Raw genomic sequence first — 83,219 nt, 5'->3', positions numbered from 1 at the left:
ATAATTGGAATATAGCAACTTGTTGCCAAATGCATGAGGAAAAAGCAGCATAGCCAAAAGAAAATATAGCAGAACTGTAAAATATAAAAGAGGTTGTGCCAACGTTTTGACACAACCTCTTCAGTACCCAGACCCGCATTTGAAATATTAAATATTAGCAAATGGGAACAACTCTAACTTAATGGCAATATAACCGCTATATCGTTATATTTCAATGTTCTATAAATAGCAATAAACGAAATTAAATTTAATGAGATTGAAATTATTCCGGGATAATTGGGAACATTTTGGGAACAATTCGTTATCTTTGCAGTGTTCAATCCAGAAATAAAATCGAAGTCCATGAAAGTAACTGCATTCATACGGAAGACTGCCAAGAAGAACGACATAGATACGAAGGCTACCATCTATTTTCGTTTGCGTGATGGAAAGAAAGACATCAAGGCAGCAAGTGAACTTGTCATCAACCCCAATCATTGGAGTGTTGAACGACAAGGTTATAAAGACCGTGTAGCTTTGGTGTCGGAAAACGAAAAGATGGACTTGAACCATAAAGTGCAGGCATTGACCCGAATGATTGAGAAGGAATACAAGGAGGATGCCGGAAGTGAATGGCTCGGGGAAGTCATAGATAAATTTCATCATCCCGAAAAGTATAAAACAGAAGAAGAACTGGCAATAGAGAATCCGCCTACTTTTGCCGAACTTTTTGATGAGTTTTTGGAGAAGCATAGTCTTTCGGAAGTACGGAAGAAGAACTTTCGTGTAGTAAAAAGGGCACTCATGCGCTATGAATTATTTGTCAGAAAAACAAGACGTGGAATGAAGCACTTTTCCCTTGACATCCATACCATAACCAAAGAAACACTTGCCGATATGTGGGACTTTATGGAGAACGAATACACTTATGCGGAAGAATACCCTGATATATACGAGACCATTCCCGAGAAGCGGACTCCTCAGCCGAGAGGCAAAAACACTCTTATAGATAGTTTCTCACGCATACGAACCTTTTTTATATGGTGCTATAATCAAGGAAAGACCACCAATCGTCCGTTTGACAAATTCCCCTTAGAAGAATGTCTTTATGGAACACCTATTTATATTACACTTCAAGAACGTAACAAATTGTTTGAGGCTGATTTGTCTGCTCGTCCACAACTTGCCATTCAACGTGACATCTTTGTGTTTCAGTCCGTTGTAGGCTGTCGTGTAGGCGACCTTTATAAGCTCACAAAGAAAAACATTGTGAATGGAGCATTAGAATACATACAAGAAAAGACGCGCAGTCATAATCCCAGAACAATAAAAGTGCCGCTGAATAGTGTTGCGAAAACCATACTTGAACGCTACAAAGATTATACAGGAACAACTCTACTTCCCTTTATATCAGAGCAGAAATATAATCAAGCCATTAAAGAAGCGTTCCGGTTGGCAGGACTTGACAGGGTGGTCACAGTGCTTAACCCACTCACTCGCAATCCTGAGCAAAAGTACTTGTATGAAGTCGTAACCACGCATACTGCCCGAAAAACATTCATTGGTAATATGTATAAGAAAGTGAAAGACCCAGACCTCGTTTCTTCGGTATCGGGACACAAGGAAGGTAGCAAGGCATTCCGCCGATATAGGGAGATAGACGAGGAAATGAAACAAGAACTTGTTCACTTGTTGGACTAATAAGGCGAAAGATTATGGCAAAGCAAGATTTCGAACAATTCAAACAGGATATTAAAGAATGGCTCAACAACCATCCAAAAGAATATGACAGATTCGTTGCCGAAGTGAACAACAAATCGGCAACAGGTTTACAAAAGATTTTCAAATTAGGATGGAAACTCGCCCCTCAAATGATGCATAAGTATCACGGTGAGTGTCATGGAGACCTTGCCAACGAATATCGTCTGCAAAGTTATTCGGCAGATGCCGATGCTGCAAGATTATTGGTTGAGGAGTTTCACAATCTGCAAAACGATTCAATAGTTCCTGCAATGTTGGCATGGCTTTATTACGGTAAGTGCTATGAAACTTTGGTTACCCAATTGGAAGCTGAAACACATAACCCTGCGAACAACTATTTTGAGAAGAGGATAGCCGCTTTAATGATTAAAGTAGTCATCAACAGTAGTATTCGTAATAAAATGCGGACAAGAGAAGATTGGCAGGATTTTCATCGGGAGAAACAGGCTATTGAGGATGATTGTGTGGTAGAAACAACTATTAAGGGGTTGTCCGTTAATGATAAACCAATAGAAGAAAAATCGCCAACAGGTGAGCAGGCATCACGCACATTGAAAGACTATCTTCATGGAAATCAAGAAATGATTTTGGAGAAGATAAAATTGAGAGTTTCAACGCAGCATACAGGCACTGATTTGGCACGATTATATTTTGCCCTCCAAGAGGAAGGTCTTCTGACAGGCTGTGATGTGACGACATTTCATAAACTGCTTGCCAATGAACTTCCTAATTGCGACTTGAAAACCGTGCGTAACCTTCAAATTTCTATCAAGAAGTTGAATGACAGTACGAGCAGAGGGAAAATAAAAGACAATGGTATTGAACGGTCGCTTATCAATGAGTGGAAGGCTTACCTCGCAGAAGTAAATAACTAAAAGCATGAACTCATTTAATTTAATGATATGGATAAAGACATCATCACCCAAGAAATCAATGCCGAATATCTGAAAGGCTATATATACAACATCAGAGGTGTTCGTGTAATGCTGGATATGGATTTAGCCAACATCTATGGCTATAGCACCAAAGATTTTAATCGCCAAGTGAAGAACAACATTGAAAAGTTTGAGCAAGACTTCATGTTTCAGTTGTCCGATGAAGAGTGTGAAATCTTGAGGTGCAAAAATTCCACCTCAAGTTGGGGCGGTCGTAGATACAACCCTTATGCTTTCACCGAACAAGGAATATATATGCTTATGACAGTGCTGAGAGGAGATTTAGCAACCAAACAAAGCAAAGCTTTGATTCGTATCTTCAAGCAGATGAAAGACTATATCGTAGATAATCAGCCATTATTAGGACAAAGGGAATATTTGCAACTGTCTTTGCAGACAACCCAAAACACACAAGACCTGCTTGACTTGCGTAAATCTCTATCTGCTGTTGATGACAAGGTTGCCAATATTATAGATACACTTGGTAATGTAGTGACAAAGTCGGAACTGGCAAATGTCATGCTTGATTTTGGCAATCCTTCAGTAAGGAGAGGTTGGATGATACTCAACGGTCAGCCAGTTGAATCGGATTTGGCTTACCAACATATTTATGCCACCGCCAAGAAAACGATTTTTGTGGTTGATAATTACATCGGATTGAAGACACTGGTACTTCTCAAAGATATTCCAGCTAATGTGAATGTTGTGGTATTCTCTGACAATATCGGTAATCGGTTGCACCAAACCGAGTTTAACGATTTCTGTCGGGAATATCCCAATGTCACCATTTCGTTGCAAACGTCTGGGGGTATATTCCACGACAGATATATAGTCATTGATTATCAAACTCCAGAAGAACAGATTTACCATTGCGGTGCTTCATCGAAGGATGGAGGTAATAAAGTCACGACAATCACAGCGGTTACAGATGGAGCTATTTACCATCCTGTTATAGACCAACTTATTCAAAATCCAGTGTTGACATTGAGATAAAACCATTTTCAGATGAACCCAATTAATTGCTTTACATTTCGTTTCTTTCGTTCTGTATTTCGGCGAAAATAGCGAAATGCAAATTACTAAATTATAGCGAATTACATTTATACTTTTGTGCCATCGTTCCAATGTCGGAGCGGTGGCACAATCATTTATAATGCTGCCAAAGTGATTGTGTCGGACTATGGGCAGTACATATATGCTATGACAGATTTAATGCAAATCATCTCCAACAGCACGGCTAATATCAAATTGGAGATTACGAGTGAAGACTTACGTCACTTCTCTAATGAGCTTATTAACCGTGCGGTGAATGAGGTGGCAATTGCACTCAAAGCCACCAATGAAGATAAGCTACTGACACGTGAGGAAGTCAAGGAAATGTGTGGTGTATGCGACACCACCTTATGGCTTTGGAACAAGCGCAATTACCTTAAAGCAATCAAGGTAGGCAACAAAGTAAGATACCGCCTCTCAGACGTGAAGCGCATCTTGGGGGAAACTAATAGAATATCTGATTATGGAAAAGATTGACAATGTTCCTGTGGCTCCTACAAATGGAGAAGTTGAGAATATCGGAGAAGAGTATGTCCGTATAGGCACAACCTTGTTTCGTATTATCAATCAGCCAATGATGAATGGTTCTTTCCGCAAAATGCGGGTTGAATGGAAAATGAGCGTATTCCGATTAGACCACGGCAAGGATGAAGCGGCACTCATTCCGAAATATGACGGATTCTGCACGATGCCCAGTCATACAGATTACCGTTTGAACGTGAATAACTTTTATAATCTCTATGAGCCAATAACCCACATCCCCAAAGAAGGTGAGTTTGGACATATACATTCATTGATTGAACACATCTTTAGTGAGCAATATGAATTGGGAATGGATTATCTTCAACTGTTGTACCTAAAACCAACACAGAAGTTACCAATACTTCTATTAGTGTCGGAAGAACGAAACACGGGTAAAAGTACATTCCTGAATTTTCTGAAAGCGTTGTTTCAAGAGAATGTGACCTTCAACACCAATGAGGACTTCCGTAGTCAGTTTAATGCTGACTGGGCAGGCAAACTGATGATTGTTGTGGATGAGGTGTTACTCAACCGCAGGGAAGATAGCGAGCGATTGAAGAACCTTAGTACGGCACACTCGTACAAGATGGAGGCTAAGGGCAAAGACCGTTATGAAGTACAGTTCTTCGCTAAATTCGTATTGTGTTCCAATAATGAAAATTTCCCTGTTTACATTGAGCCAGAAGAAACACGCTATTGGGTAAGAAAGATTAGTAGATTGGTAACGGACGACACCTCCTTTCTTCAGAAATTGAAAGATGAGATACCCGCATTTCTGTACTATCTACAACATCGGAATCTGACTACCAAAGAAGAAAGCCGTATGTGGTTTGCTCCGTCACTTATCCGCACGGAAGCATTGGAGAAAATCATCCGCTGCAACCGTAGCCGCATTGAGCTTGATATGGCAGAACTGTTACTTGACATCATGGACACAATGCAGGTGAATGTGGTGGATTTCTGTATCAACGACCTATTGGCATTGTTCAATTATTCCATGGTAAAGGTGGAACGCCATCAGGTGAGGAATGTTCTGCAGCAGTGCTGGAAATTGGAGCCTGCACCCAATGCGCTGTCTTACTCCACCTATCAAATATCCGTGTTACCGGGGCAGAAGTATTCCGCATCATCCAAGAAAGTGGGACGCTTTTATACCGTTACCCGTGAAAAATTAAAAAACTACCGTTGAGATTGTTGAATATGATGAAATATAAGGGAAGGCATATAAATAAAGGGGGTACCATTCAACAACACCATCAACAAAAATCAACAAAGAATTTTGCCTGCCAAAAAAGAAAAAGATTGTGTACAGCATCTCTATTTTTCTTTTTCCCTCTTTTTGAAATCATCTTCAACAAAGTCAACAAAATCAACAAAATCAACTATAGAATGAATAATCGTAAAACCTGACTTAAATGATATTCGTATGAAAGAAATAGAGTTGATACAATCTATCACACAGCGAGACCCGATATTGGCTAATGCGGTCAGTCGGATGATTAACTACATCCAAGACAAATGGGCAGCACCATATCCAACCAAAGAACAGATGGAAGCGGTCAATGCCTATCTCCGTTCCGTCCATGCGGACGGTGACGGAGCGATGAACGAGACGAACATCGAACACCGCAGGATAGCGACACAGCAGATAACCATCAACGCCATCCGGGTGCTTGACAGCGGACAGCTTGACCGTCTGCAGGACGTGCTGAACCGCATAGCGGCAGACCGGGAGTATTATATGGCTGAACGCGGATATGGTTTAGGCAGATAGATGACCATTGTAACACCATAACATCATAGACCATGTGCAAAGAGATACAAACCATACACTACTGCGCCATCCTTTCAGCCGGGCAGTGGGATTTTCTTTTGGAAGGCAAATCTTCCGCTTTCAGGCAGAAGTGCCTGTACCGGCTGATGACCGATGCGGCACGAGTGAGAACCGCTTATAAAATCAAGGGCGTTGAGATTGTTTTGGAGGTGGGACAGGTGGCAGCTTCCGATGTGGAACTGGCGGAGTTTTTAGGCTGCAACCGCAAGACCATCGGCAAGCTAATCGACAACTTTAACAGGTTGGGTATGCTGACCACCCGAACCAACAACCGCACTTCCGTCCATTCCCTGCATTTCCTCACAGGCTGGTATGTCGGGGGTGTCCTCACAACCAACCCCCATTATGTCAGACCTTCGGCAACCGCCAAAGGACAGACGGGCGATGTGCGGACACCTGTTTCCGATGGCTCACTGTCAGAAAACGGGCAGGATGCCGCACCGGATGAAAGCCAGTCCAGAGGGCAGGAAGCGGACAGCATAGCGGCAGGCGCGGCAGTCCTTTCTTCTTCCCTCTGTTCGTCTGAAACTTCCGCCCCGTCAGCCGACAGACCGGATGGCGACAGCCATAATCCACCGCCTGATATTCGTGTGGCGGACGAAGACGGGAATCTTCCTCTCATAGACAGTGGGGACGGAGTGCCTCAAAGAAATGGCGCGAAATACCCCAAAGAGGCGCAGGATGGAACGATTGTCGGAGAGTATGCGGAATAAGGCGCAGGGAGAATGAAAGGCGCAGGACGCAAATTCGGACGTTACTCTGCTTGCAGGGTGTGAGCTACCGGACTTGTCCCGGTATAGCCCACTATAACTTCTCCGCTGCGCTCCCGAAGTTGTGGGCTCTCCCGAGGGGCTGGGCTTTGCCCCGTCCCACTTATGGCTCTGCCCTAAGAACCCGGTCGGAGGCTGTCAGCCCCCAACGCCCCTGACCAAAGAGTGACCCTCTCTTTGGAAACTCCGCTCAGAGGTCTCGACCCCTGAGAACCCCGAGCAGGAAGTGACCCTCTCCCTGCACCCACCGATTAAGGCTTTGCCCTAATAACCCATTAAGAAACCCAAACACGCAAATTCAATGGCACAAAAGACATCAATCAACATAAAGCCCTGCCTCGTCAGAAGCAGTGGACCGCATAACAGACGATTAGCGGAATATCTCGCCAATATCCGCAAGGAAAACCTCTACATCCGTACTGAACTTACGGTGAGAAACGAGGCATGGGTAGCACCTGAAATTGGCGATACCTCATTGGCTGACTACTACAATCAGATAGCCGCAATGGTCAAGGAGAAGACGGGACGGGCGATGCAGACCAAAGACCGGAAACGTGTAAACAAGAAGACGGGCAAGGTGACCATTGTGCGTGGCAGCACCCCAATCAAAGAGGGAGTTGTCGTAATCAAGGAAGATACCACGATGAAACAGCTGCAGCATTTCTGTGAGGTGTGCAAGCAATGTTGGGGTATCACGGCATTGCAGATATTCATCCACCGTGACGAGGGACATTACGGTGTACCCGGAGACACCGCCACATGGAAGCCCAACCTGCACGCCCATATCGTCTGGGACTGGATGAACCACGACACCGGAAAATCCTGCAAGCTGGACGAGAAAGACATGAGCGATATGCAGACGCTGTTAGCGGAGTGTCTGGAAATGGAAAGGGGCATCTCAAAGGAGATTACAGACAAGAAGCATTTGGAGCGCACGGACTACATCATCGCCAAGCAGAAGCAGGAAACCGAGCAAGCCAAAGCAGAAAAGGAAGCCGCCCTTGCAGCCAAAAAGAAAGCCGAAGCGGAAAGGCAGACCATTGAGGGAGAGAACAAGGCAAAAGAGCAGTACGGACTTTCACTTGACAACGAGATTGCCGACAAGGAAAAGCAACTCAAAGACGAGCGCAAGGCGAAAATGGACAGCATTTTGGATAGTGTCGGCAGAATTGTAGGAGTTGGCAAATCCGCAGCCGTTGAAAAGGAAAACGCCAAGCTGAAAGCCGAGAACGAGCGCATCAGAAAAGCCTTTCCCAATGCCGTAAAAAACAAGGTGGAGGAACTGACAAAGGCGTTGGTTACGGAAAAACAGGAAGCCGAAACCGAGCGTGACAGGACGTTGGTACTGAACCGCTCGCTTACTATGGAACGGGACAAGGTGGTACGACAGCTTCAGGAGCAAAAGGACGGTGAGCATCAGCGCATCAGCCAAGCGATACTTGAAGCCACAGAGGGAAAAGACAAGACTATCCGCCTGTTGGAAAGCGCATTGGCAATCAGCCGCAAACTTCTAAATGCCTTTGCCGATTTTCTCTTTCATACAAGCGAGGTTTTCAAACGGGCAATCCAAGCGATTATCCATTTCGGCACGGAACAGCACCAGTCGTTCTTTGCCCCGTCCGAAGCCGCCGACATCAAGAGCGTGATGCAAGAATATGGCGAAACTGCCGAACAACAGAAAGCCATTGGCGTATGGCTTTGTAGCTATGCGGAATGCCGACAGCCATTTGACGAAATAAAACATCGCCACACACTCAATGAGGTGGGCGATGTCGCAGAGGGGAAATATGATTGGAAAATAAATTATAGACAAAATAATGTTAGATTGTAAAATTCAACGCCAGCGAAATAAGAAACGTTGGCTTTATTTGCTATTACATTTCATGATTCTGTGAATCTAAATATCGAATATATAATATTACTCACTAACAATTAGTCTTAGCATATTTTGACTCAGAATCATACGATTTTCTGGATTTTTTGCGATTGCTACATCTACTATTTTTTTCAGAGGAAGCGTTGTCGAAACTCCCTTGTCAAACAATTGCCAAGCTTCCACAGATACTCCATAAGCTTTACGCAATTTATGGATTAGAATACTAACATCAATATCGTGCTCCGTGAGGTGCATCGGATTGACATCCTGCCTTGTAAGGCAAGACTCTACAATGTCACTAGCTTGGGCAAGACAAATAGCCTTTCGACAATCTCTAATCAGCCATTCGTATTCTACTTCTGACTTCCCAAATTGGTAAATTATAGTAGAATATTCTTCTTGGGTTAAATCTAAATGATAGTTAAAGTTTAGGCTATTAGTCAATTCAGACCATCGAACTTTACACATATCCGTATAATACGGATCGTCTAGATCGCCCCAACTGTGTTGATAGAATTGATAACAGCATTTTCTTACAACATTTATTATATCTGGAATGCTGCTATTGTCAATGCTTTGAGAAGTATTGTTGGCATTTGAAACGGTCTTTGAAGTTATACCTTTTTCCGAAATAGATACTGAATCCATTTCTTTTAACAATTTCTGTGATTGTAATGTCAAGTTTCCATCTTTTGAAAGAATAGGAGTGTCTAAAACAGATTTTATAGCCTTAGCCAAACTTGCGCTGGCCGCGACACTTTCTTTCTGTTGCTGACTAAAAGAACGAAAATCATTCCCATGTTCGTCTATGGCCTCTTGCATTTGCTTTATAGACATATCAAAGTATCTCTCCAGCTTGGAAAGTAGCTCACGAAACATATCTGCTCGTTTTGCTATTGCTCGGCAAAGATCAACAGCAGCATCCATTTCCTCTGAATATTTCCTAGCTTGAGCTAAGTTGGAATATGCTTCGTCTTTAGCTTTACTTGCTTTAGCTCCTACAATAAGCCCCATAATAGCTAATGCGGGTCCTGCAACTAATCCTCCAAGAACCATAGTGCCACCAGCTATTCCTAATCCTCCAGCAGCCAAAGAACCTCCGCCAAAAAATGCTAATGTAGCATTTGTGGCAGCCGCACCACTTAAACTAGCAATAGCAGTACCCGTAGATGCAGCAGCGAAAGTACCTGCTGCACTGTATGCACCAAATGCTGTTAATGCACCTCCAAGAGCACCACCTCCGATACCACCAATTATTGAGGTTGCAAAACCACCAAGCTCCTTAAGTTCAGATAAGGATTGACTGTCAATTTGGAATTTTGATAACTCGTTCAGACCTACAGACTGTCTGAAATCTACATTCTTCAACTTTTCGAATGTTTTGATAAAGTTATTTATGCTGTAGTTCAAAACATTCAATTTTTTTCGACCAAGTGCTTCAAGACTACTTCCACTTTGTTTCCGAGCGACATTGATACGATTTTTTGCTTGATCAACTATTTCATTGGCTTTTTTATTGGTCTTATTGGCAGAGTTAGTATCAACTGCAGCTTTGACCGATTTGCCAATTCCTAATGCGCCTGTAACGGCGGCTATACCGATAAAGAGTAATGGTAATGGCATATTTAAAACATTTTAAAGTGTTAAAGAAATTTTATTATCATCCATGAAAGATTCAAATTCATTCATGTTTTCGTATTGAATAGTTCCGCCTAGTTTTTTTGTAATCTTATTTGCTCCAGATATAAAGAGATCAATATCTCCGGATAGAAGTGCAGAATCCATATCCGAAAACGCAGAGTTGAAAACATTTTGATAGTCAGATAAATATTGAGAAGCTATTCTATTCATTTCTTCACGGCATTGCCTAATGTAATTAATAGCTTCATTACATTCTTTTTCAATTCGTATGCGATTTTCTCTTGCAAGTTTTGCATCTTTCAACGATGTTGTCAATTCCTTGTAAAATGCAGAGCTCAAAGCGTATCCTACTATTGAGCCAACCATAGTCCCAACAATCGGGATTGGTATAGCTGCTTGCCCAACAATAGCAAACATCGCACCGCTTATATGTCCGGCACTTTTTTCTCCTACTTCTTCTAAAAGTTCAATACCTGAAATTTTACCTTTGGCAAAGCGTGTCATAGATTTACCTAAGTCGATAGTCGAAGTTACAATCATGGCAGGAGCATTCGTCTTAGATATGGCTCTGATTGTAGAACTTGCAGCATTTTGCATTCCGGCCTTAATTGTAGAACCAGCAAAAGCTGTTGCATAACCTACAATAGCTCCTTTACCTGTATCTAAAGCAATAGACTTTGCTGCATCGAAAGGTTTGATTTCTCCTTTAATAACACTTATTGTATTTTTAATCAAAGAGATTCCACCTCCGACAAATGCCCCAGTCTTTGCTTGCTCGATTCCCGAACGATGTGAAATTCTTATAATATCTTTTGCTGTAGATATTTTAGGGTGTAATCGTGCCTCAATTGCCTCTTTGTTCGTGATACCACTATCCTTGACTAAGGATTTTATTTTTCTGTATTTTGCAATATCCTTTTTTAGTTTTTCAGCTAATTCTTTATTCCCAGAGGAGTTTGCATAATCTAGCTGTTGTTGCAAAGATTGAATTTTCGCTTCTGTTTCTTGCAAAACGCCAGGGTAAAAGTCACTTGGAACTGTAATCTTTGCATCAGCATCAATATATTTTTGGAATTTATCGGATGCAAGTTTGTTCAGGCAAGCTTTGGGTGAATTTCCTACAAATTTCATTTGCTCGCCTGATCCTAAAACGACTACCCCATCTTCATCAAGTAGCACATGGTCAAATAACGGATCGTTGACACGCCCTAAATCATCAGTCCTAGAATATCTTTCTTTTGAACCTGATATGATTTTCTCGGCATTTTGGCGGGCAGTATATTTGTCTTCTGCAGCAAATCCTGCTTGTTGTTTTATATTTTGGGAGGCATAGCCTTCATTGATCTTACTCCCTGCTGTTTTCTTCAGTCCACGTACAAGTTTTCTTCCATTTTCATTGTCTACACCAGAATAAGACACCAAATGTTCTTTTGCAGCAGATCCATATCTAGACACTACTTCGTTAGCCGCTCCAGATTGAGCTGCCAAATCAATTGATTCTGTATGTTTTTTCTTTTTTTTCATAACACTTCCTCCTAAACACTGAAGCGTGGAACTGCAATGCCACGTTCTAAGTCGGAGGTCGTAGGAATAACCTTTATTCAGAGTATGGTAATAGCAGCCCACGCTATGGCGTGAGAAACCATTACGCTTTTCCCTCTGAATAGTCTTGAATTTCCTACGTTCCCGACTTCGAGATAAGCATAACGCTTCTTCTTATTTCATATGTCTTGGAAAGAGTCGCCCCAATCCAAGTACAAAAATACGAAATTTCTATGATAAACTATTATCGTTGAACAATTTTCTATGAGATTAAATCTCATTTCGATTCTTCTCTTACTTTTAAAATTTCCGATTCTATTGGCAAGATAGAACGAAAATAGCCCCTCTAATGGATAATTTCATAGCCCATTTGTACCTTGGCTGTCTCTTTAGCTATCCAATATACTGTTTTTCAACAGTAATAAATAATTCTTTGACAAGTACTTTCCGCTTTTCACTCTATTCAATCAACAATAAAGTATAAAAAGACTTGCCCTTATTAACGCCCTGTCTGCTTTTTGGCTCTAACAGTCCCCTTTCTCTATCCGACCTCCTACCTAAACTATAGTTTACAGAATCATTTATAGTGGTTTTGAGCTTGACATAAGGAAAAGGAAGTGCTCAAAACATGAATCGCAAAACCTTTTCTGCGCCAATATTTTTTTAAATAACGAATGAGCAGAAGTCATTTTGTTTGCAGCTTATCGCTACCATCATAATCAACGTTTAAAGACATTCAAACCCATTTAACGAAATGAGGAATAAATCTGGGTGGGAACAAAACGGGAACAATGAAGACAAAATAAAATCGAATAAGTATTGTTTTTCAATTACTTATCCGATTTACTTGTACCCAGAGCCGGTACAAGCCATAGAAATCATAGGAAAATAAAAGAATTTATCTTCCTTATTATCAACTATTTGAATATTTCCTATTTTCTCTATTTTTGCCATATTTTGCCCATTTTCCGTTATTCAGTACACTTTTAGTACACTTTGAAATATCATTTTCTTTTGTACCTTTGCAATATTGGAAAACAAAAGAAAATCAACTATTTAGCGTAATCACCCGGTTATGGTACCTAAATCGGGATAAAACCTCTAAACAATGGCAAAGTTAGAAAATAAAACGAAAGAAAACCCCAAGTTAGAGCAAAATAAGCTCTCGGATGGTAGAATCAGCCTTTACTTAGAGTATTATTTAGGTAGAGAGGAAAAGCCCGTATTAGATGAAAACGGCAATCAAGTGTACTATGATAGTGGAAAGATGCAAGGTAAGCCCAAGTTTGCAGTAAAGCATAACAGGCGAAAAGAAAACCTTAGTCTGTATCTGATAGATAAGCCCCGTACCCCTGCGGAACGCCAGCAGAACAAAGAAACATTGGAGCTTGCCACAAAGATACGTGCGGAGCGTGAGCAGGAATTTAAAGAAAGTATGTTGGGCTATCGGTTGAAAAAAGATAGAACGGTCAATTTCTTAGACTATTTCCAAGCCTATATCAACAGTTATACCAAGAAAGATATTCGCATGGTACAAATTGCGCTTAGCCGTTTTAAGGACTTCTTAAAAGAGCAATACCCCATGAATGAGTTTAGTATCAAACCGGAACTTATCACCAAAGAAATGATGGAGCAGTTTGTAGCCTATTTGCAATCCCGAAGTGTGGGTGAAGGTGCTAAAAGCATTTACCAGCGTTTCAAGAAAGTTATTCGATATGCGATTGACCACGATGTAATGTTGAAAGACCCATGTAAAAGTGTTACCTGTAAAGTGGATAGCCAAATGCTTCGAAAAGATGTTCTTTCTCCCGAAGAAATACAAAAGTTGGCGGCTTGCCATTATGACAACGAGAACCCGAATGTCAGACGGGCTTTTATCTTCTGTTTATACAGTGGTTTGCGTTTCTGTGATGTAAAAGACCTTACCTATAAGAATGTGGATTACGCTAATCGGTTATTGAAATTTGAACAAAGCAAGACAAAGGGACATTCTGCCAGTAGTGGTGTGGTTATTCCCCTGAATGATGGTCTATTGTCTATCATTGGTGAAGCCCCGGCAGATAAAAACTGTTTGATATTCGATTTACCTACTTACGAAAGTTGCTGTAAATCAGTAAAGCGTTGGGTAAAGAGAGCCGGGATAGACAAACATATAAGCTGGCATTGTGCCCGGCATTCGTTTGCCGTGAACATTCTGAACAATGGGGCAAATATCAAAACCGTAGCCAGCCTTTTAGGGCATAGCGGATTGAAGCATACGGAGAAGTACACCCGTGCGGTGGATAAATTGAAAGAGGAAGCAATAAACAGCTTGCCCGAACTAAAGTTTTAACCATAAAAGACTTATCTTTGTAACTATGAACTTTGAAGCATTAGTAAAACATATCAGCACGATACAGAACACGTTGCAGGCACAAGCCGCACATGCTGTAAACCTTGCCCTTACTTCCCGTAACTGGCTTATGGGTTGCTATATTGTAGAATTTGAGCAGAACGGAGAAGACCGTGCCGCCTACGGTGAACAACTGTTGAAGAAGCTGGAACAACGACTGAAAACAAAAGGTCTGAATGAACGTAGATTCAGGGAATTTAGACGGTTGTACCTTGTTTATCCACAACTAAAAGAACCTGTTACACAATACATTGCATCACAAATTCAAATTCGGCAGTCATTGACCGCCGAATTCACTGAACCAATTCGGCGGTTGGTGACCGCCGAATCTGAAAATGGAGTTTGGAAACTATCAACAGAATACCCACAAACCGAAACATGGATGATTCCGGCTGATAGATTATTCAATAGATTATCTTCCACCCATTTAAACACTATATCGGGAATTGAGAACCCGGTAAAACGTGCTTTCTATGAAATGGAAACCATTCGTGGCTGCTGGTCTGTAAAGGAGTTGGAGCGACAAATCGCATCTTTATATTACGAACGTAGCGGACTATCCAAAAACAAAGAAGCCCTCTCCGCTTTAGTCCAGCAACAAGCAACCTTATTACAACCTAAAGATGTTATCAACACCCCTGTTACTTTGGAGTTCTTAGAGTTGAATGAACGTGCATTGGTGACAGAAACTGATTTGGAACAAGCCATTCTTGACAACCTGCAACACTTCCTGTTAGAAATGGGACATGGCTTCTGTTTTGAAGCCCGGCAAAAACGTATCTTGATAGACGAGGATTATTTCTTTGCCGACCTTGTGTTCTATCACCGCATTTTGAAATGCCATGTTATTGTAGAATTGAAGATAGATAAGTTCCGCCATGAGTACGCTTCGCAACTAAATATGTATCTGAACTATTTTAAAGCGGAAGTGATGCAGCCGGATGATAACCCACCTATCGGCATTTTGCTCTGCACCGAAAAGGGAGATACCTTGGTTAAGTATGCCACTGCCGGGTTAGACCCAAATATTTTTGTGCAAAAGTATAGGATAGAACTTCCAACAGAAGAAGAAATAAAAGTATTCATTTCTTCCTCAAACTATGAGAGTTACAAACTTTAAAATTGGCGAAAAGAAAAAAGATTGTTTCTTCTTTCGCCAGCACATATATTTTGCAGGCTACAAAAGTTAGTTTGGTACGTTTTGGATATATATACAAAAGCACAAACTAAACTCACAATAAAGTAGATTAAAAAAAAGAGAAGATGTTTTGATAAAGTCAGGAATCTATTTTCCCTTTTTAAGAGAACAACTCACGAGGTTATTCTATATTTTAATTGCAATTAGTTTATAGTATGGAAGATTTTAACTCACAATATGCCAACCATTCGAAATTAGAACAGCTAAAGCAGTTCATTTTGGAACATGGTACTTATATCGAACTCAAAAAGGGTGAACAATTCACTATTCAAGGCAAAGTGAATCATCGGGGAGCTTATATCGAACACGGCTTATTGAGATATACTCGTGTGGATGAAAAAGGGAATATACATATAGTAGGATATACTTTCTCCGGAGAGTTTACAGGAAGTTTATGCACACTTATAGAGCCTAATCAACCGTCATTAGTAACAATTGAAGCCGTTTGCGATACAAAGATTTGTTATATACCCTATTTAAAAGTAGAGGAATTCTTTGCCACAAATGTAGAAACCATGCAAGTAAAATGTACTCTTATTGAACAATCATACTTATTAATGTATCATAGATTAATAGATATGTACTGCAAGACTACGGCAGAACTGTATCTTGACTTATTGAATAGATGCCCCGATATTCAAGAGTACATTACGTTAAAGGAGATTGCCTCTTTCTTGCAAGTCACACCGGAAACAATCAGTCGCATACGCCGTGGACTGAATAAATAGCTTACGACAATGAAAGATTTTAATTCATACCTCGACAATTTAGACTATTCCCTCGTAAAAGATTTATTTCATGAAAAAGGGAAGCAACGTATATACCACAAAAAAGATTTCTTTATTCGTCAGAATGAAATATCACGTTTTGCCGAATGGGTAGAAAACGGTACATTCCAATATACATATATTGATGGAGAGGGTGAAGAACACATTGTTGGATACGCTTTCACCAACGAGTTTGTATGTGACTATTCTTCTTTAATGAGAAGTGGCTTATCGTTAGTAAATATTCAAGCCATAACAGAGTGTTCTGTATATGAAATATCCCGTCATGACATTATTGAATATTGGGAAACGGATATGAAAACTCAACGATTCGGAAGGCATGTGGCAGAGAGTCTATTTGAAATGGTATATGAACGATTACTTGATTCATATTGTACGCCTGAAATACGATACAGGAACTTGATGGAACGTTGTCCTAACTTGAAAGAAGTAGTTCCTTTGAAAAGCATCGCTTCATTCTTAGGGGTTACACCGGAAACCATTAGCCGCATACGCCGCAAGTTAGAGATATAACTCACCTTTTAACAATTGTTATATTGGGGTCTTGATAATTGTCAAGACCTTTTTCCTCCACCTTTCATTACTTTGCACACATTGATTAAAAACTATTAGTATGATACGGAAATTAATGAAAGAAGAATATAAAAATGCTATAAACTTATCCTATCAAGTATGTATAGAGTGTGGCATTAACGATTTTACGGAAGAAGGGATTGAAACCTTTAAAAGTTTCGTGTATGACACATCGTTGATGAATACGCTTGACATATATGGGGCTTTTGACAATCATTTATTGATAGGAATAATCGGTGTACATCGGGAAAGGCAACATATATCCCTCTTCTTTGTCTTGCCACACTATCATCGGCAAGGAATAGGAAAATCGTTATTTGACTATATGATGAGCAATTGTAATTTTACTTATATAACAGTTAATTCTTCAACCTATGCAGAAACTTTTTATACATCTTTAGGCTTCAAAAAAGTGGGTAAAAAAGAGATTAATAAAGGTATTGTTAGTATCCCTATGAAGAGAAATATATAATTATTGTCAATCACTTAAAATAGAGATAAGATGAAAAAGAAAATTACTTTATGTATGGTGCTTTCCACATTCATTATTTGCGCCATGTTATGTCTGACAAATTGTAGTAACGATGATGCCCCTACTTCTGTCTTCACCCCCGAAGCCCTGAAGCAAACTACTTGGCAAGCGCAAATGACCGTGTACAATATCGAAGATGAGATAGACTACACAAAACAATCCATTCTTCAGTTTACTAACGAATCAGAAGGCATTTATACAAGGACGAACGAAGAAGACGGATATATGTGGAACACAGATTTTACTTATCAAGTAAATGGAAAAATCATCACGTTCGACAACATAGCAGGTCCGTGGACAGTGATGGAATACACAGGAACACATCTCGTAATGGAAGCCTATAATCCCAATAAGATGGTGTGGACGTTGGAGAAGATGTATTAACCTAAAAATAGCGGATATGAAGATTTCAACAATTCTCTTTTTCTGCCTACTAATGACAGCTTGTATGCAGACAAAATCCTTTCACCGGACAAACGGCTGGTACTACGTAACATCACAGACTACAGACAGCCTTTCACAAACACCTTTCCTTACTGTTATGGATTTCGATTCTTTACGTTTGGAAACTGATGCTTTTGGACACTCGGTCATTACCGGTGTCTTCCTCCAAGATAAATTGCCTATATGGAGAGAAGCCACAACAAAGAGTGTAGGAAAGTACATCGCTTTCGTTTTCAATGACACGGTGATAACTGCTCCTCAGGTTAATAGCCCCATAGAAAGCGGATGTTTCCAAATTTCCAATCCGCATGGATATGATTTGGAACGTATCTTTAGGGAACTACAAAAAGAAATTGATATATCAAGGTTTGGAAATTAAATGTTAACTGGAAAATGGGAACATTAGGTTGCATAAATGATATGCTACAACGGGACAAAGAGAACCGTGAGCTTCGCAAGTTGAATAGAGACAGGATGAAAGAACATCACAAATATCTTGTAGGCAAAGGTAAAAATGCTGATTTATCCAATGTTTCCATTGAAAAGATAGAAGAAATCCGTAAAAAAACCATAGAAAAGGAGCAATCAGACCAAATATATATGTTTAGGATATATATATTTCTTACAATATGCCTTTTAGTGCTATTTTTATTGGGATTACTTTGCTATAAACTATTTTTCTAAATTCCCCCAAAACAACAACTTGCGGATTACAATATTATGAATTGAAATAAGCCTTTTCCTAAGTCTCGCTAAGGCTTATTTTTTATATGAATACATACATGAATCTAATTTTAGAACAGCGATTTTTCCGCTTATTGTCGGAATATTCACAACGTAAAGTTTCTGCATCGGAGTTTACAGAAGCTATTGAGGAATTGGCTACGCATGTAGCCGATTTTGGTATCAACGAACAGGATTACAGTATTTTACTTCGCTATTTTTCCTTTGGTTTACACCGTCTTAAATCGTATCGTGTACGGTTTGAGCAAGAAAAAAATGCCCTATTTGCATTTAATTGATGAAGCGATAGGACTTTTGAACACTGAAATACGCCTTATTGAATGGCGCATCAAATACCCGGAACAACTACAGCAACGCATCAATAAACAGCCCCTTTCCCCTCTCTACCTCGCCGACAAAACAACCCTTATCAATATCATGGAAGTGGTAAGCGGCTTATTCCTCTCCAAAGACATCGTTTATCAGAACGGTAAACCTGCCTATTTAGTGGACTTATCCAAAGGTTTTGAATGGTTGTTTAACATTAAGATAAGCGACTGCCACCAAAAACATGAGGACGTGATAAAACGGAAGCCGGGCAAACTCACCGAATTTCTTAATGGACTGGCAAACCTAATCAAAAATGAACATGATAAGAAAGGATATAGATAATCAGCAACTTATGATTTATTTATAGGGGACTCCATTAGTTCTCCTGTAATTTCTTTGTATCCGTTTTTAGAACTTTGCTTCATCAATCGATTGACAAACAAAATGTATAATCTGAAAAATGAAGCAATTATGTATATAGACAATGACGAATTTGGTGGATGGATGCAGAAGCTGTATGCCAAACTGGAAGAACTCTGCAAAGATGTACGGGTACTACGCAATGCAGACAGGGTACTGCCCGAAGATGATAACCTATTGGATAATCAAGACTTGTGCCTGCTGTTCAAAGTAAGCATCAAAACCCTGCAACGCTACCGGGCTATCGGTGCGTTGCCATACTTCACTATCAGCGGAAAAGTGTATTACAAGGCTTCCGATGTCCGGGAGTTCATCAAGGAAAGGTTCAGCGTCACCACGCTACGCCAGTTCGAGAAAGAACACTGTACGAAGAAAAAGAAGTGAATCTGAAAAGCCGGAACGGTGAATGTGCTTCATCCATCCCGGCTTTCCCCGTTTATGGCTTACCCAGCTTATCAGCTTCTTTCTTTAGCTGTTCGGCTTGCTCGTTCAACAGCCTTGCACGTTCCAGTGCTTCCGCCTGCTTTTGGATGCGGTATTCAAAATCCATCACTGAATCGGTCAGACTTCGGATAAAGCCGTTATCCCGTTGCCATTTGAACTTGTTTTCCAGTATATCAAAAGTTTCCCCGTCTGCCTGTCCTTGCATCAGCAAATAGCGGTATTTCATATCGTTGTCCTGTAACTGCTGCATACGTTCAGCCAAACGGATATTCAAGAATATGGAAACGGAACAGATAACCAGCACTGCCGAAAAAAGGAACAATCCCGGACGAATCCAAGAAGCGACCTTGTTGCAAATCCGTTGATAGAGCGGTAAGGGTATAGCTTCCTCTTTATCCGTCTTGCAAGAGCCCAAAGCATCAAGCATTACCTTGAAACAACGGTAGGTTTCCAATACTATTTTCTTGGTGTCCTCGATATGTTTCTGCTGACCTTGCATCCTATTCCTTATCTCGTCAAGCTGGCTTCGGATAGCCTGCAAATCCTTTTCGGGAACAGCCGGGTTACTGTGCAATTCCGACAATGCCTGTTCGATTGCGTTCAGTCTTTCAAGAGTTTCCTCCCGACTGGCTGGCGTTACCTGTGCTTCCTGCTTCTCTTTCAATTCAGTAACCATTGAGAGAAGCCCCTCTAAAATCAAATTTTTCTCCATGTGTTTACAAATTAAGTTGTTTTTTCTTTTTCTTCTTCTTTCTTAAATTCAAGTTTGGTTCTTCATCCGCAGGGGGTGATGAAGCGGTGAACAGACCGAGTGAGCCAGTTATCAACGGACTGTCAGTCTTTCCCTGTGTCGGCAATGGCTCCCGAACGGGTGTAAAAGCTGTCTGCCGTTGATTTCCGACCGTATTCAGTCCTGCATCCCCGAAACATTTATCCAGTTTGGAGAAACTAAAATTGCGGTCTATCTCCGAACCCTTGAACGTGTATTCGCCTTTGGAAAAGGAAACGCCCTGTATCTCGCCCGTCTGCCCCTTGTACTTGAACCGGACAGTAATACCCTTTTCCGCTAACCGCTCCTGTAACTGCCGCCAGTTCTTGAACTTCCCGATTTCGTTCTTTACAGCCGTGTAAATCTCGTATTTCGACTTGTCCGGCTCTTTCAAGCGGTGCTGCTTTACCTGTTCTTTTCCACCAGCAAAATAAAGCCCGTGTTTGGTTTTCAGCTTCTTGCATACCTGCTCGTTACGGTACATATCGTTCCTGTCCGAAATGGTCTTGCCGTTGTTGTCTATGCGGTTGAACACGATATGCACATGTGGGTGTTCCCGGTCTTGATGGCGCACGATGATATACTGCGTATCGGTGATTTTCATTTCACGCATATACTCCTGCGCAAGCTGTACCATCTTCTCGTCTGTCAATTTGGGTGCATCCACTGCCGAATAACTTAACGCAATATGTCCGACAGGCTTCTTCAAATCGGGATTCATCCCGGTCTGCATACAGAAGCTGCGGATTATATCGCCCCGGCTTTCAGTCAGAACCCCGTCCGCATGAAGCAAAACCGCCTGCTCCTTACCAAGCACATAGTTCACACAGCCCTTAAACCCGCTTCCCTTTTTTATTTTTCCAATCATCCGACAACTGATTTATAATTTCGACAATCCTGTTTTTGAGTTTCACCAGTTCCACCGCCACCAGTGCGAAACCTCCGGCATTCGCTCGGTGCGCCAGTTGGTTGATGTTGTTGGCTTCCCCTGCCAGCTTGCGGATGGTGTCCGCATCCTGCCTATTCAGCCGGGGTATGACCTCTGCCGAAACAACCGCCTGCCGGACATACTCACTGACACGCAACCCGGCTTCCCCGGCTCGCTTCCTGATGGCATAATACTGCAACTCGGTCAGCTTCGTGCTGACTACCCGTTGCTGCTTCTCTATCCGTTTCTTTGCCGGACGTCCCCCCGGCTTATCCTTTATATTCGTCATAGGTTTTTACATTTAAATGGTATCTTAAAAATTGCGACCAACGGGAGAAATTTTCTTTGCTGTCAAGCAAAGCAAGGTAGTTTCGGTTTACCGAAACATAACCTTGCTCTCCAAATTAAACCGCCTGTCGCTGGTAATCCTGCCGGACTAAATGCCCCTGCCCCTTTTCTGTCTTGGGGCGGCACGTTGTCCGGTTTCCTGCTTTATCTCCTGCGCTTGGCTGGTGCTGTTCTTCTGTTCCTGCTTCCTGCCGCACAGGTAATCGTTCAAGTCCGAATACCCCCTGTAATTGCCCGAGAAGTCACGCACACGGTAGGAGTATTCCAATTCGATAGCCCGTGTCGCTTCATATCCTGCCTTGTCATTGTCAAGCATACAGTGGATGCGTTCATACGGGTACAGCACGTCAATAGCTTTCGGCACATTGACAGTAGAGTTGAGTATGACATAATCCTGCCTGTCAAGGTCGGGCATGGTCGGGCAGTTCTTCATCCGGAGCGTGAGGAAAGAAAGATAGTCCATAAAACCCTCGAATACCAAACACTTCTCTCTCGGCTCTCCCTGCTGCCGTATATGGGTGATGTCTTTCGGGGCGATGCAGCCTTTGAAAAAGGAATTGCGAACCTCGTAACCTCCTGCTATGTTCGGGAAACCGATAGCAAAGAACGGTCTGCCGTTATTGGTAAAATGGAGTTCCTTACATTCTCTTTTTGCCAGTTCGATATTGATACCCCGTCCCTCCAAGTAACGGAGCAATGCCGGATGGGTCAAGTCACGGACTTCCAAATGTTGGAAACTCGGTTCTGTCCTACGCTGGGGAAAAGAAAAACTGACCGGGCGGACGTGCGGTGTCTGTTCCGCTATCCGGTTTAACAGGTATGGCAGGCTGTCGGAGCAATAGAGTTCCTTTGCCAGTGCGATGATGTTGCCGCCCTTGCCTGCGCCAAAGTCATACCAAAGGTTGCGGTCAGTGTTCACCTTGAAAGACGGTTCGTGTTCCTCCCTTAACGGTGATTTGTACCATAAGCCGTTACCCTGCTGCTTGACAGGAGAGTAACCTAAACTATGCAGATAGTCTGCGATGGGTATTTGTTTCACATCTTCGATGTTCATAACATTTTCTTTTTTGGGGATTAAAAAATAGTTGAAAAGTGCGCCAGTCCTGTTTAGTCCGTTATATATATACCCGTACCATACTAAACCTGCCTGTTCCGATACAGGGAAATAGTAAGTCCGTTCCTCTTATATATACACCCGGACTAAACCAAACTGACTTTTAATAATGGAAATCGGGATTATAGCGGTAGCCCTTGCCCTCTTTCACAATCATGCGCTTGTTCACAAGGAACTTGTTCAAATCCACATGGATATTGCGTCCACGCTTGTAGCCGATACTTGCATAACCCTGTTTCAAGGTCTTTAGGACATTCTCGTAACCATATATGACCTGTTTGCCAAAACCGTTTTCCAAAGCTGTCCTGTGCTGTTGCTCCGTCAGTTCTGCCAGTGGAAAGCCCCTGTCTTGGCTGGGTTGCTTGAATACATAACCGTCCACGGCTTCGGGCAATGCGCTGTCGTTGATACGGAATGCGAACGGGTCAAACTCCCGGTCACGTATGTGCATCGCCTTTACCTCGCTTATGTTGCCGTCCTGCGTACTTTTGGTAATTTGCAGGACGGTTTCAGCCTTATTGTTCAGTTCCGTACCGATATGCCCCCTTGTGTTGTCATCCCCCTTGTTCAAATGCAGTACGGTATGGATATGCAGGTTATATCCGCTTGACCAGCGCATCAAGAGGTTGATTAGGTCAGTCGATTCGCTGGGGCTGTTGATGTCATACATCAAGTCACGGATTCCGTCAATGATGAGCAACCCCACATCGGGCATATTTTCAAGCATATAACCGATAATCTGTTTCCGCTTATCGGGTGTCTGCTCCCTTAGCACGATGAAAACAAAATCGTCCCTGTCCTTGTCGGTAGGCAGTCCGGCAAGCCGCAAAATACGCTCCATGACCTTGTGGCAATGGTATTTGCTCTGCTCGGTATCTACATAGAGGATTTTCCGTTTGTTCGGTGGCAGGTATGCCGAATACTTCAATACCTCGTCATTCTTCAACGCTGCCGCAACGATAGCGGAAATGTTGAATGTCTTTTTGCTCTTGGCTTTACCCGTGGATGCACTGAAATTACCCAACGTGCCAATGGTAGAGCCGTTCACCCAGAGTATTTCGGGCGGCACTTCGTAAGTGTCCGTCACCTTTAGATGAATGGTTTTCCAAAGGGCTGCGAAATCCTCTTTCTGCATGGTGATGTCCTGCCCGGCTTCTGTCGCTTTTCTATTTTCCATAGCCGTTATTTCTTTAGAGGACGGTTAAGGATATACTTCTGCGCTTCCTGCTCTATCTGCGCCTGCGTCTTGACCGGGTTCTGACGCAACCATGCTTCCAACTCCGCTTTCTCAAAATAAAGCATTTTGCCCTGCGGCTTGTAATGGGGTATCAAGTTACCCGAAGTCAGCTTGTACAGGTAACTTTTAGAAAGGTTCAAGAACTTGCTCGCTTCATCGAAGCTAAGCACGTTCTTTGAAAGGAACAACATCTTTTCGAGTTCGGAAACTCTTAACTCTAAATTTTTTTCCATATTGTTTAGGAATTTAGGTGAAACAATATGAAGGTGCGCACCCTCGTTTTTTTGTTAACGGGGGCAAAGTTAAGAGCTTGAAAATGAAGTCTAATTGACCTTTGTTTGAGCGTTCAATCTATGCTCAACCTTTTTGCAGTTGTTTGATGTATTTGTCTATGATTTCATATCCTTTCGGATAGATGTTTTTCGCTTGGTCTGTCGCACTCGACAGGTCAGTACGTGTAAGCGGTTCACCTTTTATCTTCTTCAATATCAGTTTATTGTTTGCTATGACAGACTGCCATTCATAAACGATGTAATTATAACAGCTAAGTTGCATCATAAGATAGGCTAACAGACGGGTATTATTAACTTTCAATACCCCATTCAGTTTGCAGTTGAAAAAATCGGTAAGTATTTTGGCACTGACGGTAGTAGTAAACATATTCGCTTCATTCACACAGTCGGTCAGAAGTTTGATTTCATTAGCTTTCAACGTGGACTTGAAAGGATTGCTTTTGCCCACAATCTTGGTTGGATTAGTATCTGCACTTTCCTCTTTCTCTTTTGGCAAGGCTTGCTCTTGGATGGCAACCGCATCTGTATGGTAATTGCTTTCCTGTTCTTGCAGATAGCGCAAATATTTGGAAAGCACGACAAGATTAACGATAATGGACAAATAAGGAAGCCGCCCATCATAACAGGACGGTTCATGCAAATATGCATCCATATCAAAATCAGAGCAGCGGAAACCGATATACTTTTTTCTTTCATCAGAATTCAAGTCCTCAAAATAACCACTTTCCCACAAAAAATCGGGAATATCCATGTCCAATACAATGTTACGCACGACACGGTATTTTTGTTGGATGGCTACAATATTTTCAGTCACACGGAAAATTTCTTGTCGCAAATAATCCTTTAGCTGGGCTTGCGTCAAATATTCACGTTTTAAAAATAGTGCATCTACTTTAGTTTTATAGTCATGAGCTATACAACTATCTAATATCTTCTGTATTTCTCTGAAATTGGTTTCTATATGATTTTCCATAATCGTGTGCCTTTAAACGTTCTTACTACAAATATAAGGTAAGAATCTCACTTTTCCCGAAAACATCGGCAATAATAAGGAAGAAAAGATAGGATAAGCGTTAAGAAATTATAAAGATATGGGGAAGAAAACTATTAAAGTACACCTTTTCTTTGTATTCGTCATTCAGTACACATTTAGTACGCCCTATAAAAGCAGAAAACCCTGATAATCAGGTGATTATCAGGGTTTATTCGTACCCAGACCCGGGGTCGAACCGGGATGGAAGTGAATCCACTGGTGTTTGAGACCAGCGCGTCTACCGATTCCGCCATCTGGGCGCATACTTGATTTCTCAATTGCGGTGCAAAGATACGACATTATTTTGATTCCACAATAGTTTGGCAAAAAAAAGGAGAAAAAAATAATAAAACATATCTTAAACACTTCTCTATTCAGAGAATAAACCGTACATTAGCAGAAACTTTAAAATAGAGTCACTATCATGACAAACCAGGATAATTATTGCGTGATTATGGGTGGCGGCATTGGAAGCCGCTTCTGGCCGTTTAGCCGCAAAACATTGCCCAAACAATTCTTAGATTTCTTCGGAACGGGCCGTTCACTTTTACAACAGACTTTCGACCGGTTCCAAAAGGTTATCCCAACAGAAAATATTTTCATCGTTACCAATGCAATGTATGCGGACTTAGTGAAGGAACAATTGCCCGAAGTGAACGAAGAACAGATTCTGCTGGAACCCGCAAGACGAAATACCGCTCCATGTATAGCATGGGCCGCTTACCACATCCGGGCACTGAACCCGAACGCTAATATCGTAGTCGCCCCTTCAGACCATTTAATTTTAAAAGAGGATGAGTTTCTTGCCGCTATCGAAAAAGGACTTGATTTTGTTTCACGCTCGGAAAAGCTACTGACATTAGGAATTAAACCCAATCGCCCGGAAACAGGGTATGGATATATACAAATAGACGAACCCGCAGGAGAAAACTTCTATAAAGTAAAAACATTCACAGAGAAACCGGAACTGGAATTAGCTAAAGTATTCGTAGAGAGCGGAGAATTTTATTGGAATTCCGGCCTATTTATGTGGAATGTAAATACAATCATCAAAGCAAGTGAAGATTTACTGCCTGAATTAGCTTCCAAACTGGCACCGGGAAAAGATATTTATGCCACCGACAAGGAGAAAGCATTCATCGAAGAAAACTTTCCAGCATGTCCTAATGTATCCATCGACTTCGGCATTATGGAGAAAGCGGATAATGTGTATGTATCATTAGGAGATTTTGGCTGGTCCGATCTTGGAACTTGGGGATCACTTTATGATTTATCGGAAAGAGACCCGGAAGGCAATGTTACGCTGAAGTGCCATTCACTTATATATAACAGTAAAGATAATATGGTAGTACTTCCGAAAGGCAAACTGGCCGTTATCGATGGACTGGAAGGATTTCTGATAGCCGAATCGGACAACGTTCTTTTGATTTGTCGCAAAGATGAAGAACATGCCATCCGTAAATATGTAAACGATGCCCAAATGCAACTGGGCGATGATTTCATTTAATAACACGCAACTTGACGCCGGAGACAAAACCGGATAAGAGCATACAAATAGTGAACGGTGAACAAACCGCATAATTGATTGCAGAGAGTTCACCGTTCACTGTTTATAATCAAAAAACTTTGTGTGTCTTTAAATAATCATGAGTTTCTAAATAATCTCTATTCCCTGCTCCTTGCAAAGTTGCAGTCCCAGATCTTTCAATCTGAACTTCTGAATCTTTCCACTACCCGTCATCGGGAATTCATTCACAAAGAAAATATATTTCGGAATCTTATAACGGGATATCTTATTTCTGCAGAAATCACGTACATCGGCTTCCTGCATTTGTACTCCTTCCTGCAAAATAATAAATGCTCCGACTGCCTCACCATACTTTTTAGAAGGAATACCAGCCACCTGAACATCTTTCACTCCGTCAAGCTTATAAAGAAACTCTTCTATTTCGCGCGGATAAATATTCTCGCCACCACGAATAATCATATCTTTGATACGTCCGGTAATCCGGTAATTTCCATCTTCATCCTTAATACCCAAGTCGCCGGAATGCAAGAAGTTGTTTTCATCAAGCACTTCCGCCGTTGCTTCCGGATTCTTATAATATCCTTTCATGGTATTATAACCACGGTTACACATTTCACCTTGTACCCCAACCGGACATTCTTCACCTGTTTCAGGATCAATCACCTTCACCTCCGTAAATTCAAAATCATGTCCTACCGTATTACAACGTACATCGAACGGATCATCAATACGAGAAGCTGTCATACCCGGAGCGGTCTCCGTCAGTCCATATACACTAGTCACCTTCATATACATTTTCTCTTCTACCTGCTTCATCAGTTCGACAGGACACAGCGAACCGGCCATAATACCTGTACGAAGACAAGACATATCAAAGAGATCGAACATCGGATGATGCAACTCGGCGATAAACATAGTCGGCACACCATAAAGAGCCGTACAACGTTCTTTATGAATAGAGGCCAGCACAACCAACGGGTCGAAACGTTCTACCATCACTTGTGTACAACCATGAGTCAGACAGTTCATGGTAGCCAATACTACCCCAAAACAATGGAACAACGGAACGCAACAACAAAGTTTGTCATCTGCCGTGAACTTCATGTGTTCCCCCGTCAGAAATCCATTATTGGTGATATTATAATGTGTCAACATCACCCCTTTCGGGAAGCCGGTAGTGCCCGATGTATATTGCATATTTACTACATCGTGACAATCCACTTTGCTTTTTAGTTCGTTCAAACGGTCATCTTCCACATTATCTCCCAACAGCAGGATCTCCGCTGTATTATACATACCACGATGTTTTTCCTGACCTACATATACTACATTTCGCATATACGGAAAGCGTTCGCTCTTTAAATGTCCACGCTCACAAGTCTTCAATTCAGGAAGCATCGTGTATGTCATCTGCACAAAATCACTATCCTTCTCACCATTCACAATACAAAGCGTATGCATATCCGAGTTCTGGCAAAGATACTCCAATTCCGATTGCTTGTAGTTCGTATTCACTGTAACATATACCGCACCAATCTTCGCGCAGGCATATAGCAATGTCAACCAATCGGGAACATTAGCCGCCCAGATACCCACATGGGTACCACGTTCCACACCAATGGCAATAAGCCCTTTTGCCATATCATCCACACGACGGTTCAACTGACTCCAGGTAAAACGGAGATTTCGGTCGGAATATACGATATATTCCTTATCGGGAGTCTCTTCAGCCCAGTGTTCCAGCCACTGCCCCAAAGTACGATCAAATAATTGCATGTAATTATACTTAAGTCTTGGTTCCTACTATTTCATTAAATCGGTGTGTAAACTACTGCCAAGATTTTTGCAGCCTGTCCCTCATAAGCATGTACATGATGAGGAACAATGGAATCATAATAAATGCTATCACCCTCTTCCAGCAGATAGGTGTTCTTGCCATAGCTGATTTCCATGATACCTTCCATAACCATGATAAACTCTTCTCCTTCATGAGAAGAAAGCACGAAGTCAGTATCTTCCGTCGGCATCACATCGATAATAAACGGTTCCATGTGACGGTCCGCCTTTGACTTGGACAACGAGTGATATTCCATGTGTTTGCGAGAGTGAATCGCATTATTGGAAAAACTGATCGCATCTTTGGCTTCTTTCTTACGGCATACGACCGGTCCGACTTCATCCTGATCATCAAGGAAAGTACCCAGACGTACTCCCAACACACGCGCAATCTTAATCAGCGGTGCGAGAGAAGGTATATCAATGTTATTCTCAATACGTTCAACCTGTTCGATAGCCAAACCTGAACGTTGCGCCAACTCTTCTATGCTTATTGATTTATCTTCGCGGAGGGCTTTAATTTTCTCGCCAACAATCTTACTTGTATCCATTTTGAAAGCATTTTAGTTATCAAAGGTGATAAATTATAATAATTAAGCTGCAAAAATAGCAAAATCTTTAGATGAACACAATTATAACCGAAGAAAATACGACTATCAGGAAGAAAAAGAAGAAACTAAAAAAAAGCCGTTCCTCTATCATGAGGAACGGCTTTAAATCTTTTCGCGACAAGTAGATTACTTACGCAAACCGAGCTCTTTAACAATAGCACGATATCTTTCGATATCTCTTGCTTTCAGGTAGTCGAGTAAGCGACGACGCTTACCTACCAACATCGTTAACGCTCTTTCAGTACTATAATCTTTTCTGTTGAGCTTCATGTGCTCAGTCAGGTGAGAAATACGGTAGGAAAACAATGCCACTTGGGCCTCAGCTGAGCCGGTGTCAGTGTTAGACTTTCCGTACTTTCCGAAGATTTCTTGCTTTTTAGCAGCGTCTAAATACATAATTCTTAGAATTTTAATTGATAAATTATTCTTTTGAGCGTGCAAAGATAGGCATTATCTTTATATCACACAACGATTTACAAGAAAAAATTGCTATCATTGCGCATATTTCTAATCCTATTTTCGTACCTTTGCAGCCAAATAATAGGTATTATATGCAAAATATTCGAAACATTGCAATCATTGCCCATGTTGACCATGGGAAAACAACGCTGGTTGACAAGATGCTATTGGCCGGAAATTTATTCCGCAGCAACCAAAATAGTGGTGAACTTATCCTGGATAACAACGATTTGGAACGTGAACGTGGTATAACGATTCTCTCCAAAAACGTATCCATCAATTACAACGGTACAAAAATTAATATTATTGATACTCCGGGACACAGCGACTTCGGTGGTGAAGTAGAACGTGTATTGAATATGGCCGATGGCTGTATTCTGTTGGTAGATGCCTTCGAAGGTCCGATGCCACAGACTCGTTTCGTACTGCAAAAAGCGCTCGAAATCGGTTTGAAACCCATTGTGGTAGTTAATAAGGTAGATAAACCTAACTGCCGCCCGGAAGAAGTTTACGAGATGGTTTTCGACTTGATGTTCAGCTTGAACGCAACGGAAGATCAGCTAGACTTCCCCGTGATTTACGGTTCCGCCAAGAACAACTGGATGAGCACCGACTGGAAGCAACAGACTGACAGTATTACTCCGCTACTGGATTGTATCATCGAAAATATTCCGGCACCCAAACAATTGGAAGGTACTCCCCAGATGTTGATTACTTCTCTGGATTATTCTTCTTATACCGGTCGTATCGCTGTAGGCCGCGTACATCGCGGTACATTAAAAGAAGGTATGAATATAACGCTTGCGAAACGTAACGGTGATATGCTCAAGAGCAAAATCAAAGAGCTCCATGTTTTCGAAGGTTTAGGCCGCGTGAAAACAAACGAAGTTTCTTCCGGTGACATCTGCGCACTGGTAGGTATCGACGGTTTCGAAATTGGAGATACTGTTTGTGATTTCGAGAATCCGGAAGCATTGCCGCCAATCGCAATCGACGAACCGACCATGAGTATGCTGTTTGCTATCAACGATTCTCCTTTCTTCGGTAAAGATGGCAAGTTTGTGACTTCACGTCATATCCACGACCGTCTGATGAAGGAGCTCGACAAGAATCTGGCTCTCCGCGTAAGAAAAAGTGAAGAAGACGGTAAATGGATTGTTTCCGGCCGTGGCGTACTCCACCTTTCTGTATTAATTGAAACAATGCGCCGAGAGGGATATGAATTGCAGGTAGGTCAGCCGCAGGTTATCTTCAGAGAAATCGACGGTGTGAAATGCGAGCCGATTGAAGAACTGACCATCAACGTACCGGAAGAATATTCCAGCAAAATTATAGATATGGTTACTCGCCGTAAAGGTGAAATGGTCAAGATGGAAAATACAGGTGAACGTATCAATCTTGAGTTCAATATGCCTTCACGCGGTATCATCGGTTTGCGTACCAATGTACTGACTGCCTCTGCCGGCGAAGCCATCATGGCACACCGCTTCAAAGAATATCAACCGCACAAAGGAGAAATCGAACGTCGTACGAACGGTTCTATGATTGCTATGGAAAGCGGAACAGCTTTTGCTTATGCCATCGACAAATTGCAGGATCGCGGTAAATTCTTTATCTTCCCGCAGGACGAAGTTTATGCAGGACAAGTAGTAGGCGAACACTCTCATGACAACGACCTGGTTATCAACGTAACCAAATCGAAGAAATTGACGAATATGCGTGCTTCCGGTTCGGATGATAAAGTACGCCTGATTCCACCTATCCAGTTCTCACTTGAAGAAGCACTGGAATATATTAAGGAAGATGAATATGTAGAAGTTACTCCTAAAGCAATGCGTATGCGTAAAGTGATTTTGGACGAAATCGAACGTAAACGTGCAAACAAGAACTAACTATTCTTTCATAATATTATAAAAGAGCCCCCGGTTAAACGCAGTGTTCAACCGGGGGGCTCTTTTTCCCATAAGTATTACTAATACAACAGTAATCCTACCACACCCGCCAGACAAATCAACAGAATAGGATGAAGATTCCATTTCCATGTAACCAAAAAGGCGGCTGCGAAAATACCGATACTTTTATAGTCTATAAAATTCTCTCTATTCATCATAAGTAATGCAGCCGAAGCAATCAGCGCGACCGACATAGGAAGCAGTCCAGACATAGCCGCTTTAATATACTTATTATCCTTACACTTCGCAAAGAAATAAGAAATGAGCAACACCAAAATAAAAGAAGGCAAGCAAACGGCTACAGTGGCCAACACAGCTCCCCAAACACTTTGTGTTACCGCATAACCTACGTAAGTAGCACTATTTATGCCAATCGGTCCCGGAGTCATCTGCGAAATTGCGACCACATCCGTAAACTGTTGAGGAGTCAGCCAATGATGAAGATCCACTATTTCATGTTGAATCAGGGAAAGCATCGCATATCCACCCCCAAAACCGAACATACCTATTTTAAGATACACCCAAAGTAATTGCCAATATATCATACCTGTTTATTCGCTATTTTTTCTTTCAACCATAATGTATATACCAATCCCCCTATAATTCCGGCCACCACAATATAAATAGGTGATAAGCCGAACTGCCAGATCAACACGGTAGCTATGGCAGGAGCAATCAACTGAAAACACTTCAGTTTCAAAGCTCTAACAGCAGAAATGCAAGGAAACAGAATCAATGCTACCACGGCAGGACGTATTCCATTAAAGATACGAATCATCACTTCATTATCCTGAAACTGTGCAAAAAACATGGCTATCAGCATCATGATAACGAAAGAGGGAAGAATCGTAGCCAATGCACACACCAGGCTACCACCCACCTTATACAACTTATATCCTACAAAAATAGAAATATTCACTGCAAACACACCCGGAAGCGACTGCGTCAAAGCAAACATCTCCATAAATTCTTCTTTATTCATCCATTGCTTGTTAACAATCTCCCGTTCAATCAACGGAATCATGGCATAACCGCCACCAATAGTAAACATTCCAATCTTCGCAAATGTCACGAATAATTTTAAATACTCCAGTACCATCCTTTCTTTCTAATTTTCCGATATTTTGTGTTTATTTTTTAATGAGCCCTTTGGCTGCATCATATCCAATCTGATAACTGCGTCCTTTCACAGTTTTAAAGGAGATAGTCTGATCCGCATACTTTATGACACAGTCGCCTCCTGCATTAGAGCGTACAACAGCTTCTTTCAATTGATGATTCTCCCAGATCACATCCACCTCAAAATTTCCTTTTGCACAGATACCACTGATAGAACCGTCTTTCCATGCATCCGGCAAAGCCGGTAATAATTGAATAAAGCCCATGTGACTTTGGAGCAGCATTTCGGTGATTCCCGCTGTCCCACCAAAGTTCCCATCAATCTGGAAAGGCGGATGCGTATCCCACAAATTATCCATGGTTCCGTTCTTCAATAAATTGCCGAATAAAGTATAAGCATGATTACCATCCTGCAAACGCGCCCACTGATTCAACTTCCAACCCATACTCCAACCGGTAGCACCATCACCACGATGCACCAATACCACTTTAGCAGCTTTCGCCAGTTCGGGAGTAGTGACCGGAGAAACAGTATGTCCCGGATGCAGGCCGAACAGATGATTCACATGACGATGTTCATCTTTCGGATCATCAATATCCACCGACCATTCCATCAACTGACCATAACGACCTATTTGATAGGGAACGAGATTGGCAAGCACATGCTCCCATTGCTTACGTTCTTTCTTATCTACACCCAACACTTTGCTTGCTTCAATCGCATCCATCAGAATTTCACGCACTACGGCATGCACAAAAGTAGCTCCCTGATCGATAGGACCATGCTCGGGCGAAGTGGACGGAGCAGCCGTATAGGTTCCATCCGGCTTATGCCACAGGTAATCGACTGCAAAATCCGCACTACTCTTTATTAGTTCATAGCCGGTTTCTTTCAGAAATTTCAAGTCTCTTGTATAGTCGTAATACTCCCATATATGAGTAGCCAGCCAGGGACCTGCCATCGGATTGAAGTTCCACGACATATCCTGACTTTCCAACGGAGTGGTAAAGCCGAAAATATTGCCGGAGATAGATGCCGTCCATCCTCTTGCTCCGAAATAAGCTTGTGCAGTCTTCTCCCCCGGTTTCACCAGTGTACGGATAAAGTCAATCAACGGAAGCACGCACTCATTCAAGTTGGTAGAACAAGCAGGCCAATAATTCATCTGGATATTGATGTTATTATGATAATCCACACGCCACGGTCCATCGACATTATTGTGCCAAATCCCCTGTAGATTAGCAGGCATATTGCCCGGACGGGAACTGGCAATCAGAAGATAACGTCCAAATTGATAATACAACTCTTCCAGATAATAATCCGGCTGTCCTTTCCGATAATTTTTCAGACGTTGGGAAGTAGGCAGATTCACTCCTTTCACCGCTGGGTTCAGATTCAGCCGAACCCGGTTGAACAGAGTAGCATAATCATTATAATGTTGATTGAATAAAGCTGTATATCCCTGCGCCACTGCATTATTCATCCACTGCTTTGTCGTTTCTTCGGGATTAACGCCTATATATGTTTTCGGATCTTTGAAATCCGGATCAAAGTTAATCTTATAGTCAGTGTCCGCTGTGATATAAAATACAACTTCGTCTGCATCCTTCACCGTCAACTTTCCATCTGCATTAGACAGTGTTCCTCCTTTTGTTTCTGCCTGGATGCGCACAACATACTTCATTCCATTATTATCCAAAGAAGCTGTGTAAACCAGTCCTTTATTTCCATCAGAAACCATGCTGCCGGTAGACAGGGGATTGGGCGCATAACTGAAAACCAGATTTTGTTTCCCCGATTGATCCGCGCTGAAACGTACCACCATTACATTGGCGGGGTAAGAGATAAAAAAAATTGCGTTGATAAGCCACACGATCCTTTTTGAATTGTACGACTGCCATAGCCGAATCCAAAGAAAGAATGCGCTTATAATCGCTCATTCCTATCATATTCAGTCCGGTTTCTACATAAAACTCTCCCATTGTAGTAAAGCTACCGAAACGGAAAGGATTTTCTCCGTCAGCTTCATACGACACTTCACTATTGAAGTTCTGTCGCGTTAGCATTTCAGCCTTTTTCTGATCTCCCTCTGTAAATGCTTTGCGTATTTCATCTAAAAGATGGGCCGATTGTTTATTGACATTCCAATAATAGTCCGCACCTTTCGCTGTGTTCGGACCACCGCGCCAAAGCGTTTTTTCATTGAAAGTGATACGTTCGGCTTCCACCGATCCCATAATATTTGCGCCGAGGCTACCGTTACCAATAGGCAATGACTGTGACTCCCAACTGGCATCCAGATTATGTCCGCTTCCTGCTGTTACCGGTTTATTTTCATCTTTCCACAAATCCGGTCTTCCGCCATACCAGGCAGCATATCCCTGCAAAGTATTCGGAGTATCAAACCAGATGGAAAGTCCTTGAGTATAATCTGTTTCTCCCGCATAAAGCCCGGAGGTAAGGAATAGGGAACTAATAAGAAGGAAATAAAAATTCTTCATGGTCGTCGCGTCGTTATTTAAGATTAATAACCTATTTATAGTCTGTACAAAAGTAGTCAAAATATATATCTAATAAAAATAAAACAGAATCTCAACAACCTCTATAATGAGGTAAAATTACATCAAACCATCCGACAGTATTTTTTTCACGACCCAATACCCGACTCTGGCCTCTGAAATCCCTGACAACAACCGATGAGGACAGACAAACGCATCATCAATAATTTCTGCTTCCATATAATAAAAGCAACAGGAAGAATCCTTTTCAAAGGCTTTCGCATATTCCAAAATATGTGTCGATATCAAGAAATGACAATGAAAGAAGCTTTTCAGTAATTCATTGACGGCAACGGAGGCTTCAAACGCATCTTTAGCATTCGTCCCGCGAAACATCTCATCTAATACCACCAAACAGCGTTTTCCGGTCACAGCTTTTTGCATCACTTCTTTAATACGGAGTACTTCCGCCATAAAATGACTTCGTCCGTCCCGCAAAGAATCCGGCAGATTAATAGAGGTATAAATCCCCTCGTAAAGAGGACAAATCATTGATTTCACAGGAACAGGCAAACCGCAATGTGCCAACCAGACAGCCAAGGTCAATGCTTTTAAAGTTGTTGACTTTCCCGCCATATTAGAGCCTGTAAAAATGCATATATTTCCCCGGGACATCTGCCAACTGTTTGGCTGCGCATCTTTCACAAAAGGATGAACGACTCCCTCCACCGAGAAGTCCATTGTCGGTACCATTATCGGCATACAACAGAAGTTCTTCTCTTTTGCCACCCGGTGAGCTGTACGGCAGACATCAAGTAGATATATAACAGACAGAAGTTCCTTCAAAGATAACAACCGAGTACACCGGAACAGATAATCGAATTTGTCTATGACAAAGTTAGATAGTCGTTTTTCCTCATCAGAGGTCTGCTCCAATACTTCCTCCAATTCACTTCCATGGAGAATATTATCAATCATAGCAGCAGATTCTTTCATGAGTTGCGGGGCGCCCTGTGGTAGTTCTGTCGCCCATTCCTTCAGACAATGCAAGAGATGAACCACTAATTTCACCCCTCTGCAGATCACATAACGGGTCGAATCATATCGCACCAGACGGTCGATAACAGTAGCACATGAAAGTAAAATATGAGCTTCCCGTATCTGGTCACGATAAGCCAGGTAATACTCAATAAAATCCAGCTCTTCTTCATTCAAAAGAAGTTCGGGCAAAGCATCCCAGACAATAGCCTCCTGTCTTTTACGGATTTCCCCCAAATCACTTAGCGGATACATAATCCAGTTCAACATCAGCGCTTTTCCTTCTTTTGTCTCTGTTTTGGAAAACAAAGAGAAAAGAAATTGCTCATTATTAGCAGTCTCTGTAATGCTTAGATCCGCATAGGTCTGTTTGTCAGTAGCTAGATATACCATAACCGCCTTTAAAGGTTAGTACTCCTGTTTTGGCAAATATAGGGAAAAGTTTTAAACAAACAGCATTTATTCTCATAGAAAGGCACAGGCATAAACAAAAAAGGCGGTTCGAAATCGAACCGCCTTCCATATTATATCTGATTCTCCAATTAGAGTTTCGGACCAGCAGCAACCAAAGCCTTACCAGCTTCGTTACCAGTAAATTTAGCGAAGTTCTTGATGAAACGTCCAGCCAAATCTTTTGCTTTTTCTTCCCATTGGCAAGCACATTCGTAAGTGTCGCGCGGGTCAAGGATCTTCGGATCAACACCCGGAAGTTCTGTAGGAACAACGAAGTCGAAGTAAGGCATAACCTTAGTAGGAGCTTTGTCGATAGAACCGTCAAGGATAGCGTCAATGATACCACGAGTATCTTTGATAGAGATACGTTTGCCAGAGCCGTTCCAACCAGTGTTCACCAAGTATGCTTTAGCACCAGCTTTCTTCATCTTCTTAACCAATTCTTCACCATATTTAGTTGGGTGCAATGACAAGAAAGCAGCACCGAAACAAGCAGAGAATGTCGGAGTCGGTTCAGTGATACCACGTTCTGTACCAGCCAATTTAGCTGTAAAGCCAGAAAGGAAGTAGTACTGAGTTTGTTCCGGGTTCAAGATAGATACTGGAGGCAATACACCGAATGCGTCAGCTGACAAGAAGATAACTTGTTTAGCGTGAGGACCTTTAGACACCGGTTTAACGATGTTTTCGATGTGATAGATAGGATAAGAAACACGAGTGTTTTCAGTTACTGACTTGTCAGCGAAGTTGATTTCGCCTTCAGCGTTAACTGTACAGTTTTCCAACAGTGCATCGCGTTTGATAGCATTCCAGATGTCTGGTTCGCTTTCTTTATCCAAGTTGATAACCTTAGCGTAGCAACCACCTTCGAAGTTGAATACACCTTCGTCATCCCATCCGTGTTCGTCATCACCGATCAACAGACGTTTCGGGTCAGTAGACAAAGTAGTCTTACCTGTACCAGACAGACCGAAGAAAATAGCAGAGCTCTTACCTTCTTTGTCAGTGTTAGCAGAGCAGTGCATAGAAGCCATACCGTTCAAAGGCAACAAGTAGTTCATGTAAGAGAACATACCTTTCTTCATTTCACCACCGTACCAAGTATTCAGGATAACCTGAATCTTTTCAGTCAAGTTGAATACAACTGCAGTTTCTGAGTTCAAACCCAGTTCTTTGTAGTTTTCAACCTTAGCTTTAGAAGCGTTCATGATAACGAAATCAGGTTCACCGAAGTTAGCCAATTCTTCAGCTGTCGGACGGATGAACATGTTTGTTACGAAGTGAGCTTGCCATGCAACTTCCATGATGAAGCGCAATTTCAAGCGAGAGTTTTCGTTAGCACCACAGAAAGCATCAACAACGAACAGTCTCTTGTTAGACAATTCTTTAGTTGCCAATTCTTTAACTGCTTTCCAACATTTTGCGTCAACTGGTTTGTTGTCGTTTTTGTATTCTTCAGAAGTCCACCATACTGTATTTTCGCTGGTTTCATCTTTTACGAAGAATTTATCTTTAGGAGAACGTCCTGTATAAACGCCAGTCATTACGTTTACAGCGCCCATGTTAGTTACCTGGCCTTTTTCGAAACCTTCCAAACCTGGTTTTGTTTCTTCAGCGAACAAAACGTCGTAAGACGGATTGTGCACAATCTCGGTCACACCTGTGATACCGTACTTGCTTAAATCTAAATTTGCCATTTTCTTTTGAATTAATTAAAATTGGTATTTTGTTTTCTATCTCTTTTCACCTTAACATGGGGAGCTTTGGATACCCCCTTGTAAATCCGGCTACAAAAGTAATACTTTCTTTGGAAAGGAAGAAGGTATTAGAGAAATTTTTCCCTAATTGAAACTCTTTTATAAATTCCTAACAATATCTGCAAACTGAATATTGCAATTTGAAAGATTATCGTTTACTTTGCAAGCCAGTATGTTATCAATACTATGAAAATGAGATTAAAATTTGATTAAAATATAATATGAGAGTAATTGATTTTGGCCAAACTAATTCGATTCTAAACCAGTACATATCCGAAATTAGAAATGTAGAAGTTCAGAACGACCGCCTGCGTTTCCGCCGTAACATTGAACGGATCGGAGAAATCATGGCTTATGAAATGAGTAAAGAGTTTAAATACTCGGTAAAGAATATCCAGACACCACTGGGAATTGCTCCGGTCAGTACACCGGACAACAATTTAGTAATCAGTACTATTCTACGTGCAGGTCTGCCTTTCCACCAAGGTTTCCTTAGTTATTTCGACGGGGCGGAAAATGCATTTGTTTCTGCTTACCGCAAATATAAAGATACGCTGAAATTCGATATACATATAGAATATATCGCATCTCCCCGTATTGATGACAAAACATTGATTATCACCGATCCTATGTTAGCAACAGGAGGCAGTATGGAACTAAGTTACCAGGCAATGCTGACGAAAGGTCATCCCGCTGAAATTCACGTTGCTTCCATTATTGCCAGCCAAAAGGCCATTGACCATATAAAGAATGTATTTCCTGAAGACAAGACAACTATCTGGTGCGCTGCCATTGATCCGGAAATCAACGAACATTCTTATATTGTTCCGGGCTTGGGTGACGCAGGCGACCTTGCCTATGGTGAAAAAGAATAAACGTTTAAAGATTCTTCCGATATTGCTGCGGTGAAACCCCAACCTGCTTCTTAAAGAACGTACCGAAATAAGAAGCATTGGGGAAGCCGAAGGCATTTGAAATCTCCTGAATATCCTTCTGCGTATTTTTAAGTAATGAGATGCTCTTGCGAATGATAGCTTTGAATACAAGTTCCTGCACGGTATATCCGCAGATACTCTTAGAAACGGCAGAAAGATATTTAGGAGACAAACACAATTTATCCGCATAAAACTCAACACCCCGTTCCTGCATATAATATTTTTCGATTAACTGGATCAAGTGAATAAAGACTTCATTTTTGCGTCCTCCCACTTCCCGCCCGTCATTGACGAGTTTGCGATTATAAATAGAGCAAATCCTGTACGTCAATGCAAGTAGAAGTAATTTCTGCTCATAAAGTTTAAATGAATTTTCTTCCGACTGTAACACATTGTCCAACAAGGACATATACTTTACGATCTCTTCTTCCTCACCAGTAGACCAGACACAAGAAGGTTCTTCGGGAGTAAGGCGGGAATACATATACATGGAAACAACCAGATTCCCCATAATATCCCGGATCGGTTCTATCTGATAAATCAAAATCTGCACCTCCATGTCTTCCGACTCTTGCAAAACCTGAAACTCGCCATCTTCGGGAATAAACAAACTTTCGCCCGCTTCAGCGAAATGCTTTTTCTGATTAAGCGAAAACTGGAAATTACCCTGGCGGCAAATAACCAGCCCCAGTCCTTTCATTTGGAAAGGTTTCTTCAGTGAGGGTGGAAAATTTACAAATATCCCTTCGGAGCTACATATATTTTTCCCACTTAACAAATCGCGATCAAACTGCAATAAACGATCTTGTCCGCTATTCATCATACTAATATATTAACAGATCATTATCAAAAACGACGCTAAGTTAGCAATTTTCGTTTAGGATAAGGAACAACAAGCACAAATATCATACAAATTAATCCACCATAAATTGTCCATCCCGCCATCTCTTTGAGCGCAGAGAGCGTGGCCTGCACCTGAATACGCCCTTTGGTAGATATAGCAGCCATGTTACGGGCTTCCGTCTCACTCTTTCCCTGATATTTCATACCCTGTACCGTACCAAGGAAGGAAGTGGAAGCATCCGGATTAAGCAGGTCTACATTTTGCGCATAACGGGTTATATAGTGTTGTTGCCGCTCCTGCAAAACATTTGTATAAATTGCTCCGCCAATACTCGGTCCCACAACCATACGCACGGTAAGCATAATACAGATCCAGGTAGAAAGATATTTAAAAGGCATACGTTGATTGGCATAAGCAGCCGTCAGCGCATACAGAATCATCATGCCTGTGGCACGGATGATAACCGCATATTTCAGACGCTCGTAAACTCCTGCTGTCTGTACCTCGAAATACATGAAAACAGCTGATAAAGACAGGAAGAAGAATCCCATCGCAAACAGATACTTAAAATGTAACCCTTTACCTCCCAACACCATAGCAATCACGGCGCCAATAGCATAACCTACCATACACCAATTACCTAATGAAGCATTTTGCAGATTATCGAGATGCATCCCCACTCCTGCAAATACATTGACAAACATAGCACTGGAGTTTATCACCATTAATAATAAGTAAAGTAATGCTCCCATACGTATAGTACGCAGTTTGAACGCATCCAGCAAAACATAAGGCGACCGGCGCGTTACGTCCATATATAGAAAAATTCCCGCAAAAAGAATACTTACAGCTGTCGCCCAACGGATAGATTCGTCATCATACCAGTCGAGTACTTTTCCATAAACCAGCACATACGTGAGACAAGTCAGCGAGATGCAAAATGCAGTGACATTGCCGAACTTACGGAAATTAATAGGAAACCTTCCGGGAAACTTATAATTCGGCATGGTAATAAACAGGAGCAAAATAGAGATCAAAAGAATCCCCATCATAAAGTAATACACATATTTCCACTCATATTCAAAGGACAGCCAAGCCGTCAATGCTGTGCCCGACTGTCCCAGAATCATAAAAAACAGATAAACAGCCGGCTGACTCACACATCTTTCAATGTCCAATTTATTCCAACCGGCAGTATCTTTCGGCTCCAACCCCGGAGTAATATTGCGGGTAGCTTCCATTCCACCCGCATACCAAATGAGTGTGAACAGATTGACCATCATCAGTACCATACGCAAGAAACCCGTCAGAAGACTACAAAGCGCCAACAGAAAAACGCTGTCTGTCTTTGCACAGATATAACTGAATATATACATGAACGCAAACCCGACAATACACATCATCTTCTCCCGCCGTACACACACCAACTGATATAGGAAGGGAGCAAAGGCTGCCATACCAATAGAAGTAACAAAGTTGGCAAACTGGATATGCTCGGATATAATGCCAAGCCCGCTCATCATTTCGGTGCTATTCACCGAATAAACCCCGCCTACCGTAAGAATCGGTAGAAAGAAAAATAACAGAATGATAATACCCAACGGTTTGGGCATCCAGCTATAGAAAGGATAATTTTTAGGATAAGAGGGCATCGGACTAATTAAAAATATAAATTAAAAATTATAAGGCACTGTATATAGACAGAAGAGGCGGAGGGATTAGAGTCTGGCTTTCACTACTACCATCATGCCTGCTGCTAACCGTTCGTTATCTTCTTTCGATAAATCGGTGAAATCGATTCGTACGGGAATACGTTGCTGAATCTTCACAAAATTACCTGCCGAATTATCCGTCGGCACTAATGAATATTTAGACCCGGTAGCTCCTGATATAGAGGTGACTTTGCCTTTAAACTCTTTATCGCTAATGGCATCTACTGTGACAAATACTTCCTGTCCGATATGCAGATTCTCGATTTGTGTCTCCTTATAATTGGCAACGATCCATTTCTGGGTATCAGGAAGAATATAGGTGATGGTCTGCCCTGCCGAAATAAACTGTCCTTCCTCTAATGAGCGACGGCCGAGTTTTCCGTCACAAGGAGCTATTACAACCGTATAGGAAAGATTCAACCGGGCCATTTCGAGCGCAGCTGTTGCTCTTTGAATAGCCGCTTCGGTATTCATGCGACGGTAGGACACTTCATCTACACCGGAAAGAGCTGCTTTTTTCTGCCTTTTCGTAGCTTCCAACTTCTTACGCGTAGCTTCATAATCAGTGACAATCTGTTCAAGTTGGATAGGAGTAGCCGCATTTCGTTTCACGAGATTCTCATATCGTTTCCGGTCTTTTTCCAGTTTCGCCAAACGTACTTCAATCTCGGCAATAGACGCATCGTAAACAGATGCTGTTGTCTGCGTGGTATTGAGTGTAGCATTGATGACGGTCGCACCGGCTTGCGCATCTTTCAAGGCAGCTTCAGCCTCCATTACGCGAATTTTATATTCACGATCATCCAGTACCAGCAAAGTATCTCCTTTATGTACCTCCTGATGTTCTGTAAAATAGATTTTGTCAATGTAACCTGAAGCACGTAAATTGATAGGAGACACATATTGTTCTATTTGTGCATCGTTACTAGTCTCCGTCTGGCTATAATTCAAAAAAAGGCAGATCACTTCAATCACTCCCCAAACAATAATAGCCACTCCGAAAAGGCTGATAGCAATCTGCCAGCGACGAAGTTTCTTCATTTTTTTTGCTTTCTCCTGATGAGTAGCGGAAGGAAGGTTATTTTCCATTGTTTCCATATTTATGATTGTTATTTGCGTATTATTTGACTAATGATTCTATTTGTCCGGTCAGTTTAAGCAGCATCAGGTTAGTCACCCGATAGTTATAATGTGCGCTGATATAGTTGTTTTGAGCTTCGCTCATCTGCATTTCATCTTGCAGCACTTCCGTCATAGAAGCAATGCCTTCCCGGTAACGGTCAGAAGTGACTGCGTACACATCTTCGGCAAGCAAGTAGTTATCCTTTTGTTTCTTAAAGTTACGCTGATTGTTCATCAGGTCGTTCACAGCATTCAGATATTGAGTTTGCAAATTCTTCCGGGCATCTTCCCATGCCAGTCTTTTGTTCTCTATATCGATCATCGCCTTCTTTATTTTATAGGTTTTATCCAGTCCGTCGAAAATCGGAATACGCAAGGTTAGCCCCACTCCATAGGAACGAAACCATTGATTGGACGGACCGGAGTGGAACCAATGATAACCTTTATCCGTATATGCAGCATATCGCCAGCTACCTGTCAGACTAAGGGAAGGGATATATCCATTAGTAATGATCTTCTTTTGCCGTTCCGCCAGTTGCACTTGCGATTGTGAGAGTTGAAGTTCATAGATATTTTCCGACAAGCCGGTCAGGGCTACCGTAGTAATGCTATCGGTATTTACCGGTGTCAGCGCGATTTCCTTTTCAGCCGGATAATCCATAATGTATTTCAGCATATTCAATTGCTGTTTCATCATTGCTTGTGCATTGTCATATTGCACCTTCAGATTTTCCAAATTGATATTGACTCTTTTCAGATCGACTTCCATAGACATTCCGTTATCGAAGAAAGCCTGTGTAATATCTCTCAATTCCTCCAGACGGGTGATATTAGCTTTTATCAGCATGATTTGTTCGGCCGTGACCTGTCCGAGATAATACATCTTACTGATTTGAAGAATAACATCTTCCCTGGCTTTTCCATAAGACAGACGACTGATTTCTTCCATCACTTTAGCTATGGACATAGAAGTATAAAGAGTCTGATTGAAAAGCGGCATCTGCATTTCCAGTCCTGCATTAGCAGAATGTTGCAGCGTCTGCGTTATATTATAAGGAACACCGTAAGATGATCCGTCTGTGACGGACACCGGAGGATCAAAATTGTTACTATAACCGGCTATCGCATTTATTTGCGGCAACAGCTTCGAACGGTTTTCAGATACGCCATACTTACTTCTTTGTATTTCTTTACGTTTTCCTTCTAGCGACAAGTTATTGTCAATACCAATGCGGAGGCAATCCTCTAATGTCAGAATCTCTACCTCCTGTGTTTTTCCGTTTAACACGAACAAGAAAAAAAAGGAAAAAATGAATAGTAGTTTTTTCATAATATATGCTCTATTATTGGCTACAAATTTAGCAGCTTATAGCATAATGAGACTATCCACAAACTATTTGTTTATATTCATATTTTCCTTTTTCAATGGGTAAATGAATGGACAGTCACTCTCATAGATAAAAACAAGAATCCTCTTTCACCTATCACCTATATTATCAAACCCTTTATTCATCGTATTTTCAGAATGGTAATAGGTTACTGTTGTAGTTTCAAGGCGGGGAACCTTCCTCCACCCCAAAGCATAATAGCATAAACCCATCGGACGAAGAAAAGTCAGGCATTTGATAGACAAATCTCCACCCTTAGTCGATTTTATTTTTATCTGCTCCAGTATCTACTTAGCTTTGAGATATTAAAACAAATAAAAGCAGTAAGAGAAATGAGAAAAAACATGAAATTGATAGGATTGGCAGTCAGCTTAACATGCTGTGCAGGTTTTATAGATGCACAAGAAGCCAATGAGCCGCAAGAAAGGCAGCAACAAGAAAAGCATCTTCCACGCGAAGTTCTGAATCCAGAGAAGGTAGCAACCCAGATGACAGAGCAAATGAATAAGTTGCTCCAACTGACAGATAAACAATATAAGAAAATATATAAGCTGAACCTGAAAGAGCAAAAAGCATTTTTCAAGGCTATGCAAAATTCGGATGACTATCGCCCACCAATGGGAGAAGGTCCCGGTATGCGGGGAGGACGTCCGCCAATGGGTGGAGGCCAACCGCCAATGATGGGAGAAGGTGGTTTCCCGGGCAGAATGGGAGGTGGTCCGATGATGAGCAGAGATACCAATTCTGCCGACTCACAAAAGAAAGCCGCAGAAACCAAAGAAAAGAAAATAAAAAAGATTCTGACAAAAGAACAGTATGAGAAATGGCAGGCCGAACAAAATTCCGCACGTAAAAAAGCTTCTCAAAGAAGAATGCACAAAGATAATCATCCTGACAAGGGTCCGGACTTTGAACAAAAAAATCTCTAAAACATCACACTTAATATGTTTCTATGAACAGCGTTTGTTTTTCATAATTTTTTAGTGAATGTAAAGTAGCGGCTCTCTTCGTGAGGAAGAGAGCCGCCCTTATTTAATAACCTTATGATACACAACAGGTTTACGTACTATTTCATTTCGCTTAGGACTTCTTCGCTATCTTGCTCCGCTGCGTCCACGCAAGAAGCATAACTCCGATTAACAATAAAGCCAATGCTGCATAAGCAATACTTTCCGTGACGTGTATGCTTTGCGGATCAAACCACATCTCGATGGTATGTTCCCCTGCCGGCATATTTATCGCACGCAAGATATAGTCTGCACGGGCAATATCCACCGGCTGGCCATCGATAGTCACCTGCCATCCCGGATAATATATTTCAGAGAAAACAACAACTCCGTCTTTAGGAGTGGAGGCCTTATAAACCAAACGATTTGGCTCGTAACTGGTTAACTGGATGGTAGATAGTGAATCTTTATATCCTTCTGTCACACCTTTCAGCTGTTCTTTAAACTTCACATCCACTACGGCTGTTTCCGTTGGAAGAATATCGTTCAAAGCATCTATTTCTTCATTTGCATTATTTACATACTGCACCTTATCTACGAACCATGCATTACCGTATGCATAAGGATTCATGACAGGAACAGCCTGCCCTTGCTCTCCGGCAGGGAAAATGAAGTATTTGGTATTCAGCATATTCAGTACACGGAATTTAGAAGCATCCACACTGTCCATCTGTCCACCGGCAGTAGCCACAGCCTGATAAGTTTCTTTCATTTCGGGCACGATGTGATGGTCTATCATTTCCTGATAACGGCGAAGTTTCGCTGCATGATAGCCACCGACACTCTTATGCCAATATGCTGTATTGTTTTCATTAAATGTATTACCGGGGAAACCGATGAAGTTCAGTACACGATAATTCGGAGTCGTATCCTGAAGAATAATCTCATCCGCCTGTGTTTTCACGAATGCTTCTGACCGCTTCGACTTCGGCACGAACTGTTCGTCATTCAAATAGCGTTTATTGACACTCCACATATCTATCAGACACAAAAGTGCAACACCCGCCAGTGTGAAAGAGGCTTTCAACTTCCGCAGTTGATACAAGAATAAGAACAGGCAACCGATCACTATAATAAAGAAGCTGCGCCATGCATCCGAAGCAATAATGGCTTCGCGCATTTCAGTCAGATTGGCCACAAACGGAGCCAAATGTTCGGCAGGAAGTGCTTGTTTCAAAGCAGTCATCTCCTGTGTCGTTATAAAGCTGGAGAAGAAAGTGCCCGGGGCGACAGCTAAAATGAGTGCCACACCGGCAGTTAGTACCAACGCAGCAATCACTCCTCTGCAGTTCTTTTCCTGTTTCAGCATATCCGGTTTACTCAAAATCTCTTTCAAGGCAAAAATCGCCAACAAAGGTATTGTAAATTCAGCTATTACCAGAATAGAAGATACAGCGCGGAACTTATTATACATCGGGACATAATCGATAAAGAAGTCCGTCAGCCCCATGAAATTCTTTCCCCATGAAAGCAGAATCGAGAAGATAGTAGCTCCCAGCAGCGCCCATTTAAGAGGACCTTTCACTATAAAGCACCCCAATACAAAGAGGAACATCACAAATGCCCCCACATATACCGGACCGGCTGTCCACGGCTGCTCACCGAAATATTGAGGTAACTGTGAGTAAATACCGTTATACATTGGATTGGCCTTTGCCATAGCAGCTTCGCTCTGTGACATCGTAGATCCTGATCCTCCCCCCTTTACATTCGGAACCAGCAACGTCAACGTTTCACCGATACCATAACTCCAGTTGGTTATATAATCACGATCCAATCCGCTACTAGTCTGACTGGCAGCAGCTCCCTCCTGCTTCAATTCGCTCTTGCCACGCATCGTCTCCTTACTATATTCATACGTATGATACAGATTGGAAATATTGATGCAGACTCCTACCACGGCAGCCAGTGCTAAAACCCCGCTAGCCTTGAAGAAATGAGGCAATTCTTTCTTTTTGTAAGCATCTTCAAAGTAAGCTCCTACAAAAAACAAAATCACAAACATGAAATAATAGCTCATCTGAATGTGATTCGACTGAATCTGAAGGGCGATGAACAGGGCCGTAACGATTCCGCCCAACAGGTATTTCTTCCGGTAAGCCAGAACGACACCTGCAATCGTAGGTGGTATATAAGCCAATGTCACAAACTTCCAGATATGCCCTGCCGGTATCAGAATGAAGAAATAGGAAGAGAATGCCCATATCACTCCGCCTAATCCTGCCAGCCAGGCCGATATTCCAAACGCCCGCAAGAGGATATAGAATCCCAGCATCATGATAAAAGTCAGCACTACATAATCCGGGAGAAAGAGGCGATAAACCTTCTCCACCCCTTTCAGGGACGTTGTCGAGTCGTAACTCGGAGACATCTGATAAGTAGGCATACCTCCAAAAATCGAGTTTGTCCAGCGCGTACGTTCTCCGGTACGCTCGAGATACTCTTTCGATTCTTGTCCTGCACCGACTCCGGCAGCCGTGTCATGCTGAAACAAGATACGACCTTCGATATCAGCCGGAAAAAAATAGGCGAAAGAAAGAATGATAAAAGCCAGAATGGCTATTAAGTCAGGAAGAAACTTTTTCATTTACGATGACACGATTTACTATTTACGATTGAAGTTTGAATATAAAAATAAATACGACCGGACAATCTAACATTTACAATTGATAACAGTGGAATATCGATCTCCCTCACTTATCAATCGTAAATGGTAAATCGTCTAATCGTAAATCAAATTAGTATCTATAATGATCTGCTTTATAAGGTCCGTCCACCGATACACCAATATAAGCGGCCTGTTCGGGAGTCAGCTTAGTCAGTTTCACACCGATCTTTTCAAGATGCAGGCGAGCCACTTCCTCGTCCAGATGCTTCGGCAAGCGATATACATTGATATCATATTTCTTGTTGAACAGTTCTATCTGCGCCAATGTCTGATTGGTAAATGAATTACTCATCACGAATGACGGGTGTCCTGTTGCACATCCCAGATTTACCAGACGACCGTCGGCCAACAAGATAATGCTATGTCCATCCGGGAAATAATAACGGTCTACCTGCGGTTTGATATTCACACATTTGATGCCCGGATAATGTTTCAAAGCATCTACCTGAATTTCATTATCGAAATGGCCGATGTTGCAAACGATAGCCTGGTCTTTCATTTTCTCCATGTGGTCGATACGGATAATATCGATATTACCTGTCGTAGTCACGAAGATGTTACCTTCCAGACAAGCCTCTTCCATCGTCACTACTTCGAAACCTTCCATTGCAGCCTGCAGTGCACAGATCGGGTCTACCTCCGTCACGAGCACCCGCGCTCCATAAGAACGCATGGAGTGAGAACAGCCTTTACCCACATCACCATAACCGCATACCACTACTACTTTTCCGGCAATCATCACATCTGTTGCACGCTTGATTCCGTCGGCCAACGATTCGCGGCAACCGTACAGATTATCAAACTTAGATTTCGTTACCGAGTCGTTTACATTGAATGCCGGGAACAGCAATTTGCCTTCTTCCTGCATCTGATACAAACGGTGTACGCCTGTCGTAGTCTCTTCAGATACGCCACGCACTTCTTCCGCCACACGATGCCAGCGAGTACTGTCTTCTGCCAACACTTTCTTCAAGATGGCATTCAGTTCTATTTCATCCTCCGCGTGTACTTCCTTATCCAATACGGCAGCATTATTTTCAGCATCATAACCCACGTGGATCATCATTGTTGCGTCACCGCCATCATCTACAATCACATTCGGTCCCTTACCGCCGTCAAAGCTCAATGCCTGCAACGTGCACCACCAATAATCGGCAAGAGTCTCGCCCTTCCATGCAAATACCGGTACACCGGCAGCAGCTATCGCAGCAGCAGCATGATCCTGCGTTGAATATATATTACAAGAGCACCAACGTACTTCAGCTCCTAAAGCCACTAATGTTTCAATCAGCACAGCCGTTTGAATGGTCATGTGCAACGACCCCATAATGCGGGCACCTTTTAACGGTTTGGATTCTCCATACTTTTCGCGAAGAGCCATCAGGCCGGGCATTTCTTTTTCTGCCAAATCGATTTCCTTGCGTCCGAAATCAGCAAGTGTAATATCTGCCACCTTATAGGGCAGAGTAGAGAATAATTCTGTAGACATATTGTAAATCATTTATATATAATGGATGCAAAGATAGAACATTCTGATTAGTAGGGCAAAAGCTATCCGTTTTTTTTATATTATAATAACTAGGGAGGCTGTCAGCATCTCGGAATATTGTTTTATATTTGCAACAGATAAAACAACTTCTACAACATTCTAATGAATAATAACGAATCTTCTATGAGAAATTACGAAAACAAAACAAAGGAAGATCTTTTGGAAATAATCGAACAATTAGAGAAGAAAATAGATTTTCTTTCCTCTCATTCTTCTTCTGATTCTTCCTCTCCTTCCAAAGAACGTTTTCGTGATAAATATAGTACCCGGATACTGGATGCTCTTCCTGACATGCTCACCGTCTTCGACCATGACGCCAATATCATAGAGCTTGCTTCTTCTCCGGCAACTAATCACGTAGAAGGTATCAGCCCCAACAATATCACTACCACTAACGTAAAAGACATTCTGCCCAAAGAGGCTTATGAAAGTGTCCGCAAGAATATGGATAAGGTGATTCTCACAGGAGAAAGCTCCACAGCCAGGCATGAATTAATGCTAGACGGTGTTTTACATCACTACGAAAACCGTATCTTTCCTTTGGATAAAAAGTATCTGTTGTGTATGTGCCGTGATATATCCCAACAATGGGAGGCGGAACAGACGAATGCCCAACAACAGAAAGAACTAAAGGCTGCCAGAATCAAAGCGGAAGAGTCGGACCGATTGAAATCTGCTTTTCTGGCAAACATGAGTCATGAAATACGTACCCCGCTCAATGCCATTGTAGGATTCTCCAAACTAATCACTTACGCAACATCTGCGGAAGAGAAGAATCAATATTCGGAAATCATCGAACGAAATTCGGAAATGCTGCTGAATCTATTTAATGATATTCTGGATCTGGCATCGCTTGAAGCTGATTCTCTAAAATTCAATATCCGCCCGATCAAATTAATAGATATCTGCCTGCAGCTGGAACAACAATTCTGGCATAAGACGCAAAACGGTGTCAAACTTATTTTGGACGACGTAGATACGGACATGTATACTTCGGGAGACTGGAATCGCATCATACAAATTATAAGTAACTTGCTTAGTAACGCTACGAAGTTTACCCCGAAAGGAGAAATTCATTTCGGATATCGGGAAAAGGAGGATTTTGTAGAGTTCTACGTTAAAGATAGCGGCATCGGCATTCCGGCAGCAAGAATTGCCACAATTTTCCGGCGCTTTGGAAAGGTCGACGATTTTGTTCAGGGAACAGGATTGGGATTAACTCTTTGCAGAATGTTAGTAGAGAAGATGGGTGGACGTATCTGGTTGCGCTCTCAGGAAGGCCAGGGAAGCAGATTCTATTTTACCCTGCCTTTGGTTCGTCAATAAAGATCGATTAAGGACACAAATATCAGTGTCCGGGCATGACCTTACAGGACTTTTACAATTAAATATAGATATACAGAAAACGCGGCTTGTTGGTAACAAAACCGCGTTTTCCGCATATATCTATGTTTGAAATATATTTATTCCTTAGCAGCCGGAGCACTAAGCATTTCTTTATATTTCACCGGATCATTCAGAATTTTCATCGCTTCCTTCAAACCATCATCATCCTTCAACTGCTGGATGATATTACCACGTTGGTAATAGTAACGCTTGATAATTTCAGTAGCAATCATCTTCTTTATATCAGATGAGAAATAATCCAAGTCGCGATCAAGATCATGGTTCAACTTCTTTTCAAGTGCTTTGAACTCCTCTGAAGCATCATCCATATACCCTTCAAACTCGGCAGCTTCTTTCAACGTTTTCAGAATTTTCTCGCTTTGCTGGTCATATTTGAAGTCGGCTTTCTTCACCAACGCTTTAAAATCATTATAATCAGCATCTGTCACCTCAAACTTCTCCGGAGCAACGATGGTAGGATGTTTCAAACAATACTGAGTTGCATAATCAAAAATCAGATTATCACGTACCAAATAGAAGAGGATATTCGGTAATTTCTCCTGTTTGATAACAATATCCGGCATTACACCACCTCCATCGCGTACTTCACGTCCGGCAGCCGTATGGAATACCTTAGTCAAACTGTCAGGAATGGTTCCTACACTTCCATCTTCATTACGATGCTTGTAGTCAATAGCCTGTACACAACGTCCACTTGGAATATAATATTTGGAGGTAGTCACTTTCATCGTTCCGCCATAAGGCAAAGAGCGGGGAACCTGTACCAGTCCTTTTCCGAAGGTACGGTTACCAACGATAACGGCACGGTCGAGATCCTGCAGAGAACCTGATAAGATTTCGGAAGCAGAAGCGGTTCCACTATTTACCAATACCGCAATCGGAATATCCAAGTCCAACGGCTCGCGCAATGTCTTATAAGTGTTACTAGCTTGTTTGATTTTCCCTTTGGTCGTTACAATCACCTTTCCACGCGGCAAGAAATAATTCGCAATTTCTACTGCTTCATCCAGCAATCCACCGCCATTACTACGGAGGTCTATCACCAACGAAGTAGCTCCCTGTTTCTTCAAATCCAGAAATGCTTTCTTAAACTCTTTGGAAGGGTTGCCGGAAAAAGTGCTAAGGCTAATGTAACCTACATTATTATCCAATACGGCAGTATAAGGAATCGCCGGATTCTGAATAGACTCACGTACAATCGTGAACTCCATCGGCGTACGTCCACCTTTCTCATTCGGGCGCTCAATCTTTAGCTTAAAACTGGTACCTGCCTGTCCGCGTAACATCTGGCTGACTTCCGCATTATTCTTACCGGCAAGATCCTGTCCGTCAATCTCCATCAGTATATCTCCCGCTTTCAGACCGGCTTTTGCAGCAGGCGTTCCCTCAAAAGGTTCAGAAATCATCGAACGTTTTAGTTTCGTATTATAAGCAATGTAAGAACCCATCCCACCAAATGATCCTTTAATCATCTGCTCCAGTTCACTCTGATCTTCTTCCGGGAAATATTCCGTATAAGGATCCAGCGTATAAAGCATATTATCGATTCCTTCCCGAATCGTTTTATTCGGATCAATGGTATCTACATAGAACATATCCAGTTCTTTCACAATCGCATTAAATATATCCAGATTCTTTGCAATCTGGAAATTACGGTCGTCTCCACTCTTGAAACTAAAGAAAGCAACTGTTGCTATCACCGCTACTGCAACAATAGCTATCTGCCTGTTCAGCAATTTTTTCATACCTCTTTCAATCTAAATGAGTCGTAAAAGTAGCTCAATCCTTTGTTATTCCGCCAGAACCCTGTTAATATTTAACTTAATTTCATCCCAGCGTTCCTGTGATATCGTTGTTCCGATTACCTGAATAACATTTCCCGAGAGAATAGAACCTATTTTTGCACATTTATCCAACGAATATCCGCAAGTCAATCCGTATAAGAATCCGGAAGCAAAATAATCACCAGCACCGGTAGTATCTACCACTTTTTGAACCGAAATGGCCGAAACCTTTATTTCTTCTGTCCCTTTGCGGATATAAGAACCATTTGCCCCGACTTTTACAATAGCAATACTGCATTTCTTGGCAATCACTCTCAAAGCTTCCTCCGGCTCCTTGCCGGTAAAGGCTTTCGCTTCCTCTTCGTTTGCAAAGACAATGTCGACATATTTGTTTATTAACAAGGTGAAGAATTCCAGATCATTAGCCACAATGTTATAACTAGCCATATCGAGACAAATCTGCAAACCGGCTTCTTTAGCCAGTTCAATGGCGTGAAGAATCATTTCGTGGTCCTGAACAAGATAGCCTTCTATAAATAGGTACGCGTAACCTTTAAACATATCCAAGGTCAGTTCCTCTGCTCTCAAAGAAGCCGCTGCTCCCAGATAGGTTCCGAAAGTGCGCTCTCCATCCGGTGAAATAAAAGTGGATGCCACACCGGAAGGCAGTCGATCCGAGGTCAATAATTTGTCTTCAATCTTATTTTTCTGCAGATTTTCACGAAAAAATTCTCCATAATTATCATTTCCCACTTTTCCGATAAACCCTGTTCCAGCACCCAAACAAGCCAGTCCGAGGATGGCATTTCCTGCCGATCCGCCTGTTGCCAAGTGAGTTTTCATCTGTGAAAATTTTGTGTTAATCTGCTGTAACTTAGCGTCATCGATGAGCTGCATGCTTCCTTTGGGTAAACCCATTTCATCCAAAAGAGTATCATCCTTCAGGGTTGCGAGTACGTCTACCAGGGCGTTGCCCAATCCTATTATTTTGTCCATTCCTAATATTTTTTTTGCAAAGATATTGCATATTTCAAAAAAACCTAGTACTTTTGCATCGCAATTGAGAAAAACATTCTTCCTTAGCTCAGTCGGTTAGAGCATCTGACTGTTAATCAGAGGGTCCTTGGTTCAAGTCCAAGAGGAAGAGCAAAGTTGAAAATCTTGATTGCAAACATTCTTCCTTAGCTCAGTCGGTTAGAGCATCTGACTGTTAATCAGAGGGTCCTTGGTTCAAGTCCAAGAGGAAGAGCAAAAAAGAAGCCACCTAGAAGGGTGGCTTTTCTATTTATTCACCTTTCTTATCATCCAAAGGACTAATAATATATCTTGTGGGATTTGGCTCAGAACAACCATATCTCTAAAAGTAGGTACATCATATCGGTACAAAAAGGAATTAAATAGTGATTAACTGGTGTGGTATTGAATCACAACAGAATTGAATAAATTCTCTTATTGGATATTTATTTTCCATTTTTCCATGTCCCCCTTCATCTTTTCTCTGTCTCTCCGATGAATAAGGAATTTGCGGGTGAAGGATAACAACTTCACCATCTCTTCTCCTGTAGCGATTAGTTTCAAAAATTGTTTCAAGGCTTGAAACAATCCGTTTCACACCGAGAAACACTTCGTTTCACTGCTTGAAACACTTTGTTTCTCGGCGTGAAACATCTAGTTTCAAATAGGGTTGAAACTAATTACGAAATAGCTTTACTAATCTTGCTTAATGGTGGAATCTGAAAGTAGCAATTTGACTTGATTCACGATGAAGAGAAGGTGAAGGGGCGGCTATTCACCTGCAAACTCCTTGTTTATCGGCAATACAGAAGAAAAGTGAAGGAGCTGGAAGAATTGAACATGTTATAGAAAAGAGCATCGAATTGTTCAAAACCCATATGGAATGAGTCGAATCGTCTATTCATAGGAAATGATTTTAATTGGGCATTTCTATTTATCCGTTTGCCTATCCAGATTCGTTCCACTTGCTATTTTTATTTCGTTCCATTATAGTGGAACGAAGTAAAAGTAGCTAATTGAGATAATCTGACTAGGCAATAAAGATAATTTGTTTGGGCAATTAAAAAAGTCTTATTGGCACACCTAACGGAGATACGGTGGCGAGGCATGCATTCGTTTAGCTCAAAACTGTGCAGGAACGAACTTTTTTGGTATAGGCTGCCCTAAAGCACATTACCCAAACTTTTAAACTGTTCCCCGATTTTTCAGACTAATCTAAAATTTATCCCCGCTGATTTGCTACTACTCCAAAGACAGCGGTTCAGTTTGAAAACGGCGGCTTAGTCTGAATATTGGGGATTTGGGGATCAGTTTGAGAACAAAGACGAAAGAATAAGGGGAACCTCCCGGATAAATCCATTAGTCCCCCTCTGATACTGGTCGTACCTCATCGTTTCTTGATAAAGGCAAGTAGTTACACATAAATGTAATGTTTTCGACCTTTTAACCGTCAGACACCACTCCGTCCCATTTGACTTGCCTTTAAAGTTTAAATAACATTAGATCTTGGCGAAAAATAGCAAACCACAACCAACTGGCTGCTATAGATTCGCCGTGACACTTCATTTGTTTAATGAAAAAATAGACGAGGCAGTCCTACCGTTTGGATATAAACCACCTCGTCTTGGGGTCTTAGCCGAACCTGTTTATTTCTCTATCTTCATTCATTTCAAATCGGTTTAAATACATAAAAGAAGGAAAGAATACCATAAGAGATGTCCAGCCGGATGATTTCTTGATTGTATGGCGATGCAGCCAAGAAGGGTATTCTCAAGCAAATCACACGATTGCTTTGAGGAGAAAGCGGGCATATCTTTTTTGTTCTTTCCATTTATAACAAATGATGGTTTGCGCCCTTTTACAAACCCTGTATATACAAAAAAAGCGGTAGGGCATTTGCCTATCCGCAAGCGAGGGAGTCGAAGCCCTATACGCACAAACAGGAAATACCCCCCGCATATCGCAAGGAGCATTTTACTGTTTCATGTGCGTATTTGAATTTTCGACTTTTCGCTTGCACAGAAATCTGCTAAACGCTTTTTTTCTTCAAAAACATAAAAACATGTCGATCTACGACAGTGCAAATATAAGAAATTATTAATTCATTCGGTTCTCAATCTCGTTTTTTTTATAAAAAGTCATCTTTGAGAAGCCCTTTATACATTCTTGAAACAAATTTAAGCCGTTGCCAACGTCAATATACTAATCCGTATTCCTTCCACATTCACTAGGCAGGAAGCACATGCCAGAGTAGTAGAACCAGTGGTCAACACATCGTCAACTATCAATATGTGTTTTCCGGCAAGTGTTTCGGGATGCTGAAGCTCGAAGATACCTTCCACATTATCCCGACGTTCAAACACAGATTTACGCGTTTGCGTTTCCGTATTTTTCTTACGCAATATGGATTCTGTATCGATGGGTATTCCTGTTACAGCAGCAATACCACGGGCAATCCACTCACTCTGATTATAACCACGGATTTGCTGTTTTTTCTTATGAAGCGGTATGGGGATTATCACATCAATTCCCTGAAAAAAATGGGAAGACAAAAGTTCGGCAGCCATATACCGCCCCATAATTGCACCTATTTCCTTTTGTCCACCATATTTCAACCGATGAAGAATCAACCGGAAGTCGCTTCCTTTCTCATAAAAGAAAAAAGAAGTAGCCCGTTCCAAAGGGATTTGTCCCCAGAAGAGCCGTTCTACCGGATTATCTTTTCGAAGATGATAATTAGTACGGGGTAGATTGATATTACATACTGTACAGATACATTCTTCACCCTTTGCTAACGGTCGGCCGCAAACAACGCAGCAACGGGGAAATAGCAAAGATAAGAAGGAACTAAGCCAGTCTTTGATAAGAAGTGTGTGTTTCATAATAATAGAAATTTGAAGTTGCAATAGCACCTACATATTCAATGGAGGGACTTCTGCTAGGAGCTTCTGAAAGAAAGGATGAAGATTCCCGTTCGTTGCGATAATATGATGTCCTTCTATGAAATGATCCTCACCATAAAAATCAGTCACCTTTCCTCCCGCCTCCTGAACAATCAGTGCTGCCGCAGAATAATCCCATTTTCCGAGAAATGCTTCCATCCAAGCATCAAAACGCCCAATAGCCACATAGCAGATTGCGGCAGCAGCCGAGCCATTCATTCGAATACCGCCCACTACCCCATAAAGCTGATCGATGAGATGAAGAGCAGTCTGTTTATATTGCAGATGATTATAAGGTAATTCTGTAATGACAAATGCATCTTTGATGTCCTCAACGTTCGACACATGAATTTCTTCACCATTCATAAACGCTTTTCCGCCTTTCCAAGCATAAAAACATTCATCCCGGCAAACTTCATAAACGACACCTAAAAGAAGTTCGGTACGGCTACGTAAAGCGATGGACACACAATAAGGAGCCTCATCATGAATATAATTCGTGGTTCCATCCAAGGGGTCAATCACCCAACAGTAGGGTTCATCCTGATAAGTGGCAGAGCCTTCTTCTGTAATGAATCCCGCTTCAGGCAATAAAGCAGTAAGGGCTTTCACCACTCGCACTTCAGATTCTTTATCCACATAAGACACATAATCGTGTGCATGTTTTTCCACCACACGCTCACGACGGAAGTTCTTTCGTTCTTCTTTCAAAAAATATCCAACTTCGGTAGCAATCCGGCATACATCAGTTGTAAGCTGCTTCAAATCTAACATTTATTATTCAAATTAAAAAGTGCTTCGAAGTTATAGCTTTTCCGGCAAAAAGCATAAAGGAAAATAATATTTTCGTGTTTGATACGCAAATTAATGAGATAACATCAAAACTATTATAACCAATATTTAAAAAGACATCTAAAAACAAGGCCGACTCATTTTCTTTTATGAGCCGACCTTTCTTTACTTTTACATCAAAATATAAATGTATTGTCCTTTATTCCTTAATTTATACCAACATTACTTCTGAACCACAATTTTCAACTTACAGGTACGTCCATAGAGTAATGCCACACCGTCATAAGTGAGTCCGGTTATGCCAGCTCCCGAATAGGCTGGCCCCTGGCTTCCTACCACTCCTGTAGGAGTAGCTATTTTACATCCTCCGGCAACTAATGCATCCATATCGTTTGCGGCTTCAATAACATGAATGACACCGTATTTGCCCGCCGCAGTAACAAAGGCAATATAAGAACCGTCTTTTATCTGCAAACTACAAGGATCATTCGGATATCCATCAGACGCATTGACTCTTTGCATTAACATATCGGCACCTCCTTTAGCTATACTTTCCAATACATTCAACGCCTCAAAAGTCTTGACGTCCGAAGCCGCATTCGCCATCATCACATCAATACCAAGATCAGTAACCTTATCATCAGGGATAAGGGTAAACAGCGTTTTGTTGGTAGCAACACCTGCCGGTTTGATCCAGTCATTCACATCGTAAGCTCGCCCTATCGGTCCTCCACTAATTCTTGACGCACTGACATAAGAGAAACCTCTGTTTTTAACGGCAACAAAGCTTGGATTTCTCCATATATTGATGAAAGCAAAGTCTACGCTATTTGCCTTTGAGCCATATCCTTTAATTTCCTTCAGGCTTAATACATGCTTTTGCACACCTTGTACCATTATTCCCTCTATGGAGAAAATATAAGGTTGATCCGGTTCTGTTGAATGTTCCCATTCGGGTGCCATTTCGATATCGTTGAAAACAAGCGCAACATTATTGTCAACACCCTCAAGATCTTCGATATTGATAATCTTTTCCTCTTTCAACCCTTCTATATCTTCCACCACGATCTTGATTCCATTGGTCTCTTTATTGTCTACGACAGTTTTTAGGATAAATTCCATTTCCAACGGATTGCCTGATACCGGAATAGTCGTATATTCCTTCAGGTCACCCAGTACTTTATTACACAACGTATGTTTTATAGACTTAATGCCCACAGCTGAACGAATCACTACAGACAGAGAAACCTCTTCATCGGGTACTAAAACAGGGAAATCTGATGGTTCGGTGAATATCTGGGATGGAAGTTTAGTTATCTTTTTAATAGGTATTACCTTTTGTGCCGTTTTTGTCAAAACGTCCGTTGATGTTACCAATATCCCGGCTGCTTCACGCGTGTTGACCTTGACATTCAAGTCAAATTCAAGTGTCATATCAGTTTGCAGAGTATCTATCTTTAAACGTTGGCGTTCAGTCGCGTTTATCTCTTCATATTCTCCATTTTCATCCATCTTCAACAAGGTAGCATATATACTATGTATACCCACAGCAGAGAAACTTTTAGCAGATACAGTCACCGTCGAGTTATACTCCACCACATCTATTTCGGAAGGAGAAGTGAGTTCTACAGTAGGTGGCGGATACGCGTTGTCGTCCGAATAATCAGACTCACTATCACTACAATTTGTCAACAATAAACCCCATGGAAGGGCAAGTATCAGGATCATTATATTTTTGATATATTGCTTCATGACCGTTCATTTTTTATTTTAAAGATTCGATTTGTAATTGAAAACAATGTAAATCTCCGCTTACACTTGTTTCGGTTACCCCCCTAAAAGCCCATTTGTGTGAAGTCAGGACAAATATACAATACTCGGAGTCTCTATTTCTATTTTCCACTTCTACAAAAGAATAGGTATCAGAAGTTAAGTTAGAAGTAATTGCCGACTCAAGATTAGGCAATAACGCACGTTTAACAGTGCCTACCAGAACCGTCTGTTCGTTTACCTTTTTCTTGAAAACGTTGACAGCCGGAGCTATCAGGTCTTCACTATTTAATGATACAGAACAGAAGAGCATATCTACTCCGTTCACTGCTTCTGTTTTTGTTTCAAGATATCTGCAATCGTTTTTTACTACATATTGTGTCATTTCGGAAATAGTAGAAGGAAAAAGCACAGTACTGCCGATTATCTTTTTCTCTCCGTTACTATAGCTGACAGGTACAAACACCGGCACTTTCTTACTTTCTCTAGCAGTCTCCGTACCCGTATTTATGATTGCTGTTTGCCCATAGACAGCGTTCGTCCTGTCCAGCAATGCCACTGAATGAACAGTGTTTCTGATAGATGACGCCACCTCTTTATAACTACAAGAGCTAAATAAATTTTGCTCTGACAAGTGTGCATAAACCAATACGTTAGTTGTTCTGAACCGGTTCCATTCCGGAATATCTTCTCCCTTGTTATCCTCATCACTACATGAAACGAACAGGCAAGAGATGACACATATAAATAGCAGATATAGATAGTTTGATTTCATATTTCATTCATTTTACAAATTCAACTTCAGCAAACAAAGCCCTGTGGTCAGAAACCTCCGGATTAGATAAAACTTTAAACGATTTCACTTTCCACTTATTCTGTGGAAGTCCGAATATATAATCAATCTTGATTGTCGGCTGATCTGCCGGATAGGTGAATGTATCATCGCAGATTCTCTGCCAGTTCTTCATTACCTCACAAATCACATTAGAGTCGGTCCGGGCATTAAAATCTCCCCCCAGCAGTGTCGGGGTATCTCCCGTACCAATCCGCTCATTAATCTGTTCGGCCATTGCGCTCCTTATCAGGTCTGTCGAATGATCCAGGTGAGTCGTTCCTATCCTGATTACGTCTGAAGTTCCCGGTTCCTGAATATCTACATATAATAGCGTCCGGGGTTCTTTGGCTCCGTCTATCCCTTCAAAAGTTTTGTTATTGATATAAACAAAAGGATATTTTGAAAGGATAGCCACTCCATATTCTCCACCCCCAGTATCCATCGCTTTCCCGAATACGGAAAACAATCCCAACTCCGCAGCCAGTTGAGTGGTGAAATCCTGATTTTTGTTCCTTTTTGTGTTGTAATCTATCTCTTGCAACATTACAACATCCGGATTGTATTTCCTGATAAATACAGCATACTCCTTCACCGAGTAACCAGTCATCTGTCCGGACATCCGGCAATTATAGCTCATTATTTTAAGAGCCTGCGCATACGTACTTTGATACGCAAAGAAGAAAAGGCATACCCATACAATGGGCTTTAAAAGTGCTTTCATAAATTTGTTTTTGTTATTAGATTAAGTTTACTTATTCAACGGTATATGTATATTCTGATATTTTTTTAAAGCTAACCGGTGTTATGGATTGCATCACCTCCAACACATAGTTCAAATCGTTCCCTTTACAAACGAAGTCGTACGTAAACGAAGCAATCTTTTCGTTTTTAACTGTAATCTCTATATCAAAATGACGCGAGAGTGTTGTAAGCACCTCTTTCAATGATGCATTTCTGAAAATAAGCCGGTTGCTCTTCCAACTCGAAGCATCATCGTGATATCTATCAGTTTTTATTTTTATTACATTACTCCTTTTCTCATAAACTGCAGTTTGTCCGGGAAGCATTTGCTGCATAGGCCTGCGGCTTTGCACATGCCCGATATTTATACTTCCTTCGTCGAGTGTAGTTTTGATTACCTTATCCGAAGCGTATGCTTTTACATTGAAACACGTTCCCGTCACTTGTATTTTCACATTCTCGGCAAGCACCTGAAAAGGGGATTTCTTGTTTTCTGCTATCTCAAAATAAGCCTCTCCCTCCAGCGTAACATTCCTGTTGTATTTTGCAAACTGTTCCGGATAGGTCAATTTAGAATCGGCATTTAACCACACCCGGCTACCATCAGGAAGTAATACAAGTAGCTTCTCACCCCTTACAGCACAAACCTCCCGATAAACAAGGTTTGCCTCACTATGACTTTGATAGAAATTATATCCTACACCTATCACAAGCAAAACAATTGCACAAGCTACCGTCCACTTAAAGAACAATGGCATCCTTATTCTCCTGTTCTTTCGTTTTTCTTCCCGCATCACGGCTTCCTGAATATTCTTATAAATGCGATATTCATCAAAAGGAGGCAATTCTCTGTCGCCCAATTCGAGCTGTTTACCTTCTATTATCCTTTGAATGTCGTCATCCATATATTTCCCGATGCCGTCAACTACTTCAAAGTCCTGATTTGTATGTTTCTTTTTTGATTTCATATTTCAATATCTATTAGTAATACACACTGTTACAAAAAAGTATTATACAGACTACGTTAAACCGTGTTAATTCAAGAGAACGTTCCATATCAGCAAAAAGTGATAAAACTACATCATACAATAAAGCAACAATAGGCTAAGCTCTCCCACTGTCGCGCGAATCTGCTTCAAAGATTGGCTATATTGAAATTTAATTGTATTGATCGAAAGATTAAGTTTATCGGCTATTTCCTGATTGGAGTATTTTCCCGAAACTTTCATTTCAAAAACCTTGCGGCGTTGCGGCGAAAGTTGCTCAAGAGCTTGCTGTATGATGTTCATTTGTTCTTGCTTAAGGTTTTCGTTTTGAGAATTGTCTTCCAATTCCAAAACCATTGAAAGACAATCCTCAAGCAAATAGATATTTTTCTTTGAATCTCTCAACGTATTGAGCAGATCGTTCTTCAACATCGTAAAAAGGTATCTGTTTATGGGTTTTGTCTCGTCGATCTCTTCTTTTTTCAGCCAGAGTTTTAAGAATAAGTTCTGCACGGCATCTTCAGCCAATTCTTTATTCAGCAGATATTTAAATGCCAAAGAAAAGGTCTGCGCCGCATACGTCTTGTATACAATACTAAATGCCAGCTGGTTCCCCTCTTTCAGAGCCTTAACCAAAGCTTGGGCTTCATCCTGTGAGTATTTCTGGAACATCTTAATCATTTTAAATATGAAAATAAAAAGCTTATTATATCAAGTCCTTATTTTCAAATATATTAATTCTTTCTGATATAGCATGATTCGCGAGCAACAAATAAAACAGGCCTCTTATTTATTTCACCAGTCTTTGATATTTGCTGAATAAAAAGGTGGAGAATGATAATAATCCGTCAGTTGTTGAATGAACATCTTTTCGAGTATCCTTCCGATCAGTTGCATTTACCCAACCTTCTTCTATTTCTTTTAATTCATCTTCAAGTTGCTTCTGATCCACCTCTACACCTTCCCCAACCACTTTGATGAATGTATTGATATACACCTCCCAGCGCTTTGCATAATAATCACTTATCAGCCCGGCCCACGAACGGCTGGCATAATCGTTCAGGCTTCCTCCCCAAGTAGTAATCAAGTTGCGAGCGTTCTTTTCATAATAGTCTTTCAACTGGGGAGAATCTCCCATCTTCCGCGCATCATCAATCCATTTATCCAGCGAACAGTAAGGATGAAAGGCATTCAGTTTATCCAAATCATTCAATATCTCCTTCATTTTCTCGCCGCAAGCTTTCAAAGCCTGATAATCTTTAGCTTCAACCATCCTGTCAAACTCCATTTTCACATCAAGAAAGTAGTTTCCAAGCACCTGTCTGCCTACAGTTATTAAATCCAGGCGAAAAGCATCTCTCCGGTCAGAAGGTGCTTCGTTCAGTTTTCTCCAAACCTCTAGTAGTTCAACATTGCTGTACACATTACTTGTGCGTTTTTCACTGTTCTTATTCAATGCAGGGCGATACCCGGGTAAAGTACCCAATGTGCGCGGCACCTGTACATAAATGTCATTGAATAATCGTTTCCAAGCATCGCGCACAGACTGCGACACACATCCCACATGTCTGTCAGCCAGACATTCAATCCATTTATTATCATCTACATTCAGGTTCCATGCTTTCTCAAGAATGTATTCGTAGGGAAATTGCATCACATCCAATCCTTCCAGCGTAGAGCCGATTCCTTTAAGGTTGCCTCCACCGTTAATGAGAGCATTCTCAAGTCGTGCGCCACTTTCTTTGACGTTACCTGTCAAAGTCGTGTTTCCTCCGAAATTGCCCAGATAACACCAAATATAGGGCTGATCATGAAAATGCTCTGTTCTTTTCCATAATTCAACATTTTCACAATGATAATCCAGTAATATCATTTTATTCTGTGGCACTCCTGTCAGCAAAGCCTTCATTCGCTCGGAAGTCCATTTATCTTTATCAAAATAAAACATCCACGTCATTTGCATCCATTGGGCTTTGGGATCGGCAGCCGTCAATGTAGCGTACATATCCGAAGCTATCTTCCACAAATATTCGGGTTCGAAACTGGGCGGGTCAACCTCATTGAAAGGATCTAAACCATAAATATGATCGGTTCCGAAAAGTTTTTTTTGTTCATCAAGAAATAGCTTCTGAATTTTCGCAAACAGAGCATCGTTAGGGTTCAGAAAATTACAACGGTATGCATCAGCAAAGCCGGCCCATTTGCCCAAATGTTGAATATCAGCCTCGGGATAAATCCGTTTTAAATCGGCAGGTACATGTCCGGCGAAGGCTGGTAATACGGGCTTCATATTCAATTCACGCTCACGTGCGAGTATTTTTTTCTGCAAGCTTACCTGGTGTTCCAGCCATTCCATCGGCAACGGACCGTTCCAACGATCTATGTTAGCCATCCGATGCCAGGGCAGATACGGCGGTCCCGTGAAGTAAGAGCGTATTTCGATGTCCGACATTCCCATTTTCGACCAGACTTTATACCACACGGCTTCTTGTCCGGTAATTGCCAAAGGCATATTTATACCATTAAGGGCCATCCAGTCAATAAAACGTTCCCATTCTTTCCATTGCCACCAAGGCATCGTGTAACCATACGTGCAGTAATTCAGGAAAAAACGAGTATCCACTCTCGCTTCCGAAACCACCTTCTCACCAACCATCGGCAATTCTTCAGGAATTTCAACGGCTATATCCGCATACCAAGACACTGTAGTGAGACAGTAATATTTCAAGTAATGGTTCAGTCCCATCGCCATTGAATTAGCGTTGTTTCCACCGATTACAATTTTATCTTTTACAGACTCTATCGTAAAGCAGTCTTTCTCTCCTTTTAACTTTTGAAACTGAAAACTCTCGATGTATGACGGCAGCAAACGTTTCAATAATGCTTCCGCAACAGCTACGTCTTTGTCTTTAGCCTGAAGAGCCAACGACATAAGCAGCATAACCAGACACGTGTATACACTTTTTCTTTTCATTCTGATTTATAATTTTATATAGATTTTTCTTTTTAACAAAACATATCCCAACAGCCCATTGAACAACAGGAAAAATACACCGTACATAAATGAACCGAAGTAATTTCCGAATAACGGGTTAAGCAAATTATTGAACACTGTTGTATGAATATGCCAATGCACAAGCAATCCTCCGGCTATACAACTAAACACATAAATTACAAGCGGATTCGCTCCAAATGCTTCGAAAAACGAAAACCACTTTTTATTCTGCTTCACATCAATGATATAGAGCAGCAATGCCAATGACAATGCCGCAATCCCACAAGTGAGCAAAACGAACGAAGGAGACCACAAACGTTTATTTAAAGGACAGGCATAGCTTAACAAATAGCCGGCAAACAACAGCGTGGTACCTATAAGAAATAGATTCAGCATCCGGCGGTCATTGTCTTTAATATCGATGATTATCTTTCCACAAACAAAACCGATCATTACTTGAGACACAGCGGGAATCGTACTAAGTATCCCCTCGGGATCGACAAACTGGCGGCCCTGAAGATACATGTGGTTAGACCCTAAAATAGCCGAATCAACAATCCCGACGATATTATCCGCACTCTTTTCAAATCCGTTTCCAAATAACTGAAAAATAAAGTAGACAATCAGCAAGATAATAGCTAATGGCATAAAACGCTTATGCGGTATTGTCACGGCCAATAAGGCTGTAATACCATAACAAATCCCAAGCCGTTGCATAACTCCCATCAACCGGAGCTGACTCAAATCAAAATAGTTACCACTATCTATTGCTGTTATGAACCACTCCATAACCAGACCAATAAATATTAATAAGAGACTTCTTTTTATGATTTTCGCAATGGCCGGTCGACACTGGAAGTTATACTTACACAAGGAGATGTAGGTCGAAATACCCATCAGGAACATAAACATCGGAAATACCAGATCGGCTGGCGAAAAGCCATCCCACTTGGCATGTGCAAAAGCGGCAAAGTTATACCCGCACTTTCCTGTATTGTTGACCAAGATCATCCCGGCAACAGTAATACCCCGAAGTACATCAAGCGAAAGTAACCGTTTGTTCGGATTCATAATATTTGATTCTTTTAATTACTTATTATATATAAAATAGTCGTTCCGGCAGCTAACACTATCCCTATAAGCGATTCATAAGGTATCAGCTTCAGACGTTCTTTAAAGTTGAGTTCGCATACGCCTCCTGTCGCATGAAAGAACGAACCATGTGGCAAATGGTCAAGAACTGTAGCTCCGGAATTAATCATAGCTGCCCCCCAAACTGCAGAAATGCCTATAGCCAATATCGTTTCAGCGAACGAAGAAGAAGCCAGTGTCGCTCCGGCTGTTGTCGATGCGGTAGCCGCCGACATCAACGCGCCTGATATAGGAGCAATCAATGCATCACTAATATGAGCATGATCTAATCCTGTAAGAATCCAATCTTTCAAAGAAGAGTTCTTTATGATGCCGGCAATAGTTCCGGTTCCTATCAGCAGAATAGCTACCACAGACATCTTTTGCAGTCCATACGCTATACTCGGAAGAATGTTTTTCCATTGTTTCATACAGATAGCACCACATAAGCCACCTACCGGCAAAGCTATCAAAGGATCGATATTGATTCCTGCCGCAGGACGTAATGCCAATAAAACAATCGTAACAACAGGAGCAATCAGACTGGTTCTTAACGAAGGCAGATTTCTCTCTTCCTCTTTATCCTCTGTTTGCATCATTGTTTTTTTGTTTTTCACTGTTTGAGGCATCAGACGGACAATAACAAAAACAGTGAAAAACAAACCGATCACTGCCGGTAAAATATTGGCAAACATTACAGCCGATAGATCTGCATTAAAATTTCCGGCTGCTATAATGGTGTTCGGGTTAGGTGATATGATATTTCCACATTTACCTCCCCCGATCATAGCAATAAGCAATACAGATGGAGACAGGTTTAGACGCTTGCCTATCGAAAGAGCCACCGGCGCAACGGTTATCACAGCCACATCAATAAAGACGCCTACCGTACAAAGCAACATCGTTGCGAGTGCCAATGCCATAAATACCCGTTTCTCACCCATTTTGTTTATAATCGCATTGGAGATGACCGTGGTAGCCCCGGTTTGTATTAATATGCCTGACAAGACTCCGGCTGTCAGAATCCGCAATACCGCCGGGGTGACCTCTTTCACCCCTTCGGTCATTACCGTTACGGTCTCATTTAAAGATAGTCCTCCCAACAACCCTCCAACTATCGCTCCGATAATCAGACTGTATGTCGGAGAAAGCTTTCTTATGATTAACAGTATGGATAATGAAAGCCCGATTAATGCGCCTATCGCTGTCATTGAGTATTATTTAGTAAATTGTTTTATGATTCTCACCACCTGTCGCACCGTTCTCTCTATGTTTTCTTTCGTAAACTCCGGTCGCATCGCCTCTTCAAGTGTTACCGGAAAAGGTTGAATAGGCAGTACGGCAGTAAACCCCATCCTATTAAGCGCTTCGGTGGCTTCGACCGCTCCCCCCAGCGCTATCACCGGAACCTGACATTTCTCACCGACACGTAAAATTCCGTCCAGCGCCTTTCCCATACCAGTCTGGCGATCCAGTTTACCCTCTCCGGTCAGTATCAGATCTGCCTGTCGGACGACCTCTTCGAAACGAAGCGTTTTCAATATAACTTCTATTCCGGATTGCAATTCTGCATTCAAAAACGGAAGCAGGCCGCCTCCCATTCCTCCGGCTGCTCCGGCACCGGGAAGCTGCGATATATCCATATTTGTATATTCCTTTATCACCTGTGCATAATGCCGCAACCCATTGTCCAACTCTATCACTTGCAAACTATTTGCCCCTTTTTGGGGAGCGTATACATAGGCTGCACCCTCTTTTCCAAAAAATGGATTACTAACATCACAGGCGATCGTAAAGTGACTCTCCTTCAATGCCGGATTCAATTGGGAAATATCTATTTGATGGACTTTTATCAGATTTTCGCCGACAGGCTCCAACTCACCGTTTCCGCTATCTAAAAAACGTGCACCTAAAGCCTTTAGCATACCAATTCCCGCATCATTCGTAGCACTTCCGCCGATACCGATAATGAATTCCCGACACCCGCGTTTTAATGCGTCAGCAACCATTTCTCCAACTCCATAAGTCGTAGTCTTCATGGGGTTTCTCCGACTTGAATCGATTAATGGCAGACCGCAGGCCGAGGCCATTTCGATAATAGCCATCGCACCATTGTTTACGATGCCATACGATACTTCAATTGGCTTCATGAATGGATCATGCACCCGACATGACACCGTTTGAGCATGAAGGGCAGAGCATAGAGCTTCTGTAGTCCCTTCGCCGCCATCAGCTATGGGGAAACGTATAATCTGACAGTCGGGTAATTCCTCCTGAATCGCTTTTTCGGCAGCTTTCGCTATCTCGAAAGAACCGACCGAACCTTTAAACGAGTCGAATGCCAATACAATCTTTTTCATAAAAGCTATCACTTATTTGTTTTCTCTATTAAACTCAATGCAGCCTCGACCGGATCATCAAACGGAGTCGTACTGTTACTCCAGGGAGATGTAATCCATTGCTCCTCCCATTCTCGGATTTTATTCCGGTCTTTTGTGAAATAGAGCTGTATACGAGGGATATAGTAGTCTTTAATCAGCCCGCTCCAGAAACGGGCAGCATAATCTTCCTGAATACCACCCCAACTTGTAATCAAGCGTTTGGCATTTGCCTCATAAGCATCTTTTTCCTGAAGAGTTGTTCCGCTATTGCGCGCAAGTTCCACCCATTCTTCTAATCGATATAAAGGATGAGAGGCCAACAGCCTGTCAACGTCCATCAACAAATCAACAGTTTGTTGCAGATTACGTTGCGCTGCGAGAACACGATTCTCCGAATCATCTTTTAGGGCCTGCTTATAAAAATTTTCAGCTTTAGCCGCTACATAATACGAAACAAACTCTATGAGGTCGTTTCTGTATAATTCAGAGCTTTTCAGTTCGTCAGCGCAACTAGCATACAAACGTATAGCCTGCAAGTAATCATCACTAAGGTCGATTTTACTGATCCGCCGTTGATCGGATATTACGGTTTGCCAGGTAAAACGGGGGTATGAATATAAAGAACTATATGCTGTTTTCCGAAAAAGTTTCCAAGCTTCCTCCATGGCATCGGGATATCCTCCATAACGGGCCTCGCAGTATATCTTCATCCAATCGTCCAGGTCGATACTATCTGATGACCATCCCATATCGGCTAACAGTTCGTAAACAACCTCATTGTTTTCGAGTCCTTCAGGGGCAGAACCGAACCCAATCAAGTTACCTTTATTTGCGGCACGTAATGCTTTGACCGAGGAACTAGCATACATGTCCAAGTCTCCTGTCATGGTGTTTTTCCCACCAAAGTTGGGTACATAGCTGAATATCCATTTCTTTCCGTAAAACCCATCATGTACTTTCCATGTTTGCTCGGTGTTCCACACCCATTTCGGATAATCATTGCCCAAATCAATGATAATCATTTTATCATCAGGTACATTGCTTAACAAGGCTTTAAGCGATTCTTTATCCCAGAATGAATGTTGATATCCGAATGTCCATCCCTGTGTAACCCAAACGGCATCCGGGTTTCCGGCTGTAATCGATTTATAAATCGTTTCTCCATACTCGGCCAATAACTTATATTTCGCTTCTTTATCTTCCTTATCGATAGGCAGCTCCATCTCATTAAAACTATCCGAGAGATAATACGTATTTTCTCCAAACTCTTTTTCCCACTCTTCGACAAACAGTTTGCCTATCTCTTCGAAAAAAGGTGAATCCGGTGGCAATACATAGGCGTTGTACTCTTCATCAAAACCACCCCACCGCATGTGCCGGAATTGTGTGTCGGGATGTTTCTGCACAAATCCTTCCGGCACGAAACCTGCAAACGCAGGCGCTATGGGCTGCATACCCAACTCGCGCATACGGGTCAGGATTTGATGCTGCAAAGCGATTTGGTTCTGTTGCCAGGCATCAGATAAGGGACCGTCCCACTTGTTCAGATTGCCCATGCGATGCCAGGGAAGGTGTGCAGGAGCAGTGAAAAACTCACGGATTTCTTCTTTGTTCAATCCCATACGCAGCCATACCCGTTCCGCAATGGCTTCGCTGGCCACGGTAGCCAAGGGCATATTTACACCATAAAGAGCCATCCTGTCAATTTCCTTTTCCCAACGCTCCCAGTCCCAGTAAGGGGTAGTGTAGCCGAATGTACAAACATTAAGGAAATAGCGCAACTCATAAGGGGACACCTGTTCATACAATTCATAATCGGGCCACGGCATCACCGACGTTATGTGTTCACCGCTCCATGTTTTCATACTCTTGCAGGCCTCTTTCATGTACGTATGAAAAGCGTAACAGATAGCAACAGAGCTACTTCCCCTTAGGGTAAGCCGGCCGTCGCTTGCTATCACTTCGAATATATCTTTACCGTCGGATGGTTCGATATATTCAAAGTGGATAGACTGTGCTCTTTCCCCAATCTGACGTTCTATTAACTGTTTGGCGGGGGTGATAATATCCGTCTTAGGCTTGTGGCATGAGCAGAAAAAAAGCGTTGCTGAAATCAGTAAATACTTGATTATTGTATGTATCATAGAAAATCATAAATGTTATAAGTGAGTATCAATATTTTTTCTTCGATGCTTCTTTCACATATTCCAGTTCCGTAATAATCGGTAAATGGTCTGACAAAAGCGACTGAACAGTTTGCGTACTAATCACACGCCATCCTTTTTGCGGGTAAGCAAACAAGTAATCGATCTTAATCACAGGTTTCCATGCCGGCATTCCAAAATCATCGTTGCTTGCAGCAAACCAGCTATCCATACCACGTATTGCCTCGGAGTAATGACGCGCGTTGAAATCACCTCCCAAAATTACAGGATATTTATAATTTTTGAAATGCCCGGTAATAAATTTTATTTGCTCCGCCCGTGTTTCTTGAGAGTTGACGTCCAGATGCGTAGAGGTAAAAACAATGGTATCATTACCCATTTCGAATAATCCCTCCAACATGGCCCGTCTCTCATGCTCTTTGACCGGATGGGGCAACATTATCTTTTGGACAGAAATATATGGATATTTACTTAACATCCCAATACCGTAATAACCGGTAGAATAGTCAATCGTTTTTCCGTAAAGCCCAAACATCCCTGTATGATAGGCAAGTTCGGATATAAAATCCTTCCCCTTCTGATGCGGGGTACGCTTACGGTCTGTTTTGCTATCCACTTCCTGAAGCGCCACAAAATCAGGTTTGAAGGATTTGATGTGATGAGCAAGTTCCTCTAAAGATGCCAGTTCGCCAAATCTTAAATTATAGGTCATTACCCGCACCCGTAGAGTATCTTGCGCATAGGCAACACCCAAAGTCAGGCATAAAAACAATAATAAATATTTCTTCATTGAATACATGGTTTCTATTTTTTAATGATTACTTTTCCCAGCCCGGATTTTGTCCTAACAGAGGATTCTTCTGACGCTCGGGATTAGGCACGGGCCACAAATAATGTTTCGTTGCGTCGAAGTAGCGTGCTCCGCCTTCCGCAGTAGACTTTTCGTAGATAACATCACCAAACTCATCTACTCCGGTATCGGGATATGGGTTAGCGCCCAAATCATTCATACAAACTTTCAGGCTGGGACCGGTGATGGCACGTCCAAAGCGAAGTTCGCCTTCACGCCAGCGCATCACATCGGCGTATCTTGTTCCTTCACCTGCCAACTCAATGCGACGTTCTCTTCTCAATTCGGTTTCGAGGTCCATCCCCCATGCGCTAAGTTCGTCAAGGTTCATACGATGCATATTCACACGATCTCTAAGCCTGTTGATGGAGTAATCAATCTGTGTTTGTGTCAGTTTCTTGCCTTGTAGTTCGAAAGTGGCTTCGGCATAAATCAGCAAGATTTCGGCAAAGCGGATGACATTGAGATTCCCATGTCCCCCCACACTTGAACCGGCCAAATCAATATCGTTATACTTCTTCAGATAGAAACCTGTACGGCTATTTGCCCCCACACGGTTATTATCTTGCAATGAAGCAAAACGAGGCAGATTAAATATCTCGTTGGCCTTATCCGTATCAGGGTCACCGTCATCTCCTCCCGGCCATTTGTCACCCGGAGCATATAAAGTCATCTTCATTCTGGGATCTCTGTTCTGGAAGTAATCTACATAATGCTCTTCAGGCGACTTGTATAACGATGAGGTCTGCACACCGGTCTTTTTATAATATTCCAATCCGGTTTTTGCCGGTTTACCGTCTGTACACAGATAAGCATCCACTAATGACTTCGTTGGATTGAGGCGTATATAGTCTGTCGGACTGCAAGTTTCATTGGGTAGACTTTGTGTACGGATTTCAGGTACAAAAAGGCTATATACGATGGCTTCGATATTTTTCGGATCATTCTCGACATCCCCTTCGTGATGAAATAGTTTTTCGTATTCATACAGGCCATAGGGACTGTTTTCGATGATATATTCACTCGTTTTTGCAGCCAGTTCCCACCTTTCGTTTTGCAAGGCAATACGTGCCAATATGGCTAAAGCGCCCCAACGGTCAAGTCTTCCCAGTTTATCGCCCGTATACCTTTCTTCAGGCATACGCTCCGCCGCCCATTTCAAATCCTCGACGAGCTGGTCGATGACTTTCTCTCTGGGAGTACGTTCGATATATGCATCTTCGGGCTGGATGACTTCTCCTACCCAAGGTACATCACCCCAAAATGTCGTGAGGTAAAAGTACATAAGCGCCCGGATGGTTTTTACTTCCGCGGCATAAACGTCCTTCTTATTTTGAGCTACCTGCGCTTTATTATAGTTGTCCAGAAAATTATTGCAGCGATAAATATAGCTATACGCTCCTGTCCAATAGGTAGTGAAGGGGAAGCCGTCAGTATAAGAGTGCTTGCCTCCCGAAACCTTACTTAGTCCACTAGTAATATTCCCCCACATAACAGTTTCGGCCGTCGATTCACTCCAATTCACGAGATAGTCTTTTTGTAAAGCTTCGTAACAGGGAGGCAAGGCATTTTTAAGCTGATCTTCATTTACCCAGAATGTTACATTGTCCGGCTCGTTAGGGTTCGTTCTATCCAGAAAATCGCTACAGGAGGTAACTATACCAAAGAAAGCAATGATTAAAAAGTATTTTGAGTATTTCATCTTTATAGTCGTTTAATAGGTTAGAATGTTATTGATAATCCAAAAACATAGGTTTTTACTTGCGGATAGACATCTCCGCTGGTGGTCCTCACTTCAGGGTCATAAGCTCCGAAGTAATCGGTTTTAGTAAACAAGTTATCTGCCGAAGCATATACTCTAAGACTATTAATGCCAAGAGGTGCCACCATTCGGGCAGGAAAACGATAACCTATCTGAATATTCTTTAGGCGCAAGTACGATGCATCCTCTTTCCAGTAGTCACTGAAGAGCCTGTTGTGCTCCTGCGACTGATAAAGTCTGGGATAAGAAGCATTTGGATTCATAGGCGTCCATCTGTCAAGATGCTCTTTTTTAGGGATTGAGTAGTCATTGATAAACGCATGCCGAGCCTCATCCTCAAGGTAACCGGCAACTTTGCCTACTCCTTGCAAATAGAAACTGAAATCAATGCCTTTCCATTCTAAACCACCCTTGATTGCATAGGTGTAATGGGGCTCTTTCTCGCCAAACACCACTTTGTCGTAGTCATCAATTACCCCGTCGGGAGCGCCGTCAGGACCACTGATGTCCCGATACTTAATATCTCCGGGCTGTACAATGCCGTTTTGTGATGCAACAAGAGGAAATTTTGGTTTCTGGTACTTACCTGTAGTTGTATTCACTGATTCAAAATCATACACTTGCGCCAGCCCATCAGTCAGATAACCATAGAAAGCACCTATCGGATCACCTACCCGACGATACGAACCGGAAGCCGTACTGGTCAGCGACTCCGGAGTTCCACCCAAATCGGTAATCTTATTACGGGCGTCCGACAGATTGAACCCGAGATTGTAATTTACACTTCCGATCTTATCACGCCATGACAGATTAAGTTCCCATCCTTTGACATCAATCTTACCAAGATTGACATAACCTACGTTACTACTGGAAACCCCGACAATAGCCGGAACATCGGGACGAACCAATGCATCAATATTTTCTTTCTTATACCAATCAAAGTCCACATTCAGTCTATTGTTCAAAAAACTAAGGTCTACCCCGAAATTAAGCATGCGGATGGTTTCCCACTTGATGTCGGGATTACCGATTTTATTTTGCCAAAGTCCCATAACAGGTGTATTAGAAGCTCCGATAGGATAAGACTCTTCGGTTATGATAGGTGACAAGTAGGGGTAGTAATTACCGGGAATGTTTTGATTTCCCAACTCACCCCAGGAAGCACGCAGCTTACCCGAGCTCAATACCGAAGTAGCGAACTCCATGAATTTTTCACGTGAAAAGTTCCATCCTGCCGAGAATGATGGAAAATATCCCCAACGATTGCCCTTGGCAAATCTTGAAGTTCCGTCGGCACGCAGGTTAGCTTCAAACAGGTATTTACCGTCAAAAGCATAGTTGACACGACCAAAGTAAGAACGTAAAGCCCACTCGTCTTTTGTTCCGCTATTCATAAAATTAATCATTCCGGCACTAATAACGTGAATATCCTCAACCATCACATTATCACGCGTAGCACCCAGTGTGCTTCTGTTTTCCCATTCTTGCGAGAATCCCAACAATGCTCCCAACTCGTGGCGCCCTATGGTTTTATTAAAGTTCAGGGTGAATTGCAGCGTTTGGGTCATAACGTCGAGATGGCTTTGTGAGATATAGTCCTTGGCATCTTCATTTGCTTTCAACGGGCTACCGTCCGAGTAATAAGACAACATCTTCGGGTTAAACTCATCCACTTGGCGGGTATATATATTTGCAGAGTACTGCATACCTACGTTCAGTCCGTCTATAATTTTGAGATCTGCATTGAAAATACCATTGAGCACACGAGTTTTCCGTTCTTCCATTCCCGACTCATAGGCTACCTGCAAGGGGTTACGTACCGAACCGTACGACCAGTTCTCACTATCTACCATCCGGCCATTCTCATCAGGAATTTGCCACATGACGGGAAGTAACGGAGACATACGCTGTGACAGGCGGAATACTCCTGATGTGCCGCTATAACCTAAGTCCTTTTTATAGAAATCGACATAGCTCATCTGTCCGGTCAGTTTCAAACGATCATATACCTCCGTGTTTACACTGATACGCGCATTATGTCTTTTGGAACTATATCCGTCACCTACAACCAGTCCATCCTGATCCAGAAAACCATACGACATAAAAAATCCGGTTTTCTCGCTTCCCCCCCGTGCGCTCACATTATGCCCCGTTTGAAAAGCCCGGCTTTTGTATATTTTGTCAATCCAGTCAGTATTGGAATATTCGTTGGGATACAGTCCCGAATCATATTTATCGAAAGCCTCTTGTGTATAGGGCTTGGAAAATCCGGCAGCACTCATGGCTTCATTGGAGAGCTCCATGTATTCCCTTCCATTAACAAGTTCGGGCAATGCTGTGGGAGTCTGGAATCCGGCATATCCGTTATATTGGAATACTACGCGCTCTTTCTTTTCTCCCTTTTTAGTCGTTACAAGAATAACACCGTTAGCGGCACGTGCTCCATAAATAGCTGATGAGGCGGCATCTTTCAGTACTGATACGCTTTCGATGTCCGAAGGATTCAATAAGTTAATGTCTCCCCCGGCTACTCCGTCAATCAAGATCAAAGGTGCTGTACTACTATTGATGGTTCCCGTACCACGAATGTTGATGCTGGGCACAGCACCCGGCTGCCCCGAAGAGGAAACAATACTAACTCCAGGCAACAATCCTTGCAGCCCTGTAGTTACGTTAGTTATAGGCCTGTTCTCAATAGCCTCCGCTTTAACCATAGATACGGCACCTGTTACATTCACTTTCTTTTGCACGCCATAGCCTACAACTACTACATCTTCCAGGCTGACAGCATTTTCTTTCATCACCACGTTTACTGTCGTTGCTTTCGCTATGACGCTTTCTTCACGATAGCCGACGTATGAGTACCGAAGTGTACTTCCATAGGGTACCTTGATGGAATACTGACCATTGATATCGGTGATTGTACCCGTAGTCGATCCCTTTACCGATACGGTGGCTCCGATGATCGGTTCCGTATTCTCGTCAGTAACTTTACCTTTCACATACAGTTCCTTTTTCTCTCCTTGCGAATCAACAGGGTCAGTTTTATTTTGATATTCTTTATTATAAAATAAACACATAGCGAAAAAGTAAATTTGGGCAAAGCGTAGCGAATTAGCTGATAGAGCGTTCGTTACGCTTTGTTTTTCTATGGGACAGAGCCAACGAAATACCACCTCGAAGCCAAACGGCGCAGAAGTTCAGTTACCACCTCGTTACTCCCGTAACGGGTGCAAATTTCTTGCTAAAAGGTTCTTTTTCTGCGTTTTGCGTTGATTTACATAGCTGTCGGTAACTCACTAAGAACTAATTTTGTAACCAAAAAAAGGAGTGAGTTATGCGAAGTACATTCAAGGTATTATTTTACGTGAAGAAAGGCAGCGAGAAGCCGAACGGCAACCTGCCTCTGATGTGCCGTATCACGGTGGACGGCGAGATTAAACAGTTCAGTTGCAAGATGGACGTTCCCCCACGCTTGTGGGACGTGAAGAACAGCCGTGCTTCGGGCAAGAGCGTCGAAGCGCAGAGAATCAACCTTGCAGTAGATAAAATCCGTGTGGAGGTAAACCGCCGCTATCAAGAGTTAATGCAGACGGACGGTTATGTTACCGCCGCCAAACTCAAAGACGCCTATCTCGGTATCGGCGTCAAGCAGGAAACTTTGCTGAAGCTGTTCGAGCAGCACAACGCCGAGTTCGAGAAGAAAGTCGGGCACAGCAGGGCGCAGGGTACATTTACCCGTTATCGGACGGTCTGCAACCATATTCGGGAGTTCCTGCCCCATACCTACAAGCGTGAGGATATTCCATTAAAGGAACTAAACCTCACGTTCATCAACGACTTCGAGTATTTTCTGCGCACGGAGAAGAAATGCCGCACCAATACCGTGTGGGGCTACATGATTGTGTTGAAACACATCGTTTCCATAGCGAGGAACGACGGGCGTTTGCCCTTTAATCCCTTTGCGGGATATATCAACTCTCCCGAAAGCGTGGACAGGGGCTACCTCACCCAAACGGAGATACAGACGCTCATGGACGCACCGATGAAGAACGCCACCCACGAGCTTGTACGGGACTTGTTCGTCTTTTCTGTTTTCACGGGTTTGGCGTATTCGGACGTGAAGAACCTCACCGCCGACCGCCTGCAAACATTCTTCGACGGCAACCTGTGGATAATCACCCGAAGAAAGAAGACCAACACCGAATCGAACATCCGCCTTTTGGACGTTCCCAAGCGTATCATCGAGAAATACAAGGGGCTGGCAAAGGACGGTCATGTTTTCCCCGTTCCGAGCAACGGCAGTTGTAACAAGATACTCAAAGATATAGGCAGACAATGCGGCTTCAAGGTGCGTTTGACCTACCATGTCGCACGCCACACGAACGCCACGACCGTGCTTCTGTCGCACGGCGTACCCATCGAAACGGTGAGTCGCCTTTTGGGACACACGAACATAAAGACCACCCAAATTTACGCCAAAATCACCGCCCAGAAGATAAGCCAAGACATGGAAACCTTGTCGCACAAGTTGGAGGATATGGAGAAGAATATCTGCCGAGCCATTTAATTAAGAACAGAATACCGATGAAAGAAGAAAGGAACATTATCACGATGGACGGGCAGGGCAATATTTCCCTGCCGAGCGATATAGGCGCAACCGCCATGACCGAGCGAGAAATCTGCGAACTGTTCGGGGTTATCGCCCCGACGGTTCGGGCAGGGATAAAGGCACTCTGCAAAAGCGGAGTTTTGAGTATATATGACATAAAGCGCATTATCCGCATATCGGACAGATACAGCGCGGAGGTTTACAACCTCGAAACGATAGCCGCCCTCGCTTTCCGTATCGAATCGTTCGGGGCGGCGAAAGTCCGCAGGGCATTATTAGAGAGGATTATACACGGGCGAAAAGAGAAAACGACGGTATTCGTGTCGGTTGTTTCGGACGGCAAGCCCAACAGCCGTTGGAAAGCATGATGATATACCAACATATCAACATACCAACATATCAACATGCAAACGTACCAGCATACCAGCATGCAAACATGCAAACCTATCACTATGGTGATATATATTGCAGGTTCAATTCCTCTTTTCAGGGGAAAGCGGAGCAATCATTTCCGTTTACAAAGGCAAAGTAAGCACGGGGCTTTATGTCGGCTAAAAGGTCAGGCGGCTGCGCCGTTTCCCGATAAATCTTCCTCTCGCTTCGCTGCGAGCGTATTTATCGGGAAAACCTTGTATCCGACCGCCCCGTGCAAAAGAGCCTTTGAAAACGGAAACGACCGCCCCGCCGCCCACCACCGACCGAAAGGGAAAAATAATAAGGTGGGGTTATACGGGTAAGCAGGCGGCAGGGACAGCCACCGCCGAAAGGCAGACGGGCAGACGGACGGCACGCCGCAGGGTATTTACGGAGAAAATACCGTAGCTTATTAGGGAATTTTCCGAGCCGCAATACTACGTATCGCTGAAAATTCCCCAATAAGGCAAGGGGCAAGCCCCTCTGCACACCCCATCGGGGACGGCATTTGCCGCCCCCGAAGATACAAAAAAATCATTGTTTCACAAGCCAAAAAAGAAAGGAAGAATATATGGGTTTCGTAGTTTTACACATGGAAAAGGCGCACGGCAGCGACAGCGGAACGACCGCACATATCGAGCGTTTCATCATACCGAAGAACGCCGACCCCACACGCACGCACCTGAACCGCAGGCTCATCGAATACCCCGACGGAGTGAAAGACCGTTCGGCGGCTATACAGCGGAGATTGGAAGAAGCTGGGCTGACACGCAAAATCGGAAGCAACCAAGTACGGGCAATCCGCATCAACGTATCGGGAACGCACGAGGACATGAAGCGGATAGAGGAAGAGGGGCGTTTGGACGAGTGGTGCGCCGACAATCTGAAATACTTCGCCGACACGTTCGGAAAGGAGAACATCGTGGCGGCTCACCTGCACAGGGACGAGGAAACGCCGCACATACACGTTACGCTCGTCCCCATCGTCAAGGGAGAGCGTAAGCGCAGGAAAAGGGAGGAACAGACGAAGAAGCGATACCGCAAAAAGCCGACCGACACCGTGAGGCTGTGCGCAGACGATATTATGACACGGCTGAAATTGAAGTCCTACCAAGATACCTATGCCGAAGCGATGGCGAAATACGGGTTGCAAAGGGGCATAGACGGCTCGAAGGCTCGCCACAAGTCCACGCAGCAGTATTATCGGGATATACAGAAACTCTCCGACAACCTCAAAGCGGAAGTGGTGGATTTGCAGCAGCAGAAAGAAACGGCACGGGAGGAACTAAGACGGGCGAAAAAAGAAATACAGACCGAGAAGCTGAAAGGGGCGGCAACCACCGCAGCTACCAACATAGCCGAGAGCGTTGGTTCTCTTTTCGGCAGTAACAAGGTCAAGGCGTTGGAGAGGGAGAACACTGCCCTGCATAGGAAGATAGCCGACCACGAGGAAACCATCGAAGCCCTGCAAGACAGGATACAGACCATGCAGGCAGACCACAGCCGAGAAATACGGGAAATGCAGCAGAAGCACAGCAGGGAGATAACAGACAAGGACACAAGGCACAAGCAGGAAATATCGTTTCTGAAAACGGTAATCGCAAAGGCGGCGGCATGGTTTCCCTATTTCCGTGAAATGCTCCGAATCGAAAACCTTTGCCGCCTTGTGGGATTCGATGAAAGGCAGACCGCAACGCTCGTCAAGGGAAAGCCGTTGGAGTATGCAGGGGAACTCTATTCGGAAGAACACGGACGGAAATTCACGACCGAAAAGGCAGGGTTTCAAGTCGTGAAAGACCCCACGGACGGGACGAGACTGGTTCTTGCCATTGACCGAAAGCCCATTGCCGAGTGGTTCAAGGAACAGTTCGACAAGCTAAGGCAGAATATTCGCCGACCTATACAACCGCAAAGGAAAAGCAGAGGAATGAAGATATAACCGTTTATCTTGCAGGAAAACAATAAAAAAGTGCCGTTCATGATGTCTTATGAATGGCACTTTTCGCTATATTTGCACCTAAAAGTATATCGGGAGCTATGCCGGATACGTGACGAGCAAAAAACTTTCGGAAAAATATACGTGAATACAGAACTATAAATTTAAAAGCTATGGGAACATTAGGCTGCATAAACGATATGTTACAACGAGATAAAGAAAATCGTGAACTTCGTAAATTAAACAGAGATAGAATAAAAGAACATCAAAAGTATCTTGTAAACAAAGGTAAAGGAAATGATTTATCCAATATTTCTATTGAGCAAATGGAAGAAATTCATAAAAGAACAATAGAAAAAGAAGCACTTGATAATGCAAGTTTATTCAAAGCAAAAATATATTTTATTGCAAGTATATTGCTTCTGTTTTTATTAGCGATAGTATGTTATATGCTATTTTTCAAATAAATCAAAATAATATGAAGACAAATATCATCTTATTCAGTCTTATATCACTTTTATTCTTTTCACCAAGAATGAAAGCACAGCCAAATACGGCAAAACACGATTTTACGCATAAAGAAAATGGGTGGTATCACGTATTAAGTACAGGTAGTTTGTCCTCTAAGCCAATCATAACAGTAAAGGATTTCGTTGGGCTAAAACTTGAAAAGGATTATTTCGGAAAATATGCTATAAGCGGACAAATCAGCAAACATAAGCTAAACAAATGGGCCGATGAAACAGAAAAGTCTATTGGGAAAAAAATAGCATTTGTATTTAATGATTCCATTATTACTGCTCCGCAAGTTAATTGCAGAATAGAAAGCGGTACATTCATGATAACGTCCTTTTCAGACCAAAAACTGCTAGAAATCTACAAAGGTATAATGAGAGAGAAGTCAGAATCTCTTGAAGTCGTTTTTAACGGTTGGGAAAAGGATTCTTTATACTATGAATTATCTCCAGAACAAAGAGATTCTGTAAGAATGAACATTGACTATTGGGAAGCCAAAGCATGGATAGACTTAATAAGCAAACCAGAGGAACATTATTGGTATAGCATACAAGATTCTACCGAATACAAGAAACTTGAAAAGGCTTTAAAAGAAGAACTAAAAAAGCCAAATTTCAGTAGTAGAGCAACAGACTATATGAAATCTGATGCATACAAAGCATACAAACAATATCTACATAAGAATAAAGACTATATAAACCTAATGTTTCAAGGATTTTTATTCAATAATTTGAAAGGATTGAATGGCTATTTGGTAGATGATATAATACAGTCCAAGTACCCTTATGCTCCAAGTATTAGAAGTTATATAGAGAAAACAAATAATGTTGATGATGAAAAACTGGCTGTATATGAATGGCAACGTAAAGTTTGGTATCAAATGAACAAAGAAAAATCTCCACGAAATAAATATAAAAAGCGATATCGGAGCGTTACACCATAAAAACAGCTTGCCGAATATTATATTAAACGGCAACATCTGTAGTAAATGTTGGTGATACCCCAAATATGAAAATACGGAACTATAAATCAAAATAAAAGTATTAAAGTCATGAGAAACAAAAACTTATTTACTTTTTTTCTAATATTTCTATGCTTCTGCTTTACAAATTGCAGTGATGATGAAAAAACAGAAGATATACATCATCTATCTTTTGAAAAAGATTACTACGAGCGTCCTCTAATCGGAGCCAAAAGTATAATGATACGAAGTGGAAATAAAGATTACTCCGTTGAGATAAAAGATCCCTCTATATTAGATGTCAAAATAGATTTATCAAGCCCTATCGGTATGGGTAATTTAGATATATATCCTAAACAAAAAGGAGAAACAACTATTCAAGTAAAGGACAATATTGCACATGAAACAACTGATCTAAGAATAAAGATAGTAGATAGTTATTTACATTTGTCTATTAACAACCCTGTACGCCCACCATATAAGCAAGGTGATGAAATTTTCTTAATAAATAACGACGATAAAGATTTCTACTTGTACGATGATAAATTAAAGATAAAGAGTACAGGAAATTATGAATTTTCCATAAAGGGAAATATTCCGTTCTTAACATTAACTTATCATAAAGAATTGGAGAATAGAACCATATATAAATATAATCTAACAGGAACAGACCAAACTATGTTTGCTGTTGTAAAACTTTTTTTAGGCTGGGATTGGCACGATTTCATCGAAAGTCCAAAGACAAAAGAAATAGCACCTATTATAATGAGAGCAACAGATATAGAAACCAATACAGAATATTATCTAACAAGAAAAGCAACTGATATTCCCGAAAATGTATTAGATTAAAAACAGCCTCCGGCAGGGTTTTCGCTGGGGGCTTTCTTATGAAATCAAAAAGAAAGCGATATCGGAGTATTACACAAAAAACAGCTGGCTATTACATAATGAAACAACATACTTAACTGATTGGTACGCTTCTCCTACCATGCGGACAAATCCCGGTAACAAAATGACAAAGCGGACAATGTTCTTAACATGCCAACTTGTAAATGGGATGAATGATTTTCGTTTTTCGCAAGTTGATTTTATAAAATTGCTGCCAACAGTTCGTACTTTCGGAAAAAGATGTTATATTTGCAAATGAAAGAGCTGAATTCAACTTGCAAATGCAACAGAATTCTGATTAATAATTTGTTTAAATTTTTCGTTTGGCGTGAGGTATCCAAGTCTTTTACGAGGTCGATTATTGAGTTTATTTTCAATCCA

68 protein-coding genes, 3 tRNA genes and 3 pseudogenes are annotated in these 83,219 nt (G+C 42.0%); 32 read left to right on the top strand and 42 right to left on the bottom strand.

Features of this window, described 5'->3' with window-relative positions; all coding sequences use genetic code 11:
• The first annotated feature begins 342 nt into the window (after positions 1–342).
• From N5O98_RS18760 to N5O98_RS18725, 8 genes are all read left to right on the top strand, one after another.
• Positions 343–1,680, top strand: coding sequence for a site-specific integrase (locus tag N5O98_RS18760; protein WP_195664329.1), 1,338 nt, complete (start codon positions 343–345; stop codon positions 1,678–1,680).
• A gap of 14 nt (positions 1,681–1,694) precedes the next feature.
• Complete coding sequence (locus N5O98_RS18755; RefSeq protein WP_195664328.1) at positions 1,695–2,615, top strand: DUF6043 family protein; 921 nt, start codon at positions 1,695–1,697, stop codon at positions 2,613–2,615.
• 27 nt (positions 2,616–2,642) lie between these two features.
• A complete protein-coding gene (locus tag N5O98_RS18750; protein ID WP_175631375.1) occupies positions 2,643–3,668 on the top strand; it encodes an ORF6N domain-containing protein in 1,026 nt (341 codons plus the stop codon).
• Positions 3,669–3,875: 207 nt separating this feature from the next.
• Positions 3,876–4,205, top strand: coding sequence for a helix-turn-helix transcriptional regulator (locus N5O98_RS18745; RefSeq protein ID WP_034531669.1), 330 nt, complete (start codon positions 3,876–3,878; stop codon positions 4,203–4,205).
• Positions 4,192–5,439 (top strand): primase-helicase family protein, encoded by a 1,248-nt coding sequence (locus N5O98_RS18740; protein WP_195664327.1) that lies wholly within the window; start codon positions 4,192–4,194, stop codon positions 5,437–5,439. The genes N5O98_RS18745 and N5O98_RS18740 overlap by 14 nt, the downstream gene beginning before the upstream one ends.
• Before the next feature lie 237 nt (positions 5,440–5,676).
• Positions 5,677–6,024, top strand: a complete 348-nt coding sequence (locus N5O98_RS18735) for a hypothetical protein (protein WP_195664326.1) — start codon at positions 5,677–5,679, stop codon at positions 6,022–6,024.
• Between the two features lie 32 nt (positions 6,025–6,056).
• A complete protein-coding gene (locus tag N5O98_RS18730) occupies positions 6,057–6,797 on the top strand; it encodes a hypothetical protein (protein WP_195664325.1) in 741 nt (246 codons plus the stop codon).
• Positions 6,798–7,155: 358 nt separating this feature from the next.
• The gene (locus N5O98_RS18725; protein WP_195664324.1) at positions 7,156–8,685 is read left to right on the top strand and encodes a mobilization protein; all 1,530 of its coding nucleotides are present in this window, start codon (positions 7,156–7,158) and stop codon (positions 8,683–8,685) included.
• Positions 8,686–8,772: 87 nt separating this feature from the next.
• On the opposite strand, the gene N5O98_RS18720 is transcribed toward N5O98_RS18725, so the two are convergent.
• Positions 8,773–10,353, bottom strand: a complete 1,581-nt coding sequence (locus N5O98_RS18720) for a hypothetical protein (protein WP_229127997.1) — start codon at positions 10,351–10,353, stop codon at positions 8,773–8,775.
• Between the two features lie 12 nt (positions 10,354–10,365).
• The gene (locus tag N5O98_RS18715; protein ID WP_195664323.1) at positions 10,366–11,895 is read right to left on the bottom strand and encodes a hypothetical protein; all 1,530 of its coding nucleotides are present in this window, start codon (positions 11,893–11,895) and stop codon (positions 10,366–10,368) included.
• Between the two features lie 1,126 nt (positions 11,896–13,021).
• Here N5O98_RS18715 and N5O98_RS18710 point away from each other — a divergent pair.
• The 11 genes from N5O98_RS18710 (at position 13,022) to N5O98_RS18660 (ending at position 19,697) form a co-directional block, all read left to right on the top strand.
• Complete coding sequence (locus N5O98_RS18710; protein WP_005944350.1) at positions 13,022–14,245, top strand: site-specific integrase; 1,224 nt, start codon at positions 13,022–13,024, stop codon at positions 14,243–14,245.
• A 25-nt stretch (positions 14,246–14,270) separates the two neighbouring features.
• Positions 14,271–15,425 carry a PDDEXK nuclease domain-containing protein gene (locus tag N5O98_RS18705; RefSeq protein WP_005944347.1) on the top strand — a complete coding sequence of 385 codons (1,155 nt, stop codon included), beginning with the start codon at positions 14,271–14,273 and terminating at the stop codon, positions 15,423–15,425.
• A 233-nt stretch (positions 15,426–15,658) separates the two neighbouring features.
• The gene (locus N5O98_RS18700) at positions 15,659–16,231 is read left to right on the top strand and encodes a Crp/Fnr family transcriptional regulator (RefSeq protein ID WP_005944344.1); all 573 of its coding nucleotides are present in this window, start codon (positions 15,659–15,661) and stop codon (positions 16,229–16,231) included.
• Between the two features lie 9 nt (positions 16,232–16,240).
• The gene (locus N5O98_RS18695; protein ID WP_005944341.1) at positions 16,241–16,804 is read left to right on the top strand and encodes a Crp/Fnr family transcriptional regulator; all 564 of its coding nucleotides are present in this window, start codon (positions 16,241–16,243) and stop codon (positions 16,802–16,804) included.
• Positions 16,805–16,904: 100 nt separating this feature from the next.
• Positions 16,905–17,336 carry a GNAT family N-acetyltransferase gene (locus N5O98_RS18690; protein WP_005944338.1) on the top strand — a complete coding sequence of 144 codons (432 nt, stop codon included), beginning with the start codon at positions 16,905–16,907 and terminating at the stop codon, positions 17,334–17,336.
• 30 nt (positions 17,337–17,366) lie between these two features.
• Positions 17,367–17,780 (top strand): hypothetical protein, encoded by a 414-nt coding sequence (locus N5O98_RS18685; protein WP_005944336.1) that lies wholly within the window; start codon positions 17,367–17,369, stop codon positions 17,778–17,780.
• Positions 17,781–17,796: 16 nt separating this feature from the next.
• Positions 17,797–18,219, top strand: coding sequence for a SecDF P1 head subdomain-containing protein (locus N5O98_RS18680; protein ID WP_005944333.1), 423 nt, complete (start codon positions 17,797–17,799; stop codon positions 18,217–18,219).
• Between the two features lie 14 nt (positions 18,220–18,233).
• The gene (locus N5O98_RS18675; RefSeq protein ID WP_004323652.1) at positions 18,234–18,524 is read left to right on the top strand and encodes a hypothetical protein; all 291 of its coding nucleotides are present in this window, start codon (positions 18,234–18,236) and stop codon (positions 18,522–18,524) included.
• A 98-nt stretch (positions 18,525–18,622) separates the two neighbouring features.
• Entirely contained in the window at positions 18,623–18,862 is a 240-nt protein-coding gene (locus N5O98_RS18670) for a hypothetical protein (RefSeq protein ID WP_080720260.1), read from the top strand.
• Positions 18,816–19,235 (top strand): hypothetical protein, encoded by a 420-nt coding sequence (locus tag N5O98_RS18665; protein WP_004323654.1) that lies wholly within the window; start codon positions 18,816–18,818, stop codon positions 19,233–19,235. The genes N5O98_RS18670 and N5O98_RS18665 overlap by 47 nt, the downstream gene beginning before the upstream one ends.
• A gap of 129 nt (positions 19,236–19,364) precedes the next feature.
• Positions 19,365–19,697: a helix-turn-helix domain-containing protein gene (locus N5O98_RS18660; protein WP_004323655.1), complete on the top strand. Its 333-nt coding sequence runs from the start codon at positions 19,365–19,367 to the stop codon at positions 19,695–19,697.
• Positions 19,698–19,749: 52 nt separating this feature from the next.
• Here N5O98_RS18660 and N5O98_RS18655 read toward each other — a convergent pair whose 3' ends face one another.
• The 8 genes from N5O98_RS18655 to N5O98_RS18620 form a co-directional block, all read right to left on the bottom strand.
• A complete protein-coding gene (locus N5O98_RS18655) occupies positions 19,750–20,469 on the bottom strand; it encodes a hypothetical protein (RefSeq protein WP_005944331.1) in 720 nt (239 codons plus the stop codon).
• A gap of 4 nt (positions 20,470–20,473) precedes the next feature.
• A complete protein-coding gene (locus N5O98_RS18650) occupies positions 20,474–21,394 on the bottom strand; it encodes a relaxase/mobilization nuclease domain-containing protein (RefSeq protein ID WP_008642636.1) in 921 nt (306 codons plus the stop codon).
• Positions 21,360–21,743 carry a MobC family plasmid mobilization relaxosome protein gene (locus tag N5O98_RS18645; RefSeq protein ID WP_004310825.1) on the bottom strand — a complete coding sequence of 128 codons (384 nt, stop codon included), beginning with the start codon at positions 21,741–21,743 and terminating at the stop codon, positions 21,360–21,362. Before N5O98_RS18645 ends, N5O98_RS18650 begins: the two co-directional genes overlap by 35 nt.
• 147 nt (positions 21,744–21,890) lie before the next feature.
• Positions 21,891–22,856 carry a toprim domain-containing protein gene (locus N5O98_RS18640; protein ID WP_005944329.1) on the bottom strand — a complete coding sequence of 322 codons (966 nt, stop codon included), beginning with the start codon at positions 22,854–22,856 and terminating at the stop codon, positions 21,891–21,893.
• 163 nt (positions 22,857–23,019) lie between these two features.
• Positions 23,020–24,093 carry an AAA family ATPase gene (locus N5O98_RS18635; protein ID WP_004323659.1) on the bottom strand — a complete coding sequence of 358 codons (1,074 nt, stop codon included), beginning with the start codon at positions 24,091–24,093 and terminating at the stop codon, positions 23,020–23,022.
• 5 nt (positions 24,094–24,098) lie between these two features.
• A complete protein-coding gene (locus N5O98_RS18630) occupies positions 24,099–24,386 on the bottom strand; it encodes a helix-turn-helix domain-containing protein (RefSeq protein WP_005944327.1) in 288 nt (95 codons plus the stop codon).
• A 124-nt stretch (positions 24,387–24,510) separates the two neighbouring features.
• Complete coding sequence (locus N5O98_RS18625) at positions 24,511–25,419, bottom strand: hypothetical protein (RefSeq protein ID WP_007479974.1); 909 nt, start codon at positions 25,417–25,419, stop codon at positions 24,511–24,513.
• Positions 25,420–25,655: 236 nt separating this feature from the next.
• Positions 25,656–25,739 (bottom strand) — tRNA-Leu (locus tag N5O98_RS18620).
• A gap of 164 nt (positions 25,740–25,903) precedes the next feature.
• On the opposite strand from N5O98_RS18620, the gene N5O98_RS18615 reads away from it, so the two are divergent.
• Positions 25,904–26,986, top strand: coding sequence for a mannose-1-phosphate guanylyltransferase (locus tag N5O98_RS18615; protein ID WP_004310696.1), 1,083 nt, complete (start codon positions 25,904–25,906; stop codon positions 26,984–26,986).
• Between the two features lie 147 nt (positions 26,987–27,133).
• Here N5O98_RS18615 and N5O98_RS18610 read toward each other — a convergent pair whose 3' ends face one another.
• The 3 genes from N5O98_RS18610 to rpsO all read right to left on the bottom strand — a co-directional run bounded on the left by N5O98_RS18610 (position 27,134) and on the right by rpsO (position 29,850).
• A complete protein-coding gene (locus tag N5O98_RS18610; RefSeq protein WP_004310697.1) occupies positions 27,134–28,783 on the bottom strand; it encodes an AMP-binding protein in 1,650 nt (549 codons plus the stop codon).
• Positions 28,784–28,818: 35 nt separating this feature from the next.
• A complete protein-coding gene (locus N5O98_RS18605; RefSeq protein ID WP_004296396.1) occupies positions 28,819–29,394 on the bottom strand; it encodes a helix-turn-helix domain-containing protein in 576 nt (191 codons plus the stop codon).
• A gap of 186 nt (positions 29,395–29,580) precedes the next feature.
• On the bottom strand, positions 29,581–29,850 hold the full coding sequence (rpsO, locus tag N5O98_RS18600; RefSeq protein ID WP_004296393.1) for a 30S ribosomal protein S15: 270 nt from the start codon (positions 29,848–29,850) through the stop codon (positions 29,581–29,583).
• A gap of 155 nt (positions 29,851–30,005) precedes the next feature.
• On the opposite strand from rpsO, the gene typA reads away from it, so the two are divergent.
• Complete coding sequence (gene typA / locus N5O98_RS18595) at positions 30,006–31,805, top strand: translational GTPase TypA (protein ID WP_004302390.1); 1,800 nt, start codon at positions 30,006–30,008, stop codon at positions 31,803–31,805.
• A gap of 80 nt (positions 31,806–31,885) precedes the next feature.
• Here the strand turns inward: typA and N5O98_RS18590 are convergent, their stop codons facing one another.
• The 5 genes and pseudogenes from N5O98_RS18590 to pckA all read right to left on the bottom strand — a co-directional run bounded on the left by N5O98_RS18590 (position 31,886) and on the right by pckA (position 38,671).
• On the bottom strand, positions 31,886–32,410 hold the full coding sequence (locus tag N5O98_RS18590) for a chromate transporter (protein ID WP_004296410.1): 525 nt from the start codon (positions 32,408–32,410) through the stop codon (positions 31,886–31,888).
• Positions 32,407–32,964: a chromate transporter gene (locus N5O98_RS18585; protein ID WP_004310700.1), complete on the bottom strand. Its 558-nt coding sequence runs from the start codon at positions 32,962–32,964 to the stop codon at positions 32,407–32,409. Before N5O98_RS18585 ends, N5O98_RS18590 begins: the two co-directional genes overlap by 4 nt.
• A gap of 31 nt (positions 32,965–32,995) precedes the next feature.
• Positions 32,996–35,486, bottom strand: a pseudogene (locus tag N5O98_RS18580) (glycosyl hydrolase family 95 catalytic domain-containing protein).
• A 117-nt stretch (positions 35,487–35,603) separates the two neighbouring features.
• The gene (locus tag N5O98_RS18575; RefSeq protein WP_008776968.1) at positions 35,604–36,914 is read right to left on the bottom strand and encodes a MutS-related protein; all 1,311 of its coding nucleotides are present in this window, start codon (positions 36,912–36,914) and stop codon (positions 35,604–35,606) included.
• Positions 36,915–37,063: 149 nt separating this feature from the next.
• Positions 37,064–38,671, bottom strand: coding sequence for a phosphoenolpyruvate carboxykinase (ATP) (gene pckA, locus N5O98_RS18570; RefSeq protein WP_004302393.1), 1,608 nt, complete (start codon positions 38,669–38,671; stop codon positions 37,064–37,066).
• A 281-nt stretch (positions 38,672–38,952) separates the two neighbouring features.
• On the opposite strand from pckA, the gene upp reads away from it, so the two are divergent.
• Complete coding sequence (gene upp, locus N5O98_RS18565) at positions 38,953–39,606, top strand: uracil phosphoribosyltransferase (protein WP_004302394.1); 654 nt, start codon at positions 38,953–38,955, stop codon at positions 39,604–39,606.
• A 4-nt stretch (positions 39,607–39,610) separates the two neighbouring features.
• Here the strand turns inward: upp and N5O98_RS18560 are convergent, their stop codons facing one another.
• The 4 genes from N5O98_RS18560 to N5O98_RS18545 all read right to left on the bottom strand — a co-directional run bounded on the left by N5O98_RS18560 (position 39,611) and on the right by N5O98_RS18545 (position 44,674).
• A complete protein-coding gene (locus N5O98_RS18560; RefSeq protein WP_008776969.1) occupies positions 39,611–40,486 on the bottom strand; it encodes a helix-turn-helix domain-containing protein in 876 nt (291 codons plus the stop codon).
• A gap of 38 nt (positions 40,487–40,524) precedes the next feature.
• Positions 40,525–42,162, bottom strand: coding sequence for a hypothetical protein (locus tag N5O98_RS18555; RefSeq protein ID WP_004302396.1), 1,638 nt, complete (start codon positions 42,160–42,162; stop codon positions 40,525–40,527).
• 66 nt (positions 42,163–42,228) lie between these two features.
• The gene (locus N5O98_RS18550; RefSeq protein WP_004296422.1) at positions 42,229–43,320 is read right to left on the bottom strand and encodes an HlyD family secretion protein; all 1,092 of its coding nucleotides are present in this window, start codon (positions 43,318–43,320) and stop codon (positions 42,229–42,231) included.
• 22 nt (positions 43,321–43,342) lie between these two features.
• A complete protein-coding gene (locus N5O98_RS18545) occupies positions 43,343–44,674 on the bottom strand; it encodes a TolC family protein (RefSeq protein ID WP_008776970.1) in 1,332 nt (443 codons plus the stop codon).
• Positions 44,675–45,064: 390 nt separating this feature from the next.
• Between N5O98_RS18545 and N5O98_RS18540 the strand changes: the two genes are divergently transcribed.
• Entirely contained in the window at positions 45,065–45,661 is a 597-nt protein-coding gene (locus N5O98_RS18540; protein WP_004310707.1) for a hypothetical protein, read from the top strand.
• Positions 45,662–45,812: 151 nt separating this feature from the next.
• Here the strand turns inward: N5O98_RS18540 and N5O98_RS18535 are convergent, their stop codons facing one another.
• Both N5O98_RS18535 and ahcY read right to left on the bottom strand, forming a co-directional pair.
• Positions 45,813–48,326, bottom strand: coding sequence for a YfhO family protein (locus tag N5O98_RS18535; protein ID WP_004310708.1), 2,514 nt, complete (start codon positions 48,324–48,326; stop codon positions 45,813–45,815).
• 151 nt (positions 48,327–48,477) lie between these two features.
• On the bottom strand, positions 48,478–49,896 hold the full coding sequence (ahcY, locus tag N5O98_RS18530; RefSeq protein ID WP_004302401.1) for an adenosylhomocysteinase: 1,419 nt from the start codon (positions 49,894–49,896) through the stop codon (positions 48,478–48,480).
• A gap of 183 nt (positions 49,897–50,079) precedes the next feature.
• Here ahcY and N5O98_RS18525 point away from each other — a divergent pair, with 183 nt between their 5' ends.
• Entirely contained in the window at positions 50,080–51,282 is a 1,203-nt protein-coding gene (locus N5O98_RS18525) for a sensor histidine kinase (protein ID WP_004310709.1), read from the top strand.
• A gap of 137 nt (positions 51,283–51,419) precedes the next feature.
• Here the strand turns inward: N5O98_RS18525 and N5O98_RS18520 are convergent, their stop codons facing one another.
• Positions 51,420–53,108 carry a S41 family peptidase gene (locus tag N5O98_RS18520; protein WP_004310710.1) on the bottom strand — a complete coding sequence of 563 codons (1,689 nt, stop codon included), beginning with the start codon at positions 53,106–53,108 and terminating at the stop codon, positions 51,420–51,422.
• A gap of 45 nt (positions 53,109–53,153) precedes the next feature.
• Positions 53,154–54,143, bottom strand: a complete 990-nt coding sequence (locus N5O98_RS18515) for an adenosine kinase (protein WP_004310711.1) — start codon at positions 54,141–54,143, stop codon at positions 53,154–53,156.
• A gap of 77 nt (positions 54,144–54,220) precedes the next feature.
• On the opposite strand from N5O98_RS18515, the gene N5O98_RS18510 reads away from it, so the two are divergent.
• Positions 54,221–54,294, top strand: a tRNA-Asn gene (locus N5O98_RS18510).
• 28 nt (positions 54,295–54,322) lie between these two features.
• A tRNA-Asn gene (locus N5O98_RS18505) sits at positions 54,323–54,396 on the top strand.
• A gap of 1,942 nt (positions 54,397–56,338) precedes the next feature.
• Here N5O98_RS18505 and N5O98_RS18500 read toward each other — a convergent pair.
• The 15 genes and pseudogenes from N5O98_RS18500 to N5O98_RS18430 all read right to left on the bottom strand — a co-directional run.
• On the bottom strand, positions 56,339–57,043 hold the full coding sequence (locus tag N5O98_RS18500; RefSeq protein ID WP_004302413.1) for a ComF family protein: 705 nt from the start codon (positions 57,041–57,043) through the stop codon (positions 56,339–56,341).
• A 30-nt stretch (positions 57,044–57,073) separates the two neighbouring features.
• Positions 57,074–57,877, bottom strand: a complete 804-nt coding sequence (locus tag N5O98_RS18495) for an inositol monophosphatase family protein (protein WP_009038943.1) — start codon at positions 57,875–57,877, stop codon at positions 57,074–57,076.
• A 240-nt stretch (positions 57,878–58,117) separates the two neighbouring features.
• The gene (locus N5O98_RS18490) at positions 58,118–59,647 is read right to left on the bottom strand and encodes a hypothetical protein (RefSeq protein WP_004310714.1); all 1,530 of its coding nucleotides are present in this window, start codon (positions 59,645–59,647) and stop codon (positions 58,118–58,120) included.
• Positions 59,648–59,660: 13 nt separating this feature from the next.
• The gene (locus N5O98_RS18485; protein WP_004310715.1) at positions 59,661–60,440 is read right to left on the bottom strand and encodes a hypothetical protein; all 780 of its coding nucleotides are present in this window, start codon (positions 60,438–60,440) and stop codon (positions 59,661–59,663) included.
• A gap of 7 nt (positions 60,441–60,447) precedes the next feature.
• The gene (locus N5O98_RS18480) at positions 60,448–61,221 is read right to left on the bottom strand and encodes an endonuclease/exonuclease/phosphatase family protein (protein ID WP_004302417.1); all 774 of its coding nucleotides are present in this window, start codon (positions 61,219–61,221) and stop codon (positions 60,448–60,450) included.
• A 31-nt stretch (positions 61,222–61,252) separates the two neighbouring features.
• Positions 61,253–62,209 (bottom strand): FecR family protein, encoded by a 957-nt coding sequence (locus N5O98_RS18475; RefSeq protein WP_004310716.1) that lies wholly within the window; start codon positions 62,207–62,209, stop codon positions 61,253–61,255.
• 108 nt (positions 62,210–62,317) lie between these two features.
• Positions 62,318–62,899 (bottom strand): RNA polymerase sigma factor, encoded by a 582-nt coding sequence (locus N5O98_RS18470; protein ID WP_004310717.1) that lies wholly within the window; start codon positions 62,897–62,899, stop codon positions 62,318–62,320.
• 118 nt (positions 62,900–63,017) lie between these two features.
• Positions 63,018–65,201, bottom strand: a complete 2,184-nt coding sequence (locus N5O98_RS18465; RefSeq protein WP_118161427.1) for an alpha-N-acetylglucosaminidase — start codon at positions 65,199–65,201, stop codon at positions 63,018–63,020.
• Between the two features lie 6 nt (positions 65,202–65,207).
• Positions 65,208–66,293 carry an acyltransferase family protein gene (locus N5O98_RS18460; RefSeq protein ID WP_004310720.1) on the bottom strand — a complete coding sequence of 362 codons (1,086 nt, stop codon included), beginning with the start codon at positions 66,291–66,293 and terminating at the stop codon, positions 65,208–65,210.
• Positions 66,294–66,307: 14 nt separating this feature from the next.
• Positions 66,308–67,564, bottom strand: coding sequence for a GntP family permease (locus tag N5O98_RS18455; protein WP_004296444.1), 1,257 nt, complete (start codon positions 67,562–67,564; stop codon positions 66,308–66,310).
• Between the two features lie 6 nt (positions 67,565–67,570).
• A complete protein-coding gene (locus tag N5O98_RS18450; protein ID WP_004310721.1) occupies positions 67,571–68,713 on the bottom strand; it encodes a glycerate kinase family protein in 1,143 nt (380 codons plus the stop codon).
• An 8-nt stretch (positions 68,714–68,721) separates the two neighbouring features.
• The gene (locus tag N5O98_RS18445; RefSeq protein ID WP_118161426.1) at positions 68,722–70,878 is read right to left on the bottom strand and encodes an alpha-N-acetylglucosaminidase; all 2,157 of its coding nucleotides are present in this window, start codon (positions 70,876–70,878) and stop codon (positions 68,722–68,724) included.
• 28 nt (positions 70,879–70,906) lie between these two features.
• Entirely contained in the window at positions 70,907–71,698 is a 792-nt protein-coding gene (locus N5O98_RS18440) for an endonuclease/exonuclease/phosphatase family protein (RefSeq protein ID WP_004310723.1), read from the bottom strand.
• 19 nt (positions 71,699–71,717) lie between these two features.
• Positions 71,718–73,451, bottom strand: coding sequence for a RagB/SusD family nutrient uptake outer membrane protein (locus N5O98_RS18435; protein WP_004310724.1), 1,734 nt, complete (start codon positions 73,449–73,451; stop codon positions 71,718–71,720).
• A 20-nt stretch (positions 73,452–73,471) separates the two neighbouring features.
• Positions 73,472–76,585 (bottom strand): annotated as a pseudogene (locus N5O98_RS18430) (SusC/RagA family TonB-linked outer membrane protein); the annotation flags it as partial.
• 263 nt (positions 76,586–76,848) lie between these two features.
• Between N5O98_RS18430 and N5O98_RS18425 the strand changes: the two are divergent.
• From N5O98_RS18425 to N5O98_RS18400, 6 genes are all read left to right on the top strand, one after another.
• Positions 76,849–78,081, top strand: a complete 1,233-nt coding sequence (locus N5O98_RS18425; RefSeq protein WP_117601043.1) for a site-specific integrase — start codon at positions 76,849–76,851, stop codon at positions 78,079–78,081.
• Positions 78,082–78,098: 17 nt separating this feature from the next.
• Entirely contained in the window at positions 78,099–78,491 is a 393-nt protein-coding gene (locus N5O98_RS18420) for a hypothetical protein (protein WP_005797051.1), read from the top strand.
• Between the two features lie 617 nt (positions 78,492–79,108).
• Complete coding sequence (mobV, locus tag N5O98_RS18415; protein ID WP_117589353.1) at positions 79,109–80,476, top strand: MobV family relaxase; 1,368 nt, start codon at positions 79,109–79,111, stop codon at positions 80,474–80,476.
• 170 nt (positions 80,477–80,646) lie between these two features.
• Positions 80,647–80,940 carry a hypothetical protein gene (locus N5O98_RS18410; RefSeq protein ID WP_005643181.1) on the top strand — a complete coding sequence of 98 codons (294 nt, stop codon included), beginning with the start codon at positions 80,647–80,649 and terminating at the stop codon, positions 80,938–80,940.
• Positions 80,941–80,951: 11 nt separating this feature from the next.
• Entirely contained in the window at positions 80,952–81,932 is a 981-nt protein-coding gene (locus N5O98_RS18405; protein WP_005643183.1) for a SecDF P1 head subdomain-containing protein, read from the top strand.
• Between the two features lie 108 nt (positions 81,933–82,040).
• Entirely contained in the window at positions 82,041–82,799 is a 759-nt protein-coding gene (locus tag N5O98_RS18400; RefSeq protein WP_005643185.1) for a hypothetical protein, read from the top strand.
• 309 nt (positions 82,800–83,108) lie between these two features.
• Here N5O98_RS18400 and N5O98_RS18395 read toward each other — a convergent pair.
• A pseudogene (locus N5O98_RS18395) lies at positions 83,109–83,219 on the bottom strand (IS30 family transposase); the annotation flags it as partial.

Origin of the sequence: Bacteroides sp. LFL-34, from assembly GCF_027257075.1 — a bacterium.
Taxonomy (GTDB): domain Bacteria; phylum Bacteroidota; class Bacteroidia; order Bacteroidales; family Bacteroidaceae; genus Bacteroides; species Bacteroides ovatus.
Note: the sequence above shows the minus strand (reverse complement) of the source record. Positions and strands in the feature narration are given on the sequence as shown.

Excerpts from the sequence above, each read along its gene's own strand:
- N5O98_RS18735 (WP_195664326.1), top strand. The coding sequence starts at position 5,677 with ATGAAAGAAATAGAGTTGATACAATCTATCACACAGCGAGACCCGATA.
- N5O98_RS18705 (WP_005944347.1), top strand. The coding sequence starts at position 14,271 with ATGAACTTTGAAGCATTAGTAAAACATATCAGCACGATACAGAACACG.
- pckA (WP_004302393.1), bottom strand. The coding sequence starts at position 38,671 with ATGGCAAATTTAGATTTAAGCAAGTACGGTATCACAGGTGTGACCGAG.
- N5O98_RS18745 (WP_034531669.1), top strand. The coding sequence starts at position 3,876 with ATGACAGATTTAATGCAAATCATCTCCAACAGCACGGCTAATATCAAA.
- N5O98_RS18545 (WP_008776970.1), bottom strand. The coding sequence starts at position 44,674 with ATGAAAAAACTACTATTCATTTTTTCCTTTTTTTTCTTGTTCGTGTTA.
- N5O98_RS18435 (WP_004310724.1), bottom strand. The coding sequence starts at position 73,451 with ATGAAATACTCAAAATACTTTTTAATCATTGCTTTCTTTGGTATAGTT.
- N5O98_RS18400 (WP_005643185.1), top strand. The coding sequence starts at position 82,041 with ATGAGAAACAAAAACTTATTTACTTTTTTTCTAATATTTCTATGCTTC.
- N5O98_RS18470 (WP_004310717.1), bottom strand. The coding sequence starts at position 62,899 with ATGTTCCAGAAATACTCACAGGATGAAGCCCAAGCTTTGGTTAAGGCT.
- N5O98_RS18675 (WP_004323652.1), top strand. The coding sequence starts at position 18,234 with ATGGGAACATTAGGTTGCATAAATGATATGCTACAACGGGACAAAGAG.
- N5O98_RS18635 (WP_004323659.1), bottom strand. The coding sequence starts at position 24,093 with ATGGAAAATAGAAAAGCGACAGAAGCCGGGCAGGACATCACCATGCAG.
- ahcY (WP_004302401.1), bottom strand. The coding sequence starts at position 49,896 with ATGTCTACAGAATTATTCTCTACTCTGCCCTATAAGGTGGCAGATATT.
- N5O98_RS18445 (WP_118161426.1), bottom strand. The coding sequence starts at position 70,878 with ATGATACATACAATAATCAAGTATTTACTGATTTCAGCAACGCTTTTT.
- N5O98_RS18720 (WP_229127997.1), bottom strand. The coding sequence starts at position 10,353 with ATGCCATTACCATTACTCTTTATCGGTATAGCCGCCGTTACAGGCGCA.
- N5O98_RS18450 (WP_004310721.1), bottom strand. The coding sequence starts at position 68,713 with ATGAAAAAGATTGTATTGGCATTCGACTCGTTTAAAGGTTCGGTCGGT.
- N5O98_RS18460 (WP_004310720.1), bottom strand. The coding sequence starts at position 66,293 with ATGAATCCGAACAAACGGTTACTTTCGCTTGATGTACTTCGGGGTATT.
- mobV (WP_117589353.1), top strand. The coding sequence starts at position 79,109 with ATGGGTTTCGTAGTTTTACACATGGAAAAGGCGCACGGCAGCGACAGC.
- N5O98_RS18630 (WP_005944327.1), bottom strand. The coding sequence starts at position 24,386 with ATGGAAAAAAATTTAGAGTTAAGAGTTTCCGAACTCGAAAAGATGTTG.
- N5O98_RS18590 (WP_004296410.1), bottom strand. The coding sequence starts at position 32,410 with ATGATATATTGGCAATTACTTTGGGTGTATCTTAAAATAGGTATGTTC.
- N5O98_RS18475 (WP_004310716.1), bottom strand. The coding sequence starts at position 62,209 with ATGAAATCAAAAAAGAAACATACAAATCAGGACTTTGAAGTAGTTGAC.
- typA (WP_004302390.1), top strand. The coding sequence starts at position 30,006 with ATGCAAAATATTCGAAACATTGCAATCATTGCCCATGTTGACCATGGG.
- N5O98_RS18740 (WP_195664327.1), top strand. The coding sequence starts at position 4,192 with ATGGAAAAGATTGACAATGTTCCTGTGGCTCCTACAAATGGAGAAGTT.
- N5O98_RS18500 (WP_004302413.1), bottom strand. The coding sequence starts at position 57,043 with ATGAAACACACACTTCTTATCAAAGACTGGCTTAGTTCCTTCTTATCT.
- N5O98_RS18730 (WP_195664325.1), top strand. The coding sequence starts at position 6,057 with ATGTGCAAAGAGATACAAACCATACACTACTGCGCCATCCTTTCAGCC.
- N5O98_RS18520 (WP_004310710.1), bottom strand. The coding sequence starts at position 53,108 with ATGAAAAAATTGCTGAACAGGCAGATAGCTATTGTTGCAGTAGCGGTG.
- N5O98_RS18625 (WP_007479974.1), bottom strand. The coding sequence starts at position 25,419 with ATGGAAAATCATATAGAAACCAATTTCAGAGAAATACAGAAGATATTA.
- upp (WP_004302394.1), top strand. The coding sequence starts at position 38,953 with ATGAGAGTAATTGATTTTGGCCAAACTAATTCGATTCTAAACCAGTAC.
- N5O98_RS18515 (WP_004310711.1), bottom strand. The coding sequence starts at position 54,143 with ATGGACAAAATAATAGGATTGGGCAACGCCCTGGTAGACGTACTCGCA.
- N5O98_RS18535 (WP_004310708.1), bottom strand. The coding sequence starts at position 48,326 with ATGAAAAAGTTTCTTCCTGACTTAATAGCCATTCTGGCTTTTATCATT.
- N5O98_RS18480 (WP_004302417.1), bottom strand. The coding sequence starts at position 61,221 with ATGAAAGCACTTTTAAAGCCCATTGTATGGGTATGCCTTTTCTTCTTT.
- N5O98_RS18670 (WP_080720260.1), top strand. The coding sequence starts at position 18,623 with ATGAATCTAATTTTAGAACAGCGATTTTTCCGCTTATTGTCGGAATAT.
- N5O98_RS18700 (WP_005944344.1), top strand. The coding sequence starts at position 15,659 with ATGGAAGATTTTAACTCACAATATGCCAACCATTCGAAATTAGAACAG.
- rpsO (WP_004296393.1), bottom strand. The coding sequence starts at position 29,850 with ATGTATTTAGACGCTGCTAAAAAGCAAGAAATCTTCGGAAAGTACGGA.
- N5O98_RS18640 (WP_005944329.1), bottom strand. The coding sequence starts at position 22,856 with ATGAACATCGAAGATGTGAAACAAATACCCATCGCAGACTATCTGCAT.
- N5O98_RS18610 (WP_004310697.1), bottom strand. The coding sequence starts at position 28,783 with ATGCAATTATTTGATCGTACTTTGGGGCAGTGGCTGGAACACTGGGCT.
- N5O98_RS18575 (WP_008776968.1), bottom strand. The coding sequence starts at position 36,914 with ATGGTATATCTAGCTACTGACAAACAGACCTATGCGGATCTAAGCATT.
- N5O98_RS18650 (WP_008642636.1), bottom strand. The coding sequence starts at position 21,394 with ATGATTGGAAAAATAAAAAAGGGAAGCGGGTTTAAGGGCTGTGTGAAC.
- N5O98_RS18405 (WP_005643183.1), top strand. The coding sequence starts at position 80,952 with ATGAAGACAAATATCATCTTATTCAGTCTTATATCACTTTTATTCTTT.
- N5O98_RS18455 (WP_004296444.1), bottom strand. The coding sequence starts at position 67,564 with ATGACAGCGATAGGCGCATTAATCGGGCTTTCATTATCCATACTGTTA.
- N5O98_RS18645 (WP_004310825.1), bottom strand. The coding sequence starts at position 21,743 with ATGACGAATATAAAGGATAAGCCGGGGGGACGTCCGGCAAAGAAACGG.
- N5O98_RS18410 (WP_005643181.1), top strand. The coding sequence starts at position 80,647 with ATGGGAACATTAGGCTGCATAAACGATATGTTACAACGAGATAAAGAA.
- N5O98_RS18495 (WP_009038943.1), bottom strand. The coding sequence starts at position 57,877 with ATGTTAGATTTGAAGCAGCTTACAACTGATGTATGCCGGATTGCTACC.
- N5O98_RS18540 (WP_004310707.1), top strand. The coding sequence starts at position 45,065 with ATGAGAAAAAACATGAAATTGATAGGATTGGCAGTCAGCTTAACATGC.
- N5O98_RS18750 (WP_175631375.1), top strand. The coding sequence starts at position 2,643 with ATGGATAAAGACATCATCACCCAAGAAATCAATGCCGAATATCTGAAA.
- N5O98_RS18690 (WP_005944338.1), top strand. The coding sequence starts at position 16,905 with ATGATACGGAAATTAATGAAAGAAGAATATAAAAATGCTATAAACTTA.
- N5O98_RS18760 (WP_195664329.1), top strand. The coding sequence starts at position 343 with ATGAAAGTAACTGCATTCATACGGAAGACTGCCAAGAAGAACGACATA.
- N5O98_RS18555 (WP_004302396.1), bottom strand. The coding sequence starts at position 42,162 with ATGCCCTCTTATCCTAAAAATTATCCTTTCTATAGCTGGATGCCCAAA.
- N5O98_RS18550 (WP_004296422.1), bottom strand. The coding sequence starts at position 43,320 with ATGGAAACAATGGAAAATAACCTTCCTTCCGCTACTCATCAGGAGAAA.
- N5O98_RS18710 (WP_005944350.1), top strand. The coding sequence starts at position 13,022 with ATGGCAAAGTTAGAAAATAAAACGAAAGAAAACCCCAAGTTAGAGCAA.
- N5O98_RS18685 (WP_005944336.1), top strand. The coding sequence starts at position 17,367 with ATGAAAAAGAAAATTACTTTATGTATGGTGCTTTCCACATTCATTATT.
- N5O98_RS18420 (WP_005797051.1), top strand. The coding sequence starts at position 78,099 with ATGAAAGAAGAAAGGAACATTATCACGATGGACGGGCAGGGCAATATT.
- N5O98_RS18525 (WP_004310709.1), top strand. The coding sequence starts at position 50,080 with ATGAGAAATTACGAAAACAAAACAAAGGAAGATCTTTTGGAAATAATC.
- N5O98_RS18695 (WP_005944341.1), top strand. The coding sequence starts at position 16,241 with ATGAAAGATTTTAATTCATACCTCGACAATTTAGACTATTCCCTCGTA.
- N5O98_RS18585 (WP_004310700.1), bottom strand. The coding sequence starts at position 32,964 with ATGGTACTGGAGTATTTAAAATTATTCGTGACATTTGCGAAGATTGGA.
- N5O98_RS18605 (WP_004296396.1), bottom strand. The coding sequence starts at position 29,394 with ATGGATACAAGTAAGATTGTTGGCGAGAAAATTAAAGCCCTCCGCGAA.
- N5O98_RS18560 (WP_008776969.1), bottom strand. The coding sequence starts at position 40,486 with ATGAATAGCGGACAAGATCGTTTATTGCAGTTTGATCGCGATTTGTTA.
- N5O98_RS18615 (WP_004310696.1), top strand. The coding sequence starts at position 25,904 with ATGACAAACCAGGATAATTATTGCGTGATTATGGGTGGCGGCATTGGA.
- N5O98_RS18725 (WP_195664324.1), top strand. The coding sequence starts at position 7,156 with ATGGCACAAAAGACATCAATCAACATAAAGCCCTGCCTCGTCAGAAGC.
- N5O98_RS18440 (WP_004310723.1), bottom strand. The coding sequence starts at position 71,698 with ATGTATTCAATGAAGAAATATTTATTATTGTTTTTATGCCTGACTTTG.
- N5O98_RS18485 (WP_004310715.1), bottom strand. The coding sequence starts at position 60,440 with ATGAAATCAAACTATCTATATCTGCTATTTATATGTGTCATCTCTTGC.
- N5O98_RS18655 (WP_005944331.1), bottom strand. The coding sequence starts at position 20,469 with ATGGAGAAAAATTTGATTTTAGAGGGGCTTCTCTCAATGGTTACTGAA.
- N5O98_RS18715 (WP_195664323.1), bottom strand. The coding sequence starts at position 11,895 with ATGAAAAAAAAGAAAAAACATACAGAATCAATTGATTTGGCAGCTCAA.
- N5O98_RS18680 (WP_005944333.1), top strand. The coding sequence starts at position 17,797 with ATGAAGATTTCAACAATTCTCTTTTTCTGCCTACTAATGACAGCTTGT.
- N5O98_RS18490 (WP_004310714.1), bottom strand. The coding sequence starts at position 59,647 with ATGAAGCAATATATCAAAAATATAATGATCCTGATACTTGCCCTTCCA.
- N5O98_RS18755 (WP_195664328.1), top strand. The coding sequence starts at position 1,695 with ATGGCAAAGCAAGATTTCGAACAATTCAAACAGGATATTAAAGAATGG.
- N5O98_RS18660 (WP_004323655.1), top strand. The coding sequence starts at position 19,365 with ATGTATATAGACAATGACGAATTTGGTGGATGGATGCAGAAGCTGTAT.
- N5O98_RS18465 (WP_118161427.1), bottom strand. The coding sequence starts at position 65,201 with ATGAAAAGAAAAAGTGTATACACGTGTCTGGTTATGCTGCTTATGTCG.
- N5O98_RS18425 (WP_117601043.1), top strand. The coding sequence starts at position 76,849 with ATGCGAAGTACATTCAAGGTATTATTTTACGTGAAGAAAGGCAGCGAG.